Here is a 115,343-nt window from a genome sequence, read left to right on the forward strand (position 1 = left end):
GGACACTGGCGAATCTTTGGTTTTAGACGGTAATGGCGAAGCATTGTCGCCAATGCAAGCGGTGCTAATGTCGGTGGGTGCTTGTTCGTCAATAGATGTAGTAGATATCCTGAGAAAATCTCGCTTAGACATTGAACAATGTTACTGTGACTTAAGCGCAGAGCGCGCGGAAAATCCCCCTCGTGTGTTCACCAAGATTCATGCGCACTATGTAGTGAAAGGTACGGATATTAAAGAAAAACAATTAGCAAGAGCCGTGCAGTTATCTGCAGAGAAATACTGTTCGGTAATGCTAATGTTAACAGGCAAAGTTGACGTAACTACCAGTTATGAGCTCATTTAACGGTAATAAAGTTGTTCTACTCACACTAGCTTTACTCATATCGGTCACTTTTTTTGTGTTGGGGTATTTGTACGCTGCAAATACCCTTTCGCAGCAACAAAACATTATTGTCCAGACTGAAGATATGAGACAAACACAAGACGCCGTCATTAATTCAAAAACACAAGCGCAAATAAATCATCAAAAAACGGATGATATTAATGAAAATGCTCAAGGGGCATTAGCGCCAGATTCTCAGGTTACAAATGATTCTGACTTACTCGTGATGATTGAGCGACTAAGTCAAACGAGTGACTCGGAAAATTATGAGCAATATAACCAAGAGTTAAAACTGATCATTCAATTTTTAACCGAATTTCCAGAACAAATAGACATCGCAATAGAGTACCTTGATTCAATTCCCTACTATTCAAAAGAATTTTACTTAATTACCAATTTACTAAATCGCTTACCTAATCAAATGGGCGCAATTGCAATGACTGAATTAGCAAAAGATTATGTTGCCCGTGGTGATTCTCGTTCTCAGATAAAATTTCTAAATTTGATTCAAAAAACGCGTGGTGCAAATGACAATCCAGTATTAAAACAAGCTTTACTCAATTTGGCCTTGTATTCAGCTAGGACGCGAAACATTAGATTGGATGCCATTAGCTACATCCAACCTTATGAAATTGAAGAAACCGAAAAGTCTATTCTGGCGACTGAATTGGCGAACATGGCTGAAAATTCTGCTACCAGTGATTTAGATAAGTTGTTACCCCATTTAATTCGGTTTTCCGCGCCGCAAAATCGCTCTGATATAGTAATTAAATACATTCAACAAGATAATCCATCAAATATTCGATTTACTATGTTGAGGAGCATTCAAACTGGTGATATTACTTTAAGTAACCGTTTGCGGGAGACCTTATTTAATATAGCCTTCAACCAAGATGATCACTTGAGCGACAACGCTAAACACTTATTGATGTCAAAATTCGACATTACCCATGAAGAATACCAATTGTTGATGCAAAATTAATTCGAAGTCATTAATTCTTCATTAAAAAACCCCGCCAGTAGCGGGTTTTCTGTAAATGCTATAAAAAGCTTTAATCAAAAGAGAAATATAAAATACCCTGATAACCTTTCGCATAGTTTTCCACTAAATTTTTAGTGCCTTGAGGTCCATGACCTTCAGCGGTTTGGAACTTGGTCCCAATAGGTGTTATCCCATGCAAGAAAGATATGATATCCCCAATAAATAACGTTCAAATGTTTGGTTTTAAAATAGAGACAAAATAATTCAATTTATTTTCTTATACAAAAACTTTACTTCTTTTACTACATCGTTATCTTCTATAGCCACGTACATTGTAAGCTCATTTTCACTGATTTTTTCTAGGGTTAAACCATTGAAGAATACTTTATTAGGCGTCACGCGCACTAAGTTAAATTCAACCGATTTATCTTTTTCTTCCCAACCGCTCAAATCACCATTGAAGTGTTTAAGTCGAAAATTAAGACTGTCATTTTCTTCCACTATGGTTTCAAGCTCATAGAAGATAACCTCGTCATTAACAACCAACTTGAAAGCTCCCATCATGCTACCGCCCAAAGGAGGCGACCAAACTTCTTCTACTATGCCGCCAAAGGCTTCACCGCGCCAGTGGCCAACCAGCCATTCAACAGCGCTTAGATTTGCTTTAGGAGATGTTTGACCTTCTTGCAGAAATTCAATGTTAGGAAAGTCATTAGATGAAAATGCAAATGGGCATATTAATGCTAGAAAGAATAGCGTAATGATCTTTTGTTTCATTGGATGTCCCTATTCAATTGAAATCAATTGTCAGTTAATTAATATCAGTCTAGCTTATTTTTCAGAAGAGTCATCTGAAACAGCATCATTATCGACTTCCACATCAGTATTTGCATCATCATCTTGGTCTTCATCTAAGTTGTCGTCACTTTCATCATCTTCGACTAAGTATTTGCTATCAATTGATTTGGTCGTGCTAACACCTAATTTCTTAAACGACTCCGCTTGGCTAATCAAATTACCGCGTCCGCTGGAGAGCTTTATCATTGCAGCTTCATAGGATTTCGTAGTGGTTTCTAACTGCTTCCCAATTTTTTCCATGTCCATTACAAAATTAGCTAACTTGTCATACATTTTACGGGCTTTTTCAGCGATTTTGGCGGCATTTTGATTCTGGTACTCATATTGCCAAATGTTATGAATAGTTCTAAGTGCAACCAATAAATTGGTTGGGCTCACTAACATTATTTGGTTATCCATAGCCAGCTTGACTAAACTCGGATCGCTTTCAATAGCTGCGATAAACGCCGATTCCACCGGAATGAACATGAGTACATAATCTAAAGTACGGAGTTCTTGTAAATCCTGATAGTCTTTTTTACTTAAGCCTTTAATGTGCCCTTTTAAGGAAGCAACGTGCTCTTTCAAGGCGCGCTCTTTAACGTCTTTATCGGTTGAATTAATGGCTCGTTCATAGGCGATTAAAGACACCTTGGAATCAATGACAATGTCTTTTTCATTGGGCAAATGCACTACTACATCTGGCTGATAGCGTTTTCCTTCTTCATTAGTAGTGGATTTTTGCATTTCATATTCATGCCCATTACGCAAACCTGATTCTTCGAGAATTCTCTCTAATACAATTTCTCCCCAATTTCCTTGTTGTTTGTTGTCACCTTTTAGGGCATTGGTTAAGGCTGCAGCTTCTTCAGTGATTTTCTGATTGAGTTCTTTTAATCCTAGGATTTCAGTTTTCAAAGAGGCTCGTTCTTTCCCCTCAGAAATATATTGTTCGTTAATTTGTCGTTTAAATTCATCAATTTGGTTTTTCAGTGGAGACAATAAGGTGTTTAAACCCGTTTCACTGGTTTTCACGAATTTTTCGGATTTTTGCTCAAAGATTTTATTCGCGATATTCTCAAATTCTGTGCCCAAGCGTTTTTCGGCTTCATTTAAAAGCTGAAGCTTTTCCGCCATATGCTCTCTCTCTTTTTCTACGGCACTTTGCAAAGCTGCCTGCTGCTCAGTAAGTTTGGTATTCGCTGTTATTTGCTCTTGCAGTTTACCCTGAAGATGTTGCTTTTCAGATTGCAACATAGAGATGCTGGCCACCTTTTCGGATAACTCACCTATGCGTCTTTGATTTTGTGTATTTTCATCAATCAGGGTTTGGTTTTTATCCGCAAGTGATGCCAATTTTTGCTCGAACTGGCTGTTTTGTTGCTTGAGGTGTTCTTGTTGCTCAGCAATACGATTGCTAGCTTGTTCAAGTTGATATTCAAGCATCTGCGTTTTCTTCTCTAATTCGTTGAACGCAAATAAGTGTTGCTGCAGTTTATTTCGTTGCACAAATACAAACACCAAGAGTGCCAGTGAAAGCACCGCTAAAGAGGCGACTACTGCCTGAATAACCGGGGGTAAGTTAAGAAAAAGATCCATCTGGATTTTACCTTTTTTGTTTTTAATTTTGGTAAAAAAAAGCCCGTCAAGTTTAGACTAGACGAGCTTATTAGATTAACACAATTTATTTAGAGAGTGCTTGGTCAATCTCTTCGATTTTTGCTTTCCAGATTGCAGGGCCAGTTTCATGGGCATTCGCGCCTGAACTATCCACTGCAACTGTAACCGGCATATCTTCTACTTCAAATTCGTAGATAGCTTCCATACCCAAATCTTCAAACGCCACAACTTTAGCTTTTTTAATTGCTTTGGATACTAGATAAGCTGCTCCGCCCACAGCCATGAGATAAACCGATTTGTGCTTAGCAATACTTTGCACAGTGGCAGGTCCTCTTTCCGCTTTGCCTATGGTGCCAATAATACCGGTTTTTTCTAACATCATATCGGTAAACTTATCCATACGAGTTGCCGTTGTAGGCCCAGCTGGACCAACAGCTTCATCTCCAATGGCATCAACAGGTCCCACGTAATAAATAAATTTATTGGTTAAATCGACCCCTTCAGGTAAACCTTCACCATTTTCAAACATTGTTTGAATACGTTTATGTGCAGCGTCACGTCCGGTTAGCATTTTTCCGCTAAGCAACACAGTTTCACCGACTTTCCAGTCAAGAATATCTTCTTTAGTCAATTCGTCCATATTGACACGGCGAGTGTCTTTACTTAGTTCCCAAGTGACTTGTGGCCAATCTTCCAATTTAGGCGCTTTTAATTCTGCTGGACCACTACCATCTAAGTAAAAATGGGCATGACGAGTAGCTGCACAATTGGGGATCATTGCAATTGGTTTAGAAGCTGCGTGAGTTGGTAATGATTTGATTTTAATATCTACAACAGTGGTCAAGCCCCCTAAACCTTGAGCGCCTATACCTAGAGCATTTACCTTATTGAAGATATCGACTCTTAGTTTTTCTTCCGTTGTTTCAGGACCACGTTCAATAAGCTCATGGATATCTACCGGATCCATCAAGGATTCTTTTGCAAGTACCGCAGCTTTTTCCGCCGTTCCGCCGATACCAATTCCTAACATGCCTGGTGGACACCAACCAGCGCCCATAGTAGGCAAGGTTTTTACAACCCAATCAGCAATATCATCACTTGGATTTAGCATCACCATTTTAGATTTATTTTCTGAACCGCCACCTTTGGCAGCTATCATGACCTCAATCTTGTCACCCGCTACCATATCAATGTGCACGACTGCTGGTGTATTGTCTTTGGTGTTTTTACGTGTTCCCGCAGGATCAGCGACAATGGATGCACGTAACGGATTATCGGCGTTTAAGTATGCTCGACGCGTACCTTCGTCTACCATTTCTTGCACTGTCATATCGGTCTTGTCCCACTGCACTTGCATACCGATTTTTACAAAACAAGTTACTATGCCAGTATCCTGACAAATAGGACGTTTGCCTTCTGCTGACATGCGCGAATTGATTAAAATCTGCGCCATTGCATCTTTGGCTGCTTGGCTCTGTTCTTTATCATAAGCTTTTTCTACCGCTTTAACGTAATCCAAAGGGTGATAATAAGAGATAAACTGGAGCGCATCTTCAATGCTATCGATAAAATCCTGTTGGCGGATAATGGTCATATTGTCCCCATAAACTTGTTGCTATTGATAATTCGCACGTATACTACCGCTAAATGTAATTGTAGCCAACCAATCAAACCACGACTTTGGTGGGTAAATGAATATAAAAACAATAAAAATTACCTCTATTTCCATTTTGCAACCTAATGCTCGAACGCTTTTTAGCCATATTCAGCACCTGCCATGGGCAATGTTACTTGATACTTGTAATAGCCTATTGATCAGTGAGCGTTACGACATACTAGTCTACCAACCAATTGCCACTTATGAATTTAAAAATGGCAAAGGTCAATTTAAGGGGCGTGATGATAGCTTTGATTTTTCGGAATTGGATTTGGCGCCAGACCCGTTTGAGGCTTTGGCTAACTTGCAACAGTATTTTGCTGATCATACTCAACTAGAGATCCCAAGTGACTTACCTTTTATATTAGGCACTATGGGTGCTTTCGGTTATGACATAAACACCCTCACCGATGGCATAGAAGATCCTAATCCAAATGAATATTTGATGCCCGATATCGCAGTTGGTTTGTATGCAAATTCACTTATTGTGGACAAGCAAAAAGGCATTGTTTACCACTGCTCCGTCGAGAATATACAGCCAGATTGGCTTGAACCCTTTTTACATAAACAAAAAGTCCCCAATCAAGGCTTTCATCTAACCAGTGATTGGCATTCCAATATGTCAAAATCGGACTATGTAGCAAAATTTAATAAAATTCAGGATTATTTAAAGGCTGGGGATTGTTACCAAGTCAATTTAGCTCAGAGATTCAGTGCTGAATATGCCGGCAGTGAATGGCAAGCTTATCAGCAGTTAAGTGAAGCCAACCAAGCACCATTTTCTGCGTTTTGTCGATTTGAAAACACTTGCGTATTAAGCCTATCTCCAGAGAGGTTTTTACAACTTAAAAATGGACAGGTAGTAACCAAGCCCATCAAAGGTACACGCAAACGAGATTCCGATCCTAAAAAAGATGCAGCCTTGGCTGAAGAATTATTCAATGCTGAGAAAGATAGAGCTGAAAACTTAATGATTGTTGATTTGTTGCGCAATGACTTAAGCAAACACTGCCAGCCTTTTAGCGTGAAAGTTCCCAAGTTGTTTCACATAGAAAGCTATCCAGCAGTTCATCACCTAGTGAGTACAGTAGAGGGTAAAATTCGAGAAAACACCCATACTTACACCCTGTTAAAAGGTGCATTTCCAGGAGGCTCCATTACTGGCGCACCAAAAGTAAGAGCAATGCAAATTATCCGAGAATTGGAACCGAATAAGCGTAGCATTTATTGTGGTAGCATTGGCTATGTAGGCATTCAAAATGATATGGACACTAGCATTTGTATCCGTACCCTCTTGGCTGAAAATCAGCGTTTGTATTGTTGGGCAGGCGGCGGCATTGTGCTAGACTCAGAAGGTGAAGATGAATTTCAAGAAACCCTGCACAAAGTTGCAAAAATATTGCCTGTACTAAAAGAAAATACCAGTGACGGAATCTGAGTTTATATATGCTTTTAATCAACCTTGGCGCATCAAACGTGATGCTGGAGAACCTTTTCCTCATGCCAAGCGACCCGCCGCAGTATTAATTTGCTTAAACCCAGTTGAAGAAGTCAGTGTAATCCTCACTGTAAGAGCTCGTCACTTAAAACACCATGCAGGACAAATTAGTTTTCCTGGTGGAAAAGTAGAAACCTTTGATAAAAACCTAGTGGATACTGCTTGTAGAGAAGCTCGAGAAGAAATAGGATTATCTACTGAGCAGTTACGTATTATTGGCGCTATGCCCTCTTATCCCACTATAAGTGGATTTGCTGTTACCCCCATTATCGCAAGTTTGCAAAAACCAATCGACATTTCCGAAACCCTAACTATCGATACCAATGAAGTTGAAGAAGTTTTCGAAGTGCCCTTGCGAATATTGATGGATCCTCAAAATTATTTTGTACATGAAATTGAAAGGGATAATCAAAAATATCCGGTGTATTACATACCCCACGAGGGTAAGACTATTTGGGGAGCAACGGCTGGCATACTGGCGCATTTGCGCGACCACGTGAATTTATATAAAGAAATGTTTCAACGCTAGCTAAGAAATTATTATTAGTTTGGTCTAAGAATTATTTACTAAAATTAACAATTAGCAAAACTAGAGCAATAAATCCAAGGCTCGCACTTAAGCTTGTAATATAACCTAAAGTTTTTGAGGCAACCCAACCGCTAGCGCCTAAACTCGCGAAGAACAATCCACTTCCTAGGATCATAGCGATAGAAGGATATTTATTTAGGTCTTTTAGGGTTTCTCCACCGCCAATATCTGCTGTGCTACGAAAAATATCTGCCGCCATAAAAGACCACATTAAGGCTGCACATACTAGTATTACTGAACTACAAATGGCTAAAGCAATGGTGATTTTTGCGGCATTGTCTAAGACGTTTTCATCTTTACTACCTGCACCCAACGCAAGTAAAGCTGACGCTGCAGTAAAAGCTAGACCGCCAATCAAGGCACTCACTGTTGCTAGTTGTTGATAAGCGTGAGCATAAAGTTCCAATGTTAGCCTCTAATCATCCTGTTGATTGACTCAGTATAAGCAGTGCGATTAGAAAAGGTAAAGTGGAAAACTTTTCGAATTTGCAGTTTTTAGAATCCAACTCCCTACTTGTATAGAAATATTTACAATTGCACCTATTCATTACAGTATCTAATATCTAGCATAATATTATTTTGATTGTGACAATTTGCCATCATGTAGCACTATAGACGATGTAAACAAGACTAACTAAGGACTGTGAATGATAAGCGTTTTTGATATGTTTAAGGTGGGAATAGGCCCTTCAAGCTCTCATACTGTTGGACCAATGCGGGCAGCCGAGGCATTTTGCCATCTACTAACATCAAACGGCTTATTTGAACAAACCACCCATATCACTACTGAATTATTTGGTTCCTTAGGACAAACAGGTAAAGGTCATGGCACTGGCAAAGCTGTAATTTTAGGATTATTAGGTTTTACGCCAGAAAATGTCCCTGTATCTGAAGTGGATACCATGCTTGCTGTTATACAGAAATCTGAACGACTAAACTTATTACAATTAAAAGAAATCGCGTTTCCAAACGAAGGGGCCATTGTATTTCATCGACGAAAAACCTTGCCCAAACATGCCAACGGCATGACATTTTACGCTTATAACTCAGACAAATTGTTGCTGGAAACAACTTATTATTCGATTGGTGGTGGGTTCATTGTTGAAGATAGTGATTTCGAACAGCAGAAAAAAGAAAATATTGCGCAACAGCAACTAGACGCCCCCTATCCTTTTTCCACTGCAGCAGAGTTAATTGCACAGTGCAATGATAACAATTTTAGAATCAGTACACTGATGCTAAAAAATGAGACAGCTTTTCAACAAGAAAAAATCATCCGCGACAACTTGTTACATATTTGGCAAGTCATGCAGGACTGCATTGAAAATGGCATTAACACTGAAGGCGTTCTTCCTGGTGGTTTAAAAGTGCATAGAAGAGCCCCAGCTTTATTCCAACGACTGCAGAACGAGCGCAACACAGATCCCATGCAAGTGATGGATTGGGTAAATCTTTATGCATTGGCAGTAAATGAAGAAAACGCAGCTGGCGGCCGCGTGGTAACAGCGCCGACAAATGGCGCTGCCGGCATCATTCCAGCGGTTATGATGTATTTTCATAAATTTGTTCGTCCATTGGACAATGACAGTGCTTGTCGTTTCTTACTCACCGCCGCCGCAATTGCTATTTTATACAAAAAAAATGCCTCTATCAGTGGCGCAGAAGTGGGTTGTCAGGGCGAAGTTGGAGTCGCTTGTTCAATGGCAGCAGGTGCTCTAACAGAAATTCTAGGGGGGAATATTTCAGCAGTGGAAAACGCTGCTGAAATTGGTATGGAACATAATTTAGGCCTTACCTGTGATCCCGTAGGTGGACTGGTACAAGTGCCATGCATTGAGCGCAACGCCATGGGTGCAATTAAGGCAATAAATGCCTCTAGACTTGCGCTTCGAGGTGATGGCAAACACAAAGTGTCTTTAGACAAGGTGATTAAAACCATGCGAGACACTGGTAATGATATGAAAAGTAAATATAAAGAGACCGCACGAGGCGGCCTTGCTGTCAATATTATTGAATGTTAAAAATGTTTATTTTACAGGTAAGGTTAGCCCTTTAAACATTCTCTCAACTTCATCATTATTCTTTTGCATCATGGCTTTCTCGACCACATCCTTGGTCAAGTGTGGTGCAAAACGTTCAATGAAATCATACATATAGTTGCGTAAGAATGATCCCTTTCTAAACCCTATTTTTGTAGTGCTGTAATCAAATAAGTGGCTGGCATCAATTTTTACTAAGTCAGAATCCAATCGTTCGTCCACTGCCATTGAAGCAATAACCCCGACTCCTACACCTAATCTGACATAGGTTTTAATCACATCTGCGTCGGTGGCCGTAAAAACGATTTTTGGCTCTAGACCTGATTGTGAAAATGCACGATCTAATTCAGAGCGTCCAGTGAAACCGAATACATAAGTAACCAGAGAATATTTCGCTAAGTCTTGAATAGAAATAGAGGCTTTTTTGGCCAGCGGATGCGCCTTGTTTACTATAACCGAACGATTCCAATGGTAACAAGGTAGCATCACCAGGTCGTTATACAGATGCAAAGACTCTGTGGCGATCGCAAAATCTGCTTCGCCTTTTGCTGCCAAGTCACTAATTTGTGAAGGTGTGCCCTGATGCATATGTAAAGATACGCGCGGGAATTTTGTCATGAACCCTTGAATTACATCCGGTAATGCATATCGCGCTTGAGTATGCGTAGTGGCAATATTCAACTTTCCCTGATCAGGTAAAGTATGTTCTCTGGCCACTGATTTGATACTTTCGACTTTCGCCAAAATCTCTCGAGAAATGTGAATAACTTCTTTGCCAGCTTCTGTAACATGTGTCAGATGTTTACCACTGCGACCAAAAATTTGAATACCCAATTCATCTTCCAACATACGCACTTGTTTGCTGATGCCGGGTTGTGATGTAAAAAGGTTTTCTGCTGTTGCCGAAACATTCAAATTATTGTTAAGTACTTCAACGATATAGCGTAATTGTTGTAGCTTCATGCAACCCCTTGATTGTTAAATTCCTTGCTGGCGAAGTTTGGAACGATTTAAACTAATCGTTCGAGTATTTCAGCCGATAATTTAATATAGGCGTATATTCCAAATAATATCTAATTTAGACATAAAATACATAAAAAATTGTCTTATTATTTGATTATTATTAAATTTCAATAAGTTAACTAAAACTGGCAACCTAATATGTTAGATGTAGACATGAGTCAAAACGCAAAAAGCGAGGAAAAAGTAGAGTTTTCTTCGGTGATGGCAGTTGCTATTCACGACATGAAAAATAGCCTTAGTTTGCTCATGCAGTCTATAGAACAATTAGCTGACCACCTTCCAAGCGAATCTAATTATGCCCGTGAACGACTGAACTCTGTTCACTATGAAGCCAACAGAATGAACACAACCTTAGTACAAGTATTAAGTTTGTATAGAGCTTCCATAGATGCCCTGCCTATCAATGTTGATGAAGTTTATGTGTCCGATTTAATTGAAGAAGTTGTCGATTCAAATGCGGTATACATTAAAGACCGAGCAATTACCGTGGAGTCAGAGGTAGATGAGGACCTATCTTGGTTTTTTGACCGCGACCTGATTTATTTGTTGATTTATGACGTCCTAATCAATGCTATTCGCTATGGCGGAACAGCCGTCCAGATCAAAGCTTGGGTTGAGGATGAACAGTTACAATTTCAAGTGTCAGACAATGGTCCAGGATATCCGAGTTCAATGCTAGAAATTTCTGAAAGCGAGTTGAGTCAACACAGCATCAGCGAAGGACGCACGGGTTTAGGTCTGTTCTTTGCGCGCTTAATCGCCCAAACCCATAAAAACAAAGGAAAGCAAGGTAAAATCCTGTTATCTAATGGTGCCAATGGTGGAAGCAACTTTAAACTGGTTTTACCTTAGGTTGTAGTAAAGGGAAAAAAATGAGTTATACAATCATCATTATATTAATTGCGGCAATTATAGTAGCGGGTATCGCTGCTACTGCTGTGCAACAACATAATGAAAGAAAAGAAAGAATCAAACGAGAAGAAATAACTCGACATAAGAACATTTTAGATGAAACTGAATCTGCGATAGCCGTTGCACAACAAATTCCAGTTTCTCAACGACTAGTATTAATCTTAAGAACACGCTCCATAAAAGCGTTAAAAGCTATATATGAACAATCACCTTCCCCTGAAATAAAACAAAAAATCGCTCAAATTGCAGCAGCAATAAAAGGCACAGAAGTGTCTAATGAAGGACCGGATTTAAATGCGTTTAACCTTCCTAGTGCCGATAAATCGATTATTAAATATATCCAAGCTGTTAAAAAATTACGTGGTATTTTGAAAGTTGAAGTGACGCGAGGAAACATAAGTCAGAATATTTATCAGGTAGAAGACAAGTTTTTAGAAAAGTTGCAATTAAGAGTCAATGTTGAAACTCTAAATAAACGAGCCAATGAGGCTGTAGCAAGCTCTATGCAAGGTTCTGCTCGTCAATATTTAGACAAAGCGCTACGCGCCCTCACCTCTCATCAACCTCAAGATGAGTATTCTCAGCAACGTGCAAAAGAATTAAAGGAAACCCTCGACGGATTGGAATCCAGCGTTAAAGATCGTAACTTGCAACAAGTGATGGAAAAGAAAAAGCAAGAAAGTCAGGATCTGGACCAATTATTTGCGCCAAAGAAAAAATGGTAACCTTGGAAGTTTCATACAATAGGTTAACCTTACCCCATCATATACTTGAGCATGTTCGTGGCTGCCGCTGAAATAGGTTTCCTAGAAGCACTAATAACGCCAACCGCTTTGGATAGACTGGCTTCATTTAACTTTATCCCCACCAGCGATTTTCGTTGCATTTGAGACAGACAAAGTTGCGGCACTATAGCAAATGCATGTTCACTGTCTTGAGTTGCAAAATTAAGCAGTTGTCCTAAAGTCCCCAATTGATAAGCTTCAACCAAAATTTTTGGTTCAAATCCCAAGGATTCAAACACTTTATCAATCCAGTATCTCACACTAGACCCTTTGTTCATCGACACCATGGGATAGTCAATTAGCTGCTCCATCGTCAGACTTTTTAGATTCGCTAATGGATGGCTAGGCTTCATTACTACAATAAACGAATCTTGCATGATGGGCTGAAAATCAAGGTTTGTTAAATTCTCTGGTTCAAACACGAACCCAAGTTCAGCTCGGCCTTCTAAGACGCTTTTGATCACTTCTTCCATGACAACATCTAAAACTCGAATACGAACGCCTGGATGATATTGATGATAACGATTTAATAACTTCGGCAAGATACTCTCAGCAAATGATGGCATGGCAGCGACTACCAGATGACCATGTTGCAAAGAAAATTGTGCTTTTACATCTGCTATAGCATTCTCCCAATCGCCAATTAACCTTTTTGCAATAGGTAAAAAAGCCTGCCCTTCAGGAGTTAGCTCGACTTTCCTTGTGCTTCTTGAGAGCAGTTGTCCGCCAAGTACAGATTCCATATTCTTTATTGAAGTCGACAAGGCTGGCTGCGATAAATACAACCGTTCTGCCGCTTCTGCAAAGGTGGAATATTGCGCAACGGTTACAAAGGCAAGCAAATTTTTATAGGAGACCGACATAGCTTTATTAATAAATTATTTTTATTAATATCAATATTAAATTAATTTTACAAAACTAATCAAGTAATGAATACTTTGCATATGTTAATAAAACGTTAGGAGCTTTCTATGTCGGGTTTCGACAAAGTCGTAAATACATATGCCGAAGCGATGCAAGGCCTTGAAAATAATATGACAGTAATTGCCGGTGGTTTTGGATTGTGTGGGATTCCAGAAGGTCTAATTGCTGAAATCAAACGCATGGGAACCAAAGGGTTGACAGTTGTTTCAAATAACTGTGGTGTTGATGGTTTCGGGTTAGGATTATTATTGGAAGACAAGCAAATTAAGAAGATGATATCTTCTTATGTAGGCGAAAATGCGTTGTTTGAAAAACAGCTGTTAAATGGCGAGCTTGAAGTTGAACTAACGCCACAGGGTACGTTAGCAGAAAAAATGCGCGCTGGCGGTGCTGGTATTCCTGCTTTTTATACTGCAACTGGTTACGGTACGCCTGTAGGTGAAGGAAAAGAAGTCAAAGAATTCGCGGGGCGTCCCTATATTTTAGAAGAAAGCATCGTTGGCGATTTTGCCATCGTAAAAGCGTGGAAAGCAGACCGTTACGGTAATTGTATGTTCAGACACACAGCGATGAACTTCAACCCTATGGCGGCAACAGCTGGAAAAATCACTGTTGTAGAAGTTGAAGAAATTGTTGAGCCTGGCACATTAGAGCCAAGTCAAATTCATACCCCAGGCATTTATGTTGATAGAATTATCAAAGGTAGCTTTGAAAAACGTATCGAACGTAAAGTATTGGCAAAGGAGGCAAAATAATGGCGTTGACTAGAGATCAAATCGCAATGCGTGTTGCTCAAGAATTTAAAGACGGCAACTATGTGAATCTAGGTATAGGCATTCCTACCCTCGCAGCGAACTATGTCCCTAACGACATTAGCGTTATGCTTCAATCTGAAAATGGCTTGCTTGGAATGGGGCCGTATCCTACTGAAGATCAAGTGGATGCTGACATGATCAACGCAGGGAAAGAAACCGTTACTGCAATTACTGGCGCGTCTATTTTTAGCTCAGCTGAAAGCTTTGCTATGATCCGCGGTGGTCATGTTGATATTACAGTATTAGGCGCATTTGAAGTTGACTGTAATGGCAATATCGCCTCTTGGATGATTCCAGGTAAATTAGTCAAAGGCATGGGCGGAGCTATGGACTTAGTAGCCGGCGCTAAAAATATTATAGTAACCATGACCCACGCTGATAAGCATGGCAATTCAAAATTGTTGTCAGAATGCACTCTCCCCCTTACAGGTGTTAACTGTATCACGTCTATTATTACTGACTTAGCTGTATTAGAAGTAGCGGATGGTGCTTTCCATTTGAAAGAAAGAGCTCCGGGCGTGTCAGTAGAAGAAATTGTACAGAAAACTGCTGGTAAATTAGTCGTCGACGGTGAAATTCCTGAAATGAACGTATAGTTTACCTTTAGCTAATCTTTAGCACAGGTTATAATGGCGCTTAAAAGTATTACTTAGAGCGCCATTTTTGTTATTTACCGATCTTAATCTAGACTATAAGCTGCTTAAATCTTTGGATTTACAAGGGTTTTCAACATTAACCCCAGTCCAAGAAACCGCAATTACAAAAGCCATTCAAGGCCATGATCTCATGGTGGCTTCTAAAACAGGATCAGGTAAAACACTGGCGTTTTTAGTGCCGGTAATTAATCGACTATTAACCCAAAAAGCGCTAAGTAAACAAGACCCTCGCGCTTTGATTTTGGCGCCTACCAGAGAATTGGCTAAACAAGTTTTTGGTGTGGCCAAAAAGCTCATTCAATCAACAAAGCTAAATGCCAGCTTGGTAGTCGGCGGTGAAAACTTTAACACTCAAGCCAAACAACTCAGACGAAATCCTCATATTATTGTGGCAACCGCGGGCAGAATGGCAGACCATTTAGAGGCTAAACATCTATTTCTTAACGGCCTAGAATTATTAGTGTTGGACGAAGCAGATAGAATGCTGGAATTGGGTTTTCATCAGCAATTAAAGTTAATCAACGAACAGGCTAATCATAGAAAACGTCAAACGATGATGTTTTCAGCAACTATGGACTCAGCCGATATTAGTCAATTGACCTTTATTTTATTAAAAGATCCCCAGCGTATTGAAGTTGACCAAGCAAGTACGCCTCATGTGGATATTAGCCTGTCTTTTTATTTTGCTGATCATGTAGAACATAAAGATAAGTTGCTTTTGGCGCTTAGCCAATTAGAAGGTAGAGCCCAAGCATTAGTCTTTACCGCTACCAGAGAAGATACCCTTCGTTTAAGTGAACTGCTCAACGAACATGGCCATGAAAGTGCTTATCTGCACGGAGAAATGCTACAAAATCAACGTAATGCAGTGCTAGCAGACTTTATCAATAACAAGAAAAATATTCTTGTTACTACCGATTTAGCCTCTAGAGGCTTAGACATTAGAAACGTAAGTTTAGTGATTAACTACGACCTTCCAAAACTGGTTGATGAATACATTCACCGCATAGGTAGAACCGGTCGTGCCGGTGACACTGGCTCGGCCATTTCATTAGTCGGTAAAAAAGATTGGTGGAGTTTATGCGCTATTGAAGAACGTTTAGGCCAATCTTTTACATTTTCCACAGTAGAAGGTTTAAAAGCTAAATTTAAAGGGTTTACCACCAAACCTAACAGCAAATCTAAGAATAAACCCCAGAAAGCTATAATAAAAAAAACCATTTCCCTAGCTCAAAACAAACCAAAAAAGAAGAATGCGAAACGGGAAACCCCGATGCAAGATGTCGGACATATACCCATTAAAAAGCGCTAAAAGAGTTTAGTGGCGACTTGATCAGATTAGAGGTCTTTAGCCATTATATCTTTATAATTAAATGAGGGAGCATATGAAAAACAACAAACTTAAACTAATAGTGAGAATTTTGTTATTAACAGGGACAGTTATCTCGCTTTTTTATGTGCCTTGGATATTGGTAAAAGCCTGGATTTCACCTCTACCCGAAACTGTACAAGCTCAAGTTGAAGACGCTATTGACTATGGTTTTGACGGGATCATTCTTTATGTTGATCAAGCAGGAAAGCCTCCCGCATTTTACACCGCTGGTTTTGACGACCGAAACAAAAAAACACCCGTAAATCCCCACTCGTTATTTAAGATTGCCAGTATAAGTAAACTCTACGTAGCCGTTTCTATTGCCAAACTGGCCCATGGGAAACAGCTTTCCTTGGATGATACTGTGGCTGATCATTTTCCAGAATATGTGGGCAAAATTAAATTTGCGGACCAAATAAGCGTAAGAATGTTGGTACAACATCGCAGCGGTATTCCTAATTTTACCAACAACCCTGCTTACTGGGAAAATGAACAAGAGAATGGCAATAATGCGCTAGAATTTGCTGTAGCATTGCCTGTAAGCTTTGAACCTGATCAAGGATACGAGTATTCCAATACCAACTATTTATTGCTACGCCAAATTATTGAAAAGGTAACGGGTGATAGCCATCATCAATATATAAAAGATAATATATTGAGTCCGCTGCATTTAAAAAACACCTATTTCACTATAAACGAAGTGAATCTCGATGACGTAATGAGTGGCTATTATGTAGGCATAGAAGAAGATTTCAAAGCCAACGAAAACGGCATGCTAGCAACAGCACAAGATGTCGGTATTTTTTTACGCGCGCTAAACGATGGTTCAGTATTTGAACCGGGTGAGCAAGAAATCTATTCTTCTATTTACGTTTATGAACATGGTGGTTTAGTCCCTGGCTACCAAAGTCTAGCTGAATACCATAAAGACATTGATACCGTCGTTGTTCAGTTCACCAACACCACTAACTTTGATGGTTATAATTGGAATTTATCTGAAATTAACATCAATCGCATTGTAAAAATTCTTAAACAAAAAAAGGCACAATAAGGCCTAGAAAAACCTCATAAAAAAACCTCACAACCTATATAGGTGCGAGGCTTTTATAAATCTAAGAATAAGAAAGGTATTTTATTACCTTAGTATTCCCACCAACACTCTTGCCACCAATGTAAGAACTCTTCGAAATCGATGTAACCGTCGCCGTTTTCATCAATTAAGTTAAAGCCCTCTTCAACGTGACTTGCTTTGGTTTTAGGTGACAAAATAGTCAATAAATCTATAAATTCACTTAGTTCGATTTGACCGTTTTGGTCACGATCAAAAAAGTCAAAATCCTTTCTGATTGACGCAATTTCTTCTTCGGTCATTTTGTTGGCTGTAGACTCGCTCATCAACTCAACTCCAGTTGGTTACCAATGGTCGTAGTGTAAACTGATAAGCGAGGCAGTGTCCATTAAAAACTAAGGAAACTTTAGTCCTGTTGGTTTTTCTCAAGGGCTCTTTGGCGTTGCGCTTGTGCTTTCTGAAGACGTTTTTGCTCCATAATTTCACGCGCTTCAGTGCCCACATGCTCTTGTTGACGTGCTTTGGCTAACCGCACTTGTTTTTCTCTTTCTCTAAAGCGTGCTAATTGCTCGTCAGTATGGGTGCCATAGCATTTTGGACAAGTAACGCCAGCTTCATAAAACTCACTTTGCTTATCTTCATCTGTGATTGGCAATCGACAGCCATAACACTGATCATAATCGCTCTTTTCAAGATCATGGTTGACCGCTACGCGATTATCAAACACAAAGCAGTCGCCTTCCCACAAAGAGTCTTGTTTAGGTACATCTTCTAAATATTGAAGTATGCCGCCTTCTAAATGGTAAACCTCTTCAAACCCTTGAGATTTCATATAAGCGGTAGATTTTTCGCATCGAATACCGCCAGTACAAAACATCGCCACTTTCTTATGCTTAGCCGGATCCATGTTTTGCGCAACATATTCAGGAAATTCACGAAAAGAGTCAGTATGTGGATTTACTGCGTGCTTGAAAGTACCGATTTCAATTTCGTAGTCATTGCGTGTATCCACAACAAAAACCTCAGGATCAGATATAAGCGCATTCCAGTCCTTAGGTTTCACATAAGTACCAACCACTTGTAAAGGATCAATTCCTTCAACACCCATAGTGACGATTTCTTTTTTCAATTTCACCTTAGTGCGGTAAAAAGGCTGTTCATCATGCCAAGAAAATTTGTGAGAAATAGGCGAAATTCTGTCATCTTCGTTCAAATAAGCTAACAAAGCATTGATGTCTTCTTGCGAGCCTGACACAGTGCCGTTAATGCCCTCTTTGGCCAATAACAGTGTGCCTTTGATATTATGGGATTCCATAAATTCACGCAGCGGAGCGCGTATTTGCTTATAATCTTCGAGCGCGACAAATTTGTACATCGCGCATACTAAATATTTATTCATGTTTTTCCTTTGCTTGTTGGAACGTAAAACCAATGCAAAATTGCGGCGCGTAATCTACCACAAAAATTGTGGATATTCGAGGACTTGTCGATGTTACGAGTAAAAAAGTAGCTACTCGCACCATAACTCCAAAATAAATTTTAACCCCAGGGGTTACGTTGAATGCCTTTGTAATCAGCTATATGATGTACTTAATAAATAACTTGGTTTTAAAAATTTGACGATATTTACATTATATGTTGCTACTACACTAATCTTTAGTGCAAGTGCATTCGCTTTGGAAACTTACCTCGAAGAATACAAGGGTCAAGATTACTCCTCTTCCCAATCAAATGAATCGAGCAGTAATTTAACTGCTAGATGTCAGGTGGCCAGTGAATATTTTAGAAATCAAAGTTCCCAATCTAAAATAGAAAATATTGTAGAATCTTTAGTAATTGAAAGATTAAAGAATAAAAAAACGTTAACCGAAGAAAATAGCATACTTCTTAACGACTACGGCTTTCAATTAGAACAAAGCCGCGAACCATCAGGTGTCGGCTTTAACCTTATTAGTAACGATAAAGGACATCCAATTGTAGCCATTATTGGCAGAGGTGATACTAAGCTTGTTTTTGATCTTGAATTAAAGGAAAACATGCTTGATTCTGGCAATACTTACTTGGTTAATTTATTTCTCGACCGAAATGCCTCTAAAATACAAGGAATTAGAATTGATAATGCAATGCCTAACGGCATAGTAAATGACGTCAGCAATACGACACCAGAAGACAATTTATGCTTAAGGGAAATTCTAAAGAAGGTTGCTGATGAAGCTCCGTGGGGGCGCTATATTGGAGAAGGTCTAAGTGATTCTAATTTTCTAACAAATCAAGCAGATGATGGTTTTAACGATTACTGTATTCGATCGGTCAGTTCAAGAACTTGTTCCAATGCTAAGCAAGGTCAGACATGCACAAATACTCTGTATCATTTTCCGGAAAGATGCCTTTAGTCAGGCAGGCTTTCTAGAATATCGTAAAGCATTGTTGGTTGCTCTAGAGTGGTTGAATCATCAAATTCATCAGCGTCTTTATTTAACCTTCGCTGAGCGTAGTGAGAAAGGTTGTTAATTACCTTTTGTGGTAGATGATTCGGATCATCCTGTTGAGACAAGGGTGTAGACCAAATTGCGTTTAACAACCTTGCATCATCCAGACGCCCCTGATGTATAGCTTTATTAATTATATTAAATTGCGTGTAACTTTTTGAATCTGCAACTAAAGTATATTGAGTATGTTTTTCTATATTAAGGTGTGTAGACGCAATATCCACACCCTCATCGGTTGTAATATGATCAGTAGTGAGAGCGTCTGATAAGATGCACTTAAATAGGTTGAGTGTTGCAGTACCATGTTGAGAAGATTGTGCAAGATGTGCATTAACCTGCACTTGCACATTTCTATACTCTTCAATATTTAAGAATTCAGACATTTTGATCTTTGTTACCAATTGATGAATATATATCGGCAAGTGACAGTGAAGTTCAAGGGGTTTGAATATACTGTTGTCATTCAGTGATGCAGCTAATGATCTAAGGTAGCTATTCGTTTTCATGGAAAAACTAAATTATTCTGAAAAACGTTGTTTAGTGATAGAAGATAGGCGCCCTTTCTTAATGCTGTTAAGAGGGCTATTAACTAGTCTTGGCGCAAAAAAAATCACTACTGAATCATCGGCAGAAGCCGGCTTAAAAGCGTGCAAGGCAAACAAGTACGATATCATCGTCAGTGACTTACACCTAGGTAGCAACAAAAAGAACGGTTTCGAATTTTTAGAAGAATTGAGAAAACATCAGTTAATTAAACCTTCAACTGTGTTTATTATGATCAGTGCCGAAAGTGGTCGCTCAATGGTGCTTGGCTCAATAGAAAAACAACCCGATGACTATCTTATTAAGCCATTTTCCCAAGCCCAACTGAATGCTAGAATCGCCCGAGCCTCAGTACGTCGCGCTACCCTTTCCGCTTTATATAGTCAAATTGACCACCAAAAATACGAACTTGCCATTCAGACCTGCCGCCATTTTTTAGACACAGAACCCAGATACACGGCTCATCTGCTTAAATTATTGGTGTCACTGTATTGGAAGTTAGATCAGTTCGAGGCCGCTGAAAGTATTTTAACTAAAATCTTGAACGATAGACCTATGTTATGGGCGACCTGTGCTATGGCAAAAACCAAGTTATATTTAAAACAATACGATGAGGCTATAGAAATCGGCAAAAAAGTTATTCAACAATCAGTAAATACCGTAGAGGCCTATGACATAGTAGCAGATGCTTACTTAGCAAGTGACCGCAAACCAGAAGCACTTAAATACATAATAGACGCCCTGGCAATATCCCCGCTTTCCATAGATCGACACTTTAACGTCTGTCGAATAGCCAGAGAAAATCAAGATTTTGAATTAGCCATGTCCAGTGCAAAATCAATATTCGAATTATCCCAACGCTCAATACATAAAAATGTTAATCATATGTGCGGTTATGTTCGCAGTATTCTAGATGTAGCAGAGCATACAACTGATAAAAAAGTAAAGAATCGCTTCATGCAAGAAACGTCGTTAACTATGCAACGGATGCAACGCAATGAAGAGTTTGCTGGTGGTAAACAAGATGACTTTGATTTTGAAATTTTTGAATCTTTAATACAGGCGCGGATGCAACTGTTAGAAGGTAAACAAACAGAAGCCAAAAGAACCCTTGAAGAGACGCAAATTAACATCGAAAAAGAGTTTACCGAATACCCATTACCCATGGCTACCGATAGTTTAAAACTGATGATTGATATGGGAGATTACGAAGAAGCGAATAAACTGGTTAAACTTCTAGGGGACAACGCGGATAAAACAGATTTGGCTATACGTCACCTCATAGAATCAGAATTAGAAAACGCCAAAAGTAAACGTATTGCCTACGTGCGTTCAAATAAGAAAGGCATTGCCTTGTACAGTCAGGGAAATTTTTCAGAAGCTTATCAAGAATTCACTACTGCCAAGCAAATATGTCCATTGAACATCAGCGTGAATTTAAACTTACTACAATCCTTGATTCGTTTGGTTAAATCAACGGAAAAACCAGAAGGTAGGCACATTCAAGAAGTTCGAGAAATTTTTCGCTTTATTAGTTCTATGCCATTAAAAGAAATACATAAGCAAAAATTTCAAAATATGCACAAAGACGCCGAAGAAATTATCAACTAACCTTAGGCTTGGCCTTGCCAATACTCGCTAACATCGCACCTAAAATGATAAACAGAGCACCAATATACGCCCAGACATCCAACTGAGGATCGAAAAAGATATCTGGCGCTATCATTATCGCTATTTCATTGCTCAAATAGGTAAAAACTGGGGCAGTTGCTAAAATCGCACTGACTTTAGAGGCATCCCATATTTGCATTGCATGAGTGAAGGCACCATAGCCGATCAGAGTATTCAAACAGCAAAATATTAATGCAAAATATTGCCATCCCGTTAGTGCTAAGGTTTCGCTAAATTGAGTAAAAGGCAATAGGAAAATAGTACCAATAATATATATTAGTAAGGTTAATTGGCTACTGGTGAATGAAGCTAACAACTTCTTTTGTGACAACGCATACATGGCCCAAGCAGTCGCTGAAATCACCACCAATACCACACCTTCTATGGACTCTGTGGTCGAGGTTAATATGACAGGGATTCGTTGGTTAAAGAATAGCCCTAAGCCAGAAAATAGCATCAAGGCACCGATTAACTGTAATCGGCTAAAGCTCTCTTTATACAGCACCACACCACCAATTAATAAGATAAAGGGAGCCAGTTGGAGAATTAACTGAACCGTTGAGGGACTTATATAATTCAGGGCAATTACGTTTGAAACGTAGTTAATTAATAACATCAAGGTACTTAAACCTAGGATAATCCACACCCATTTATGATGTTGACGAATTCTCGGTAAAGCCTTGTTGGAAAAGAGAAGTACAGCAACAAAAACGCCTGCAAAAATAAAGCGAATCGCGGTTATTGTAAAAGCGTCCATGTCGACTAAAAGAACTTTTAAAAAAACCGGTAAAACGCCCCACATAAAAGCAGTGGTAAGTGCTAATAAAAAGCCCATCACGGATGGGCTTAGTTGCTTAATCATATAAACCTACTAACGAGACCTATTCAGCCAAATCTACTATATCTTCACGGTAATCGTTAATTTGTTCAATCAATTCTTTTCGTTGTTTTTCAGTTGAAAGGGTTAAAAGTGTTAATAAATACTCATGGGAACGCTTGGTATTTTGTTCACTCGCCATAATAAATGCATCACTTCGGTAAACTTCTGGATTAGTTAATAAATACTCCAGCTCTGTTTTAAATTCTGGATTATGATCACGTGATGCAAATGCTTTACGTAATGCTGACTGATAATCTGTTTTATAATCTATCCAAAATTGTCTAGTGGGTGAAAAATTCTGGTAACTATTTTTGATAAAACTTTCTTGCTCACTAGTTAAACTTCCAAACCAGTCTTCTAGACTATCTTCATTTCTCGATATCCATTCTTTTTTGCGTTTATCAGCACTTTTTTCAAGTCTCTTTTGATACTCTTCTGCTTCTTCTTGCAGGTCTTTTTCTAACGCAGCAAACAAATACACCACTTGCTCATCGCTGAGCATAAACGACATATCTACTAAGTCAGGCGCAACCCTAGCTCTTAATCTTTGCCAGTGTTCTCGCGCTTTTTCGGTGTGATGTTCCATACGCTCAATACTTAGCGCATTTTGTTCGATGTCTTTGATTAACTCATCGATATGCGCTAGATACAATGGAAATTCTGTTTGTCTGTGCCAAGTCAGCCACTCACTCAATTTCACATCAAACGCTTTCTCTTGCTCATCTGTAAACTCAATATAATCATCGATATACCAATAAATTAACCAATCGATATTGTTATAGGTAAATTTGGTTGAGCATCCCGCGAGGCTTAAGACCAGTAAAAATAAAAATATTATTTTTTTCATTAGGATATTTTCTCTGACTCCCTTTTTGCTATCCTATATACGACAATAAAAACGAAAAAGGTTTCACATGAGCATTAAGAAACTCGCAGTGTTAACTTCAGGCGGTGATGCACCAGGGATGAATGCTGCTATTCGCGCTATAGTTTTATCTGCTGAAAGTCATGGTATAAAAGTTATCGGATTTAAGCATGGTTATAACGGCCTATTAAAAAACGAATGGATTAAACTTAACAGAGCAGTGGTTTACAACCTTATCCAGCGCGGCGGAACCATATTGCACAGCGCCCGATGTGAGAAATTTAAACATGATGAGCACGTTCAGTCCGCAGTAAAAAACCTCGAAGCCCTCGACGTTGATGGATTAATCGTTATTGGTGGCGACGGTTCATTTAAAGGCGTACAAGCTCTGCAAAAATACTGGGATAAGTCAGTCATTGGCGTACCAGGTACCATAGACAACGACATTGTGGGAACGGATTACACTATCGGATATCACACCGCCATTCAAACAGCGGTTGAAAGTTTAGATAAGGTCCGTGATACAGCAGAAGCTTTTGAACGCATTTTTGTAGTAGACGTTATGGGACGTCATGCGGGCTTTATTGCGCTGAATTCTGCCTTAGCGGCGGGTGCAGACCACGTGCTCTTACCTGAAACATTTACTACAGCGGCAGAAGAATTGGTCAAAATATTAGATAAGCTGGAAAAACGTCGTAAAAACAATGCAAGTTCAAGCCACATTATCGTTATTACAGAGAATTTATGGCCTGGTGGCGTGAATATTTTGGTTGATTCACTACAAGGTGAATCTGGTGTAGATGTAAGGTTACTCACCTTAGGGCACGTCCAGCGTGGAGGATCGCCTGTATGGCAAGATAGAATTTTGGCCACCAAGTTAGGCACTTACGCAGTAGAATTAGCGTTAGAAGGTAAAAAAGCGGTTATGGCGGGTATTCAACATCGCTACCCTGCAGCTGTTTCTTTAGATGATGCAAGTATTCAGCGTAAAGCTTTGAACCATTATTCATTATCTATGCAGGATAAAATAACTTTATTAGCCTAGGGTTTATTTGAACAAATAAAAAACCCCAAAATATGCATTTTGGGGTTTCTAATCAAAGCGGTTTAGTATTGAATATTCATTCGTTTTAACCAATGCACCCACCACCAAGCAGGCCCAATCAGTAAGTACCTTAAGTCCTCAAAAAATGATGGTTTTTTACCTTCTATTTTATGTCCGACAAACTGCAGAATCCACATTACTACAAATAGTGCCAAGCAGAATTCCCAGACAGCATACCCGGTTCCAATAAGCGCATAGTTTAGCCAATATAAGAAGGCAAAAACTGCAATGGTAAGTATTGTCATGGCCGCGCCTATGGGCCCTGACAATTTGAAATAATACATCAGCGTGGGAATTGCCAACACGTGGGCCCAAGTAATGTTCATTTCTGCCATAAACTCAAATACTGGAATAGACCAGATAAGACCTATGGTCACTAAATAAATGCTAGGTACTGCAATAGCGTGAATGAAAATATTGGTTTTGTTCTTATGACTCTCGCCGTAGTGACTGATGAGCCTTTCGATTTCGCGCATCTGACTTCTCATGTTAATAATCCATCATTGTTTTAACACTTAGTTTACAGGACAAACCAGTAGCTGACAACTAGCAGTGAAACAGTACAACCAATATTCCACAATATCTTATTATTTTTTATTATGGCTCTGTCGTAAATTAGACCAGACTGATACCATGTGAGCATAGAAATTAAAGGAAAACACGGGTTTATGATTAAATATAAGTTGTCGGTTCAAGATCCCCACTCCCATTTATTTGATGTTGAAATTACCATTGACGCAGAAGAATTAACGCAACTTAAGCTGTCATTACCAGCGTGGATCCCCGGCAGCTACATGATCAGAGATTTTGCCCGAAATATATTGTCTGTGCACAGCAAAGATGCAGAAGTAGAAATCAATAATATAGACAAGCAGCAATGGTCTATCAGTCGAAAAAACCAACAAGCGCTAGGTGAAATTACATTAGGCTATCGAGTCTTCGCTTACGATTTATCCGTACGAAGTGCCTACATCACAGATCAATATGCATTTTGCAATGGCACCAGTGTATTTTTGTGTGTTGAAGAATTTAAAGATGCTCGCCATGAAGTTATTGTAGACAAGTCACAGCTCCCTAAGGCTTGGCAAACCATAACCTCAATGCCTGTTATATCAGCTTCTCAAGATGTAGACAATATTCGCGATTTTGCCTGTGATAATTATTTGGAGTTGATTGACCACCCTATTCTTATTGGTGACGTTACTCGTCAATCCTTTAATGTAGATGGAGTTACCTTTCATATGGTTTTCACTGGCAAACAGGATTACGACCTAGCAAGAATTTGCAAGGATTTAACGCCCATTTGTCGTCATCATATGTCACTTTTTAATGAAATGCCGGTACCTGAATATTGGTTTATCACCCTTATTTGTAAAAATGGTTTTGGTGGTTTAGAGCATAGTGCATCTACCATATTGCAATATGCAAGAGACGGAATTCCTAAAATTGGCGAAGCAGGCTCTATTGATGATGCCTACAGAGATTTTTTAAGTTTATGCTCTCACGAGCTTTTCCATCTTTGGCATGTTAAGCGCAACAAACCTGAAGAATTTATAACTCCTGATCTTAGTCAGGAAGTCTACACGCGACAGTTATGGATCTATGAAGGATTTACCTCTTTCTACGATGATGTTGCTCTAGCGCGCACAAAGGTTATCAGCCCACAGGAATACGCGAAGATTTTAGGCACTAACATCACTAGGTTATTGCGCAATCCGGGAAGACAGTTGCAATCAGTTACCGAATCCAGTTTTTATGCCTGGACCAAGTTCTATAAGCAAGATGCCAGTTCAGTCAATCATATTGTCAGTTATTACTTAAAAGGTGGCCTTATTGCGCTTGCTTTGGATATTCAAATTCGTCAATTGAGCGAAGGAAAATCATCCTTAGACAACATAATGCAACATTTATGGCTGGACTACGGCAAACAAAACATAGGCACACCCGACAACATAGTACATCAACTTTGTGAACAATATTTAGGGTTAAATCTCGATGATTTTCTTTCTGTGGCCATTGATTCAACCATGGATTTACCTTTACTCAATCTTCTTGAATCTATTGGACTTAAAATGCAACTTCGCTTCCGCAACGGGAATGAAGATAAAGGCGGCCTAAGCAGTGAGTTGCAATATCATCACGATTTTGGTGCTTTATTGGCAGATCAGGCTGTGGGCACTAAAGTGACCCAAGTACTCGCCCATCGACCAGCTAATTTAGCTGGATTGCAGTTAAATGATCTCATTATTGCAATTAATCATTGGGAAACGAATAGTAAGCATCTTTTGAAAGAGATAAGTCGACTAGAAGCCGGCAGTGATTGTCGATTGCAGGTGTTAAGAGACGGGAGATTGATTGAACTATCGTTACCCATTCAACCGGCAATTCCAGATACCTGTTTTATTGAAATTGCCGATAGCAATAGCTTCGAAAATTGGCTTTATAGCAAACCGCAATAAAGACAATATATCACTTGAGTAATAATTGGGGATCTAGTCGCTCAGAGAACCAATTTATTCGCCAATCGAGATGTGGGCCTGTGACTCTTCCGGTAGCACCAATTTCACCGATTAAGTCACCTTGCTTTACTGTTTGGCCATTTTCGACATGAATTTTACTCAGGTGAATAAAAGTTGAAGAAACACCAAAGCCATGATCAATAATCAAAGTACCGCCTGAGTAATACATGTCGTCTTCAGCCAGAGTGACCACACCTCCAACAGGAGCAATAACAGGCGTCCCTGTTTTGTTAGCGACATCTAATCCAAAATGTGGTCTCTTTGGTTCGCCATTGAACACCCGTTGACTCCCGTATACCCCTGAGATGCGTCCCTGAGCGGGTAATATAAAGTCATCTAAGAAATCAGTGCGTTGACTAAAAGTCTTTCTTGCATTGCCAATTGCACGATTATCGCCTCTTATTCTTTCTAATACTTCTTCTGGGGGGGAAACATACTTTTGCGCAACACCTTCGATACGATCGATTTTGTATTCTCGTTGAGAGATCTTAACCGGCATACTGTCTGCTTCGGTCATATCAGGCGATTGCCAAACCAATTTATGAGAGAGTTTGGCATCACGACCAAACCCAAACACAAAATCACCTGCTTGGCTAACTTCTATTTTCTTATCATTTAGCCAAACCTGAGTACCCGGTGATACTTTTCCTCTAATCATACTTCCTTGAGTTAACTCTCCCATTAACATGGGGTTTGCGGCCAGAAGTTGAAAACTCATACCAAGCAACAAAACAAAAATCTTAGTCTTCACTGACAATGGCTCCTTTTCCAACACCTTCATACGCCCAAACTTGAATTGGCCCATCGGTAGTTGCTTTTATTGATGTATAAAGGTGCTGAGCAAGGCACTCTACGGTTGAATCAAATGCAATTACATCAGTAATGCTTTTGGGAATTATTAGCGAGAACTGACCTTGAGACGCCTCATATTGAAAAGCATAATGACTAGTATCGCCAATGTCACTGCATGACAACTGACGAGTAATCTGATCCACATTAGTTAAATCTTCAGAGCTACCAATATAAATATCTTGCCATTTGTTGGCCCAATATTCCTCTAGCTCCGCATTACGAGAATTATCAGTAAAAATTTGGATCTTTGACCTGTGGCCGTGAGCAATTCGTTGACAATTTCCGTCGTGCTTTTTGAGGCCATGAGTGTAATGGTAAAACGCAGTGTCTATCTTTTCTGCGCGTAAATAAAGTTCAGCACCTTGCACATTTTCGGGTAAATGGGTCGCGATAATATCTTTTAAATATGCCACAACTGATGCCATATCAATGGCATCTGAGTATACAAAAGCATATGCCTCTGGCGGACAATTTAAATAGATCGGTGCTATGGCATTGTTTGCGGGGGTAAACAACACCTCTACTCTCTGATCTTGCTCATTATGATGTACTTGTGTACCTGAAAAATCTGCAGGCACCACCAACTTATGATCCACATGATCGTCCATTAAGCGTTTTAGTTGCTTTTTAACGATGCCGAAATCCTGAATCATGCTTTCGTCATTTAAACCACCATCTAGCACTACATCAACAATCCAACTTTCTCCTACCATGCCTCTTTCAGGACATAAATAAGAGAAATCCATGACGGTTAGATCATTTACAAACAGCTTCATTCATTGTCATCCTGAGTAATAGCTTTGAGTAATTGGTCTTTTAAATTGGGTGGAATACCTTGCAAGGTAATTTTATCGCTTTGTAAGTCTACCATGACTCTTTTGCCCAACAACTTGCGATCAAAACTGAAGCTTACACCACCGCCAGCACCGCTGAATTTTTTCATTGCGGTTAGCATACTACGGTCAGGTTGGAATTCTTGCTCTAACGGGATTTCTCTTTCTGCGACAAAGCGAGAAAAAGCGTGTTCGTTATCGCTTCCTTTGGGTAAAACATCATCAAGCTCTGCGATTTGAATATTCTCGCCCAAATCCACTTTTTGTTTATAGTAGTCTGCTAGCGCGTCTCTACGCTGGTGCTTTTCATCAGGGTCCAACTGCTCTACAGCGAGATATTCATCCACTTGCTGAACCAACTGTTTGTTTTGTTGCTTAATATCCACCAATTCTTCGCAACCAATAAACTGCATAAAGAAATCTGCAACCTTTCTCCCCATTCGCCCTTTGAGGAAACTAATATAGCGATTTTTTTCAGGTTGTATTTCAAAACTTGTGAGGTCAATGCGCACCGCGATTTGCATTTTACTCAGATCTAAATGCTGGCTCTGGTTAATTTCCAAATATTGATTAACCTCAACATGTTCTTTAGTATCCAGCATGGCTATTAACAAATATTTGGTAGCCAAATATTCATACTGACTGAAAATCACAAAACCTGTTTCCACCATACCTTCTTCAACAATTGTGTTCAGTAGCCGTTTTCCAGCCTGTAAACTAAACTCATGAAAATCCAATTGTTCAGAAATGAGGTTTTGAAATAAGTCTTTAAACTCTTGATTTTCTTCTGCAAATCCTCCCACACCTTTGCCTGGTTTTTGATTGTATGTGGAATGCAGTTGACTCGCCAAGTTGGCAATTTGATCGTTTACCTCAAACACACTACCTCTGGGTAGAAAATTTAGTTTGCCATCATTGGTAAGTAATATGCGGTGGACAACAAACTGTTCTACTTTAGTGCTCATGTAAAATTCTTTCACTCTCTTGTTATTGGTTGTTTTTTCATCATAACTGTCCCTAAACTTCTGTAATCTACAACAAATGTTGGTGATTAGCTTTTCAAGGCCTTATACTAAGTCAATGATGTTTCGACCTAATTCATTATTAGGATACGATTGTAACTATTTTTGCGGTAAAAATCAGGAATAATAATGCCAGTAAATTCGCGCTATTCAGATGAAAAATTCGAATCCTTAATGCAGGATATAATTATCACGTTAGAAAAGCACGAAGCCGACAGAGACTTATCTTTGATGGTCCTTGGCAATCTAGTAGCAAATATTTTTGTTAATCAAGTTAATGAGAATAATAGGGCTAACATGGTTGAACAGTTTTGTTCCGTGTTAAAAAAAACAACAAATTAAAAAGCCAATATGATTTACACTGAAACTCCGCGCAGGAAGCAAATTACCGAACAGGTTAGTTGGGGGCATTGGTATACCCTAGCCAATATTTTTATTGCCACGGCAATTTCCTCTATCTATTTATTTTCAACTCCTATCACCACTACTCCCATTAGTATTGTTTATTTGCTGACGACTTGGTTAGGCCATACAAGCTTTATTACATTTTTAGGCTTTATTATTTTAATTCTGCCGCTTTGCTATAAAGTCACCAATATGCGTATTTTGCGAGGCGTAGCCTCCACACTGGCAGCCATAGGCTTAGCCTTGCTGGCATTTGACGCATTAATTTATAACCAGACGGGTTTTCATATTAGTTTTAGCTCTGCTGAGTTGTTACGCTCAGAGACTCAGGTACAAGTCAGTGCCTTTGGCTGGTTGCAATGGTTTTATTTAGTGTTGCTATTTATCATTTGGTTAATGTTGCAGTTGGTCATTGCTAATGCGATTTACAAACGTTTAAAACGCATTCAGCGCATTAAGTTCACCCCTTATTTAATTACCGCTTTAGTGATTTGTTTTGTATCTAGTCATGGCATTCATGTCTGGGCAGATGCCAAACTTTATACTCCAATTTTAAAGCAAGACAACATGTTTCCTCTGTCTTACCCCGCTACCGCTAAAACATTAATGGCGAGATACGGGCTGCTTGATTTGGATGTCAGAGAACAACAAGAAGAATTACAATATCAGGTGGGAAGCGGCTTCATGTACCCACCAAAACCTGTTTACTGTAGCGTAAACGATGGCGTAAAGATGGTGGTGTTAGCTTCATTGGAGACAGCTGAATTTACCAATTTGAACGCACTAGACGCCAACAAATATCACTTGGTCACCCAACAAGAAAGCCAAGATTTTATGCGACAATTGCAATACGGCATGCCAAAGAATATGGCCGATCTAACCACAGTTGCACCTGTGATGATAGATCTATTGGATGCGTTTAAAGTGCCAAATGCAACTTATACAGCACAAAGTGATGACAGTATCGAAAATGAAAGCTTTGTAAGTTTTAAGGACGCAATTCAAAACAATGATTCAGGATTGTTTTTAGCCGTGCTTTCTAGTGAACAATTAGCTTCGATAACCTTTGACGATCTGTCAGAACAAAGCGCGATTATAGTGATCGCTCAACCTCAAAAGGCAAAGCATTTTCAATTGTTTTCAAACTTCATTCCAACGGATTCTATTTCGACCAATGAAGATATTGCCCCTACAGTACTAAGTCAGTTTGGGTGTTTAGCTGAGGTAAACCGTTATTCTACAGGACAAGCACTTCAATCACCCTCACGCAACTGGTTGGTATCAACCAAAGAAGATAACTTAATTATTGTAAAATATCCCTATTTGACCGAAGTGGCGATTGATGGCAGCCACCAAGTGATCGATATCCCCACTCAAGAACTTATATTGTTGGATATTGATACCAACATGCTGTCTCGCAGCATTAAGCATCTAGAGAATTTTACTCAGTAATTAGAAGTGAATTTGAGCAAGTGAGGTCACTTGCTCCGTCTGGAATTTGCTTTGTTGAGATTTATCCTCAGAAAACAAGATTCGTCTTCCTATTTGGGCGCTAAAAGCGGCCTGCATATCCCCAGCTTTGTCTCCCACCATGACGCAGTGTTCAGGATTGAGCGAATATTGCGCTACAGCTTGATTGATCATCCCTGGAGCAGGCTTTCTACAATCACATTGTTGTTTGTAGATTCCGAGCGCATCTTTAGGATGGTGGGGACAATAATAAATATCAGTTAACGAACATCCTTGCTTATCAAACTCACTCAGCATCCATTGAGTTAGTTGCTGAAAATCTTGTTCACTGTAATAACCTCGCCCTATACCAGATTGATTAGTCACCACAATTACCAGATAAGCTTGCTGTTTGGCCTGTTTTACTAGCTCGAAAATACCAGGTATCCATTCAAACATTTGCTGATTGAACACATAGCCGTGATTTACATTTATCACGCCATCGCGATCTAAAAATAATGCCTTTTCTGGTTGGTGCGTCATCTAATTTGTACCTGATTTCTTACAAAAAAGAAGATTACATGGCACATAATCAGATGACAACCATAAGCTTAAGATTTAGGCGTAAACATTTGAAAGATGCTAGAAAAATCCTTCTGTCCATTACCTTGTAAACCGTGAATTTGATACAAAGATTTGGCTAAAGCACCCATAGGAGTTGTAGAACGGGTATGTGCAGCTGTATCCATCGCTAACCCTAAGTCTTTATTCATCAAATTCACCATAAAACCACCTTGGTAACCATTTGAGGAGGGTACATTTGGCATTATATCTGGGCATGGGTTGTATTTTTCTAACGTCCAGTTACTTCCCGAACTCTTTTGCATAATTTGTGACATTACTTTGGGATCTAATCCATTATCAATGGCGAGTTGCAATGCCTCGGACGTTCCTGTCATTAAAATTGCCAATAGCATGTTATTGCAAATTTTGGCGATTTGTCCTGCCCCTATATCGCCAGCATGAAAGATATTTTGTCCCATGGCACCTAGTACAGCCTTTGCCTCAGCAACATCTTGCTCAGATCCGCCGAGTATAAAGGTTAATGTGCCCGCAGCGGCGCCTGCAACGCCTCCAGATACAGGCGCATCACAAAATCTATGACCTAGCTTAATTACGCCAGACGCTATTTTTTTTGCGGTTTGGGCTTCAATTGTACTGGAATCAATAAATAAGGTATTGGGTTTAGCAGAAAAAACGATACCATCATTGTTCTCACCAAAATAAAGCTGCATCACGTGCTTTCCTGCAGGCAACATGCTAATTACTACATCAGCGTCTTTGACTGTTTCAGCTGGTGTATTGGCACCTGTTGCGCCCAAGGCAACCATATGCGCTACATTTTCAGGCACTAAATCATACACACTGACCTGAAATCCTTTTTCCAGTAAGTTCTTTGCCATACCGGCACCCATGTTGCCGAGTCCGAAAAATGCTATCTTATTCATGATATTCTCCAAACTGTTGTTCTAATGCTGCTAGCGGATGCCCCAAACTACGCTGGTTAAAATAATTAAAATAATCTTCAATCTCAGAAGCAGGGACCTCTGCGATTGATTCGTAACGCCATTTAGGCGCATTATCTTTATCAATCAGCAAAGCTCTTACACCCTCTTGAAATTCACCTTTGTAGCCGCAGGTCATCGCAATATTGAGTTCCATGCGAAAACAATCAGCTAACGACAAATTTCTACCGCGTTTAAGTTGTTCGTACACAATTAATGTGGTGGTTGGACAGCCAGAAGCATAATTATTTACGGCCTTTTGAATAAATTTATCTTCACAGGTATTTTTCCATTCAACCAATGCTTGATGCGCTTGTTCAGCACTAACAACCTCACCTAAATGCTGACCTATACTGTCAATGTATTCACTGATGATTGCAGGACGAGAATTAAATGCACAATTAGCAGCGACTTCACTGGCAAGTAGGTGTAGATCAGATAAATCAGCGTTTTCCATATGTAACAGCAAATTGATAAATTCATCCTTAAATTCATTCGAAATTTTGTGTGTCGCCAGCCCCATGGCACAAGCATCATTAGCATTAATATGAGAGGCAGTTAAACCTAGGAATAAACCTACTCCTTTATCTAATTTATTTAGGAAATAACTAGCGCCTACATCGGGAAACAATCCGATGGAAATCTCTGGCATGGCGATTCGAGCGGATTCTGTGACAATCTTGATATCTGCGCCAGCAAAAACCCCCTGTCCGCCGCCCATAATTATGCCGTTACCCCAAGCAATAATTGGCTTAGGAAAAGAGTGAATACAGTAATCGAGTTGGTATTCTTGAGTAAAAAAAGCTTGAATAAAGTTTGGCGCTTTGTTCGGTTCAAGGGTTTCTTGTTGCATGGCTTTATACATGCTAACTACATCGCCACCGGCACAAAACGCCTTTTCGCCGCTACCTTGTATAAACACCATGCTTACACTGTCGTCATTTCGTGCAGCATCGAATAAGCGCTGCAGTTCCTGCACCATATCCAAATCCAGAGCATTTAGTGCTTGAGGCTTATTTAAACTGATAATGAGTAGTGAGCTACCATCTGTTCTTCTCTTTCGCTCACTCAGTACTTTATTTTGACCAGACACCTCAGCAAACCTCTCGTTCGTCACTTAACAATCGTCGACCGATGATTACTCGCATGATTTCGTTAGTACCTTCAAGAATTTGATGCACTCTAACGTCCCTAAAATGTCTTTCTAGGGGGTACTCTTTTATGTAGCCGTAACCACCGTGAATCTGTAATGCTTGATTACAGACTTCAAAGCCTACGTCAGTGGCAAAGCGCTTTGCCATTGCACAGTAAGTGGTTTTATCTGGATGATTATTGTCTATTTTAGTTGCGGCTAAACGCACCATTTGTCGAGCAGCGACCAGCTCAGTTGCCATATCGGCAAGTTTAAACTGCAATGCCTGAAAATTAGCCAAAGACTTTCCAAATTGTTGGCGCTCATGCATGTAATTTCGTGCTGTATTGAGTGCTTGTTGGGCAGTTCCAATGGAACAAGTAGCAATATTAACTCTGCCGCCATCTAGTCCTTGCATTGCAAATTTAAAGCCTTCACCTTCATTTCCCAATAGATTTTCTTGTGGGATACGCACATTATCAAAAGAAATCATTCTGGTAGGCTGCGCATTCCAACCCATTTTTTCTTCTGGTTTACCATATGAAATTCCATCACAGTCTGCGGGAACTACAAATGCAGAAACGCCAGAAGCACCTTTACCACCTGTGCGGGCCATAACGACTAATACTTGAGTCGCCCCTGCACCAGAAATAAACACCTTGCTACCATTCAAGATGTAGTCTCGACCATCCCGTTGGGCAGAAGTACGCAAAGACCCCGCATCAGAACCAGCGCCAGGTTCAGTTAAGCAATAACTGGCAATTGCTGTGCCTGCTACCAGGCTTTCCATCCATGTTGACTTGACTTGTGCACTAGCCCAATTTGCAATCATCCAAGTTGCCATATTGTGAATAGTGAGCATAGCAGTTGTGGTGGTGCAGCCCATAGCCAGTTGTTCAAATATAATCGAAGAATCTAAGCGGCTTAATCCCAAACCACCTTCCGTTTCTGGAGTATATAAAGCACAAAATCCTAGATCTCCCGCCGCTTTTATTACTTCTACCGGGAAATAATGATCCTTGTCCCATTGAGCGGCGTTTGGCATTAATTCTTGTTCAGAAAACTGCTTTGCCGTTTCAGCAAAGGCAATTTGATCTTCAGATAACTCAAAGTTCATAAGTACTCCTTATTCACTATCGAAGATTAATCGTCATGTTTGGACCGGTTTCTTGCCCCTCATCAAACCAGCGTGCCGTGATGGTTTTGGTTTCTGTATAAAAACGAATCGCCTGCTTTCCATAGGCGTGTAAATCGCCATAAAAAGAATTTTTCCAACCGGTAAATGAGAAAAACGGTAGGGGTACAGGAATAGGTACGTTTATACCTACCTGACCTACTTCCACATCGGATTGATACTTTCTAGCTGCGCCACCACTGGCGGTGAAGATACTAGTACCATTGCCATAAGGGTTTGCGTTTACCAGTTGAATAGCTTGTTCAAGCGTATCTACGCCTATACAACAAAGCACAGGGCCAAAAATTTCTTGTTGATATATTTGCATGTCTGTAGTGACATCTGTAAAAACAGTGGGACCAACCCAGTTGCCAGATTCATATCCTTCAACACTAAATTCAGAACCGTCAAGTAAACAGGTGGCACCTTCTTTTTTTCCCTCTTCAATCAGAGATAAAACTCGAGCTTTTGCTTGAGGGCTAATTAAAGGGCCGTAACCCGCATTAGGATCGTCCCAAAGACCCGGCGTCACTTTGGAAATTTTATCCGCTAGTTCCGAGATCCATTTTTGACTTTCACCCACAAATACAGCAACAGAAATCGCCATGCATCGTTGACCGGCTGCGCCTACAGATGCCCCAACTAAATTATTAAGCACCTGTTCTTTACTGGCATCTGGCATCACCACAGAATGGTTTTTAGCACCAGCAAAGCATTGCGCCCGTTTCATGTTCGCTGTTGCCGTGCGATAGATGTGCTGACCAACTGGGACTGAGCCGACAAAGGAAACGGCTTTAATGTCCTGATGATTCAACAAATAATTTACCTCATCAGCACCGCCGTGAACCACATTTAATACACCGTCTGGTGCCCCAGCTTGTTTAAATAGCTCAGCCAGTAACATAGGCGTATTGGGATCTTGTTCCGACGGCTTTAGAACAAAAGTATTGCCGCAAGCAATGGCTAACGGAAACATCCATAAGGGAATCATTGCTGGAAAATTAAAAGGCGTGATGCCTAAACAAACGCCCAAAGGCTGTATCAAAGAATAGGTATCTATGTTGGTCGCCACATTTTCTACTGTTTCGCCCATCATGAGACTGGCAACATTACAAGCTTGCTCGACAACCTCAATACCTCTCCACACATCACCTTTCGCATCTTCCAACGTTTTACCAGTTTCCTGGGCTAGTACTTTAGCAATTTCATCATGCTTTTCTTTTAAAATATGCTGATACCTTAGCATCAAGCGTGCTCGCTCAGAGACGGCGACTTTCTTCCAGCTTGGAAAAGCAGCTTTTGCTGCGGCAATGGCCGATTCCATATCCTGTTCTGTACTGACAGGTATCTCTGCTATTACTTGATTGTTAGCGGGGTTGGTAACCTGAATGTTTTGACTACCATTTCCCGGCAGAAACTGCCCGTTTATAAATTGATTTACTGTGTTTACTGTCATTTGCACAACCTAAAAACTACCCTTTACGTTAACGTCAACTATAAATGATAGTACCCCTATTTGTAAATATTTTGTTATTGCAATTAATTCAGATTTAGATTTAGCAAATTAAGACTAAAGTTAAAAAAAAATTGGGCGCTAATAAAACAAGGATCTACTAAAACTAAATACAAAATAAGTGAATCAACTAACGCCATTACGGCTAGCGGTTGTTGAAGATAACGCAACCGCTAGAATTAACTTACGAAGCCACCTTCTGAGCTTACAACAATTTGACGTTGCTAGTTATAGCAACGGCAAAGAGTTGCGTAATGGTTTGCGTTTAATAGATTTTGATATCATTTTTATCGATTACCATTTAGGTCAAGATAAAAGTGGCGCTGAATGGATAAGCACTTTGCGTGAAACCAAGCTTTTAAAGCCTTCTACTGGCTTGGTGTTTATTACTTCAGATTCTATGCCTAACACCATTGGACAGATCCTCGATTTATATCCCGACATTATCATCATAAAACCTTACACTATTCGAAACTTACTATCTTCGGTGAGCCACTATATTAAAGTGCGTCAGAAAATACTGCCGGCCCTTCAATATTTAAATAATCAACGCTACGCAAAGGCCCTAGATTATCTAGCTGATAAACTCGCAAGTGGTATTGATAAAAGATTCAAAACGGATTTTTTAAAGCTTCAAGGGAGAATTTTAGTAGAGGCTCAGGAATACGAGGTGGCGTCTGAGTTATACGCTAAGGTATTAGACAAATCGCAAAACGTAATTTGGGCACATTGGGGGTTGATAAAAAGTAATTTCTTCACTGGAAAATGGCAAAACTGTAAAGATATGCTCGATCGTCTGGTTGAAGAAAGCTTAACCAAAGATAAAGCCTATGAATGGTTAGCCAGTGTAGAAATGGGCAAGCAAAACTATGTTAAAGCCGAAGCTTACCTCGATAAAATTAAAGAAAGCGACCTAAGCATTCAAGCTACCCGATTAAAAACCCTGTGTTACGAATCACAAGGAAAATCTGAAGAAGCGGTTCGATTATTAGAACGCAAAGTGCAAAGTAATCTATCAATTAGAGAGAGAATGGTAGATTACACCATGGAATTGGCTCGATATCATTTACACTTAGCAGAAAGCTTTGCAGAAACCCATCAAAAAAATATTGAACTACTGCAGGCGAGAAAATTAATCGGACGCGCCAGTCGAAATATTTTTGACCGGCATTCTGAAATGCAACGTGATTATATGCTTGCATTAGCCCACTTGATGGAAAATGATATGTCGAAAGCTGAAAAGCTGATGGTGGCAAATGAGCAAGTGCATAGAGTTGAAGATGCTAGCATAGTAACTAAAATCGATGCTGTAAAAGTCTGGTTTGGTTTGGGGCAAAAAGATAAAGCCAGCGATATACTAGAAAGCTGTGATCGCGCGTTGATGCAGCAAGTCAACCATATTGATAGCATCATTAATAACGAGTTAATCATAGCGGCTGAACACAGTATGGGGATCGAGAAAGAAAGAGCGGTTGCCATTAACGAACAAGGCATGCAACACTTTCAACGAAATGAACAAGTTAAAGCCTTACAGTGTTTCTATCGCGCTTATAAAATTTTCCCTGGGGTTCCCGCGTTTTCTCTCAACCTTTTACAAAGTCTGTATGAATGCGATCAGGACGAATACAAAGGTATAGGAGCTGAACAACTCATAAGCTCATTAAGTACGCTGGCGTTGAACGATAGAAATCAAAACCGTTTACAGATGCTTAAAGACGCTTTTTCTGCCTAAATTCAATCAATAGATCCGAATCACTAAATTTATCGTTTTACAACCTCTCCCCATGCTATGCTGGAATTCAACAGGAGGTACAATGTCAGATATTTATCAATTTACATTCACAAAAAACAACGGTGAAACAACATCTTTAGAAACATACAAAGGTAAAGTTTTATTGATTGTAAACACTGCTTCAAAATGTGGATTCACCCCACAATATGAGGGGCTAGAATCCTTATACCAATCATTTAAAGACAAAGGCGTAGAAGTTTTAGGCTTTCCTTGCAACCAATTTGGTGGTCAAGAACCCGGAGATGATGCGCAAGTTGCACAATTTTGTGAGATGAATTTTGGTGTTAGCTTTCCATTATCAAAAAAGGTCGATGTTAACGGCGATAATGCCAGTCCTATATTCAACTATTTGAAAGATCAGGCACCAGGTATTCTTGGCACAAAGAGAATTAAATGGAACTTCACCAAATTCTTGGTTAATCAACAAGGTCAGGTAGTCAAACGTTATGCGCCGACTACAAAACCGGAAGAAATCCACAAAGACATTCAGGCCCTCATTTAATTTAACCATTGGCATCTTATTTGCTCCATTTAGTCATACACAATATCACCGACGTATATTTAGTCGGTGATACACTTTCTTTGTTTTAAATGGTTAAGAGTATGATTGTAACCCAAGCAAACTATGAATATTGGCAGCACACCTATCAACAGCGCAACCTATCTCAAACTCAAAAGCAGTCTCCCATAAATCAAACAAACGACCTTCAAGCAACAAGTATTGAGGGGCAACCTGTTACCGCCAATAGGCAAACATCAGCGACGATTGAAACAAATCAGCATTCCGAAGAAAAAGACTTTTTACAAATTGCGTTTGAAAGAACACTGAATAAAAGACTTGGGATTGACCAAAAGAAAATGGATGAGATAAAAGAGGAAATTAAAGACACTGAAACCGCTATTGAGGCGCTACAAGAACAAAAGCCACTATCTTCAACCCAAAAGAAAACCCTAGAATCTCTACAGGCTGAATTAGAAAAACTTAAGGAAGCGCTGGAAACTCTAATAAAACAAGCAATGGATCGTAAGCATGGTGATGATGTAAATCATCACGGAACTGTTAAACATCAGCTTGTTCAATATAAAACCATAGCAAATATCTAACCTGATACTTTTGGCTAGAAAAGACAAGGACAGAACGAGAGCCATTACATGAATCGGTTAGGGCTGAATTCGCTGCCATTTTCCGTCTTTATTTACATATCCATATGGTGATATTGGGTACCCAAATTCATTATACCCTTGAGCTGCCAAGTTAGAAGCTAACTGTATAGCTACAGAATCATTAGCTTTGACAATCAACGAAATATTTCTTGCTGGAACAAAAACGACAAAATCGCTCCCATGATCTTGCATAGATAGCTCCAAATAACCAAGCACAGTAAGAATGGATGCTTCATAGTTTTCATCAGCGGAAAAAAGCCAGAGCCTACCGTTTCCATTGGTATCCACCTCATTAATTTGCGCACCTATATTCTTATAGTATTTCTTCATATTCGTACTCGCAATACTAGAAATAGACCCGCCAATTCCATGTTTTTTCAAATCATCCGGTGAAACGAAACGCATACTGTCCTGAGAATCATATACAAACATCTTGTAAATATCCTCATTAAGCTTCTCATAATAAAAAGGTAACTCCTCCTTATCGTAACCTGCCTCTTTAAGTTGTTTTTTAGCTGTTTCAATGTAACCTCTCGACTTTAAGACTGGGAGAATCGATTTAACATCGTTGTTCGAAAACACTGCGTGTTGATTTTTAATGGCGGCCAATTGATCGTCATAAATTAATTCCAATTCTCTGGATTCTGACTTGTATACGTCATAGGCGTTGCCGAGGAAAATGTTAAGTTCATAACCGCCAATATCCTTAGTATGTATTCTTAAATCAGACACTATTTTAAATTCGGAATCAGGAATGCTAAGGTTTAACCGTTCAATAAAACCGAGCGTGAATTCATGCTCAGTCATTATTGGCTTCCCAGCGTAGACGCAGATAGGCATCAAAAGTACGAGCAATAAAAAAATAATTTTTCTCATCTTTATCTCATTCCCTCAATTCTAAATTCTAGCTTCTCAGAAAGCCATAATCTTCTACCGGCCTTACATTTAATTATGGAGAACAAACATGTATGTTAAACTAGGAAGCAGATTTTAGCTCGACGGTTGCGAACGCAAGTGGCTAGACTTCGACAAAAAATCTCTGAGAGTTGGCTTGTTAGCGGCTCACCAAGTCGTGTTCGGACGCATACTGCCTCAAAGCTTCATTAACAGATTCAGTATCTGGAAAGAGTTTGTGCAATTCAGGTTCAATAAAAACTACATTAGTCCCTTGATTGTATTTATGTGCAAATTTTCCTCGTTTACCTGATTTAATCAAGTCAGCCGAGTATTCATCTTTTAGGTTATCTTGATTATTGCTCATACGCTCTCCGTTCAGTCTTGGTCATATTTCGAGCTGAAATTATTCTAATAGTATCCTCTTTTTCGAGAAATGAAACTACTAAGTGGTTTGATACTTTAGAAACCCCAAAGATTATGTATCTACTTTCACCAACTGAATGGTCAGGATCTGAAACACAATACGATAATGCGTCGCCGAAAACCTCTGTCGCTTCCGAAAACGTGACGCCATGTTTTTTAACATTTCTTTCAGCTTTATTTTCGTCCCATTCAAAGTTAAGCATTCAGTATCCTTAAGAGCCCTTTCAATCATATATTCGTACAAATATGCCCAACTCGATAGATGATTGATATGCTATTGTGATTCAATTTCATGTCAAGTCAGAAAGAATGTCAATGTATGCCCGCTAAGCGGAGTTTGAATTGACTGTTAAAAGTGTTTCTCTAAATTGAAATGTTTTTAAGAAACTTAACTAACCTTTGTCATCGCACAGAACTGTTGCAAATAACCTTGATGATCAGATAACTGACGTGCGGTGCCTTGCATAATCACTTTCAAGTTGTCTAACAGCTCTTTTTGACTAGCTTGAGGTAAAGCGTCCGCCAAAGGATGATAATCTGTTGGTATAATTCCTTGACCTATCATCACCTGATACCAAGCTATTTCTGTAAACAACTCGTCTTGTTCACGAAACACCAATCCTGATTGTTTAAATAGGTTTATTTTTTGGCTTAATGAATCTGGTATCGACATTTCACGGCACCTCTGCCAAAACGCTTCTTCACGATTATTCAAAACATAATGCAATATAATGAAATCACGAATTCGTTCGAACTCAATTTTCGATTGTCGATTGAACTCATCAACGTCAGTTTGTTTAATACTATGTCGCGGAAATAATTTAACTAAACGAACGATACCTGATTGCACTAAATGTAAGCTTGTGGATTCTAAAGGCTCTAAGAACCCACTAGACAATCCCAAAGCTACGCAGTTTTTATACCATTGTTTTTCTCTACGACCCGTAACAAATTTTAAAACTTTAGGCTCAGCTAAGGGTTGGCTATCTATGCTTGCTAGTAACAAATCTTGCGCTTGTTGTTCGGTATAATAATCGCTGCAATAAACCAACCCATTACCAGTGCGATGTTGTAGCGGAATGCGCCATTGCCAGCCAGCAGAATGCGCGATACTTTTGGTATAAGGTAATATAGGTGAAGTTGCCTGTGAGGGTACCGCAATCGCTCTATCGCATGGCAACAAATGGCGCCAATCTTGATAGCCCGTTTTTAAAGTCTCACCTAGCAACAATGACTTAAATCCAGAGCAGTCAATAAAGAAGTCACCTGAAATGACTTGACCTGAAGATAATTGGACCCCGGTAATTTCGCCGGATTGTGGGCTTAACAGCACCTGTTCTATTTTACCCTCTCGACGATTTACTCCACATTGTTCACTTAACATTCTTAAATATTTAGCGTACAAACCCGCGTCAAAATGATAGGCATGTACTAGCCCTTGCATCTGCGTATTGGGAATTTTTGGTAAGGGTTGATATTTATTTGCTTTTGCTACTTGGTAGTTAAGTGAATAATCCCAATAGCTTCCCCCCTCCCCGTTGGCATGAGCTCTTAACCATGTGTGATGAAAGCCTGCGAGCCCCATGTCTTTGCCGATACGGCCAAAAGCGTGCATATAAGATTCACAGGAGTTGTACCAACCATCGAATTCTATTCCTAGCTTATAGGTGCCCCCTGTAGCTCGCATGAATTCGTGTTCATTTAGGCCCAAAACCCTATTAAAATGCGCAATTGGCGGAATAGTCGCTTCTCCAACGCCCACTGTGCCAATGTCATCAGATTCCACTAAAGTGATGTCTAACTGCTGCCCCATGAGACGAGACAACATGCTTGCCGCCATCCAACCTGATGAGCCGCCTCCGACAATAACGACTTTCATAATTAACTTACCTTATTATTTTTTTATCCTGTAACAAAACCAAACCCCAGTATTGTTAAAAATCGCAATAAGCTAACGAACCCTAATTTGGTTCATGTAATAGTATGTCGGTTAAATTCGCTATTGTCTTGTTTTTGTAATCGCGAATATAATTTACAACTGCGTTGGTTTCACTTTATTTTCTTTGATTTTTGCGACTTTAGCGTCTTCAATACGGGCGGCTCTCCGACGTCCTGTACTCCATTTATTGTCTGTAAGAATAAACTGATCAACCATACCATGGAGCTTCAAACTCATCTTACTCATATCAATACCAATTTGAATCGTCAAATCACTGGCTTTTTGCGAGTTAGCGAAACATTCATCTAGTCCATCAAAGTCGGTGGCAACGTGATTGAAATTTTGTTCTTGAGAATAAATGGCAATACCAATCGCATCTGTGGTTTGACTTATTTTATCCATAGCTTGATTTATTTGACTTAGCTTTTCTTTTGCTTGATCGACCTGTTTGTTACATGCGTCGACAGAGCTTTTACCAACAGACATGGTCTCTACAACGGTTCCTGTACGAGATTGAATAGCGTGGACCATAGAAGACACTTCAAGGGTGGATTCTCTAGTTCTTGATGCAAGAGCCCGAACCTCATCGGCAACTACGGCAAAACCTCTACCGGCTTCTCCAGCTCTTGCCGCTTCTATCGCGGCATTCAAGGCTAATAAATTGGTTTGCTCGGCGATGGTATTAATAACATCGATGACATTTTCAATGATGTCACTTTCTGATTTTAATGAGTCAATAGAAGAAGCTGCATTGCCGATTACCTCATCAAGTTTATTAATTTCTTGATAAGTAGCTTCAAAAACATTGAGCGCTTCCTTGACCGTGACTGTACCTTGCTCACTTAAACTTAAAATATTATTGGCTTCGCTACTGACTTGCTCCGTAGATGATTTTGCAATTGCAAGTTTGCTTTTAACATTTGCTATTTGTTGATTTTGTTCGCCAGAGGCTTTCGTTATCTCGACATTACCTTCCGATAGCTCCTCAGCCATAGGCACCAAGCGCATTGCGGATTTAATTAGGTCAGAAAATGTTTTATCCAGATGTTCTACAAATTTATTGATATTGACTGACAGCTCAGCAATTTCATCATTTCCCTTAATGGCGATTCGTTTTGTCAAATTTCCTTCGCCCGCCGCAAGGTCACTAACAGCAGTGAGAATATCTTTTACTGGAGAGAGGATGGTACGCGCAAGTAGCCATGAAAGAATCACGCCGACAATTGCAGCAAACATAATGACGAACAGGGTTAAATAATTAACGTTTTGCTGAAGCGTCGTTACCGATGCAAACGCTTCAGCTTCATCAATTTCGCTCATTATCGCCCAGTTCAAGCCGCCAATTGAAATTGGCTTAAACGCTGAAAGTACGCTTACTTGCCTGTAGTCATCAAAAATGGCAAAGCCTGTTTCACCATTCAAGGCACTCTCAGTACCCAGTGTTTTTACTTCTTGCAGTCCTATAGACGTTTCTTTTTTATCCATATCTTTAATGACATTCTCTGACACACCTAATTCACGCATCAAATCAAGATAAGCCTTTTTGTCTTCAAGTAAAAAGCGTCCATTGCTGCGCATAGAGTAATCAGGTCCAACCAAATAGGTTTCACCGGATTTGCCTAATCCAGTGTCTTCCCACAGTTGTTTATGCGTCATCACCGAATTAATTTTGTCCACTGGCATCTGTAGAATCAGAACCCCTACTCTGCGTTGCCCATCAAAAATAGGGGTCGCAATAAATGAGGCCGGTGCATTATAGGACGGTAAATAAGGTGCAAAGTCAGCGATAAAACTCTGTTTTGAATTGTTAGATTTTAGAGCACCAGCAAAAGCTTGGGCAATACCACTATCAGCAAAGGGGCCAGTCTTTAGAGATGTTGCATAATCCAGCTCTTTAAACACTGAATAAACAATGTCTCCTGTTTCATCGTCAACAAGGAAAAGATCATAATATCCGAAGCGCTCAATAAAATTTTTAAATACTTGGTGGTATTTTTGATGTTCTCTGTCGTAGCTAGATCCATCATCTGCAGAAACTAATAAATGCTTGTTGCCTAGCGGATGGGGGTTGCTATGAATAAAACGATGTTGCAAATTTAATGCTTTAGCATCAAGTTTAAACATTAATGACTCTGGATTTTCGTACCTTTGACCATTTTTAAGATAATATTCTTCAGCAAATTGTGAACTGTAGTAGCTCGCCAATTCTGCTTTTACATTGGTACTTTGATTGCTGTTAGTTTCGTTCGAATAATTTTTAAATGTTTGACTAAAGTCCTGCATTGCTTCGATAGTCATTAGATTTTCAGACATTGAAATCGATTGATTTTCAATGGTTTCAATGTAGGTGGTAATTTGGGCAGCCGTAATATCTCGAATTGCAATTAAAGACTTCTTTGCATCGTATTCTAATGAGCGCTGGCCACTATCAAGAGCACTTTGACTAATGGCGATCGCTGCTACTAATGCAGGAATAACCGCCAGCATAAAACCGCTGATTAACATTTTGGTTTTGATTTTCACTTTATTTACCTTGTCGACGCAAAAAGTCTTCACTGCTTGTATCGACCCTTCGTCTGATTCTTAAAGTATGTCTGTTAGCCAAAATAAATGCGTTCAGGCTAGATAGGCTATGCAATCAAGACATGTTAACTCAGCTAGATTTTTGTTTTTATAGAGGCGGAAATAGCAAAGCCACCCTATATGAAGTGCATCAATAATTTAACTATACAATTATTGTGAAACACTTCGATTCAGGTGGCTTTTAATTTCGATACTAAAGGTACCTAGCTTTATCTATTAAAATTGATAGTTCACACCAATTAAATAGTTGCGCCCGTAACGTTGCGTATCTCTTACATCAGGTGTAGAGGTTACACTATGTTCAGTCACGAACTCTTCATCAGTCAAGTTTTGTGCTTGTAAGGTTAAGGTTAATCCTTCTAAACTTTCAATTCCTGACTCACTGAAGTCGTAGCTAATTTGAGCATCAATCAATGAACTTCCTCTTACATTTACGGGAACTCGAGTTAAACTTAAACCTGACACTTCACCCAAGAAGTCAGAACGTTCACGGTAGCTAACACGAGCTTCGAAACCATTTCTTTCGTAATACACAGTAGCGTTAAACACTTTCTTAGAAAGGCCTGGCACCGTAATTTCGAAACTTTGGACTTCGGTACTACCATTCAAGTCGGTTGGTACTTCTACATCAAACTCAAGTGAGCTATCAAGTAAGGTAGCTGAGAAAATACCGCCAAAGCCTTCCAAAGCTTCATGGAACATTCCACCGGCTAAGGATAAGCTTAATTCCATACCACTCACTTCGCCTGAACCTACATTTTGCCATGAAGACAAAACACCTAATGGTGCCGGATCAAACCCTGTTGGAGGCGTTAAGTCCGATGTATCAACAAAACTTGGTAAGTTTAACTGCCAATCAGATAAATCTTTGTAGAAAAAGGCCAAAGCAACGTAACCCTCTTCATCAAAATAATTTTCATAGGTTAAATCGAATTGATCAGAGATAACTGGACGAAGTTCAGGATTCGCTATACTACCAGCCCAAACACCTGCTTGTTCATTAAAGTTCAAGACGCCAGAACTCGCATTCATGCGGTCCATTCGAGAACGTGACATGGTTCTAGCTGCACCAAATCGCACGATTTGATCATCAGCTACATCCACTATTAAATTTAAACTGGGCAATACTTCGGTATACTTATCACCACCAGAAGCGGTTTGTATATCCAGAATTCTATTGTTAGGGTCGCTTTGATTTTCTAGCGGTACAGGGGCAAAACCATCAGAACTTTGATCGATTTGTACAACTTGTACGCCTACATTTCCTCGTACAGGTATATCACTGACTTCAGTTTCTAAATTTGCTTTTACAAATCCTGTGGTCACTTGCTCTTGTACGGTCCAACTATTTTGCCAACGACCACCGTCTGTAATACCTGAATCATATTCAAGATAATTTCCGTCTTGCCAAAAGCGGAACGAATCGAAAGCAACCATATCGCCAAAGCCAATAAAATCAAGGGATACTGGGTCAAGCAAATATTCGCTTGGAATTGGTGTCATGGCTCCAGGAATGACGTTACTATCGGAATCTAAAGTGCCAGGTAGCGTTAAGAATAACCCCGTATCTAGTCTTGTTTTTTCACGGTCACTGTAATTAACCCCAAATTCAACACTGCTAACAATGCCATCAGCGAACACTTTAGAAGCGGCTAATTTTAGCGTTGTTAATTCATCATCAACGGTTGGCGTATTGATAAAACCATCTTGGTCATCGCTACTATCTGGATCTAAAAGGTTTCCCCATCCCCAAGATTGAGGGTTACCCAATTGAATTATACTTGTGTCTGAATAATCAAGACCCGGTGTAAAAGTAACGCCTGTATAGTCATCGTTAAATTGAAAGCCGACTTCCTCAGGTAAACGATCACCGAATCCACGTCCTGAACCAGCATAAGCTTCAAGCGCCCAGGTTTGACGATCTACTTTTGAGTAGGCAGCATCAAATTCTAACGTCCAATAATCATCCAAGGCGTATTCAACATTAGCGCCTACAGCTGTTAAGTCTGCAGCACGAATTATCACATCATTTCGAATAACCGCACCAACAGGGCTACCTGGTCCACCGATTACACCCGAATAAGATTGACCATCAACTGTTTCGTCCACAGTGATTCCAGCATCTCCCCAAGCCGCAGGAATCTCTGGGCCACGAAGTTGTTGGTTATCTTCAAAATCAATGTATAAAGCGTCAAGATTTACTTTTAACTGATTGTTGGGGGCATATTCTAGAACACCCATAAAAGTATCACGGGTTAATTCAGCAGAGCGAACGAAAGGTTTAAATCCGCCCACGACGCCATCTGGGAATCCCCATGTATTAAAACGTTCTTCGTTTACCGGAGAAGTCATATGCGCATAGGATAATGCAATACCAATTGTATCGTCATTAAATTGGTCAATGTAAGAAGCACTACCACGATAACCTGTGTCTTCACCATCAGGGTTTAACTTACCTATATCGTTTCTTTCCCCACGTAAGGTAAATGAAATAGCCTGTTCACCAAACGCCAAAGGTTTCACCGTACGCATATCTATGGTGCCACCGATACCTTGAGTCATTAGAGAAGCATCAGGAGTCTTATACACTACGACTTCATTCATAATCTCAGATGGGTAAACATCAAACTCAACGCCGCGGTTGTCCCCTAGTGTTACTTGCTCACGGCCATTAAAGGTTGCTGTACTAAAGTCTTCACCTAGACCTCGAATAGATACTGAGCTAGCACGACCGTCTAAGCGTTGTGCTGCCAAACCAGGTAAACGAGCGATAGATTCTGCAATACTAGAATCTGGTAATTTACCAATGTCTTCTGCGGTGATGACTTCAACGACAGAAGTTTCACTCATTTTGATTGCTTGAGATTTTTGTAGGCTTGCTCGAATACCTGAGACTTGAATGACTTCTACGTCATTGTCATCTTCAGATGTTATATCGGTTTCCTGCGCATAGGCAGGCGACAAACTAAAAGCTAAACCACTGGAAACCAGCGCAGCTTTTATAAGATTAAGTTTAAATTGTTTCATTTCTGTGTCCCTGTTGTGCTAATAAATATAAAAAACAACTATGGTTATTTTTTATGGCAAATGAATAGGGCTTTAACAACTGCATTACACTTTTATGACACCCATCATTAGTCGAGGGGCATATTAACGTTACAACTCTTGCACAGACAAGCATCTGCATACGTATTCAAATGTTTTTATGTACATTTAATTAACATTTTTCACACAAACGATAAGGGTCTTGCTGAGGTAGCAAAACGCCCTATTAATAACTCAATGCTTGTGTAAAAAGGATTTGTTTTTAATGTGAACTAGTTACTGCGTAAAAAATATTTTATATTCCCAAGGGCCTAGGCTCGTTGAATAGTCTTGTGTGATAGAAAGCGTTTTACCGGTTTCAAATTCAACATAGTCTCCTTGATGTAAGCTTCCTTCAAATGACACATCTTTTTTCTCAGACGAAAAATTGAAAATGGCAAAAACTTTATCTTTTTCGTTTTGGCGTACAAAACTTAGCACTTGATCTGGTTGAGTATTCCACACTCTTTGCATAGTTGCGCCGTGTTTTCCGCGCCATAGTGCGGTGTTTGTTTCAAGCAAGCTAAAATAGCGAGTATATAGATCAGTGAATTTATGAGGCTGCCATTGAATGGGATCTTTTTCAAAAAACGCCAGTCTTTTACTATTTCCAGCTTCTTGTCCGTTGTACATCATAGGCATACCTTCCCCAACAATTGAAAGTACAATTGCAGGTTCTAGTCCGTCACCATATCGCTCATACATTGTACCTTCCCAAGCATTCATGTCGTGATTGGTGACAAAGGTCATACGATATGCCTCCTTAGGATAAGCACTCTCGTTCCAAGAATAATAGACAAAAAGCTTGTATAGATCGCCTTCATGTTTAACCACATGGTGCATAGCTTCCTGCCATGACCAGGCATAGGTCATATCAAACGCCTTTGCATGCAGATCACGCATTTCCCATTCCGCTAGCATAAAAACGGGTTTTATTTCATCGAGTTCTTCGCGCACTTGATTCCAGAAATCTACAGGTACAAATCCCGCAACGTCACAACGATATCCGTCAACGTTAACCTCTTGAATCCAGAATTTCATAGCTTCAGTCATATATTTACGAAGACCAGGTTGCTGATAGTCTAAATCGATGATATCCGACCAATCCCACCATGGTGTAGGTCGATAATTTCCTTGATGGTCTCTTTCATACCAATCTATGTCTGTTTTAACCTAACGGTAGCAATATCATTAATGGCCCCTATCAATAGTTTTTTGCTTAAACAATCACATTTTATTTGGTTGCTATCTATCGTAAACATAAGTCTTGGTTTGTTTATTCCAGGATTTGACGTTCTTTCCAAAAGCATTAGCCATGTAGCGCAAGAAGCTTCCATTTTTGCCTTCATCCACCGTAGCGCAGATATCTTGATTGGTATGTCAATGTGTGGATTTTCCTGGTTAATATTCCGATTGGCTAACAACAAACTTTCACTCGCGGCATTATCAACATTTTTGCTTGGATTGAGCATGATAAGTGCGGGAATTTGGACATTAGAAACACCTCTTCATTTACTCTACAACTTGTCAATCTTTATGATTTTGGTGCCTATCTCATTTGCACTAGAGTTTAAAAACAAAATTGATTCTGCTGTGTTTGAATATCTGTGTGCAGGTCTTTCGCTACTTCATGTACTCATGTTTTGGTTAATCTATGCTGGTTTTATTCCTGCTGAGTTTAACGGATTGATTCAAAGACTATGGGCAATACCTACGATGGGCTGGTTTGGACTTGCAATAGTAGAATTAGCAAAAACTGATCTAATCGTTGATGAAATAGTAGTCACTGAAGAAACTTGCCAGGAATATTAGCGCGTGTTTATCTTTGTTCATTATTAAACAGATGTTATTGATCCGCTCTTGATATAACAACCAGTTTGACGTATTAATCTAGTTTTCAATTGTAAAGGCCATTGCAACTAGTGGATATTCGGTTTCTATCAACTTTTTTAGAAGTTGCTCAAACTCGCCATTTCGGTAAAGCAGCAGATAATTTATATCTAACACAATCAGCGGTCAGCGCTCGAATAAAGTTGTTAGAGGAATATTTTGATACTGCACTTTTTATCCGCAATAGAAACAGTATCCAACTAAGCGCTGCGGGCGAAAAATTACTGCCTTATGCTAAAGCTATGGCAAAGACCCTGAGTGAAGCTAGGACGGCACTTAGAGATATTGGGGTTGCTCAATGCCATCTAGGCGCTACTACAAATGCGTTTAGCGTGTTTTTAACCCAACATTTATCCAAACTTGAACATTCTGTTCCAGATCTCAGTGTTAAAACAGATCTGGCTAACATAGAGCAGTTATCAAGACAGCTTAGTGAAAGAACATTAGACATTGCCTTTTCTACCGAGCCAATGAAATCAGATGACATTCATTGTGAAAAAATTATGTCTGTACCAATTAAGCTATTTTCAAACGCCAAAAAAGCGCAATTAACAGATGCTCAATATGTACATATTGATTGGAACCCTAAAATATCAGAGGTTATTTTTGATCATTACCCAGAATACAGAAACGCACGATTAAAAACAGCTAACTACGAAGTCGCTAAAAGCCTTATTACAGGCACTAATGAAATATTGGCTTTGCCGATTAATCAACAAGCTAATCTTTGGCGCCCCCAACCCACGCCTTTTGAGCTTCAACTTGACTTATATGTCAGTACCAATCGTAGTGCCAACCTTGAAACCATTGAGCCAGTAATAGCCTTTATTAAAACTAGGCTTACGTCAGATAAATAAGGGTAAAATCGATAGATTTAGACGAAGCAAATCACCTATAAATTTAAGTAAAAACATCTTTAAAACTTAAGCCAATTTATTTGTTCGTGAAGACAAAATTAATTCATAGCAAAGCGACCTTATTTTTCTTGCTAAATTCCTAAATCAGCCTATATTTCGCTCACTTTTATTTACCCCATTAGCCCAAACCAAGACCCAAAATCTTGTTGGAAAACAAATCAAATGTTTAAAACCATTGTTGTCGTAGACAACCTAAATGAAATGCCGGTTATTAATGCAAGTGTCATTGATTTTGCACAGTATTTAGCTGATTTCCCTAAAATAGGTGAACCAAAAACACGCATTATTAATTTATGTGCAACTGACCTTTATTTGAGCAAGGGCTACTATTGTTCATTACTCGCTGAAGCAAGACAGCACAAAGTGTTGCCAAGTGTGAATACCATTAACGATATCAATCAACTGAATAATAATGATGGACAAGCTAGCCAGACTATTTTGCTGCCTAAAAATGTCGTAGCCGATTTAAAGGTAACAGAACCAACAGCAATTACTTTGTTTTTTGGTTGGGCAACTGAAGATCGATTTAAGAAAATTGCAAAATACCTGTTTGAACGTTTTGCGGCGCCAATTTTAGCGGTCGATATTATTCCTGACGGAACCCAGTTAAGTGCAACAGTGAACATACTAGGCTTGTCTGATTTAAGCTCGACAATGCTAAACACTATGGCTCAGCGTCTCGAACACTTTACTCAAACCACTTGGCGTTCTGGTAAACATAAAAAACGCTTCCGTTGGGATTTAGCCATTCTGGTGAATCCAGAAGAAAAAACGCCACCAAGTGATGAAAAGGCGATTAAAAACTTTGTGAAAGCTGCAGAACAGGTTGGTATACATGCCGAAGTCATAACGCCAAATCAAATTTCTCAAATCGGAGAATTTGATGCCTTGTTTATTCGTGAAACTACAGCAATTGACCATCACACATACCGTTTGGCGCGAAAGGCTGAACAAGAAGGTCTAGCGGTAATTGACGATGCTAACTCTATTTTGCGTTGTTGCAACAAAGTGTTCTTACAGGATGCCTTTAGCTACAACAAAGTGCCAGCGCCCAAAAGTCGCTTTGCGTTTGATGCTAGCGACAAAACCTGTGAAGAAATTGCGGCAGAGTTTGGCTTTCCCATGGTATTAAAATTACCTGAAAGCTCATTTTCTATGGGTGTTTTTAAAGTCGATGACTTGGCAGAATTAAAATCAAAGTTAGCTCAAATGTTGGCTCAATCTGCATTAGTGTTAGTGCAAGAATTTGTTTATACCGAATATGATTGGCGTATCGGGGTATTAAACGGTCGTGCAATTTACGCATGCCGGTATTTTATGGCACGTAATCATTGGCAAATTTACAACCATAGTTCTAAAAAGCATTTTTCTGGTGATTTTGAAACCTTACCTACGTTTGAAGTACCAAAACCTGTGCTTGATGCTGCTATCAAAGCTAGCAACATTGTGGGTAAAGGTTTATATGGTGTGGATATTAAGCAGGTAAACAATCAAGTTTATGTTATTGAAGTTAACGATAATCCCAGTATCGAATCTAAAGTAGAAGATCTGTATTTAGGTAAAGAGCTCTACATGATCATTATGCAAGAATTTGCGAATCGATTAGAAAATCGTGGACGTTAATAGCGCTATGCAAGTTACTCATTCTCAGCAAAAAAAGCTAACCTCAATCGAGGTAAGCTTTAAAAAGGCGTCCCTAGAGCACCTTGACCAGTTATTGGCCCTTGAAACACAAAGCTTTAAAACAGATCGTCTAAGTCGACGACGTTTTAAACACTGGATTGCATCTGACCACGGCATATTTGTTGTTGCCATGTGCGATGAAAGGCTTTTGGGCTATGGTTTAGTGATCATGCGAAAAGGCACGCGTTTGGCTCGATTGTATTCTATAGCTGTATCTTCTGATGCTCAGGGTTTAGGCATTGGTAAAAACTTACTTGCAAAACTAGAACAGAAATCGGTTGAGGCTGGCAAACTGTTTTTACGTTTGGAAGTGGCGAGCAACAATACGGTCGCAATAAGCTTATATGAGAAAAGTGGATATCGAAAGTTTGGTATCTACAAAGGCTATTACAATAATGAAATTGACGCCGTTCGTATGCAAAAACCGATTCGACAACTTTTAACCCAGCATCCAGCTAAGGCATATCCATGGTATGAGCAGACTACTGACTTTACCTGCGGTCCCAGCGCATTAATGATGGCGATGGCAAGTATCAATTCGTCGATAAAGATGAGTCAATTTGAAGAGCTAGATATTTGGCGTAAAGCGACCACAATTTTTATGACCTCGGGGCATGGTGGTTGCCATCCATTAGGACTAGCGCTTGCTGCAATTGAAAGAGGATTTCAAGCTGAAGTTTTTATTAATACTCAAGAGCCTTTGTTTATAGACGGTGTGAGAAGCGAACATAAAAAAACCATAATGAAGGCAGTAGATAAGCAATTTTTACAACAGGCAAAAAACGCAAACATTAACGTGAATTATTGTGAAGTAACTATAGCTCAACTGCGCGAGAGCCTTGCAAAAGGCGATGGCATTGTAAGCCTCATAAGCACCTATCAATTGGACGGTAAAAAAATACCCCATTGGGTAACCATAACAGGCATTGATGAACAATGTTTGTACTTACACGATTCAGACTTGGAAGAACCCCAACAGCCAATGGACAATCAACATATCCCCATTGCGATTGAGGATTTTTATGCTATGTCGGGTTTCGGTAAATCCAAGTTGAGAACCACAGTTATTGTTTCGCAAAATCACCATTTTAATAATACCAAAGCAATGTCTAACGGTTTGGAGTAATTGACTTGACCACCCTATTCGCTAATCAGCAAGTTTCGATTCTATGTTTCGCAGCTAAAGTTAATTTAGCAGAGATCCAACAACATTTTTCTCATCAATTTATCGGCGTACGCTATCGCGACGCTTTGCATTTTAGTTTGCCCAAAGGGCAAGCCTTTGTGTTTGATTATGGAATTTTGGTGTGCTGGGGCGTAAGCGAAAAAAAACGTGAACATCTGCAAACAGAACTTATAGCCATTGCTGGCAGTTCACAAATGATGCCTTGGGAACATTATAATTTCACCCTTCCTGAAGAAAATTGTATAAATGAACAAACCAGCGAAATGCATGATGATATGTTGACGCTTTACACTAGCAAAATACCTACTTTATTGGCCTTGAGCCATGGATTTGCACAGGCGATCAAATTAGAATGGTTTGAAGGCAGAGCGGAGAGATGTATTGCTGATAATGCCCATTTAACGCAAACACTGGCTAAAACCGGCAAAATTGGTGTTGGTCGAAGACAGCTAGCGAAATCTCGTGGCACACTTTTTCAGGTGAAAAGCGATATTATGTTGAACTTTAACTTGTTAGATACACCAGAATTCTTCTGGGATCATCCTACTTTGGAAGCTGATTATTTAGCCATTTGCGGCTATTTGGAATTAAAACCTCGTATTGAACTATTGAACCTTAAGTTGCAAACTATTCATGAACTTTTAGATATGTTGGCAGCAGAGCAAAATCATCAACATTCTTCGTTTTTAGAATGGATTATCATTATTTTAATTGCGGTAGAAATCGTCTTGTTTTTTGCCCATTAAAAATCCTGAAATAGGTTGTTGCATAGAGGCAGTGTTATTCCAATTAACCTACTGCCTCTTTCTGCAACAGACAATAAAAGTATTTACCTAGATATTGATAAGGCATACTTTCTCCATATTGTTTTTCTAACGCCAATATTTCTTCAAAATCAGTCTCTTTAGCGCCCTTGTCAAAAATATAATCATGAAAACAACGAATGCCTGCTGTTTTTACAATCTTTATATTTTTTAGACCTTTAATAAATTCCATAACGATTTCGGGTTTTAACGGTTGTTTTGGATTTAATCGGACCTGATTTTTAACTTTCATGCCCTTTTTAATGTAGTCGAAATTACGATACAAAATATTGTTAAATAGCATTGCATGATAGTTGAAAAAGCTTAGGGATAGAAAACCACCTGAAGGTAAAAGATTTACCATATGAGAAATGGCATCGTACGGATTGTCCAACCATTCAAGGACGGCGTGGCATAAGATAATGTCACTTGGTTGGTCGTATTCTTCTATTGGTTGTTGTTGAATATTTGTTGACGGAAAATCCGCTAATCGTTGTTTCGCAATATCTAATACATCCGCAGATACATCGACCAGAGTAACCTGATGACCTTTTTGGGCAAATTCATAACTCATCATCCCTGTGCCACCACCTAGATCTAGCACGGACTTGGAAGACCCATTTAAAATGCCATCTAAATAATGCAATAACAGTGCATGTCTTATTTTACCTTTACTGGTTCCATAGATATTTTTATCAAACTTATTGGCTATTCCATCAAAACTCGACATTTTTATTGCTCAGTCACTCTGTTTAAGCTGGATTATGAATGTCTACAAAAGTTACGTCTAGGGCATATTGAGACGCCAGATATTCACCGACGGCTTTTACTCCGTAACGCTCACTTGCGTGATGGCCTATGGCAAAATAATCGATGTTTTGTTCAATTGCTGAATGCGTTGTTTGTTCACTTATTTCACCACTAACAAAGGCATCAATAGTAACTTCAGTTTGATTGGCTACAGCATCAATAAATCCTTGACCACCTCCTGTACACCATGCGAGTTGCTTTATGTTTGATTTATTGCCAACAGAGATGGGATCTCTGCCTAGTTTGTCTTTAAACACACTAAGCAAACTATGGTGTTCCATCGCTTGAGACAACTTACCACTCATCACTATACCCTTGGGTTCAATACTGCTAACCGCCTGAATATCTTGTAAACCAAGCAAATCGCCAAGTTGTTTATTATTGCCATAAATTGGATGTACATCTATAGGAAGGTGGTAAGCGAGCAAACTAATGTCATGCTTTAAAAGAGCCGCTACACGTTGCTTTTTCATGCCTATTATTTCTGGAGATTCGCCCTTCCAAAAATAGCCATGATGTACCAAAATCGCGTCAGCATTTAATTCTATAGCTTTATTAATCAGCGCTAAGCTTGCTGTAACACCAGTGACGATTTTAGTAATTTTTGGTTTACCCTCAATTTGCAGTCCGTTATGACAATAATCTTTTACTAAATTAGGTTGTAAAAGCTCATCTAAGACGGAAATAAGCTGTTGTAACTGCAAAATTTTACCCTTTTGTTAAGAAATTAGACATTTGCCCCAGAATGTGTATAAATTACGCCATTCCCATAAGAAAACACAACAATCATTTATAATAATAAGGTTCAACACACTGATGAGCAAACTAGATAAAGATAGCGTAATTGAGAAGTTTACCCAAGCATACACCAAAGCAAATGGCAAAGCGCCTGAGATTGAGGCAAAAGGTGGTTGGTATAGCGTTGACGGTGGGAAAAATATTCGATTAGCGCAGCTGGATGAAATGGCAGATGAACTCGCAGGTTCTAGTGCACCTGAAGCAGCCGCTCCTGCTAAAGAAGAAAAACCGGCGAAAGCAGAAAAACCCGCCAAAGCAGCGGCTAAGCCAAAAGCTAAAAAAGCGGCAAAATCTACCAAAGCATTTAGCGTTAAAGATTTTTATGCGACCCAAATTCTTGCAAATAAACCAGGTTCTAAACAACCTCGTTAAGACTCTGCATATTGTACGAAGAGGAAGCCTCGAGCTTCCTTTTTTTCGTCTGCAAAGCATTTAATCTGAGATAAACTGGCTATCTCTAATTAAAAGTAACCCGATCGTCTTTTTATTAGTTTCCAAGCTTGTAATCATTTGAAAAATTTTTGTAAATAAGTATGATTCGCATTTATATTTTTATGGTTATTTCTGTTACCGTTATTTAAACAGCATTCAGCTATACATTTAATCGAGTAATATCTATGTTATTCAGGAGAAACTAAGCTTGAAACCTCATGTATTTAGCGCCCTACCCTTAGCATTGATTTGCGCCAACAGCTTCGCAAACACGCAAAATTCAATAGAAAAGATCACAGTTGAAGGTCAAAAATACCTGTCAATAAGTGAATCTAACTCAATAAAAACTCCAACGCCTATTATAGATGTGCCCCAGAGTTTGAGCATCATCTCTGCAGAAGAAATTACTGCTAGAGGCATTAATAGTATCGCGCAAATTATCGATTACCTACCCGGTGTAAATACATCTCAAGGCGAAGGGCATCGTGACTCTGTGGTATTTAGAGGCGTTCGTTCAACTGCTGATTTCTTTTTAGATGGCAATAGAGACGATGTGCAGTATTTCCGAGCACTCTATAACGTTGAACAAGTAGAAGTATTGAGAGGCCCCAACGCGCTATTGTTTGGTCGAGGAGGCACTGGTGGAGTATTAAATAGGGTTTCCAAAAAGGCCCTATTAGAGGATAGTTTTTTTGGCTACAAAGCTAAACTTGACTCTTTTGGAGGAGGCGGATTGTCACTGGATTCAAATGTATCTTTGAACGAGAATACAGCACTACGAATAAATGCAATGTATGAGCAATTAGAGAATCATCGTGACTTTTTTGATGGTGAGCGCATTGGCATTACTCCTACTCTTAGAGTTGAATTGTCTGACACTACCCTTATTGACTTGTCTTATGAATACATAAATCACGATCGTTTTATTGATAGAGGTATTCCTACAAATAGCTCAGGGCGCCCAGTAGAAGAGCTAAAAAATAATGTCTTTGCAGACCCTGAGAATAATTACCACAGCGTTGAAGCCGATGTATTCAGAGCAAATGTTCAACATCAATTTTCTGACGAAATAAAAGGCAATTTTAATGCGTTTTATGGTGATTACGACAAGGTGTATTCAAATTATTATGTAGCAAATTATGATGAAGCAAATAATCAAGTCGAATTAGACGGTTATATCGATGAAACCCAACGCACGAATCTAGTATTGTCAGCAAATCTTATTGGTGAATTTACCATTGCAGGTCTATCCCATACCTTGATTGCTGGCGCTGAATTGGTGCAAACTAACTCTGACCAATATCGGATAAACCCTGTATTTTCAAGCTCTGGTGATGATAGAGAGTGGTTTACTATTGCTCGGCCAATAAACTTTGTTAATGGCACAGGCGTAAATTCTGAAGGGGCAGCTTTCACTGTGACGTTTAGTGATCTAAATGATGATACTCGGGTCGATTTAGATGTATTTTCCGCCTATTTACAAGATGAAATAAAACTCACAGAAAATTTTCATCTTGTGTTGGGTGCTCGCTTTGATCAATTTGAGATCCAAGTATTCAATGCCGATCCAAACGTACTGGAAACAAGAACCCGTAAAGATGAAGAAATTTCTCCCCGTGCTGGCATTATCTATAAACCTCAAGAGAGTGTTTCGATCTATCTAAGTTACAGTGAGTCATTTCTGCCACGAAGCGGTGAACAATACGCAAATATTAACGGCAGCAATAATGCGTTAGATCCCGATACTTTTTCAAATCAGGAAGTTGGCATAAAATGGGACATGAGCAAGACATTGAGTTTAACCGCCGCTTATTTTGAAAATCAACAAAGCTCTCCTCAAGTTGCAGACGCCGATCCCCAAACCTTGGATGTCATTGATTCAGAAATCAAAGGCGTGGAGTTTCAACTGATAGCAAATCCAATTGAAGCTTTACAAATCACTGCGAATTACAGTTATTTGGAAGGAGAAATTGTTGAGCGTACAGGCCCAACTGGCAGAACACCAAGAGAACTACCGGAAAATAGCGTTTCAATTTGGTCAAGATATGAAGTCTCAGAAAAATTAGCATTTGCTTTAGGCGCTACTTATCAAGGGAAAAGTTTTATCACCTCCAGCAATTCAGCTTTCTTGCCAAGTTACACGCGTTTAGATGCTGCGGCATATTATGACTTTTCGGATGATCTGAGATTACAATTAAATATTGAAAATTTAACCGATACCTTGTATTTCCCCAATGCCCATTCAACCCATCAGGTTACTGTGGGTGCACCGGTGAACGCGAGTTTGTCTATCTTAGGTCGCTTTTAGCAAATATAAGTATAAGTCAGCCTTTGTTTGAAGCAAAAGGCTGACTTCCCTTAACTCATCTGCATTTAGCTTGCATATCCAGCTTATTTTTTCGTTATCTATAGAAATCTCTAATAAAAACTTTAGTCTAAAGAACTCTCAAAAATTTTCGCTCAAAATAAGCATTTTTACAAAAACGAAACATTTATCCTAATAATTCTCCCCAAATAAAGGTTAATTACTAATTTTAAGGCATTGAATAAAATAATTAATCTATATATGCTTGTAGTGTTGGTTAAAAAGCGTCCTTTTAGAAGTCGTATAATTTAAATAAAAGCCAATGTTTTACACAGGGGAAAGGATAAGCCTTTCATAAAAACGGTAGCGGGATGTAACCACAACATCTGCTCAAGTTTTGCAGAATGTTCTTCACTTTTTGAATCAGAATGTTGAAACAGTTGTGCGTTCATCTACAGAAACTATCTATAAAACAAGGTAATCAGGAGAAGAAATTGAATACACATTCCAATTCAAAAACTGCCAATAGACGATTAAATCGTATTACAACAGGTATACTTGCAGCTACTCTTCCAATTGCGGCTATGATGCCTTCAGCGTCAATGGCACAAGAGGCGAGCGAAGCTGAAAAAGTAGAAAAAGTCATAGTAACAGGTACTCGTATGGTTAACCGTTCTGCGGCTGACTCTCCAGTACCAGTAGATGTTATTTCGGGTGATGAGTTTCGTCAAAACTCATCTTCAGATGTCCAAGACATGTTAAGAACTGCGGTTCCTTCTTTTGACGTCAATACGCAACCTATCAGTGACGCTGCGACTATTATTCGTCCAGCTAACATGCGCGGTTTATCACCTGATAACGTATTAGTGTTGGTAAATGGTAAGCGACGTCATCGCGGTTCAGTAATTTCATTTTTAGGTGGCGGTATTTCGGATGGTGCACAAGGTGTCGATATTTCCGCTATCCCTGCACTTGCCATGAAACAGGTTGAAGTACTACGTGACGGTGCATCCTCACAGTACGGTTCAGACGCCATTGCAGGTGTAATAAACTTCTTACTTAGAGACGATGATGAAGGGTTCGAAGTTAGAGCTAAATATGGTTCCACCTATGAAGGTGACGGCGATGCTTACACTATTTCAGCGAATGCTGGCTTTTCATTAGGTAGCTCGGGCTTTTTAAATATCACAGGTGAAATCAAAGACGTTGAAGGGACTGTGCGTTCTGTCGTTCGTGACGATGTGCAAGCTATGGTAGATGCCGGCTATCTCTCAATGTCAGATTTCTCTGTAATAAACTCATATACAGATGAAGTTCCTCAGTATTGGGGACAACCTGACGTAGAAGACGATATTAAAGTATTTGTTAACTCTGCCTATGAATTTAGTGAAAATGCCGAATTATATGTATTTGGTAACTACGCACAGCGCACAGTGACAGGTGGTTTCTTCTATCGAAACCCGGTTACTGAAGGCGGTCAACGTGGCGGCGTTTACGCTGGTCCATTAGTAGATCCAGCCACTGGTATGGCAGATCCTAACGGTGTTCATTCGGTGTTGGTTGGTGATTTAGATGGCGTCGGTATCGGTGGCTCCTGTATTGATGGGATTCCAATTGGTGGTAACGGTAATGTTTTCCCAGATCCTACCTTTTTAGCCCAGGTCGCAGCTGATGATAACTGTTTCTCTTTCATCGAAACTATCCCAACAGGTTTTGTACCTAGATTCGGCGGTGACAATGAAGATATGTCATTCACTGTTGGGCTTAGAGGCGATATCAACATAGGCAATGGTCTTTACTATGATATCAGTGCTCAGCAAGGTTCAAATAAAACTGACTTCTTTATTAATAACACCATTAACGCTTCTTTAGGTCCAGATACTCCTAGAGACTTTATTCCTGGTGGCCAAGAACAAACCGAAACTCTTTTCAATGCTAACTTTGTTTACGGTATTGATGTTGGTTTAACTTCAGATTTAAACATTGCCTTTGGTGCTGAATACCGAGAAGAAGAATTTGATCTGTTCGCAGGTGATGCCGCCTCTTTTGCTTTGGGCCCATTGTCTGATCAAGGTTTCTCATCAAGTTCAAACGGTTTTGGTGGATTCCCGAATTCAACCTCATCTTCTCAAGACAGTACAGCATTCTACATTGACTTAGAAGCAGATGTAACAGAGTCTCTAACTATGCAAGCAGCTGTTCGTTACGAAGATTTCAGTGAATTCGGCGATACAACTGATTTTAAAATCGCTGGTATTTACCACGTAACTGACGATTTTAGATTGCGTGCAGCCTACTCTACTGGTTTCCACGCACCAACTGCAGGTCAAGCCAACATAACTAACGTTACCACCCAAAACGTGAACGGTGTGTTAGTTGACCAAGGTACGCTTCCATTGTCTTCTGCAGCGGGTCAGTTAGCGGCAGACTTTATTGAGAGTCAAGGCAACGGACGTCCATCATTAGGCCCTGAAGAAGCGAAAAACTTCTCTGTGGGTGTTTCTATTGATATTGGTGCTACAAGCTGGACCATAGATTATTACAGCATTGAATTAGATGATCGTGTAGCACTAGGTGCGAACGTTGACTTCTTAGATGCACTAAACTTTGCCGGCGGCGGTACTACTTACGGCTCAGTATCTGAAGCCTTAACAGGTCTTGATGCGTCTGGCGTAATAAATCGTCAAGAGTTCATTGGTTTAGATGATTTATCACAATTTAGATTCTTCTCTAACAGCTTTGACACCACTACCACAGGTATCGACATTGTTGGTAACTATAGCTTTGATTTCTTGGGCGGTAGTTCACGTTTAACCCTAGCTGCCAACTTTAATGAAACTGAAGTAGATGATGTAGGTACATTGAATCCAATTGGTGCGGGTCGTGTTGCTGCTATCGAAGATCTATTGCCAAACACTCGAGGAAACATTGCTTGGACTCACACCCAAGGTGATTTCAGAACTATGGTTAGAGCTAACTACTATGGTGAGTGGGATGACACAGGTAATGGTGTAGAAGGCATCAGTAGCGAAGTATTAGTTGACGTAGAAGTACTTTACTATCTGAATGAGAATACTGAGATTGTAGTAGGTGTAGATAACTTATTTGATACCTACCCTGACAAAAACCCAAGTGCAGGCAGTTTAGGTCAGCTATACCCAGAATCTAGTCCATTCGGATTTACCGGCGGTCAGTGGTACGTGCAAGCGCGCTTTAAATACTAAGAGCGTTTAAACCCAATAAAAATGCCGCTGTTTAAGCGGCATTTTTTTATTCTTTTAGATTAATCTTGTTGCCATTTAATAAACGAGTTAATCCGATAAACAACATTAATCGTTTTGGAAACTTCAATACTTTGCGGTATGAAAATATCAGATTCATTCCCACCTTTACCTCGATATTCCATAGGTGCTGACAAGGTGGCATGCCCAGGACTATTTTCCAATCCAAAGGTAGCAAAGAACGAATTAAAAGACCCGGTATCATTAAACGCAAATACTTCGCCTAACTCTACGCCAAGTCCACTGGCCATTTGTTGGGCTTTGTTTTTTGCATTTTCGGCCGCCTGTGCGATTAAGGTCACTTCAACTTCTGATCGATTAGTAGCATCAAACTCTGTATTCAAATTGTGTAGATTGTCGATTTTCCGAAGCGCGTTGACTATCTTTGGGTAATCATTTAGTGACTTAATAGTGACTGTAAAATTTCGAGAAAAGTCGTATCCTAAAATAGCTAAACTATTATAGTTCTTATCCCTTTCACGGCGAATATTCTTAGTGATTTCATAGGCAACTATATCATCACTGGCAATCTTGTAATGCTCAAATACTTCCAAAACAGAGGTAGTGACATCTTGTAAATGATTACTTGCCACTTCAGATTCTGCATCAAAAGTGGTCAGATTAAATGAAATCTTGGCCACATTAGGCTGCACTTTAGCACTGCTTGTCCCAGTAACAGTTACAAAAGGAAAGTCAGGTAATGGAGAGGCAAATATGGAACTAGATGCCAAACTCATTAGTAGTAATATCCAGTATTTCATTATCTCTCCTTGTACCCTATTTATTGAAATCGCGATAAGTTTATCATCGACATCAGTTTATCAAACACGCTTTCTATTGCAGTGGAAGCTGCAAAACCAAGCTTTTGCGCCATGTTCTTTTTGTTTTCATATTTAAGTTTAAACAGTTTATGGGTGTCATTGGCTTTTAACAAAAAGTCGTCTGACGTTTGTAGCTTATCTACTAAACCTAACTCTAAGGCTTTTTGACCTAACCAATACTCGCCTGTGGCGACTTTTTCCAAATCTAATTCCGACCTAAAATGCTTAATATGCCCTTTGAACAAATCATGCACTTCTTGTAGCTCTTGTTTAAACTTCTCACGGCCTTGTTCGGTGTTTTCTCCCAATACGGTTAGGGTTCGCTTGTACTCACCTGCTGTATGCATTTCAATATCTACATCATTTTTCTTAAGTACTTTGTGAATATTAGGAATCTGCGCCACAACACCAATAGAACCTACAATCGCAAATGGCGCTGAAATAATAGTATCAGCCACCGCAGCCATCATATAACCACCACTGGCAGCTATTTTATCTACGCTCACGGTTAATTTTAGATTTGCATCTTTAATCCGTTGAAGTTGAGAAGCAGCTAACCCATAGCCATGAACCACGCCACCTCCACTATCGACTTTTACTAGAACTTCGTCATTTTCTTTAGCTACACATAAAATAGCAGTGATTTCTCGACGCAGACTGTCAACTTCTTTGGCCATTGGCGAACCTTGGAAATCGATAACATAGAGATTGGGTTTAGTTTCCTCTTTATCTTTCTTTTGCTCTTTTTTGCGCTGTTTTTGTAACTTCTTTAACGCTTCTTTTGATAACAAAACTTGTTCTGATTGGCGCTTTATGTTGTCAAACTGTTCTGATATAGAATCAAAACTTAAATTGCCACCACCACCTTTTTGTTTACTTGCAAGACCTATGATTAATCCAACTACCGCAACTATTGCAATAACAACGGTAATGGCCTTAGCAACAAATAATCCGTATTCAAATAAAAATTCCAACGATAACTCCCGATAATTCAACTGAACTAGTGTCAGTATATGGTCATTCCAAAAAAGAAAAAGGGCTAAAAAGCCCTTTTTCATTGATTAATCTACTAAAACTTGTTTAGTTTTGCACAACGTCTTCGTTGGTCACTTGAATAACTGTGCCTTTAGTCGCCATATAAGTTGCTACTTCATTTTGCATTTCTGCAGTGACAGCAGCGCTGGCAGCTGGACTTAAACTACTCGCGTGAGCCCCTTCAATAAATTTAACAATACCGCTTATCGGCGTTTGAGAAGGTACAGTTGACACTATATCTTGTAATCCCATAAGGTTTGCTAGCGGCAATTGTCCTGATGTTGGCAATGTAGTTGACACTGGAATTACTTGGTCAGGTAAGTTGTCGCCACCGTCTCCGACCACTGTCATCATATGCACAGGCGTATTTTCGCCTAAGATTTCAAAGAAATTAATCGGGTCTGAAGAATCAATCACTGATTGTGCTGCAAATGCAAACTGTGCAAACAAAGCATTTGCCGCAGCCAGCTGCTCTGGTGTCAAAGCGGCAACGAATTGCGTGTAAGCACCGACAAGTTGAGCTTCGCTGATATTACCATCAGGATACAACTGACCTAAAAATGCTTGGAAATCTTCACTACCACCTTGAAGTAAGAACGCTTTGATTAAAGGTCCAAAGGTAGGTGATTCAAGAAGGAATTGTGTAATACCGCCTCCGGGTGATTCCAGAGATGCAACTTGTACACTGAACATTCCACTTAAAGGCTCTAACTGCCCGTCAAACGGCGTATTGGCGATAGCAGCAAAGTTACCACCTGTGATAGCTCCTAAAGAAACACCCATGACTGATACGTCTGTGCCATTAAGGGTAACCAAGTCATTGCCAGTGGCATTCACAAAAGCGTTTAAACCAAGTCTTACACCCAGAAGGTCAGACACAGCTTGACGCGAATTATCGCGGGCTGTAGGCAAACTCGCCAAGTTTAAGAAAGCAGTAGCAGAAACTGTAGTCGCGTTTATCTCATCACCTGGATTAGTAGGATCAACATCAAAACCTCTAGTACCATGTAACGGCTGATCAATAGCAACAGTAGCAAAACCCGCTAGTGATAACGCACCACTGATGGCCAACATGTCTTCTTTTTTAGAAGTGATGCCATGTACAAGCATTACAACCGGCCATCCACCTTCAGGCATTTGCACGTCAAATCCTAATGCTCCCGCAAACGTTGGGTTTGGAACAGTGACCTGTACATCTAAGGTTTCGCGGCCCTGATTGCCGCCGTTCATTTTTGGAAGAGGATTAAATCGGGTGACCTGTCTTTCTTTATCTAAGGGCTCACCATTTATCATTAAATCGCGTAACCCTGCCACCTGACAGGTTGCATCATTTGGTCCAGGCGTCGCCATTGCTAGCACTTCATCAGGAGCGCCGGCTAATACTACGCCAGAATCACACATTGCGCGCCAAAACTCATTGCCTGGTGCTGCTGGATTATCCGCTCGCGGAATGGCTAGGAAGTAAGGCAGTGAAACTGTACCTTCATATACGTTCGCGCTACAAAGCGGACCCGCACCTCGTGAGAAAGTTTCTTGGCTTACACCTTGAGCTAATGCATTTAAACCAGCATCAGCTTGAGCGCCAAAAGTTTGCCCTGTCGCTACTGTAAATTGTCCTCCGGCAGCGGCCAAAAGTCCGTTACACGTGGTTAAGGATGAAAAGTTCACATTAGGAATTAAAGGCGCTAAGGCTTGTAGTTCTGGGGTATTTTCAACAGCAACAGCTATCCCATCATCAATAGAAGATTGGCTAACCACGCCAAGCGTTTCCATAGCATTCATATCTGCAGATTGATTAGTAACAGCAATCGCAGGTAAAGCAGCTGGATTTTGGGTTTGAGCAAACGGCGTTACGTGTAATTGCTTAATTGCGGACATTACACTGGTCGTGGATAATGTTGTAAATGCTGCAGCGTAGCTGATTTCATCACGAGTCAATCCGGCAGTTTCTAAGGCATCAATATGCGTATTGATTAAACCCTGTAAGCTCAATTGAGAGGGTGTTGCCAATGGATTAACATCAATATCTTGTTTTACTAAGTCCCAAGTCGTAGAACCTCTCACTGGATTACCAGAAGAATCCTGCAAAGCTGAAGTGACGACCAAGGTATATCCTTGGGCTCCCTTTAGAGGACGCAGAGGGACAACATTTACCGTGTCATCATCGGCTAACATTAACGCAAAGTCGACTCCAACAACAAGCTCATCACCAATTTTACATCCAGCAGACGGTACTGTGATTTGACCACATTGAGGATCACGAACATCTAAACCTAAGGTGGATTCAAAAATTCTGATACCTTGCGCCATAGTTGAGGCGTCAATAGAAACACCTGCAGCTGTTGTAAAATTAATTTGAAACGGTGCAGTGGTTGACCATCCATCTAAGACATTTAGCGCATTTTGAGGGTCGCCAAAATCTGTTGGGTCTGCTACCGGAATGTTTAATGTGTAGTCAAAAAAGCCGTCATCCCCAGGAAGCATTAACAAGTCATTAGGAACATTTAAGTTACCAGCTGCAGGATCAAACACAACTCTGGTAATGGGTGTAACCACCTCGGTCTCGGCCCGGATATCGTCGATGGTTTCACCACCACATCCTGTAAGACCAAGTGCAGCCAAGACGCTTGTACACACTAACAGTTTTTTCATTCTAACTCCCCACCTCGTATGTAGTTACTTAATTCAATTTGTCATAAATGGTTACTTGAAATTTAGAGATTTTGATAACAAGTATGACCAGTTCAATTTGTGCCTATAGTATTGCCTTTAGCGCTACTTTGCAAAGTGTTTGTAAACGATTTGTAATAAAAACACCGAAATTTTCTGTAAGTATTGTCTGATACTTTAGCTATTTCAAATTCTGAGCTAATATTCGCGCTCCTTCTTTTAACCATCAATAAAGAAAAAAGAATGTCCATAGAGCATCCTCATTTAGCGTTTGAACAACATGAACAATCACTTAAAGACAAAGTTATTCTAGTAACAGGTGCAGGTGACGGTATCGGCAGGCAAGCAGCATTAACTTTTGCTGAGTGCGGTGCAGTTGTAATATTGTTAGGAAAAACAGTAAGTAAGCTTGAGTCAGTATATGACGAAATTGTTGCCAACGGCGGTCTACAGCCTTCTATTGTGCCCTTGGATTTAAAGGGAGCTACGCTGCAACATTATAACGGATTAGCCGATACTATCGCTTCTGAATATGGTCGATTAGACGGCATATTGTTCAATGCTAGTGTGCTTGGAAATTTATGTCCTTTTGGACAGATCAAAGAAGAAGAATTTGATGATGTAATGCAAGTAAACCTACGTAGCCAATTTCTTATGATTAAAGCATTGCTACCTGTGTTGTCATTGTCTGAATCAGCTTCAGTGGTATTTACTACTTCTTCGGTTGGACGTAAAGGACGTAGCTTTTGGGGAACCTATGCCGTATCAAAATTTGCAACTGAAGGCATGATGCAAACACTTGCGGACGAATACAGAAACAGCAAAAAACGTTTTAACTGTATTAATCCTGGTGCAACGCGCACTAATATGCGAGCAAAAGCATTTCCAGCTGAAGATAAAGATACGTTAAAAACACCCGCTCAAATTATGTCAACTTACGTGTATTTAATGGCAGATGTATCTAGAGGTGTTAACGGAGAGAGTCTAGATTGCCAGCCCAAGTAGGCTAGCCGATGCGTTAACTTTATATTCATGTAAGAATCAAAAAAAAGCCGCTTTAATTACAAAAGCGGCTTTTTTAGTTCATCTTGGATGGATCATTGACCTTCTATTTTAGCCCAAGTGTCCCGCAACCCAACGGTTCGATTAAACACCAATTTTTGTTCAGTGCTATCTGCATCTAAACAAAAATAGCCTTGGCGTTCAAACTGGAAAGCATCTTCAACCTTTGCGTCTAATAATGAAGGCTCAACCTTTCCTTGCATGGTGATTAAGGACTCAGGGTTAATAGTTGCCGCAAAGTCTTCTTGACCAGCAGGGTTTGGCACATTGAACAGTCTATCGTATAAACGAATCTCTGCATCTATGGCGTGTGCAGCACTTACCCAGTGAATAACCCCTTTCACTTTGCGTCCATCAGCAGGATCTTTACCTAAGGTCTCAGGGTCATATTGGCAATAAATACAACTAACTTCACCGTTTTCATCGGTCTCAATCCGTTCAGCTTTGATCACATAAGCATTTCTTAAACGCACTTCTTTCCCTAGAACTAAACGCTTAAACTTTTTATTGGCTGACTCTCTAAAATCTTCTTTTTCAATGTAAACAACCCCAGAAAACGGTAATTTGCGATCTCCCATGTCTGCATCATTTGGGTGATTAGGCGCATCCAGCCATTCTTCGCCGTTTTCAGGATAGTTTTCAATGACAACTTTCACAGGATCAATTACCGCTTGGCGACGCGGTGCCTCTACATTAAGTTCGTCTCGAATGCAGGCTTCTAACATGCTCATTTCGACCATGTTGTCCATTTTTGTCACACCAATACGCTTACAAAATTCGCGGATTGAACTTGGTGTATAACCACGTCTTCGAATGCCAGCAATGGTCGGCATTCTAGGATCATCCCATCCGTTTACATGGCCTTCTCCCACCAACGCAATCAGCTTGCGCTTACTCAACACTGTATATTCGAGATTAAGACGGCTAAACTCATATTGGCGCGGTGTAGCATCAATGGTGATATTTTCAATTACCCAATCGTAAAGTCGACGATTATCTTGAAATTCAAGAGTACACAAGGAATGTGTAATACCTTCAATAGCATCAGAGATACAGTGGGTAAAGTCGTACATTGGATAAATGCACCATTTGTCGCCTGTTTGGTGATGATGTGCAAACTTTATACGATAAATAATTGGATCTCGCATACACATAAAAGGTGAGCTCATATCGATTTTCGCTCTTAAGCTACATTCACCTTCTTGGTACTCTCCAAGGCGCATTTTTTCAAAATGTGCTAGATTCTCGTCAACCGTGGTATTGCGGTATGGACTGTCTGTACCTGGCGAGGTGAGGGTTCCTCGCATTTCGCGCACTTTGTCTTGTGGACTAAAATCCACGTAGGCTAATCCCTTTTGGATCAACTCTACAGCAAATCCATGCAACTTATCAAAGTAATCAGAAGAATATCTTTCTTTACCATTCCATTGAAAACCCAACCAATGAACATCGTTTTTGATCGAGTTAACAAAATCGATGTTTTCCTTTTCAGGGTTTGTATCATCAAAACGTAAATTACAAGTACCGTCAAAATCGACTGCTAAACCGAAGTTTAAACAAATGGATTTTGCGTGCCCAATATGCAAGTACCCATTAGGCTCTGGCGGGAAACGAGTGGCAATCTGTTGATGGACACCGTTTGACAAATCTTTTTCGATAATCTGGCGAATAAAGTTGGTCGGACTTGGCGTGGTCTCGGCCATAGATATAAATTCCTCAAAACTTAGATAACTACTTATTTATAAAAGTATATCATCAGTAAACCGTATAAATAACGCTTATTTTTACGAAATATCTGTAGAAAACAGTTTTTTGTATTATATTGCCTCTACAACGTAATCAGATAACAATAAAACACGCTTTGTTTCGGTCTGAATAAACTTAACTGAAATGAGTTATTGCCTAAGTTAGTTGGAGCACTGGCCATTTGAAAGCTTCGAAATCATGGATGATTTCGTAGAGCGCCCATGGATGAGTTCACAGCGTCTTTCAAATGGCCAGTGCTCCAACTAACTTAGGCATGAAAAGCCAAGAGATTGAAACCAATCAATAAATTCTGAACAGAGAACATAGAAGTCATGAAAAAAGCAACTTCATTTGATATAGCGCATATGGCGGGAGTGTCACAGTCTACCGTTTCTCGTGCGTTAAGTGATAGTCCTTTGGTGAATCAAGAAACCCGCGACCGAATTAAACAGATTGCCAAAGATCTGAATTATAAAGTCGATAAAAATGCCAGTAACTTACGTAAACAACAGAGCAAAACATTAGCGCTACTGCTATTTGAAGATCCTACCAATGATGATTCTCTGATCAATCCATTTTTTATTAGTATGCTTGCAAGTATTACAAAAGCGACTGCAGAAGCCGGTTATGACTTGTTGGTTTCGTTCCAGAATTTAAACGACGATTGGCATGCTGTTTATGAAGATTCGAATAAGGCTGATGGCATTATATTATTAGGCTATGGCTCATTTACCGAGTACGAACATAAGTTGTTTCAGCTTGAAGAACAAGATACGCACTTTATTCGCTGGGGCGCCCCAGATAAAAATCATCCAGGCGTCACCATAGGTTCAGATAATTATTTGGGCGGATATTTGATGGCGGAACACCTGATTAAACTAGGGTGTGATAAATTCGCTTTTATAGGAGAAGCTGATCAAGGAGCACCCGAACTTATGGGGCGTTATTTAGGTTGCTCAGCCGCCATGAAAGATAATGGATTAGATCCGGCAACTTTGGCTCAAGAAGATGCTATTTCTACCGAGTTAGCTGGCTATGAGGCGACCATGAAATTGCTTGAAAAGTGTACTCCCAATGCTATTTTTTGTGCTACGGATCTTATTGCCATGGGCAGTATCAGAGCATTGCGGACCAAAGGATTGAAAGTACCAGAAGACGTATCTGTCGCAGGATATGACAACATTCAAATTAGTGAGTTTGCGTCACCACCATTAACCACGGTTCACCAAAATACCCTGTTAGCAGGAGAATTATTGGTGCAAAACTTATTAAAAATGATCAACAAGGAAAGTGTTGACGATATTTTAATGGCCCCTGAGCTTATTGTCCGCGAATCTTGTGGGGCAAGGCTAAAGAAGGCATAAAAAATCCCGAGATTAACAACAACGAAAAATCTCGGGATCCCTTGCTTACTGTTACAAACTTATTCTTCAGTTACCGGCAAGATATCTTCAGCATGCTCTTCACTTTCTCTAACCAAAAGCACGCAAAACGCTGCACAGACCATGAGCACACCCGCCAGTACAATCATATAAATTGCGGTACCACCGAATAGATATTTTAAAATCAATCCCGCGGTGAGTGCACTTATGATTTGTGGTGATGCTATTGTGAAATTAAAGATCCCCATGTAGACACCTGTTTTGTCTGCTGGTAATGCTCCAGCCAACATTGCATAAGGCATCGCAAGAATTGCAGCCCAAGCGATACCAATTCCTATCATGGGTAATAACAAATAAACAGCACCCAAAGGCACAGTGACCTGGGTGACATATAAATTTACATCTGTTGGTGTTAGGTCTTGGAAGAATAAAAAACTCACAAAGCTAATTCCACCTAAGGCTAACGACCCCGCATAAACCTGCTTTCTTCCGACTTTGTCCGCTAATTTAGCCAGAAATAAGGCAAATATGGCCGCAAATAAAGAATAAGCAGCGAATAAAATTCCAACCCAATCGCCTGCAGCTCCCTTAGCACTGGCGATATCATCAGGCAAACCGCCCATAGATTTAATATAGTCGCTGTTAAACCACTGCTTATCGATTCCCCAAATATGCTCAGCAATGGCGTTATTGGTGTAAACCCACATCAAAAATAGTGCGAACCATGAAAAGAATTGTACTAAGGCTAGTCGTTTCATAACGGTTGGCATATCGATTACAAGTTTTACAAAATTTTGTAGACGAACCGACAGCGGCTTTTTGTGCGCTTGTTCTTGCTGTACTTTTTCTAAGTCTAGCCCTTTGTACGCATAGTATTCTTCTGGCGGATATTCTTTGGTTCTAATCACGGTCCAAAGCACCGAACCTAAAAGAACTGTAGCACCTATATAAAATGCCCAAATAACTGTTTCAGCAACTTCACCAGATTGGGCTACATTATCCAGCCCCACTACATTGGTAAGAATAAACGGAAGTAGTGAGCCAACAACAGCGCCAATGTTGATCAATAAGGTTTGAACCGAGTAACCAACATTACGTTGCTTTGCGGGAACCATGTCTGAAACCAGCGCTCTGAACGGCTGAAAACAGACATTAAATGAGGCATCCATGACAGCTAACATTAAGACCCCAAATAAAATGGGAATCATAAAGGCTACAAATAGACTTGCATTTGGCATTAATGCCATACCAGCAGCTGCAGCAATAGCCCCCCCAAGAATAAATGGGCGTCGACGCCCCACACTATTCCAAGTTCTATCGGATGCTGCGCCGACTATAGGTTGTACTATTAAGCCCATTAATGGCGCTACCACCCAAAATATCGAAAGGGAATGAGGGTCGGCCCCCAAGTCAGATAAAATACGGCTTGCATTAGCATTCTGCAAAGCAAAACCAAATTGAACGCCTAAAAATCCAAAACTGACGTTCCAAATTTGCCAAAAACTTAATTGTGGTTGTTGTTTTACCATAATTGGCCTACATCTACTGGCAACTTAAATTGTTAACCATTTGTTACATGAAAGCTTGGATTGTACCTTTTACCCCTGTAAATGACTATGTATTTGCATACGTATTCACGCAATGTAAAAGAGGTTTAAAAGGATAAGGTAGCGATTAAAAGTTAATCGCTACCTCAAGGTCCGAGGCTAATTGGCTATTAATGTGTAATACCCCGTTTTGTTCATTCCAAGTGGCCGTTGTAGATTGCAGCAAAACAGATTCGCCGTTGATTGATATGGCGGTCGGTTTTTTGTCTAACCCAAAAATAGAAAATTGTAATGTTCGAGTCTTAGGTGCTAAAGCATAGTGTCCCTGAACATTCACTGTTAGTACTAAATTATCTGAATATTCCGAATTAAACAGGATTTCCTGATAGTTTTTTGTATTAAGGCTATCAGGAGATTTACCATCATCTTCATACATTACATACTGGCTTTTACTGGTTGATTTATCAGCATAAAAATCCACCATTAAAGAAGATGTAGAATAATTTTGAGTGTTCTGCTGGGGTTTAACCTGCGGAATAAAACTCCCTGCTTTTACAAACACAGGCAATTTATTAATTGGCGATTCAACAGTGACGGATTTTCCGCCTTGAAGTTTTTGACCATCAAAGTAATCAAACCAAACACCCTGAGGTAATTCCACGGATTTTTGGTTAACTCCAGGACTCACAATAGGTGCTACTAAGAAATTTTCTCCCCATAGATAGGCATCGGTTCTTTCAATATTTTGCGCGGGGTAATGCATTGCCAATGGACGCATCATGGGTAAGCCGGTCAGGCTGTTCTCGATGGACAACGAATAATTATAGGGCATTAAGGCGTATCTAAGTTTAATGTACTCCCTTACAATATCTTGAGTATTTTTATCATGAAAAACTGGTTCTGGCGGGATATGATCTTGTGCATGAGGGCGATATACAGGCTGAAAAACGCCGTATTGTAGCCAACGAATATAAAGCTCCGAATCAAACTCTTCTCCGCCGGCAAAACCGCCTAAATCAGAATGAGTATAAGCAAGGCCAAACAATCCCATTTGCAATGCTAATTCGACTTGCGGTTTCAAGCCTCCCCATTCCCGCGATACGTCGCCAGTCCAAGGGATCATCCCATAACGTTGAGTACCCAAAAATCCAGCGCGCATCATCACAAAAGGTCTTTGCTGTGGATTAAAGGCTAGTTGACGCTCATAAACCATTTGCGCCCATCTATGCCCGTACACATTGTGGATTTCATCTGCAGTAACCTGAATGCCATCCAAGTTGTGAAGGCTATCTGCTGGATGCAACTCAGGCTCACCTAAATCGCCCCACCAACCGGCCACACCTTGTCGATTGAGATTGTCATAATACTGCCAAAACCAATCTCTGGCATTTTGATCAAACACATCGACTAGACCACTATTACCAAAATAAAAATCAAATCGACGTGGTTCACCAGCGAAATTTTTGGCTAAAGCGCGATTTTTTACTGCCGATTCCCACTGACTTGATGTAGACAAGATAAAAGGTTCGGTGATCATAATTAAATTTACACCTTTATCTTGCAGTTGGTTAATCATGGCTTCGGGATCTGGAAAATGCGCGTTGTCCCAATTTAAATTTCCCATATGCCCTTTAATGTCTGGCCCGAACCAGTACAAATCTAATACCACAGCATCTACTGGAAAATCTTGTTGCACAAACTTATCGATGACATCTAAGGTTTGTTGCTGACTCTTGTAGCCGAACCTTGAGGCATAATTCCCTAACGCCCAACGTGGTGGTAATGGTTGTTTACCTGTTGCAGATACAAAATAACTAACAGTTTCAGCCATATCATCGCCCGCACTAAAGATATAAGCAGTACGACCAGCGACAGCTTCAAATTGCAATACATCTTTTTCTGTGTGACCTATATCCAAGAAGCCATTAGCACTGTTATCAAAACCGATAATATAATTTTTATCAGACATTATGGCTGGTAAACTATAATACATTTGATGTGATTCAGTGGTGTAGCCATAATGCGCTCTATTGTAAAGCGGAAGACGATTACCACGTCTATCCATACCCAACACACGTTGGCCACCACCCATGATTTTCTCGTGCTCATCTAAAGAAAATCGAAAGCCCCTTAATGTTTCTTGATAAAAAAGCCCGATTTCTTCTTGAGCAATGATTTCACCATTTTTTTCGTACTGCAGTTGAAAGGGAGAAAGTTGTATTAGCACCGTAAATTCAGGCAAACTTATCCTAAATCCGTCTTTTGTTTCATCAACCGAAAATGTTACTGACTGAATACTCGCTTTATCAATAGCAAAGGAAGGTAATTGCTTTACGCCTTCAGGCTGGTAATAGACTTCAAGGGCACCATCATTTAAAGGGGTCAGCGTTAATTTACCCGCATCAATTGCTAGTTCTACATGTGTATCACTAACAAGGATTGGTGAGTCTTTTCGCTGCTCAACTGCATATCCCGTAAATACATAGGAGCAAAGGATTATAAGGAGGAATTTCCGCAACATATTAGTCACCTATTACCGATTTAGAAAAAGTGAGCTCTAGTATTTTTGACGCGTTTGCGGGTAGATTAAGTTGAATACTAGATTTCAAACCTTGCTCGCTTATATTCAGGTTCACTTTCTCGTCACTCAGTAAATCAATTAATGTATAACTGCCATTTTCCAGCTTCCATTGCACAACAAGATCGATTGGCAGTTGCAAATCGACATTCACGGCTTCTTCAGCAAAGTTTGAAATGACAACCAATGCCTGATCTTCGTTAAACCGGCTGAATGCAAATTGCAGCTTTGAATACCCATTGTCCAGATCATTATTTAACCCATGTAACCCAACGTATTCTCCCGTCATCACAGGATGATAAGCAGATATATTCATTACATCTACATAGAATTGCCGTAGAGCTACTTCTTGTTCGCTAAGTTGCCCGCTGTCGAACTCGCCATTGTTCATCCATCGTTGATGAGCAGGTACACCTATATAATCAAAAATACTGGTACGCGTTGGATCACCAAAACCTGGTTCTTCACTTCCGTCTTCCCCGACATCTTGTCCGAAATACAACATGGTCGGAGATCGGCTTATTAAGGCTGAGGTCACTAGTGCAGGCTTACCCTTTTCAGCACTGCCTGCAAAGTCCGGGCTAGCAATACGTTGTTCATCGTGATTTTCTAAAAAATGCAGCATATGCTGTTCTATATCGGATAATTGACTTTGATTTATTTCCAATTTAGCTGTATCACCATGACCTTGCATCACAGCTTTTAAATCATCGTAAAAGCCGACTTTGTCATACAGATAATCCATTAAGCCCAGTTGAATGTAATCTCTATACAAATCGGGGTTATAGACTTCGGCTAATAAGAGAGAATCTTGCTTTTTTCTCTTTATGGAAGAATTTAAGAACGACCAAAACTCCACTGGCACCATTTCTGCCATATCAAAGCGAAAACCGTCTACCCCTTTATCCAGCCAATAATGTACTATCTGTTCAAATTTGTACCATGAATCAGGCAGATCTTTATCCTGCCAAAAGGTAAAATGAGCATTATAGTCCTGTTCTCTATATTCGCCGGGAAGCTTAGGAAAATCATAGCTACCATCAGGTTTAACACCATAATTTACTTTAACGGTTTCATACCAATCATGCATATCAGGCTGTGCTTTTCTGGCACCATTACCCGTCCATTTAGCAGGAACTTCAACAAACTCACCATCTAACAACGGGTGTGAATCTCCACCTAGAGCTTGGTAATCTTGGCTTTGAGGAACACTAAATTCTTCTCCTACGATATAATAAAAATTATTATCTCTATCGTAACTTACACTAGTATCGTCGTGGGCACCAAAGTCAACAACACCTTTGGGTGCTGAGGTTGATTGATAGTTTCTAGCCACATGATTAGGCACAATATCAATTATCACCTTCATACCGTGTTTGTGGGTTCTTTGAATCAAAGCTTCAAATTCTTGCAAGCGTTTAGCTGGATCATCTGCTAAATCAGGATTAACGTTATAATAATCTTTCACCGCATATGGAGAACCCGCTCTTCCCTTAACCACATCTGGATCATCTAGACTAATCCCATACTCGCGGTAATCACGAATAACCGCATGATGAGGAACACCCGTGTACCAAATATAAGAAGTTCCTAATTCGGCTATGCCTTCTAATGCGCGATCGTCAAAATCAGAAAACTTACCAACACCATTTTCTTCAATTGTCCCCCAAGGTTTATTGGTTGTATTTTTATTGCCAAAAAGGCGTGTAAACACCTGATATATAACAGGCTTACCGGGTCCTTGAGAATGATGTTGCATATTTCTATTTTGGGGTTTTACTTGCTCGTCGATTTTATTCTCTATGGATTGATTTTCCGAACACGACCACAAAGCAGTTGCCAATAAAACCGTTAAAACTCTTTTGAAAGATGGATAGCTAGATGTCTTCATTTTTTTGAATATATGACTCTTATAATTAAAATAAAAAGCCCTAACGGATCTCTCCAAATTAGGGCTTAGATCGGAAATCAACGGATAGTTTAGTCTATTTTAGTAACCATCAGTGTCGGCTTGCTGCCATCTGGCCCGGTTATTCTAAATTCATAGGTACCAGTTTCAGCAACATCCATAGTTAAGTTAGGAGGATTAATACCGCCTAATAGCGTAAACGGACTGCCAACTGTAACACTGGCATCACCTGTGGTCTCGTCACCACCAAGGTTTATTGTGCTCCAATCTTCACTAGCCACTTTATATTCGGTGGCGCCAGCGTCTATATCTATAGTGACAGAGTAAGCGCCATCTGCCCAAACTAATGGACTAGCTGTTCCCCAGCCATTTAGGGAGCCACGAACATACACAGTTGTATTACCGAAGAACTGTTCAGGGAACACTCTAAGTTTAGGAGCAGCCAAATCTTGGACATCAAAGACGAACACATAATTACCTGCTTCTGTAATGTTCAATACCATGTTTGCACCATTGTCAAACAGGTCTTTTTCTGCACCCACAGTGACTTCTGCTTCTGCATCGGAGGAGGCTCCAAGGTTTGGCCCTGACCAATCACTGTTTGCCACTTTGAACTGATAGCTTTGAGCGTCTAACATAATAGTCTTGGTATAGATTCTATTTCCTTGATATTCAAGTTCATCTACGTTACCCCAACCATTCATATCACCTTTTACATAGATGGCGTTGCCCACATAAGGTTCTTCATTGACCACATTAAGCACAGGTGCTTCTGAATCCCTAGCATCTAAGGTAAACAGGAATGTTGCATCGGCTGTTGCTGTGAATGATAGATTACCCTGACCTCGTCCCAGAACTTTATCAATTCCTTCTGCAACTAAGGGATCTGAATTTCCGAAATCAACTGTGGACCAATCGGCAGATGCAATCTTAAATCCATATGTTTGTCCAGAGACAAGATCAATTTTAGCTTGGTAAATACCATCACCAAGATACGTCATAGGATCGTTTTCGCTCCAACCGTTCATCTCACCACGTACATAAACCGTTGTATCACCGTAAGGCACTACATCTGGCGCACCAATGGTAGCGAAAGCTGACATCCCGTAACCACGTTCAGTACCCTGATATTTTACGAATACAGCAACTGTTAAGGCTGGAACTGTAAAGGTACCTTGAATGTTTTCGCCATCAGTAGCGTCACTGAACGAAGCGCCGCGAACATTAGTATCAACAGAATTTGCTAATGTAGTATGCAGTTCGAAACCAGCAGCTGTCGCTACAGTAATCGATTTTTCATCGTAACCTGTATTCACGACAACCATAATTGCATCATATTGCGGGTCTAAGTCATCTAACTGGGTCTCTGCACCTTCAGTAATGCCATCGTCTAAGCTCATTGCAATTAAGCCTTGCTGCTGACGGTCACCCAAATTATGGAAACCAACACGCGCTTTGATTGCATCACCTGTTGTTAACCTGAACAAAGGACTATCTTTACGAATTGTTAGGTATTCTTGGAACACTTCTGCTGCAAACTCAATGTCAGTCATAGAAGCATCTCGAGAAGGCGAACTCATGAACTGAGAAATTTCTTCCCAACGAGCTTCATTATCTTGCGCTAACGGTAAGCCAACATTCCAGTTATTGGTTTCCATCGTGAAATCAACATAGTTAAACCAATCGCCAGCATCATAGGTGTTTCTGTCCATAGATTTTGATCGTAAGAAGTCGCCACCCATTTGAAGGAATGGAATACCTTGTGACATCAATACGGTTGCTTGAGCTAGGTTTTGAGCTCGAACACGTTGGGCTAAGGTAATATCACTTGGTAAAGTGTAATTAAACTGATCCCAAAGGGTTTCATTATCATGCTTACTGATGTAGTTGATGCTATCAGCTGGGTCTAGGGTGTAGCCACCTAAGATACTGGTTTGAGTATCTGTACCGTTAGAGGTTTGCAACACATAGTCTGTCAAAGATGCTGCCATACCCATTTTTAAGCGGTCTTGGTCATTCAGCGCAGCATCACTTTCTTCCATAGCAAAAATATTACCGTTACGAATCGCATCACGAATGCGGTCGTTGTAAGTACCAATTTCTGTACCTGCCATGTTTTGCTGATTAGCAATTTCAAAGTCGCCATATGCAGATGTATCTTTACCCCATCCTTCTCCATAGAAGTATGTATCTGGGTCAACCGCTTTCACTTTTTCAAACAAGTCTATCATAGTGTCTTTTGACGCCTGAGACATAATGTCGAATCTGAAACTATCGTATTTGTATTGGCTAGCCCACATAAGGAGTGAGTCTTCCATGAATTTTTCCATCATACGATTACGAGGTTCAGTATCGTCACAGCAGGTCTGTCTGACAATATCACCCGTATCTAAAGTGTATCTGTGATAGTAACCAGGAACCACCTTATCAAACACTGAGTTTCCATTTAACGCAGATGCATTAGTATGATTATATACAACATCTAGGGCTACACGTAGGCCAATTTCATGCAGGCTTTGAATCATTGCCCGCATTTCCAATATTCGAGCAGCACTGTCAGCGTCAGACGAATAACTTCCTTCTGGCGTATTAAAATGCTTAGGATCATAGCCCCAGTTAAACTGATCAAAGCCTCTAATTTGCTGAGTAATTTCTTGAGCTCGTCCAGGGTTGGTTAATACATTAATACTGCTAAATAACTCATCAAACGTTTGGCTAGGGTCTGTACCATCGCTACAAATCCCTGAAGTTGGCGATAATGCACAGAACTCTTGTACAGTGCTAGTCCATTCTATAGTTCTAGCTGGATCTTCGTTAACCGTCGCAATATCATTAGCTGGTAACACATGGAAGTGTGTCACACCTTTTTCCGCTAACGTTCGCAAATGCTGCATAGGTACAGAGTCTTGTTCGGTGAAGGCTAAATATTTGCCTCGATTCGCCTCAGAAGTACTTTGGTCTCTAATGCTGAAATCACGTATATGCCCTTCGTAGATCACCATATCCTCGAAGTTCTCAATGGTCGGAATTACATGAGAGTCCCATCCGTCAGGTTTTAAATCTTCATCATTTAAGTTAACAAACTGCGAGAAACGGCCATTTACAGACAGACTAACACTGTAAGGGTCGGTGACATCTAGCACTTCAATTTGCTCACTTGCGGGATGGAAGACAGTGACTTGGTAGCGATAAAGTTGTCTGTCTAAACTTGCACTGCCTTCGTATGTCCAAACACCAGTAGTGCTGTCTTTAGTCATATCAAAAGTGTCGCTAAGGCGTTTGTCGGCTCCATAGACTTTCAGTTTCACATCTTGCGCAGTTGGCGCCCAAACGTTTGCCGTTATGCCGTTGTCAGTATAGATAATGCCTAATTGCGCTTCATCTGCGTCGTTGTCGCCGGTTGTGTACAATTGATCGATAGCATTAGCTGCTTGAATCTTGGTCGCCGCTACTAGCTTACCTTCACTGTCGTAAGCGCCCAAAATCGCTTGGGTCGTTAATACAGTCTTGGCATCGTCGTCACTCCAATCACCAGCAAATGCAGGAAGATTTGATAAGTGTGGCGCAATGGCTTGTTGTTCATCGGTTAAGTCAACTTCGGTCAAATCAACACTGGTACTATTGGTAACACCATCTTCTAAGGTAATTTCAATCGCAGCATCAGCGCTATAGTGAAGTTTAACTTGGTTTACAATGGCAAAATCAACGTCCCATAGAAGGGTTTGAGCATCTAACCAATGGGCTTGTGCGCCTTCAATTTTGACAGGTTGTTCGCCTAGTGAATCAATAGGGAATTCAAACACACGAGGTTCACCGGAAATAGTGAAATTCATGCGTACAAAACGTTCGTCGTCTTGTACTAGACTCCCCATGAAATCACCGCCACCCATTTCTTTTCCTGAATCTTCAGTACCAAAATGGATGATGAAGTTGTGACAATCTCCGTAGTCTGCTTTTAAATCCAACACCCAATACGCGCCATAAGTTGGATCTATGCCGGTATGTTCACGCCCTTCAGACCATGAAGTATCGGCGTCAAGATAGGCATCACAAGTTTCATTATTCCATGTGTGCAATCGCCAACCGTTATAAGCAGGATCGTTTTGTGAATTGTCCGCATCCACATCTGCCCTGTTATAATACAGAACCGCTTGGTTTTCAGCTGGGACAAACACAGGGTCTGGTAAATTTTCATTGAAACCAACTACACAAGCGTCGTTAGTTTCATTGGGTACAGTTGGCGCTGGACAAACGATTGGCGGTGGAGCCACACAGGCAGTTCCCGCTTCATTTGGAATATTTGGAACGTTACAAGTGAGTAAGGTCTCTCCCTGTTCTATAGAGGAGCCACCGCAGGCGGCCAAACCTAGAGTGCCAAGAATAATAATCGCAGCACCAATTACTTTTTTAAAATTTTGCATAATTAATAACTCCGACGTTGATGAATTACACTGGCTAATTTTGTCGATAAAAAACATGATTAATTTGCTCATAATGTGTATGTAAACCCTAAGAAGTACTGAGTACCGAAGTATTGAATGGTCCCAGTTCTAGACTGGTCGCCAAAGTACGACTTGGTGGGCTCGTCAGTTATGTTATTGGCTTGGAATAAAACACCAAAATTATCATTGATTTGATAAGACGCTTGGAAATCAACCACGATTTCAGAATCAAAGTTAACGACCTGATCGTTTACCGCGACTTGCTGAGAAGCAAAATTATCTCGATAACGAGCATTAATTCGAGTCTCAAAATCTTCGTATTCCCAAAACACAGTTCCTGAGAATGTATTAGGTGAAAATCCAGGTAAATCAGCTGTATATACACCTCGGTCAGAATTAGCTATACGCGTGATCTCGGTTTGTGTATGGGCGTAGGTCGCAAAAACCCCTATCCCGTCAAAAGGTGCAGGCAAGAAATCAAAGATTTGCTGATAGGAAATCTCTAGACCACGAATATATCCACCTTCAGTGTTGTTTTGTGCAGTTGAATAAGAACCGTCTAATAAAGGTACTTCTATGGTTAAAGGTTCGCCATTCTCATCCAACACAACAACGAGCTGATTCGGATCATCTTGGCTTTGTTCCTCAACCACTATTTCAATAGTGTCAGGGACTTCAAAGCCATTGGCACGGAAATCATAGGGATCGGTAATATCATTATCAACGAAGGATTCTATATCTTTATAGAAAAGTGCTACAACCAATGCGCTCTTGTCGTTGAAGTACCATTCATAAGAAATATCATATTGGGTCGCATAAAACGGTCGCAGATAAGGGTTATTATTGTTTTGACCGGTAAAGTAGGCATCGCCATCGACAACAATTTCGCCTGTATCTAAATCACGGATAGCATTCGGCTCTATTATTCGCGTTCCAGTATTGGCAAATAGACGGTTAATCGGTGGACGCCCCATGACCTTAGCGGCGGCAAATCTCACGTATTGATCATCTGTGATCTGGAAATTTAAGTTTAACGACGGCAAATAATCCGTGTAGTTCTCTTCTAACAATACATAGCGGAACTGGTCTGTAATATAACCAATCTCATCAGCAATGTATTGCGCACCCTCTTCAATATTTCCATTTACGTTCTGATAAAAAGTTGATGCTTGCTTGGTATCAACCATACGCACGCCTAAGTTACCAGTAACAGGAATGCTCCCTAGTTCCATATTGAAATTTGCCATGACGTAGGCTGAGGTCACTTCTTCAAAAACCTTACCGCTTTCAAGTACAGACCATGAAGTGTCGTTTAATGATAATTCTTCTGGCCTATTGATAACACCATCGTATCCCCCCCAACTTTGCACTGGTTGTGGAATACCATTTGGAAACCAATTATTAAGAGCCTTATCTAAATCTATCGATAGGTAGCTAGGGAAGTAGGAAAAATCGCCTTCCCAATTTACTACTTCAGCCATGTCTGGAGTAATCTGTAACGGCGGTTGAGCTGTTAAGAAGCTACCATCACTTCCATATTCGTAAACACTTCTATCGTTACTGTACTCACGATCTGAATATCTTGCGCCAAACTCAATCGACGAAACAAAATCATTTTCGAGCAGATATTTAAAGTCCATGCGATACGAATCTAAAGTATCTTCATTTTGATAAGGATAGATGCCATATTTAGAAACAAGCACCTTGTCCATATCAGCAAAATAATCCGCTTGATTGAATCCAAGATCTGGAAGATCCAAGCCGTTTAATTGATAACTAATTGAAACATTGGTATCCAATGCCGGTTGATCTGCGTAGGCATCTTCCGATACTAGTGACCACAATAAGCCATTTCTAAAGTCATTTTCTGCAGCAGAGCGCGCTATATCAAAATTGACTGATAAGTTGTCACTGATTTGCCAATCTGCGTTTAGACCTAAATTGAGGATCTCATCGAAATCTTGGTTATCATCATTTACTAACTCAACACGGGTAAACCCACCGTTCACTCGGTTAACGGTAGCTCCAATAACATGGTTATCGACAATAACTGGATTAGAAATTTGTGCGTTAGACGATTCTAATTTTACCCTAAAACCTCTCGCAAAATCTTTGGATTCAAATTTCGAATAGAAGACATCACCTTTTAATGTAAAATTATCCACTGGTGCCCATTCAAAGGCTGCTACATAGCCGTCACGAGTTTCTTCCCCACCCGCATGTTGCATTTCGAAACCTTCGGACATCATTACGCCTTCACAACCGGTACAATCTTGCTCAGATAATTCACGGTTGTATGCTAGCCCGATAAACTGCGTGGATACACTGGGTTGGAATAATCTTGCGTAACCTAAAGCGATACCTAAGGTTTCATCTAAAAACTTGCCTTGATATGAAAAGCTGATCCTGTGGCCAAATTCATTTGCATCAGATACTTCATTTGCTCTATCGTTGTACATGCCTCGAATATTAGCAACAAACTTGTGATCTTCTGCATTTGACAAGGGACTAGCTGTATTTAATTCAACAGTACCTGCTACACCACCTTCTATTAATGAAGCTTTGGGGGATTTATACACAGCCGCACTATTGATTAATTCAGAAGGATATTGAGAAAAGTCAATGGCTCTTGTGCCTGTTGTTGAAACTTGCTCTCTGCCATTTAAGGTCGAAAAAACAAAATCCCCTGCCAAGCCACGGATATTGATTTCAGCTGCTTGACCGCCGGTTCTTACCGCTGAAATACCAGGAAGTCGTGTTAGCGCATCGGCGATAGAAACGTCTGGCAAACCACCCAAATCATCGGCTGAAATCTGCTCGGTTACCGTGTCACTGAAGCGTTTTGCATTCAATGATTTAATTAGACTAGTAGCAAAACCTTTTACCTCAATAACTTCGACGTCTTCATTGTTATCGATATCGACATCATTTTCTTGTGCATGCAAAGGTAAGCTGCCCACTATAAGACCACAAGCGACGAGCGCGCTGGTCACTAAATTGGGGTTGAATCTTTTCATATAGGTGTCCCATTTTGTTTTACGCCACCTGTTAACATTTTGTTACTTTGTTGGCGCAAAAACATACTATCCAGCGGCTTATGTTACATTTCTGCTACATTTTAATCATCAATCTGCATACGTATTCATTGAAAATCTCACAATAATAGAAATAGAAAAACGATGGTTCTTTGTATATTTATCTTTATATTTTTCAATCTATTAAAAAGTGAATGTTAGTCATTTAGTTAAAACCAAGGGTAGATTTCTGAGTCTTTAGGCCTTTAGCTGCAAGATGAAAGTTTCTGTATTTTAATAGAACTGTCGACAAATTTTACAATTTCATTAAATCTGTAAAATTAATAATTTCAAATCTCATTGTTATCAATATGTTAAAAGTAAGGCATGATTTCTGCTTATTTTTTGAGCTATTGTAAAAGTGAAGTACAATTTTCTACACAAGGAATTGACAACTATGAAATTTAAAAAACATATAAAACAAGCCGCTGTCGTTATAGGGGCCGTTTTACTATCTATACCTTCACAGGCTGCTGTAATTGATGTGTTATGGGTGGGAGGCTCGACTTCGTATAACGCAAACATAACCGAACTGGCCAATGAAGCAGCCACTTTTGATCCTAATTCAGATGGCAATAATACGTGGAATCTGACGCTGTGGGATAATAGCGTAATGCCAACTCCTGATTTTAGTGCATATGATGTTTTGGTCATTGGCAGTTATTTAACTGGTAGCTTCAATATGGGCCAAACACCTGATGGCGTGCTTGCTAATCGTGCTCAGATAGAAAACGCACGAGGATCAAGAACATTAATAACTGGTCAGGATGCAGATTGGCATGATTTAAATAACCGACCTGACCAAGATGATGGTCCAAAGGGGTTTTTAATAAATGCTGTAAATTGGGCTGCATCGGGTACAGGGTTAGGAGTAGTAGCTATGCCTGACCAAATAAATTCAGCAGGTTGGTGGATGGATCCCGAGTCATTTCTTAGAAACGAGCTTATGGGGAATGTCAATTATTTTAACACTAATGGTGTCTTCCTAGGTGCTGGGCAAGAAACATTTCCAATAAATGAAGGACTATCCAGCGCAGGATTAAGTAATTGGAATACATCTTCACATGTGATTTTTGATGATATCGATGGTTATGTAGGTATTAACTTTGAAGGTCCGAATAGTACTGGAAGAGCAATTACAATTGTAACGGAAGGCCAAGAAGATGGCGGTACTACAGTTAACGCAAGTAACCCTAGTGCAACACTTTTAATTGGCTTAGGGATAACCGGACTCTTTATGCGAAGAAAAAGAAACTAATAATCTTAATTAAACATACATAATAAAAAACCGGTGCAAGCACCGGTTTTTTTAAGCATCTTTAGGTTAAAAATTACCAGCCGGTAATTTCTCGTAAACCTTTTCCGATTTCAGCAAGAGAACGTACAGTTTTAACGCCTGCATCTTCAAGTGCTTTAAACTTCTCATCAGCAGTACCTTTACCACCAGAGATTATCGCACCTGCGTGGCCCATACGCTTACCAGGAGGAGCTGTAACACCCGCAATGTATGACACTACTGGCTTAGTTACGTTTTCCTTGATAAAGGCCGCCGCTTCTTCTTCTGCAGTACCGCCGATCTCACCGATCATAACGATAGCTTCAGTTTCTGGATCTTTTTCAAACATAGTAAGAATATCGATGAAGTTAGATCCAGGGATAGGATCACCACCAATACCTACACAAGTTGATTGACCAAAACCTTCGTCAGTGGTTTGCTTAACTGCTTCATAAGTTAATGTACCTGAACGAGATACAATACCAACTTTACCTTTCTTATGAATGTGACCAGGCATGATCCCAATCTTACACTCATCTGGTGTAATTACACCTGGACAGTTAGGACCAATCATACGTACACCTTTTTGATTTACGTATTCTTTAACGTAAAGCATGTCTAAGGTAGGAATACCTTCAGTAATACATACGATAAGCTCAATGCCAGCATCTGCAGCTTCAATAATTGAATCTTTACAGAAAGGAGCCGGTACATAGATAACAGTTGCTGTTGCGCCAGTAGCTTCTACCGCATCTTTAACTGTATCAAAAACTGGTAAACCTAAATGTTCAGTGCCACCTTTACCTGGTGTAACACCGCCAACCATTTTAGTACCGTAAGCAAGCGCTTGTTCTGAATGGAAAGTTCCCTGACCACCAGTGAAACCTTGGCAGATAACTTTGGTGTCTTTATTAATTAAAACTGACATTATTTGCCCTCCGCTGCTGCAACAACTTTTTCTGCTGCATCAGTTAACGATTCAGCAGCAATGATATCCAAACCTGAATTCGCCAATACTTCACGACCTAATTCTGCGTTGGTACCTTCTAAACGCACAACAACAGGTACAGATACGCCAACTTCTTTGACTGCACCAATGATACCTTCAGCGATCATGTCACAACGTACAATACCACCGAAGATATTAACTAATACTGCTTTTACATTGTCATCTGAAAGGATGATTTTGAATGCTTCAGCGACACGCTCTTTAGTTGCACCGCCACCAACATCCAGGAAGTTAGCAGGTTTTCCACCATGTAAATTAACGATGTCCATGGTACCCATTGCAAGGCCAGCACCATTAACCATACAACCTACGTTACCGTCTAGAGCAACATAGTTAAGCTCCCACTGAGCTGCATGCGCTTCGCGCGGATCTTCTTGAGAAGGATCGTGCATATCACGCACTTTACCTTGACGATAAAGAGCATTGCTATCAACACCTACTTTTGCGTCTAGACAATGTAAGTTGCCGTCAGATTTAATTACTAATGGGTTAATCTCGATTAATGCAATATCAAGATCTTCAAACAATTTCGCAAGTCCCATAAAGATTTGGGCAAATTGTTTGATTTGAACGCCTTTAAGACCAAGTTTGAACGCGATTTCGCGTGCTTGGTATGGCTGAGCACCTACTAAAGGATCAATTTCAGCTTTAAGAATTTTCTCTGGCGTTTCTTCCGCTACTTTCTCAATTTCAACACCACCTTCAGTTGATGCCATGAAAACAATTTTGCGTGAAGTTCTGTCTACTACTGCACCAAGATAAAGTTCTTGATCGATATCTGTACAGGATTCAACAAGGATTCGACTAACTGGCTGACCATTTTCGTCTGTTTGATAAGTAACTAAGTTCTTACCTAACCAGTTTTGTGCAAACTCGCGAATTTCTTCTTTCGACTTTACAAGTTTAACACCGCCAGCTTTTCCGCGGCCGCCCGCGTGTACCTGACACTTTACGACCCATTCTGAACCGCCAATGCGGTCTGCAGCTTCTACCGCTGCTTGAGGTGTATCAGCAGCATATCCTTCAGACACAGGAAGCCCGTATTCTTTGAACAGCTGTTTACCCTGATATTCATGCAAATTCATGTTGATATATCCGATCTTGTTGAGTGATAGACTAGTCGCCTAGTCCGGTTTAAAGACGCCGAATTCTAACATGAATCCGGCGTAATTCCAGATGATACCTGAAGTTGACCAATATTCAGCCAACTCAGACAAAAGTATCAAACATCCAACAATAGTCTTGTTGGATCTTCTAACATTTCTTTAACAGTTACCAAGAAGCCTACTGATTCTTTACCATCAATAATTCTATGGTCATAAGACAAGGCTAAGTACATCATAGGTAAAATTTCAATTTTGCCATCAACTACCATTGGGCGGTCTTGAATTTTATGCATACCTAAAATTGCACTTTGAGGCGGGTTAATAATAGGTGTAGACATTAATGAACCAAACACACCACCATTAGTGATAGTGAAGTTTCCGCCCATTAGATCGTCCATCGATAATTTACCATCTCTACCTTTAATTGCTAAGTCTTTGATACCCTTTTCAATTCCTGCCATGCCCAAAGCATCACAATCTTTTAAAATAGGAGTAACCAAGCCGCGAGGGGTAGAAACAGCAATCGAAATGTCAAAATAGTTGTGGTAGCAAATGTCATCACCATCAATAGATGCATTTACTTCAGGGAAACGTTTTAACGCTTCCGTTACCGCTTTTACATAAAACGACATAAAGCCTAAACGAATACCATGACGCTTTTCAAAGCTGTCTTGATATTGCTTACGTAAATCCATAATTGGCTTCATATTGACTTCATTAAAGGTAGTCAACATAGCAGTTGAATTTTTGGCTTCTAATAAACGATTAGCAATTGTCTTACGTAGACGCGTCATTGGAACACGTTTTTCAGTGCGATTCGCTAATACAGGTGTAGCATCATCTTTAGATTCTGCAGCCGCTGGTGCCTTGCTGGAAGAGCCAGATTTTAAGTATTTTTCTACATCTTCTTTTGTAATACGACCACCTTTGCCAGTGCCTTTTACATTACTTGGGTCAATGTCTTTTTCAGCAAGTAAACGACGTACCGATGGAGACAATGCATCTGAATCACTATCATCGCTACTTTCAGCTGGTGTAGATGCACTTGCTGAAGCACCTGCACTAGCACCTGCCACAAATTTTGCAATGACTTCTTCAGCCGTTACCGTTGCGCCTTCTTCTGCGAGGATTTCACTAACGCTACCATCCGCTGGAGCAACAACCTCAAGTACTACTTTATCGGTTTCTATGTCGACAAGATTTTGGTCTCTAGAAACTTGCTCGCCCACTTGAACATGCCATGTAGACACTGTTGCATCTGCAACAGATTCAGGTAACACTGGTACTTTAACTTCGGTTTCTTCACCACCGGAAGATGCGCCTTCGCTAGAAGATTTAGTTTCGTCAGAAGCTTCTTTTGCATCACTTGCGCTATCTTTGCTTGCAGCGCCAGATTCTTCAACTTTACCGATAACTTGTTCTCCAAGGACGGTTTCGCCTTCTTGGAATAAAATTTCGCCTACAACACCATCGGCAGGTGATACTACTTCTAGTACTACCTTATCGGTTTCAATATCTACTAAGTTTTGGTCGCGAGTCACCTTATCACCGGCTTTAACATGCCAAGTGGCAATAGTCGCATCCGCGACGGATTCAGGTAATACTGGAACTTTTATCTCATGTGCCATTGTTTTTCCTATTTAATCGTGAGTGCGTCTTCGACCAACGCTTTTTGTTGTTGACTGTGAACTGCCGCATAACCTACTGCTGGAGAAGCAGAAGCCTTACGTCCGGCATAAGTTAAACTTGCACCTTCTGGAATCGCATCCTTAAAGTGGTGCTGACTGCAATACCAAGCGCCTTGGTTTTGTGGCTCTTCTTGACACCAAACCCAGTCTTTAACGTGACTGTAAGGCGCTATTATTTCTTTAATTTCTTCTTGTGGGAACGGATACAATTGTTCGATTCTGATAATCGCAACATTGCTTTGTTCTCTCTTACGTCTTTCTTCTAGTAAGTCATAATAGACTTTACCTGAACACATCACCACACGTTCAACTGATTTACTTTCCAGTTCATCAATTTCAGCAATAACGTTGTGGAATTTACCTTCAGCTAATTCTTCAAGACTGCTAACCGCTAAAGGATGACGCAATAACGACTTAGGCGACATAACGATCAAAGGCTTACGCATTGGTCTTACCATTTGTCGTCTAATCATATTGTATACCTGAGCTGGCGTTGAAGGTACGCAAACCTGCCAGTTATGATCAGCACAAAGCTGTAAGAAACGTTCTAAGCGAGCCGAGCTATGCTCAGGGCCTTGACCTTCGTAACCGTGAGGAAGCAATACTGTTAGACCGCATAACCGTCCCCACTTTGCTTCACCAGAAGACAAGAATTGGTCAAATACTACTTGTGCACCATTGGCAAAGTCCCCAAATTGCGCTTCCCAGATAGTAAGTGCCGTTGGTTCAGCGGTAGCAAAACCATATTCAAATGCCATTACCGCTTCTTCTGACAATACTGAATCGTAAATTTCAATAGTGCCTTGGTCATCAGCGATATTTTGAAGTGGGATGAAAGTTGATGCATCATCTTGACTATGTAGCACTGCATGACGATGGAAGAAAGTTCCTCGACCTGAATCCTGCCCAGTGATACGGATATCATTTTTTTCCGCAAGCAGAGTTGCATAGGCTAGGTTTTCAGCCATCCCCCAATCAAGCAAACGCTCGCCAGATAACATGGCTTTGCGATCGTTATAGAGTTTGTTTACTCGTGATTGAAGTCTAAAGCCGTCTGGTACATTAGTTATAGCTTCGCCCAGTTCTTTAAGACGCTCAACTGACAAACTCGCATCGTATTCTGTATCCCAGTCATGACCAATGAAAGGACTCCAATCAACTGAATGCTCAGTCATTGGGCGCCATTCTTCAACAACGCAAGCGCCGTGATCTAAGGCTGCTCTATATTCCTCAAGCATCTTATCAATTTCATGCTTGTCTATGGTTCCTTCAGCGACTAACTGATCAGCATAGATTTCGCGTGGTACTGGATGTTTTTTAATTTTTTGGTACATCAACGGCTGAGTAGCATTTGGCTCATCAGCTTCGTTGTGTCCATGACGGCGATAACAAACTAAATCTATTACCACGTCTTTCTTGAATTTGTTTCGGTAATCTAAGGCGAGTTTAGTCACAAACATAACAGCCTCAGGATCGTCAGAATTCACGTGGAAAATTGGCGCCTGAACCATTTTGGCAATATCAGTACAGTATTGAGTAGAACGAGTGTCTTCAACCTTTGATGTGGTAAAACCGACTTGGTTGTTAATCACTATACGAACTGTACCGCCTACAGAGAATCCTCGGGTTTGTGACATGTTGAAAGTTTCTTGCACAACACCTTGACCAGCAATTGCTGAATCCCCATGAATAGTAATAGGTAACACCACACTACCATCCATTGATTCTCTACGTGTAAGTCTTGCTCTCACCGACCCCATTACCACAGGATTTACAATTTCCAAGTGTGAAGGGTTGAATGCTAGTGCCAAGTGAACATTACCACCTGGTGTAGCAAAGTCAGAAGAATAACCTGCATGATACTTAACGTCACCAGCGCCTAATGAATCATCGTGCTTACCAGCAAACTCATCAAACAAAACGGAAGGGTTTTTACCCATTACGTTTACAAGTACGTTTAGACGCCCGCGGTGAGCCATACCTACAACAACTTCTTTAGCCCCTTGAGTACCCGCTTCTCGAATCAAGGTCTTCAACATTGGGATTAGCGCATCACCACCTTCTAGTGAAAAACGCTTAGCACCTGTAAACTTAGAACCTAGGTATTTTTCCATACCATCAGCGGCAATAAGCCCTTTAAGGATGCGAACTTTTTCATCTCGGTCAACCAATGGCTTTGATTCAACCGACTCAATCCGTTGTTGTAACCAACGTTTTTGCTCTGTGTCAGTAATGTGCATGTATTCTGCACCGATTGAACCACAGTAAGTTCTGTTTAAAGATTTAAAAAGTTCACCTAGTGGAAGCTTTTCTGCATCTACTGCGTATGAGCCTAAGTTGAACACAGTATCGAAATCTGCTTCGCTAAGGTTGTGATGAGAAAGTTCAAGATCTCTAACACGCTCTTGTTGCCACAATCCTAGTGGGTCCAAGTTGGCATGCTGATGGCCTCTAAATCTATAGGCATTTATTAACTGAAGGACTTTGACTTGTCTATCGTCAGAAGGACTTTCGCTCGATGATGCTGCACTGCTACCCGCACGGGATAAGGGGCCTAGTGCAGCCATCTTTCGGAAGTCTTCGCGAATGTCCGAATGTTTAGTTTCAACTGAAACGCCATCTACCTTAGGTAATCCTTCAAACACTGTACGCCAGTTCTCAGGTACATTTTGAGGATTATCAAGATAGGCTTCATACAATTCTTCTACGTAGGCGGCGTTGCCTCCAGCCATATGAGAAGATTCCCACCACGCTTTCATCACGCTATTTTGCATCGTTTAGCCTTGAATCAATTTGATTACTATATTGTATTCTAAGTAGTTTTTAATTTAAATCGCTTACCACTATAGTGTTAGCGAAAATTAAACATTTTCCAGTCAACTGACAAAAAAATAGCCATCCATATGGATGGCCATGTAATTATAGTACATTTTCACTATCAAAATCAGTTACTAATGTAGTCAATTATACTGCTCTCTGTAATAACATAGATTTTATTTGTCCAATAGCCTTGGTTGGGTTTAACCCTTTAGGACAAACATTTACGCAGTTCATAATGCCATGACATCTAAATACACTAAATGCATCGTCAAGATCACTTAGTCTTTCATCTGTCGCAGTATCACGGCTGTCAATCAAGAACCGATAAGCATGCAACAAACCCGCTGGCCCAATAAACTTATCAGGATTCCACCAGAATGAAGGGCATGAAGTTGAACAACATGCACATAGAATACATTCGTACAAGCCATCTAATTTAGCTCGTTCTTCCGGAGATTGCAGGTTCTCGCGTGCTGGCGGTACTTTGCTATCATTAATTAAATAGGGTTTTATTTTCTCGTACTGAGTGTAGAACTGAGTCAAATCAACCACTAAATCTCTCACTACCGGCAAACCAGGTAAAGGACGAATCTTAATTTCGCCGCTACCTAGTGCTGACAGAGGAGTGATACAAGCAAGACCATTTTTACCGTTCATATTCATACCATCGGAACCACAAACACCTTCGCGGCAAGAACGGCGGAACGATAAAGTTGGATCTTGTTCTTTCAATGCCAACAGTGCATCAAGCACCATCATATCTTGGCCTTCTTCTACTTCCAAGGTGTAATCTTGCATGTGTGGTGCATTATCAACGTCTGGATTGTAGCGATAAATAGAAAACTTTAATTGCATAATAATCTACCCCTATTAATAAGAACGCACTTTAGGTGGGAAGGCTTCACGCAACTTAGGTGCCATGTTGACATCACGTTTACGCATAGATTCAGTTTCAGGTACATAAATGCTATGACACAACCAGTTTTCGTCATCACGATCTGGGAAGTCAAATCGACTATGTGCACCACGAGACTCAGTTCTAAAGTTTGCAGCTACTGCAGTACAGTAAGCAGTTTCCATAAGGTTATCTAACTCTAGACACTCAATTCTTTGGGTATTGAAATCTGAACTCTTATCATCAAGACGCGCATATTTTAATCTCTCACGAATTTCAGATAGCTCTTTTAAGCCTTCAGCCATAGCGTCACCTTCTCTAAATACAGAGAAGTTTAATTGCATGCACTGCTGCATATCTTTCTTAATTTGAACAGGGTCTTCACCTTTACCTTTTTCAGAAGACTCCCAACGATTGGTTCTAGCCATTGCTGCATCAATGTCAGATTCACTCGCGTCAGATTTAATATCAATTTCGTCCAAACTCTTGCCAAGATGCAAACCAGTTGCTCGACCGAAGACAACCAAGTCTAATAATGAATTTCCGCCTAAACGGTTAGCACCATGCACAGATACACAAGCAATTTCGCCGCAAGCAAATAACCCATCAATAGGTGTTTCATTTCCATCTTTATCTACATTAATAACTTGACCATCAACGTTAGTTGGAATTCCGCCCATCATATAGTGACAAGTTGGGATAACAGGAATCGGTTCTTTTACTGGGTCAACGTGAGCAAAGGTTCTTGATAGCTCAAGAATACCTGGTAAACGAGATTCAAGAACGTCTTTACCTAAGTGATCTAACTTAAGTTTAATGTGAGTTCCCCAAGGACCTTCACAACCACGACCTTCTCTGATTTCTGTCATCATTGAACGAGCAACAACGTCTCGACCAGCCAAGTCTTTAGCATTTGGTGCATAACGTTCCATGAAACGTTCGCCATCTTTATTTAGAAGGTAACCACCCTCACCACGACAACCTTCTGTCACCAAAGTACCAGCACCCGCTATACCTGTTGGGTGGAATTGCCACATTTCCATGTCTTGCGCTGGTGCACCCGCTCTTAATGCCATGCCTACGCCATCACCTGTGTTGATGTGAGCATTAGTAGTAGACGCATAAATTCGACCGGCGCCACCAGTTGCAAGTACTACCGCACGAGACTTAAAGTAAACAACTTCGCCTGTTTCAATATCAATAGCAGTACAACCAACAACTTGGCCATGCTGATTTTTCACTAAATCAAGGGCGTACCATTCGCTGAATACTGTTGTTTTATTTTTTACATTTTGTTGATACAACAAGTGTAATAAGGCATGTCCTGTACGGTCAGCTGCGGCTGCTGTTCTTGCCGCTTGCTCACCACCAAAGGCTTTAGATTGACCGCCAAATGGACGCTGATAGATGCGACCATTTTCAAATCTTGAAAAAGGTAATCCCATATTTTCCATTTCGATAATGGCTTCAGGGCCCGTTTTACACATATATTCAATGGCTTCTTGGTCGCCAATATAATCAGACCCTTTTACAGTGTCGTACATGTGCCATTCCCAATTGTCTTCATGACTATTGCCTAGCGCAACTGTAATGCCACCTTGCGCTGAAACAGTATGAGATCGGGTTGGGAAAACTTTTGATAATAACGCACAGGTTTTACCTGATTGTGAAATCTGGAGTGCAGCTCGCATGCCTGCACCGCCAGCGCCTATAACTACCGCATCAAACTCATGAACTGGTAATGTCATTCTACACACCCCACAAAACGAATAGACCGATTGCAACATAAGCAAATGCAATCAAATTCAAAATATACTGAAGCACCATTCTTAATTTATGTGCTTTTACGTAGTCAGTTAATACCTGCCAAAGTCCAACACGTACGTGCAACATAACAGATACTAAGGCAGCTAAAGTAAATGCCTTAACCGACACAGAAGAAAATACACCTTTCCATACTAAATAGGTCATTTCTTCAGTGGAAACAAATACGTACACCATGTAGAGAGTAAACGCCAGAATGATGGCGGCAGTAGCACGCAAGGTAACAAAATCTTGAATACCGTTGCGCTTGATAGAAGCTTGATTAGTTACCATACGAGAACTCCAATGACAATTGTAAGTACAATCCAAAGCCCAATAGCGATGTTAGCACTTAAAGTGCCTGAATCGAGCTCTTCCCAATGTCCCATATCCATGATTACGTGACGAATACCACCAATAATATGATAGGTTAATGCAGATAGAGTACCTATAGTGATTATTTTTCCAATCACTCCAGACATCACACTGACCACCATATCGAAATTTTCAGCAGAAGTCAGAGAAGTTGCCCACGCCCATATGACAAACAGTAGCGCAAAGAACATTGCTACACCTGTTACCCTATGCAGAATAGAAGCATGACTGGTAGCAGGAAATTTAATTGTGGTTAAATCTAAATTTACTGGTCTTTGTTTTTTCACAATAAATGCCCGTGTTGTTTCCAATTAATTAACAAATCAAAATCTAATTAATTCGTCTTGTGTAATCACTTACTTTTCAGCAAGTTATTGTTAAGTTTTTGTAAACAAAATATATCAATCCATTTACAAAATAACCCTTATTTTTCAGCGGGTTTGAATATAGCAACCCCTATGATATATATCAATCAATTGTTGTGGCTTAGGACATTAGTATTAATCATTTCATGTAAACTCGTCTATCCAGCTTCAAAATGTCGAATATATATTAAACAGATATGCATTTAAATTGACTTATGCGCTCAATACCATAAGAATAAGCGAACTTTTCCCCTCGATTTGAGCAATTTTCAGCAAGTTGTGAACAAATTAAGCATTTCTTCCGTTTAACGGAAAATAAAAATTTAGGAGAACAATGCATGTCAAATGAAACCGCCAAACTAACTGTCGGCGATAAAGAGATTGAACTGCCTATAATGAAAGGTACTGAAGGTCACCCTGTGATTGATGTAAGGTCTCTTGGTGCAAATGGTTACTTTACATTCGATCCAGGTTTTATGGCTACAGGTTCTTGTGAGTCAGAAATTACGTTTATCGATGGTTCTGAAGGCGTTCTTTTGCACAGAGGCTTCTCAATTGAAGACCTAGCGAGAGACTCTGATTATTTGGAAGTCTGTTATATGTTGTTGCATGGTGATGCACCATCTTGCGACCAATACAAAGAATTTAAAGATACTATCACTCGTCACACCATGGTGCATGAACAAATTAATATGTTCTTCCATGGATTCAGAAACGATTCTCACCCGATGGCAATGTTGTGCGGTACTGTGGGTGCATTATCATCTTTCTATCACAGTGACTTAGATGTTTCTAATCCAGAGCAACGTGTTCGTTCTGCACACAGATTAATCGCCAAGATGCCTACATTGGTTGCCATGAGTTATAAATATAACATTGGTCAGCCATTTGTTTATCCTCGCAATGACTTAAGCTATGCAGGTAACTTCTTGAACATGATGTTCTCAGTACCAGCCGAAGACTACAAAATCAGTCCAGCAGTTGAACGTGCTATGGACCGTATATTTATATTACATGCGGACCATGAGCAAAATGCGAGTACCTCAACTGTTCGTTTAGCTGGCTCTTCAGGGGCGAACCCTTATGCCTGTATCGCAGCGGGTGTAGCATCTCTATGGGGACCTGCTCACGGTGGTGCTAATGAAGCTTGTTTACGCATGTTGGAGCAAATTGGCTCTGTGGATCGTATTCCAGAGTTCATCAAGCGTGCTAAAGATAAAGATGATCCATTTAGATTAATGGGCTTCGGTCATAGGGTTTATAAAAACTATGATCCAAGAGCAACTGTAATGCGCGAATCATGTCATGAAGTGTTGGAAGAGTTAGGTGTACAAAACCCATTACTTGAAGTTGCAATGGAACTCGAAAGAATTGCCCTTAGTGACCCCTACTTTGCAGAGAAAAAATTATTCCCGAATGTTGATTTCTATTCAGGAATCGTATTGAGTGCTATTGGCATACCAACCAATATGTTCACTTGTATCTTCGCGTTAGCGAGAACTGTCGGATGGATTTCTCATTGGCATGAAATGATGAGCCAACCAGGTCAGAAAATAGGTCGTCCTCGCCAGTTATATACTGGACATAGCAAACGTCCTTATACACCTATTAGCAAGTAAGCTAAATTTTACTGTAAAATTGGCGCGAATATTCGCGCCATTTTTTTGGAGTTGACTGAATGCCAACTGAAGCAAAAATTCTCGGATTTTTAGGCTTAATCCCTTTTGTAGCTCTGCCTCTATTTGTATTAACTGGCATACTCGCTTACTTTGAGAGCTATCTATACTTCGTACAATATTCAGCCATAATTTTATCGTTTTTTGGTGGTATTCACTGGTTTGCAGCATTAGCCAACAATGGCCCTAAGCATCAACTCTATATGGCAATGCTTCCCAGTATAGTGGCTTGGCTTTCATTGATTATGTTAGATGGGGAAATGCTACTTAGTACTCTATCGATCGCCTACATTGGTGTCTTAATCTACGATAAATACACCATAGTGATGGAAAAACACAAAATCATCGAATACATAAGCCTGCGAATGGTTTTAACCAGTATAGTAGTACTTTGTCACCTGACAATGGCATTTATTTAGAGCCTGTTTAACTTTGCTGAGCCTTAATCTTATAAAAGACAAGGCTCAATAGTCTAAAATGCAGGTTATCAGGACTGAGAGATTAAAGCAGACAACTCTTCGGTTTTCTTTTGCATCAAAGGGATATCTTGTTTGGCCTCAACGTTAAGTCTAATCACAGGTTCTGTGTTCGATTTACGAAGATTAAAACGCCAGTTCTCAAATTCAAACCCAACGCCATCAGTAGTATCAATTTTTACGGCATCTGCGGCGTAAATATCTCGGATTTTCTTTATCGTATTACCAGCATCTTGTACGGTGAAGTTTATTTCCCCAGAACTTGGGTATTTTTCAATACGTTCTTGCACCAAGGAAGAAAGAGGCTTGCCTGTGCTCGAAATTAACTCAGCCACTAACAGCCAAGGGATCATACCAGAATCACAATAAGCAAAATCTCTGAAATAGTGATGAGCGCTCATTTCTCCGCCATAAATAGCATCTTCTTTACGCATTCTTTCTTTGATAAATGCATGACCAGTTTTGCATCGCACTGGCTTACCGCCAGCTTCATTGATGATATCTTCGGTATTCCAAAATACACGAGGATCGTAGATGATTCTTGCGCCTTTTTCTTTCTGCAAAAAGGCTTGGGCGAGAAGTCCTACTATGTAATAACCCTCAATAAACTCGCCATTCTCATCAAATAAGAAACAACGGTCAAAATCGCCATCCCATGCAATTCCCATGTCTGCATTTTCTGACTTTACTACGCTAGATGTTGCGCCACGATTTTTAGGTAATAAAGGATTGGGAATACCGTTTGGAAAATCCCCATCTGGTTTATGATGGACTTTTACAAAGGTCACGGGCACTTTTTGATGCTCAAAAAATAACTCTAATGCGTCTATGATATGCCCAGCAACGCCATTTCCAGCATTTACCACTAGTTTTAATGGCTTAATCGAGCGTAAGTCTACATATTCGGCTAAATGCAATATGTAGTCATTGATGCAGCTTTTCTTTTCGTATTTGCCAGTGCTAAGTAACATGGTTGTTAGCACACTCGCCTGCCCAGATAAAAATTCTTGCTCGTTGACAAGACGATTATCAGCATAATAAGACAAACGTTTTTCTACTTCTTCATCTGAAAAAGCTTCAGCAGCACTTTTTATTGCGTTAAGTCCACTGTCACCACTGATTGGCACTGAGCCGGCCTTGACCAGCTTCATACCGTTATAATCAATAGGATTATGACTTGCAGTTACTTCAATGCCGCCATCGACACCTAAATGTTTAGTAGCAAAATAAATTTCTTCAGTGCCTGAAACACCTAAATCAATAACCTCACTGCCGCCATCTATTAGCCCAGCGGCTAGTGCTAGCTTAAGCGGATTTGAAGTGTGTCTTGCATCAGCGCCCACTACCACTTTTTTCGATTGTAAGTGAGTTGCGAACGCCCGCCCTACTCTATAAGCAACATTCTCAGTAAGTTGAGAAATTAATTGACCTCGAATGTCGTAGGCCTTAAAACATGTGATTGTCGTCATTATTTAATAAAAAGTAACTTATTCAAACGGTTATCATAAGATACTTAGTATAAGTCTTCAATCACACTTTTATGACACAGATAAATTTTTACAGATGATGCCTATTGTGCGGTACCTTAAGGTCCATAATTGGTCCCATAGGCACCACTTGCGTTGGGTTAATCATATGATGGCTATAATAATAATGGCGTTTTATATGCTCGAAATTAACAGTGTCTGACACCCCTTCTATTTGATAAAGCTCGCGCAAATAGCCGCTAAGGGAAGAATAATCTTCGATTCTTCTTAAGTTACATTTGAAATGGCCTACGTATACAGGATCAAACCTAACCAGGGTCGTAAACAAGCGCCAGTCGGCCTCCGTGAGACTATCACCTACTAAGTATCTTTGTGTCGACAGTCTTTTATCCAAATAATCTAAAGCATCAAATAGTGCTTTTACGGCTTCTTCGTATGCTTCTTGGGTTGTTGCAAATCCAGCTTTATAAACGCCGTTATTAACATTGTCATACACATACTGATTAATTTCATCTATCTCGGTTGCTTGTTCAGCAGGATAATAATCAAGTTGATTTCCAGTGATTTCATTGAATGCTGAATTGAACATTCGAATAATGTCCGCAGATTCATTACTCACGATTGATTCAGTTTTTTTGTCCCAAAGAACTGGCACAGTAACTCTTGACGTAATATCAGATTTAACTTTGGTATACAGTTGATGCAAATAATCAAAATTAAACAAATGATCTTTAGTAGCATCAGGAAAACCACCAAACTCCCAACCATTCTCTAACATATCAGGGCTCACTACAGATACCCCAATGTGATCTTCCAATCCCTTTAATTTGCGAAAAATTAACGTTCGATGAGCCCAAGGGCAAGCTAGAGAAACATACAGGTGATAACGGCCAGACTCCGGTGAAAATTTTGCATCTGCCTCGGATGAAACATGATCTCTAAACATAGATGCTTGACGTTTAAACTTGCCATCGCTTTCTTTGGTGTCATACCATTTATCTTGCCACTTACCTTCTACTAGTAGTCCCATATTTGCCTCTTTTGTCTCTAAAAATAATGATATAATTAGACCATCAACTAATTTAGAAAATTACTGTGTATTTTTCATTTAACCATTCGATTTTATAGAAATGTCTTATAACGAACGTTTTGCAGGTATAAAACGCCTTTACGGTGAAATTGGATTAGTCGCATTGCAAAATGCCCATGTAACCGTAGTAGGATTAGGCGGCGTCGGCTCATGGAGTGTAGAGTGCTTAGCAAGAACAGGCATCGGTCAAATAACGCTTATCGATTTAGATGACATCGCCACTTCAAACGTCAACCGACAATCCCATGCCTTGACCGACACTCTCGGACTATCCAAAGTGGAAGTGCTGTCTCAACGTGTTTTACAAATTAATCCTGATTGTAAACTAACGCCTATTGAAGATTTCGTCACCCAAGACAATTTACACGCGCTGATCCCTCAAGACACTCAGGTAATTATTGATGCTATAGACGCAGTAGCAGCTAAAGCAGCACTTATAGCCTTTGCTAAACGCAAGAAAATTAAAATAATTACTGTCGGTGGCGCAGGCGGACAAAGAGACCCTATGGCAGTAACCAAAGGCGACTTGGCGAAAACCATTCAAGATCCGCTGTCTGCAAAGGTCAGAAGCGAGTTGCGACGAAGTTATGGCTTTTCCAAAAATACGAAACGACGATTCGGTGTAGAATGTATTTACAGTACTGAACAGTTATTGTTTCCCACCCCTGACGGCAACGTCAGTCAACAGAAACAACAGGCACAAGGTAGCGGAAAAATGGATTGTGCTACTGGGTTTGGTGCATTCGTAGGCGTAACATCCCAATTTGGCATGTTAGCGGCCAGTAGAGCCATAGACTATATTGTTCGCCAAGAGACGGTTTAATTTGCCAGACTGTTCGACCGTTCTCGTTTCACATCGAGTAATATCGCAATTACTAACCAAATAGATACAGCTGAAAATAAGAAAATAGAATTCTCAGCCAACCCCATAATTTGCTCGCTTAAAACAGCGGTACCGGCAATAAGCAACAAGTAATAGGGTAAGTTAAGAAGTCCGGCTAACCAGACTACTTTCATGCTTTTTTGGGAGGCGCCTTGGGCAAACATAAAAAAAGCTAAGGAATTAATATGAATCATCGCAACTAACAAATGTCGAAACTTGGTCTCAGAGCGTTTAAATTTTTTAGACTCGGAATATTTGCCTAATAAAAAGTTGATGACCGAACCTAAAGTCGCAGCGACAACCATCGCAATAGTGAGATAAACTATGTCTTTGGCATCGGGATTAGCGCTGACCACTAGAATAACAGCAAAAAATTGCCCCGGAAAATAGAAGCCAATATAAATAATTGATTCTAGTAAAATAATAAGAAATATAAGTAAATAAAATCCTTCATCAAACGATGCTTGCAAAGATTCTAATATGCGTAAACCAGGCGGTATAACATTCATATATACCAATGTATTTATCGCTGATAGTGCAATCAGGGCAGTTAACGGAAGAATGAAGTTATATTTCATTAAAATTCAACAAATTTAAAATGATGCGATAAAATACACTATGATGTAAGGGCGTATTTAGTTTTATTATTACTAAATTTTAACCCAATCTTTAGTTGTAGGTAAAAATTCATTCGGTGACCTCAGGAGTTAACTATTGTTTAGACCGAAAACCACATTAGAACAATGGCGAATTTTGCAAGCAGTCGTTGACAACGGTGGCTATGCACAAGCTGCCGCAGCCTTGAATAAAAGCCAATCTTCTCTCAACCACGCAGTATCAAAATTGCAAACAATGCTCGACGTGCAATTGCTAGAAATAAAAGGTCGACGTGCGGTTTTAACAGAGGCTGGAGAAGTACTTCTTAGACGTTCTAGAGATCTGACCCAAACAGTTGAATCATTGGAACAACTGGCGGTTAACATAAATCAAGATTGGGAGCCTGAAATTGTTTTTGCTGTGGATTTGGCTTATCCAAGAGAGTTTGTATATCCAATATTGCGCGACTTTTTACCTGAAAGTCGAGGTAGCCGACTTAAAATGTTAGATTGTGTGCTTACTGGTACTAATGAACATATCATCAAAAAAACCGCAGATTTAGTCATTCATACTGAGGTTCCTAAAGGCTTTTTGGGGGAACCCATTGCCCATATGAATTTCGTTTTAGTGAGTCATCCAGAGCACGAATTAGCCTCGTTACCAACCGCTATTCCCCCGGAAACTCTAGCCCAACACTTACAATTAGTGATTGCAGATTCATCTAGTAATCCAATTGAAAAACAAGGATGGCTAAAATCAGAAACCCGCTGGACGGTTAGTCAATTTGATACCGCCATCGATCTGCTTTTACAGAACATCGGTTTTTGTTGGCTACCAGAACATAAAGTGGTTAACCATATCAACCAGGGTAAACTTAAACGACTGACCGTTGAAGGTAGCCAATATCGCAGAATAACTGCCTTTTTAATCTGCCCACAACCAGATAAAAAAGGACCTGGTGTTACTTTGTTGGAAAAACTTATTTTACAACACCGTCAGATTCAATTACCTTGATTTCAGGTTAGAGCAAACATAAATATTATGAAACAAGAAGAACTAGAAGAGTTAATGCAACAAAGTGCAGCAGACGCAGTATCTACCGCACAAGAAGAACTAGCAATTACCTTAGATTACTCAATAGAATCCATTTCCTTAGTAGATGACGTAATACTGCAACTACGAGAGAAATATCCCGAGCAAATCTTAGAAGACAAAGCCGTTTTTACCATATGTAATATTTTCGGTGCTTATATTGGAGAAGTCTTTTTAGCAACTGCGGGCGGAAAATGGTTGTATGACGTAAGTGATCCAGCATCTCCGAGTATTTTCATGCAACACGGTGAGCATACATTTGCATTCGCAGGTGTTTGTTTTGAAAAACTAGTAAGAGATCTTTCTGTGAGTATTACCCATTATTTTGAACAAGCTTTAGAAAACGTCAGCTGAGATTAAACAATCTAACTTGGGCTCAATTTATTCATGAGCCCAATCTTGTCTGATTTCCTTCATATGTTTACTCTTGAATAAATAGACAGCAAATAACCCCCCAAACACTAAGGCGACAGCTCGCGCTAAAGAAAAAGTAAACTGTGTTTTTTGCAAAATATAGACTTGCAAGCAAATATCAATTGCACAAGCAACTATTGTCAATGGGAATAAGGCTTTAAACCAGATTGCTTTTTGACGCTTCCATATTGATTCTCTTCTAGCCAATAATAGAAAAACCAAAGCTGCTGGACAAAATGCCAATAATGATAAATAGAAGTCATATTTTTCAGGATAGAAGATACGCATCATGTCCTCTGCCCTTTCTCTCGTGGAGAGCGCGATTATGAATAATAAAGCGCCCCTGCATAAGAAGCCCAATCCAACATATAAAAATAAAGGCGGTTTTACTCGACCAGCTTGATCATAGTGATGTAAGGGAAATTTTAATTGCATAACAAAATGATGGAAAAGCCATTGCTTCTATATGTGGCTTAAGTGACAAGTTTAAACAACTAACATACAAAAACTTGTGTAAAATGTAGGTTGTTTTAATTTTGAGTGTAAATTGACTAATTACTCATCAATAGTTTTCCTATATAATCAATAACATTGATAACACTAGCATCATAAAAATGAAAAAGTTTAATAGTGCTTTGAGACAATGGATTGTGCTTTTTAGTATAGGCATTTATTTTGTTTTTTCAGCTCAAGCATCGGCAAATCAATATTCCCAACCCTTAGTTAGAGTAGGTTTTGCGCCTTCGGAACAATTGTATCGTACTGAAGGTGTTTTAGATGGTCCGTTAAAAGGCGTTCACGAATGTCTATTTGAAGATATCAACAATATAATTTTCACCGACATAGATACACCTGATAGGCTAGTAAAGCTATTATCATTAGGTGAAGTCGATATCGGCGTATTACTTGGGCAAAGTGAAGAGCGTGATCTCAGCGCAACTTTTATTGGAAATTATATTTCTACAAAGGTTATCAAGGTAAGTAAATTAAACAATACAGAACAATATCCGACACTAGGTGTAAGACTTGGTACCAAAATGACAGAGGTTGCAGAAAATAGCAAATCAAAAGAGGTGGTCTATACCAAGAGCTTTACGCAAATTGAGCAGATGTTTTTGCGCGATAGAATTCAAAGTTTCATAGAGCTTGCGCCACTGGCCAATCCTTTTATCGACAAAAATCCCCAAGTTAAAGTTGAAGTTATTGACGAGATTACTATTGGGGCATACATTAATAACGACTTTTTCAAAGAACATCCGGCAATTAAACAAAACGTAGTTGAGCGTTTTAATCTCTGCGCTCAACGTCTACCAAAATCACTAAAACCTAAAACTCTGCTATAGCAGTCATAATGCATGGGCTTATATTCCAAGCTCGCTGATCTTACTGTATACTGCGCCGCTTTATCAGCTTAATCATCGGCATCCAATATGAGTGTAGAAAAATTCACGCCCAGTCAATCGACAACTTTAGAAACACCAGTGAAGGTTTTGAGCGCTTCGGCTGACAAACTAAACACATCCAAAAGCAATGGTAAAATTGGTTTTATTAGCTTAGGTTGCCCAAAGAACTTAGTAGATTCAGAGCGTATTTTAACGCAGTTACGTACTGAGGGTTACGATGTTGTTCCAAGTTATGACAATGCAGATCTTGTTATTGTAAACACTTGCGGATTTATAGATTCAGCAGTTCAAGAATCATTGGATACCATCGGAGAAGCACTCGCTGAAAATGGAAAAGTGATTGTTACTGGTTGTCTAGGTATTAAAGAAGATGAGATTCGCGAAGTCCATCCTAATGTACTTGCAATTACGGGCCCTCACGCTTATGAAGCTGTTGTAGAATTGGTACATGAGCATGTTGCCAAGCCAGCACATGATCCCTTTGTGCACTTAGTACCGGATCATGGTATCAAACTGACGCCTAAACATTATGCATATCTAAAAATATCTGAAGGCTGTAATCACAGGTGCACCTTCTGCATCATCCCTTCAATGCGTGGTGATTTAGTCAGCCGTCCTATAGGACAGGTCTTAGAGGAAGCTAAACGCCTTAAAGCCGCTGGCGTTAAAGAGCTTTTGGTTATATCTCAAGATACTAGTGCCTACGGTGTCGACAGCAAGTTCAAAACTGATTTTTGGAATGGCATGCCTGTGAAAACACATATGCAAGCATTATGTGAACAGCTCGGTAGCATGGATATTTGGGTGCGTTTACATTATGTATATCCCTATCCTTATGTGGATGACCTTATTCCATTAATGGCAGAAGGAAAATTACTACCTTATTTGGATATTCCGTTTCAGCATGCTAACAAACGTATACTTCGATTAATGAAGCGCCCTGGAAGCGCTGAACGTACAATCGAACGAATTCAAAAATGGCGTGAAATTTGTCCAGACCTCGTTATTCGTTCGACTTTTATTGTAGGTTTTCCTGGTGAAACAGAGGAAGAATTTGAAGAGTTGTTGGAGTTTTTACGCCAAGCAAAATTAGATCGCGTAGGCTGTTTCAAATATTCGCCAGTAGAAGGTGCGAAAGCCAATGAGTTGCCAGATCCGGTATCTGAAGAGGTAAAAGAATCAAGATTGCAACGTTTTATGCAGGTGCAGTCGCAAATCAGTTATGAAAAACTACAAGCCAAAATAGGAACCGAATACAGAGTAGTTATAGATGAAGTAACTAGTGAAGGCGCCATTGCTAGAAGCTTTGGTGAAGCACCGGAAATTGACGGTATTATTCATCTAAACGATTATTTTGATGCTAGTCCTGGCGATCAGTTGTGGGTAGAAATAATACACACAGACGAACACGATATGTGGGCGGTGCCAAGCGAAGATCAGGATTAGTACTAGTAAAAGAAATTAACGCCTCTTTACATAAATGAGGCGTTTAATTTTTGTAGGTCTTCAGGAGTATCGACTCCGTGCGGTGGTGCTTTTTTACTAACTTGCACCATAATATCATAGCCGTTTTCTAGCACTTTTAACTGTTCAAGAGATTCAATTTTTTCCAAATTGGCCGAGGGCATTTTCATATAGGTGTCTATAAAACCTGCACGATATCCATAGATTCCAATATGCCGATAATAGGTATGGGGAATGTCTCCAAGAGGACAGGTCAATTGATTTCCCTGCATATATTCTCTGGGATACGGTATAACCGAACGTGAAAAATAAATGGCTAAATTTTCTTTGGTCGTAACAACTTTTACCACATTCGGATTTAACAAATCGCTACTTTCTGTGATGGGATAACAAAGCGTCGACATTGGAATTTGCGGATGTTGCAATAAGGCATCAGCTACTTGCTGAATGTTTTCTGGCGGAATAAAAGGCTCATCTCCTTGCACATTTACAATGATTTGTTCGGCATCGATTTTACACTTTTCAATAACCTCACTAATTCTCGATGTACCGCTTTGATGGTCCTCAGAAGTCATACATACTTCAGCACCAAATTTTTGCGCTTCCTCACTAATTCTGTGGTCATCAGTAGCCACAATTATTCTGTTTGCCCCTGACTCCTTTGCCCGCTCGAACACATGTGCCAACATGGTCTTACCATTAATCACAGCGAGAGGTTTACCTGGAAATCGAGTACTCGCAAAGCGGGCAGGAATGACGACTACAAAAGACATTAGGCTTTAACCTTTTCTAACTCTTCGATACTCAGTTTTCTTGCTTCTTCTTCTAGCAAAACAGGAATATTGTCCTTGATTGGGTAAGCAAGTTTATCAAAACGACACACTAGTTCTGATGTTTCCTGTTCCTCATTTAGAATAAGTTTACCCTTACAAATAGGACAAGCAATGATATCCATCAGTTTCTTATTAAAGGCCATATATTTAATCTCTTTTTAAATTTAATAATTTTGCATCTATGTATTGGTAAAAAGCATCAGAAAGTTGTGCATTTATTATGAGATACCATGCGTTTACCAAATTAAACTCGGTACATTTAACCGCATCTTTTTCAGTCATTAAAAGTATACCATCGAATGCCAGATCGGCTTCTTGGTAATTATAGTGATCAGGAAAAGATTGTTCTTCATCCGGTGTTACGGACAACTCATACAAGGTTGAAAAAAAGCGTTGCGGATTACCAATACCTGCAATAGCTTTTATGGGTAAATCGGACATAAATAATGTTCGAACATGATGCACATTCTGGCTTCTGCCATCTTGTAGATTTATCCATTTATCCGGTACTAAGGACATTTGAACTATGTCTGGCGCGATCTGGTGTAAAAAGGTCATTTCATTTAATCGTTTTCCATTAAACACAATCAAATCAACAGAATTCAGCCTTTCCATAGGCTCGCGTAAAGGTCCCATCGGCAACAGATAACCATTGCCTAAACCTCTGTCGTCCATAACACAGATCTCAATATCTCTTGCTAGTGCATAATGCTGCATGCCATCGTCACAAATTATAATGTCTGCATTTGTAAAATCTTCGATATACTTCGCGCCTCTGGCCCTTTCTGGGTCGATGACAACAGGAATACCAAAGCGTTTATAAATCAGCCAGGGTTCATCTCCCACTAATTTTGCATCGACTTTATGATTCACCTGATAGGGATGTTTGTCTAACTGCCCGCCATATCCTCGGCTCAACACTGCAGGTTGATATCCTTTTTTACTTAAATATTCAACTAAGGCTATCACAACCGGTGTTTTACCATTGCCACCTACTGAAATATTGCCTACTACAATTACCGGTAATCGGCTTTTGTAGATTGATAAAATGCCAAGGTTATATAGGCTTCTTCTTATCCATTGCAAAATCCAAAAAATGATACTTAGCGGTGCAAGAAACCAAAGAATGCCAGGTTTGGTGTAAAGCGCTTTTTGCAAATCCATGCAACAACCTTAAGTAGAGAACTGCATAGCATGTAATTGAGCATACATACCTTGCTGTTGCATTAATTCACTGTGGCTTCCTTGCTCAATGACTTCCCCATTTTCAATTACCAAAATAATATCGGCATTTTCAATGGTCGATAATCTATGTGCGACAACTATACTCGTGCGAGTTTTTTGTAACTCTTCCAATGCATGTTGTATGAATTTTTCTGATTCTGTGTCCAGTGCCGAAGTAGCCTCATCGAGGATAAGAATAGGCGCATCGGCTAATATAGCTCGGGCGATTGCAATACGCTGGCGCTGTCCACCTGACAGCATGAGTCCGTTTTCGCCAATGAGGGTATCAAAACCCTCTTCTTGTGCAGCCACAAATTCTGTCACATGGGCCACATCAGCCGCTTTGAGTATATCGTCCCGACTAACCACATCATGTTTCCCATAGGCAATATTATTGGCTATGGTATCGTTAAATAACGTCACCTGTTGAGACACCAAGGCAAACTGTTTGCGTAGGGATTTCAATTTCACATCCTGAATATCTACGCCATCAATTTTAATTTGCCCTTGTTGTTGACTGTAAAATCGAGTTAATAAACTGGATAAGGTAGATTTCCCACTACCAGACCGTCCGACCAAGGCTATTGTTTGGCCTGGTTTAGCTTCAAAACTCACATTTTTTATGGCGGGCTTCTGTTTTGTGGGGTACGTAAAGGTTACCTCTTTAAATTCTATGTGCCCTTTTACTTTTTCGAGTTCTTGATTGCCTGTATCTTGTTCATTTTCCTGATCTAAAATTTCAAAAACACTTGCACATGCTGTCATGCCTTTTTGGAATTCTGTGTTGACCGTGGTTAACTGTTTTAAGGGTTTGAGTAGCATAACCATGCACAACACTACTTGTAAAAATACGCCTGGCGTTAAGTTATCAATCATCCCTGGTGTACTGCTTACAAAGAGGACAAAAGCTAATGCAACAGAGGCTATAATTTGAATCACAGAAACACTTAAAATTTGTGAGTTAACCAATTTCATTGATTGCTGGCGATTATGATTATTTTTCTCTTGGAAGCGTTTCGATTCTAATGTTTGCCCCCCAAACATTAACACCACTTTATGTCCTTTCACCGCTTGCTCAATACTGGAAGTCAAAGACCCCATGGCTTTTTGAATTGCTTTGGACACTTTGCGGAATCTTTTACTTACGACAGACACTATTACAGCGACAACTGGGCCAATTAAAATGAATATCAAAGACAATTGCCATGAGTAATAGAACATAACTGCAATTAATCCGATCACAAACATACCTTCGCGGACTAGCACTAACAGCGCTTTACCCGCTGCGTATCTCACTTGTTCTGTGTCATATAGAATTTTCGACATCAAGGAACCGGTGGAATTGTGATCATGAAATTCAATCGGCAAATGTATGTACTTATCAAACAATTGTTGACGCATACGCATAACGACTTTAGTCCCTACATACTCTAAGGTGTAGGTCCCCATAAAGTTAAACACGCCACGCAAAATAAACAATGGAACTATGGCATAAGCTGCCATGCGAAGATAATCGTAATTATTTTGCTGCAATGAATCATCAATTAAGGGTTTTAACTGGGAAAAAAATAAGGTGTCGACGCCAGCATAACCTATCATGCCAATAACCGAGATAAGGGTTAGCATTTTGTGGGGAGAAACATAACTGAGAAATCGCTTTACTGTCGCACGATCTATTTTATTTTCTGACATAGGGTATCAATTTAACTCGTTGCCACTTACTCAATTTGGTTATACCAACGATTATACAGGTGTTGACGATAAGTGGTTAATTTTATTTGACTATCTTGAATGTCAAAGATAGCAGCGCCGGTTTTTCCTAAGTGTATTATATGGGCATTATTCTGACTTAAAACCTCTATTACTTCTTTATGCGGGTGTCCCCAGTGATTTGGATAATTGGTGGATATCACAGCATAAGTAGGCTTAACCCTGCGAATAAAGGCCTCACTAGATGAGGATCGACTGCCATGATGCCCTACTACAAGAATATCTGACCTGATGTCATGATTCTCTGTTAACAGCATATTTTCTTGGGCTTTGGGTAAATCCCCCATCAACAGAATATTTATATTGGGCAAGGATAATTTTAGCACACAGCTTTGTTCATTATTTGCGCCAGAGTTGGGATTTTTAGGCCATAGCGCCTCAATTCTTATGTCCTCTTTAAAAATAAAATGGTTATTTTCTACGCAAGTCGATTGCGGACTAATGACTTGATCAACGGGCATGATAGTCAGTAATCGTTGTAATCCACCCGCGTGGTCGCTATCAAAATGCGATACAAATACCGCATCTATATTGGTTATCCTATTTTCCTTCAGATAAGGCAACACTTGATATTCAAAGATGCTAGCATTGTCGTCACCTCTTCCTGTATCAAATAATAGTGCTGAAGATTCTGTTTGTAACAACGCAAGATTGCCATGGCCTACATCAAAGGTAATAAATCTTTTCATTTCTGATTCATTTGTACCTAGATAAAACACAGCTGAAATTAACAAAAAGAAAATGAAATAAATGGCTTTAAACTTACGCCGGAACAACCACAAGAAAACGCCTGAAAAAACGATAAAAATAACAGGAAACGCAAACGCATCGTTATGTTGTTCACCAAGTTTGAGCAGCAATAGGCAAAACTCAAATCCAAAATCCAATGCAACTGTCAGAGTTTGAATTTGAATATCCAAACTCAACAAACTTACAAATAAAATAGACATTGGAAGTAACACTAAGCTGACAATGGGGATCAAAATCAAATTTATGACCACACCTACATAAGAAACCTGGGAAAAAAATAACCAGATTAATGGTGCTGAGACTAGGGAAAGAAAAATTTGGGTAGACACCAAATATCGGCATTTATCAAACATAGTCGCAGAAGATGAGTATGGATGAATCCAAGTAAAAAACAATATGCCAGCGACCGCAGATACACTTAACCAAAAACTTCTGCCATAAATACTCATTGGGAAAATCAACAGAATACAAAAAATAACAAAAAGTAGAATGCGCCATCGCGTCCAATGTTGCACTCTGTTGTGGACATACAATATGCATAGCACTGCAATAAACGCTCTTATCACAGGCAACTCTGCGCCGGATAATGTGGCATAGCCAAAAAGAATCCATCCAAGCAATATACTGACGGATAACCGGTACAGTTGATGAGATAAATGTCTCTGCGCTCGGCTCAGTTGGCCAAGCCCTTTTATTAAAAATAAAACATAACCTGCAATAAAAGTTAAATGCATGCCTGATATTGTAAAAAGATGAGCGGTTGCTGTAGTTTGCATTAGCGTCCAGTCATCTGGTGTGAATTGGTCTCTAAACCCTAATGCTAAAGCTAAAATCCACTTGGTATGAATACTATCAGTGGTAAGCGTCCTCTCAACTAAAGATTGTCGAAAACTCGAATTATCATCAAGCACTTTATTGCTCGGACTTTGTTTTACGTTGGCTAGGGCTACTACATTCTGGCTTAGATAGTAGGTTTCCGCTTGAAAAGAATACGGATTTGCGTATCCTCTTGGCGGTTTTAATTGAACAAATAACTGTAAATGCTGGCCCTGTTTAGGAATAAAGGTTGGAAAGTGCCAGCTAACGGCAACTTTCGGCGGTATAAAAAAGTGATCTTTTCCCAATCGATGGAGTTTGATCATAAAGGTTACAAACTTTTTATCTAGCTGTTCATCTAAGTTAATGGAAAGGACTTCAGCGTTAATTAAATAACCTTTCTGTAGCGATGACGGTTGAATTTTACCGGTTAAGTAACAATGTGCATTAAAGTTAAACCAAATAAAACCAGCAATCATGCCGATAATGAAACTGGAACGAAAAAAATAAATCACCATGAAGATAATTAACGTTATAATGACCAACAACCAAATTTCTGGCAACCTTCCCCACAATAAAGTCGAGCAAAATATACTAATGAAGCCAAGCATGAATTTTTCAAACGATGTCATCATGAGTATGTGTTACCGGTAGTCTTATGCCTAGAAAATTTTTCCGACGGGTTTTGCCAAACCATGAGCAAGTAAAATCGCAAAAAATGCTGAAGATTTTCGGTGCTTTATTGCATGATCCTAATCTTTGGCATTTAAATAGACGCTCGGCGAGAGGCGCATTTGGGATTGGTCTATTTTTCGCGTTTTGGCCAGTGCCATTTCAGATGTTTTTATCTGCTGGACTCGCAATTCCTTGTAGAGTCAATCTTCCATTATCAGTCGCTACTGTTTGGATTACGAATCCACTTACAATGCCGCCTATATTCTACACAGCATATTTAGTGGGTAGTACTGTACTTGGGACCGAAATGACCTCATTTCATTTTCAATTAAGTTGGTCTTGGGTAATTGAGTCAATAAACACCATAGGCCCAGCATTTCTGCTGGGGTGTTTTATTTGTTCTATTGTTGCTGCGGCCATTGGCTACTTTGGCCTTGATTGGGTATGGCGATTGTCGGTTAGAAAAGCATGGCGTAAAAGAAAACAAACGCCTAATGATTAGCCAAAAAGTCCACTAAACCTTGTTCATCCCAAATTTCGATACCAAGATCGGTCGCTTTGGTTAGTTTAGAACCCGCTTTTTCACCCGCAATCAATAAATCTGTATTTGCTGATACGCTGCCAGAAACCTTAGCACCAAGATCTTGCAACCTAGCCTTGGCCTCACTTCGGCCCATTTGCGACAGAGTGCCTGTTAACACTATGGTTTTCCCTGCAAAGGGTTGTGCAGATTCATCTGGCTCTTCTATTTCAGGCCAATGAATTCCTTGCTCTCGCAATTTATCGATAATGCCGATGTTGGCTTGCTCTTGCATAAAGTGGCTTATGTGCAAGGCCACGACTTCACCAACATCATTGACTTCGGTCAGTGCTTCAATACTTGCTGTTTGAATAGCCTCAACGGTTTTAAAGTGAATCGCCAAGTTTCTCGCTGTGGCTTCGCCAACTTCTCGAATGCCCAAAGAATAAAGAAACTTAGGCAAGGTAGTTTCCTTTGAAGCTTCAATGGCGCGCAATAAATTAACTGCAGATTTATCTCCCATGCGCTCTAAACTCAATAATTGAGGTAACGACAGCTCAAAGATATCCGCTGGATTTTTTATCAGGTCATTGTCAACTAGTTGTTCGACAATTTTGTCACCCAGCCCTTCAATATCAAAGGCTTTTCGTGACGCAAAATGTTTAATCGCTTCTTTGCGCTGTGCTTGGCATACCAAACCACCAGTGCACCTTGCTACAGCTTCCTGATTTAGTTTCTCCACATCAGAGCCACATACTGGACAATGTGTAGGAAATAGTATTTTTTTAGCATCCTCAGGTCTTCTTTCCAGCACAACGGAGACAACTTGAGGGATAACGTCTCCTGCTCTTCTGATAGTGACAATATCGCCAATCATTACACCTAAACGTTCTATTTCGTCTTGGTTGTGTAAGGTAGCATTTGATACAGTGACACCGCCAACAAATACAGGCTCCAAACGTGCAACCGGCGTAATGGCGCCAGTCCTTCCTACTTGAAACTCAACATCGTTTAAACGTGTGATTTCTTCTTGAGCGGGAAATTTTTGAGCTATTGCCCAACGTGGTGCCCGTGAAACGAATCCAAGTCTTTCTTGCAGATTTAAATCATTGACTTTAAATACCACACCATCAATTTCATAACTTAACTGATTGCGCTTATCACCAATATCGTTGAAGTAGGCTAGCGCTTGTTTAGCACCAACGACTTTATCTCGTTCAGCACATAGCGGTAGGCCAAGTTCTCCAAGAAGATCTAAACGTTCAGTATGAGTGCTTGCGAAAGACACTTTACCGCCTTCGATAATGCCAACCGAATAGGCATAAAAACGCAGAGGTCTGGATGCTGTAATCTTTGAGTCTAATTGGCGAAGTGCGCCCGCTGCTGCATTCCGAGGGTTTGCAAAG

The 115,343-nt window shown here is 40.0% G+C and carries 95 protein-coding genes (2 of these 95 running past the window's edge); 39 read left to right on the top strand and 56 right to left on the bottom strand.

Features of this window, described 5'->3' with window-relative positions; genetic code table 11:
- Both ACNKW3_RS01090 and ACNKW3_RS01095 read left to right on the top strand, forming a co-directional pair.
- Positions 1-343, top strand: partial view of an OsmC family protein gene (locus ACNKW3_RS01090; RefSeq protein WP_427397436.1) — the 3' portion only. It extends 59 nt beyond the left edge of the window; only the last 343 of its 402 coding nucleotides appear in the window; the start codon falls outside the window, past its left edge; it ends in the stop codon at positions 341-343.
- Positions 330-1,364, top strand: coding sequence for a hypothetical protein (locus ACNKW3_RS01095; RefSeq protein ID WP_427397437.1), 1,035 nt, complete (start codon positions 330-332; stop codon positions 1,362-1,364). The genes ACNKW3_RS01090 and ACNKW3_RS01095 overlap by 14 nt, the downstream gene beginning before the upstream one ends.
- Positions 1,365-1,628: 264 nt before the next feature.
- On the opposite strand, the gene ACNKW3_RS01100 is transcribed toward ACNKW3_RS01095, so the two are convergent.
- From ACNKW3_RS01100 to ACNKW3_RS01110, 3 genes are all read right to left on the bottom strand, one after another.
- Positions 1,629-2,141: a DUF6265 family protein gene (locus tag ACNKW3_RS01100; RefSeq protein WP_427397438.1), complete on the bottom strand. Its 513-nt coding sequence runs from the start codon at positions 2,139-2,141 to the stop codon at positions 1,629-1,631.
- 54 nt (positions 2,142-2,195) lie between these two features.
- Entirely contained in the window at positions 2,196-3,800 is a 1,605-nt protein-coding gene (gene rmuC, locus ACNKW3_RS01105) for a DNA recombination protein RmuC (protein WP_427397439.1), read from the bottom strand.
- 85 nt (positions 3,801-3,885) lie between these two features.
- Positions 3,886-5,415, bottom strand: coding sequence for a fumarate hydratase (locus ACNKW3_RS01110; RefSeq protein WP_427397440.1), 1,530 nt, complete (start codon positions 5,413-5,415; stop codon positions 3,886-3,888).
- Between the two features lie 97 nt (positions 5,416-5,512).
- Between ACNKW3_RS01110 and pabB the strand changes: the two genes are divergently transcribed.
- Complete coding sequence (gene pabB / locus ACNKW3_RS01115; protein ID WP_427397441.1) at positions 5,513-6,916, top strand: aminodeoxychorismate synthase component I; 1,404 nt, start codon at positions 5,513-5,515, stop codon at positions 6,914-6,916.
- Positions 6,903-7,505, top strand: coding sequence for a CoA pyrophosphatase (locus tag ACNKW3_RS01120; protein WP_427397442.1), 603 nt, complete (start codon positions 6,903-6,905; stop codon positions 7,503-7,505). The genes pabB and ACNKW3_RS01120 overlap by 14 nt, the downstream gene beginning before the upstream one ends.
- Before the next feature lie 31 nt (positions 7,506-7,536).
- Here the strand turns inward: ACNKW3_RS01120 and ACNKW3_RS01125 are convergent, their stop codons facing one another.
- Entirely contained in the window at positions 7,537-7,971 is a 435-nt protein-coding gene (locus tag ACNKW3_RS01125; RefSeq protein ID WP_427397443.1) for a hypothetical protein, read from the bottom strand.
- A 241-nt stretch (positions 7,972-8,212) separates the two neighbouring features.
- On the opposite strand from ACNKW3_RS01125, the gene ACNKW3_RS01130 reads away from it, so the two are divergent.
- Complete coding sequence (locus ACNKW3_RS01130) at positions 8,213-9,586, top strand: L-serine ammonia-lyase (RefSeq protein WP_427397444.1); 1,374 nt, start codon at positions 8,213-8,215, stop codon at positions 9,584-9,586.
- A 6-nt stretch (positions 9,587-9,592) separates the two neighbouring features.
- Here ACNKW3_RS01130 and cysB read toward each other — a convergent pair whose 3' ends face one another.
- The gene (gene cysB / locus ACNKW3_RS01135) at positions 9,593-10,567 is read right to left on the bottom strand and encodes an HTH-type transcriptional regulator CysB (RefSeq protein ID WP_427397445.1); all 975 of its coding nucleotides are present in this window, start codon (positions 10,565-10,567) and stop codon (positions 9,593-9,595) included.
- A gap of 198 nt (positions 10,568-10,765) precedes the next feature.
- Between cysB and ACNKW3_RS01140 the strand changes: the two genes are divergently transcribed.
- Both ACNKW3_RS01140 and ACNKW3_RS01145 read left to right on the top strand, forming a co-directional pair.
- On the top strand, positions 10,766-11,479 hold the full coding sequence (locus ACNKW3_RS01140; protein ID WP_427397446.1) for a sensor histidine kinase: 714 nt from the start codon (positions 10,766-10,768) through the stop codon (positions 11,477-11,479).
- 20 nt (positions 11,480-11,499) lie between these two features.
- A complete protein-coding gene (locus tag ACNKW3_RS01145; protein ID WP_427397447.1) occupies positions 11,500-12,264 on the top strand; it encodes a hypothetical protein in 765 nt (254 codons plus the stop codon).
- Between the two features lie 29 nt (positions 12,265-12,293).
- Here the strand turns inward: ACNKW3_RS01145 and ACNKW3_RS01150 are convergent, their stop codons facing one another.
- Entirely contained in the window at positions 12,294-13,166 is an 873-nt protein-coding gene (locus ACNKW3_RS01150; RefSeq protein WP_427397448.1) for a LysR substrate-binding domain-containing protein, read from the bottom strand.
- Between the two features lie 129 nt (positions 13,167-13,295).
- Between ACNKW3_RS01150 and ACNKW3_RS01155 the strand changes: the two genes are divergently transcribed.
- From ACNKW3_RS01155 to ACNKW3_RS01170, 4 genes are all read left to right on the top strand, one after another.
- Positions 13,296-14,003: a CoA transferase subunit A gene (locus ACNKW3_RS01155; RefSeq protein ID WP_427397449.1), complete on the top strand. Its 708-nt coding sequence runs from the start codon at positions 13,296-13,298 to the stop codon at positions 14,001-14,003.
- Positions 14,003-14,659, top strand: a complete 657-nt coding sequence (locus ACNKW3_RS01160; RefSeq protein ID WP_427397450.1) for a CoA transferase subunit B — start codon at positions 14,003-14,005, stop codon at positions 14,657-14,659. The genes ACNKW3_RS01155 and ACNKW3_RS01160 overlap by 1 nt, the downstream gene beginning before the upstream one ends.
- Before the next feature lie 67 nt (positions 14,660-14,726).
- On the top strand, positions 14,727-16,031 hold the full coding sequence (locus ACNKW3_RS01165) for a DEAD/DEAH box helicase (protein ID WP_427397451.1): 1,305 nt from the start codon (positions 14,727-14,729) through the stop codon (positions 16,029-16,031).
- A gap of 73 nt (positions 16,032-16,104) precedes the next feature.
- A complete protein-coding gene (locus tag ACNKW3_RS01170; RefSeq protein ID WP_427397452.1) occupies positions 16,105-17,142 on the top strand; it encodes a serine hydrolase domain-containing protein in 1,038 nt (345 codons plus the stop codon).
- Positions 17,143-17,231: 89 nt separating this feature from the next.
- Here ACNKW3_RS01170 and ACNKW3_RS01175 read toward each other — a convergent pair whose 3' ends face one another.
- Positions 17,232-17,486: an EF-hand domain-containing protein gene (locus ACNKW3_RS01175; RefSeq protein ID WP_427397453.1), complete on the bottom strand. Its 255-nt coding sequence runs from the start codon at positions 17,484-17,486 to the stop codon at positions 17,232-17,234.
- A gap of 80 nt (positions 17,487-17,566) precedes the next feature.
- Positions 17,567-18,559 carry a rhodanese-related sulfurtransferase gene (locus tag ACNKW3_RS01180; RefSeq protein WP_427397454.1) on the bottom strand — a complete coding sequence of 331 codons (993 nt, stop codon included), beginning with the start codon at positions 18,557-18,559 and terminating at the stop codon, positions 17,567-17,569.
- Between the two features lie 217 nt (positions 18,560-18,776).
- On the opposite strand from ACNKW3_RS01180, the gene ACNKW3_RS01185 reads away from it, so the two are divergent.
- A complete protein-coding gene (locus ACNKW3_RS01185) occupies positions 18,777-19,553 on the top strand; it encodes a hypothetical protein (RefSeq protein ID WP_427397455.1) in 777 nt (258 codons plus the stop codon).
- Here the strand turns inward: ACNKW3_RS01185 and ACNKW3_RS01190 are convergent.
- Positions 19,550-20,032: a VC2046/SO_2500 family protein gene (locus tag ACNKW3_RS01190; protein ID WP_427397456.1), complete on the bottom strand. Its 483-nt coding sequence runs from the start codon at positions 20,030-20,032 to the stop codon at positions 19,550-19,552. The genes ACNKW3_RS01185 and ACNKW3_RS01190 overlap by 4 nt on opposite strands.
- A 121-nt stretch (positions 20,033-20,153) precedes the next feature.
- Here ACNKW3_RS01190 and ACNKW3_RS01195 point away from each other — a divergent pair, with 121 nt between their 5' ends.
- Positions 20,154-21,803, top strand: coding sequence for a response regulator (locus ACNKW3_RS01195; RefSeq protein ID WP_427397457.1), 1,650 nt, complete (start codon positions 20,154-20,156; stop codon positions 21,801-21,803).
- Here the strand turns inward: ACNKW3_RS01195 and ACNKW3_RS01200 are convergent.
- On the bottom strand, positions 21,796-22,725 hold the full coding sequence (locus tag ACNKW3_RS01200; RefSeq protein ID WP_427397458.1) for a DMT family transporter: 930 nt from the start codon (positions 22,723-22,725) through the stop codon (positions 21,796-21,798). The genes ACNKW3_RS01195 and ACNKW3_RS01200 overlap by 8 nt on opposite strands.
- A gap of 19 nt (positions 22,726-22,744) precedes the next feature.
- Positions 22,745-23,590, bottom strand: a complete 846-nt coding sequence (locus ACNKW3_RS01205) for a DUF6279 family lipoprotein (protein WP_427397459.1) — start codon at positions 23,588-23,590, stop codon at positions 22,745-22,747.
- Between the two features lie 67 nt (positions 23,591-23,657).
- On the opposite strand from ACNKW3_RS01205, the gene ACNKW3_RS01210 reads away from it, so the two are divergent.
- A complete protein-coding gene (locus ACNKW3_RS01210) occupies positions 23,658-24,653 on the top strand; it encodes an ATP-dependent 6-phosphofructokinase (RefSeq protein ID WP_427397460.1) in 996 nt (331 codons plus the stop codon).
- A 62-nt stretch (positions 24,654-24,715) separates the two neighbouring features.
- On the opposite strand, the gene ACNKW3_RS01215 is transcribed toward ACNKW3_RS01210, so the two are convergent.
- On the bottom strand, positions 24,716-25,189 hold the full coding sequence (locus ACNKW3_RS01215) for a DUF962 domain-containing protein (protein WP_427397705.1): 474 nt from the start codon (positions 25,187-25,189) through the stop codon (positions 24,716-24,718).
- Positions 25,190-25,381: 192 nt separating this feature from the next.
- Here ACNKW3_RS01215 and ACNKW3_RS01220 point away from each other — a divergent pair, with 192 nt between their 5' ends.
- A complete protein-coding gene (locus ACNKW3_RS01220) occupies positions 25,382-27,172 on the top strand; it encodes a M61 family metallopeptidase (protein WP_427397461.1) in 1,791 nt (596 codons plus the stop codon).
- Between the two features lie 10 nt (positions 27,173-27,182).
- Here the strand turns inward: ACNKW3_RS01220 and ACNKW3_RS01225 are convergent, their stop codons facing one another.
- Genes ACNKW3_RS01225 through yejK form a run of 3 tightly spaced genes read right to left on the bottom strand, consistent with a single transcriptional unit; the run spans position 27,183 to position 29,882 of the window.
- Complete coding sequence (locus tag ACNKW3_RS01225) at positions 27,183-27,983, bottom strand: M23 family metallopeptidase (RefSeq protein WP_427397462.1); 801 nt, start codon at positions 27,981-27,983, stop codon at positions 27,183-27,185.
- Entirely contained in the window at positions 27,973-28,860 is an 888-nt protein-coding gene (locus ACNKW3_RS01230; RefSeq protein WP_427397463.1) for a hypothetical protein, read from the bottom strand. The genes ACNKW3_RS01225 and ACNKW3_RS01230 overlap by 11 nt, the downstream gene beginning before the upstream one ends.
- Positions 28,857-29,882: a nucleoid-associated protein YejK gene (yejK, locus tag ACNKW3_RS01235; RefSeq protein WP_427397464.1), complete on the bottom strand. Its 1,026-nt coding sequence runs from the start codon at positions 29,880-29,882 to the stop codon at positions 28,857-28,859. Before yejK ends, ACNKW3_RS01230 begins: the two co-directional genes overlap by 4 nt.
- Positions 29,883-30,068: 186 nt before the next feature.
- On the opposite strand from yejK, the gene ACNKW3_RS01240 reads away from it, so the two are divergent.
- Both ACNKW3_RS01240 and ACNKW3_RS01245 read left to right on the top strand, forming a co-directional pair.
- The gene (locus ACNKW3_RS01240) at positions 30,069-30,281 is read left to right on the top strand and encodes a DUF1414 domain-containing protein (protein WP_427397465.1); all 213 of its coding nucleotides are present in this window, start codon (positions 30,069-30,071) and stop codon (positions 30,279-30,281) included.
- A gap of 9 nt (positions 30,282-30,290) precedes the next feature.
- Entirely contained in the window at positions 30,291-31,796 is a 1,506-nt protein-coding gene (locus tag ACNKW3_RS01245) for a DUF3413 domain-containing protein (protein ID WP_427397466.1), read from the top strand.
- Here the strand turns inward: ACNKW3_RS01245 and gmhB are convergent, their stop codons facing one another.
- The 5 genes from gmhB to ACNKW3_RS01270 all read right to left on the bottom strand — a co-directional run bounded on the left by gmhB (position 31,797) and on the right by ACNKW3_RS01270 (position 37,120).
- Entirely contained in the window at positions 31,797-32,336 is a 540-nt protein-coding gene (gene gmhB, locus ACNKW3_RS01250; protein ID WP_427397467.1) for a D-glycero-beta-D-manno-heptose 1,7-bisphosphate 7-phosphatase, read from the bottom strand.
- A gap of 68 nt (positions 32,337-32,404) precedes the next feature.
- Entirely contained in the window at positions 32,405-33,301 is an 897-nt protein-coding gene (mmsB, locus tag ACNKW3_RS01255; protein WP_427397468.1) for a 3-hydroxyisobutyrate dehydrogenase, read from the bottom strand.
- Positions 33,294-34,451: an enoyl-CoA hydratase/isomerase family protein gene (locus ACNKW3_RS01260; protein ID WP_427397469.1), complete on the bottom strand. Its 1,158-nt coding sequence runs from the start codon at positions 34,449-34,451 to the stop codon at positions 33,294-33,296. The genes mmsB and ACNKW3_RS01260 overlap by 8 nt, the downstream gene beginning before the upstream one ends.
- Position 34,452: 1 nt before the next feature.
- The gene (locus ACNKW3_RS01265; RefSeq protein WP_427397470.1) at positions 34,453-35,607 is read right to left on the bottom strand and encodes an acyl-CoA dehydrogenase family protein; all 1,155 of its coding nucleotides are present in this window, start codon (positions 35,605-35,607) and stop codon (positions 34,453-34,455) included.
- Between the two features lie 16 nt (positions 35,608-35,623).
- Complete coding sequence (locus ACNKW3_RS01270) at positions 35,624-37,120, bottom strand: CoA-acylating methylmalonate-semialdehyde dehydrogenase (RefSeq protein WP_427397471.1); 1,497 nt, start codon at positions 37,118-37,120, stop codon at positions 35,624-35,626.
- A gap of 178 nt (positions 37,121-37,298) precedes the next feature.
- Here ACNKW3_RS01270 and ACNKW3_RS01275 point away from each other — a divergent pair, with 178 nt between their 5' ends.
- The 3 genes from ACNKW3_RS01275 (at position 37,299) to ACNKW3_RS01285 (ending at position 40,073) form a co-directional block, all read left to right on the top strand.
- Entirely contained in the window at positions 37,299-38,909 is a 1,611-nt protein-coding gene (locus tag ACNKW3_RS01275) for a response regulator (protein ID WP_427397472.1), read from the top strand.
- An 82-nt stretch (positions 38,910-38,991) separates the two neighbouring features.
- Positions 38,992-39,471, top strand: coding sequence for a glutathione peroxidase (locus tag ACNKW3_RS01280; protein WP_427397473.1), 480 nt, complete (start codon positions 38,992-38,994; stop codon positions 39,469-39,471).
- Positions 39,472-39,572: 101 nt separating this feature from the next.
- Entirely contained in the window at positions 39,573-40,073 is a 501-nt protein-coding gene (locus tag ACNKW3_RS01285) for a hypothetical protein (protein ID WP_427397474.1), read from the top strand.
- Between the two features lie 57 nt (positions 40,074-40,130).
- Here ACNKW3_RS01285 and ACNKW3_RS01290 read toward each other — a convergent pair whose 3' ends face one another.
- From ACNKW3_RS01290 to ACNKW3_RS01320, 7 genes are all read right to left on the bottom strand, one after another.
- Positions 40,131-40,940, bottom strand: coding sequence for a hypothetical protein (locus tag ACNKW3_RS01290; protein ID WP_427397475.1), 810 nt, complete (start codon positions 40,938-40,940; stop codon positions 40,131-40,133).
- A 247-nt stretch (positions 40,941-41,187) separates the two neighbouring features.
- On the bottom strand, positions 41,188-41,394 hold the full coding sequence (locus ACNKW3_RS01295; RefSeq protein ID WP_427397476.1) for a hypothetical protein: 207 nt from the start codon (positions 41,392-41,394) through the stop codon (positions 41,188-41,190).
- A complete protein-coding gene (locus ACNKW3_RS01300; protein WP_427397477.1) occupies positions 41,384-41,656 on the bottom strand; it encodes a BrnT family toxin in 273 nt (90 codons plus the stop codon). Before ACNKW3_RS01300 ends, ACNKW3_RS01295 begins: the two co-directional genes overlap by 11 nt.
- Before the next feature lie 185 nt (positions 41,657-41,841).
- Complete coding sequence (locus ACNKW3_RS01305) at positions 41,842-43,332, bottom strand: tryptophan halogenase family protein (RefSeq protein ID WP_427397478.1); 1,491 nt, start codon at positions 43,330-43,332, stop codon at positions 41,842-41,844.
- A gap of 153 nt (positions 43,333-43,485) precedes the next feature.
- Positions 43,486-45,915 carry a methyl-accepting chemotaxis protein gene (locus tag ACNKW3_RS01310; RefSeq protein ID WP_427397479.1) on the bottom strand — a complete coding sequence of 810 codons (2,430 nt, stop codon included), beginning with the start codon at positions 45,913-45,915 and terminating at the stop codon, positions 43,486-43,488.
- A gap of 276 nt (positions 45,916-46,191) precedes the next feature.
- Positions 46,192-49,002: a TonB-dependent receptor gene (locus tag ACNKW3_RS01315; protein ID WP_427397480.1), complete on the bottom strand. Its 2,811-nt coding sequence runs from the start codon at positions 49,000-49,002 to the stop codon at positions 46,192-46,194.
- A gap of 294 nt (positions 49,003-49,296) precedes the next feature.
- A complete protein-coding gene (locus tag ACNKW3_RS01320; protein WP_427397706.1) occupies positions 49,297-50,220 on the bottom strand; it encodes an alpha-amylase family glycosyl hydrolase in 924 nt (307 codons plus the stop codon).
- 33 nt (positions 50,221-50,253) lie between these two features.
- Here ACNKW3_RS01320 and ACNKW3_RS01325 point away from each other — a divergent pair, with 33 nt between their 5' ends.
- The 5 genes from ACNKW3_RS01325 (at position 50,254) to ACNKW3_RS01345 (ending at position 55,481) form a co-directional block, all read left to right on the top strand.
- Positions 50,254-50,871: a DUF998 domain-containing protein gene (locus ACNKW3_RS01325; RefSeq protein WP_427397481.1), complete on the top strand. Its 618-nt coding sequence runs from the start codon at positions 50,254-50,256 to the stop codon at positions 50,869-50,871.
- A gap of 110 nt (positions 50,872-50,981) precedes the next feature.
- Positions 50,982-51,806: a LysR family transcriptional regulator gene (locus ACNKW3_RS01330; protein ID WP_427397482.1), complete on the top strand. Its 825-nt coding sequence runs from the start codon at positions 50,982-50,984 to the stop codon at positions 51,804-51,806.
- A 222-nt stretch (positions 51,807-52,028) separates the two neighbouring features.
- On the top strand, positions 52,029-53,489 hold the full coding sequence (locus tag ACNKW3_RS01335) for a RimK family protein (protein WP_427397483.1): 1,461 nt from the start codon (positions 52,029-52,031) through the stop codon (positions 53,487-53,489).
- Positions 53,490-53,496: 7 nt separating this feature from the next.
- Entirely contained in the window at positions 53,497-54,675 is a 1,179-nt protein-coding gene (locus ACNKW3_RS01340; protein ID WP_427397484.1) for a GNAT family N-acetyltransferase/peptidase C39 family protein, read from the top strand.
- A 5-nt stretch (positions 54,676-54,680) separates the two neighbouring features.
- Positions 54,681-55,481: an RMD1 family protein gene (locus ACNKW3_RS01345; protein WP_427397485.1), complete on the top strand. Its 801-nt coding sequence runs from the start codon at positions 54,681-54,683 to the stop codon at positions 55,479-55,481.
- A 43-nt stretch (positions 55,482-55,524) separates the two neighbouring features.
- On the opposite strand, the gene ACNKW3_RS01350 is transcribed toward ACNKW3_RS01345, so the two are convergent.
- Together ACNKW3_RS01350 and ACNKW3_RS01355 are read right to left on the bottom strand one after the other, a co-directional pair.
- On the bottom strand, positions 55,525-56,268 hold the full coding sequence (locus ACNKW3_RS01350; RefSeq protein WP_427397486.1) for a methyltransferase domain-containing protein: 744 nt from the start codon (positions 56,266-56,268) through the stop codon (positions 55,525-55,527).
- Between the two features lie 22 nt (positions 56,269-56,290).
- The gene (locus ACNKW3_RS01355) at positions 56,291-57,052 is read right to left on the bottom strand and encodes a Nif3-like dinuclear metal center hexameric protein (RefSeq protein WP_427397487.1); all 762 of its coding nucleotides are present in this window, start codon (positions 57,050-57,052) and stop codon (positions 56,291-56,293) included.
- A gap of 112 nt (positions 57,053-57,164) precedes the next feature.
- Here ACNKW3_RS01355 and ACNKW3_RS01360 point away from each other — a divergent pair, with 112 nt between their 5' ends.
- The 3 genes from ACNKW3_RS01360 to ACNKW3_RS01370 all read left to right on the top strand — a co-directional run bounded on the left by ACNKW3_RS01360 (position 57,165) and on the right by ACNKW3_RS01370 (position 63,107).
- The gene (locus ACNKW3_RS01360; protein ID WP_427397488.1) at positions 57,165-57,518 is read left to right on the top strand and encodes a hypothetical protein; all 354 of its coding nucleotides are present in this window, start codon (positions 57,165-57,167) and stop codon (positions 57,516-57,518) included.
- Positions 57,519-57,786: 268 nt separating this feature from the next.
- A complete protein-coding gene (locus ACNKW3_RS01365) occupies positions 57,787-59,886 on the top strand; it encodes a TonB-dependent receptor (RefSeq protein WP_427397489.1) in 2,100 nt (699 codons plus the stop codon).
- Between the two features lie 491 nt (positions 59,887-60,377).
- A complete protein-coding gene (locus ACNKW3_RS01370; protein ID WP_427397490.1) occupies positions 60,378-63,107 on the top strand; it encodes a TonB-dependent receptor plug domain-containing protein in 2,730 nt (909 codons plus the stop codon).
- A 59-nt stretch (positions 63,108-63,166) separates the two neighbouring features.
- Here ACNKW3_RS01370 and ACNKW3_RS01375 read toward each other — a convergent pair whose 3' ends face one another.
- The 3 genes from ACNKW3_RS01375 to ACNKW3_RS01385 form a co-directional block, all read right to left on the bottom strand.
- On the bottom strand, positions 63,167-63,925 hold the full coding sequence (locus ACNKW3_RS01375; RefSeq protein WP_427397491.1) for an SIMPL domain-containing protein: 759 nt from the start codon (positions 63,923-63,925) through the stop codon (positions 63,167-63,169).
- Between the two features lie 20 nt (positions 63,926-63,945).
- Complete coding sequence (gene sohB, locus ACNKW3_RS01380; RefSeq protein WP_427397492.1) at positions 63,946-64,959, bottom strand: protease SohB; 1,014 nt, start codon at positions 64,957-64,959, stop codon at positions 63,946-63,948.
- A gap of 106 nt (positions 64,960-65,065) precedes the next feature.
- On the bottom strand, positions 65,066-67,672 hold the full coding sequence (locus tag ACNKW3_RS01385; RefSeq protein ID WP_427397493.1) for a VolA/Pla-1 family phospholipase: 2,607 nt from the start codon (positions 67,670-67,672) through the stop codon (positions 65,066-65,068).
- Between the two features lie 261 nt (positions 67,673-67,933).
- On the opposite strand from ACNKW3_RS01385, the gene ACNKW3_RS01390 reads away from it, so the two are divergent.
- On the top strand, positions 67,934-68,695 hold the full coding sequence (locus ACNKW3_RS01390; RefSeq protein WP_427397494.1) for a YciK family oxidoreductase: 762 nt from the start codon (positions 67,934-67,936) through the stop codon (positions 68,693-68,695).
- Between the two features lie 92 nt (positions 68,696-68,787).
- Here the strand turns inward: ACNKW3_RS01390 and glnS are convergent, their stop codons facing one another.
- Entirely contained in the window at positions 68,788-70,455 is a 1,668-nt protein-coding gene (gene glnS, locus ACNKW3_RS01395; protein WP_427397495.1) for a glutamine--tRNA ligase, read from the bottom strand.
- A gap of 375 nt (positions 70,456-70,830) precedes the next feature.
- Here glnS and ACNKW3_RS01400 point away from each other — a divergent pair, with 375 nt between their 5' ends.
- Positions 70,831-71,862, top strand: a complete 1,032-nt coding sequence (locus ACNKW3_RS01400; RefSeq protein ID WP_427397496.1) for a LacI family DNA-binding transcriptional regulator — start codon at positions 70,831-70,833, stop codon at positions 71,860-71,862.
- Positions 71,863-71,921: 59 nt separating this feature from the next.
- Here ACNKW3_RS01400 and ACNKW3_RS01405 read toward each other — a convergent pair whose 3' ends face one another.
- The 5 genes from ACNKW3_RS01405 to ACNKW3_RS01425 form a co-directional block, all read right to left on the bottom strand.
- Positions 71,922-73,409: an MFS transporter gene (locus tag ACNKW3_RS01405; protein ID WP_427397497.1), complete on the bottom strand. Its 1,488-nt coding sequence runs from the start codon at positions 73,407-73,409 to the stop codon at positions 71,922-71,924.
- 145 nt (positions 73,410-73,554) lie between these two features.
- Positions 73,555-75,948: a TIM-barrel domain-containing protein gene (locus tag ACNKW3_RS01410; RefSeq protein WP_427397498.1), complete on the bottom strand. Its 2,394-nt coding sequence runs from the start codon at positions 75,946-75,948 to the stop codon at positions 73,555-73,557.
- A gap of 1 nt (position 75,949) precedes the next feature.
- Entirely contained in the window at positions 75,950-77,896 is a 1,947-nt protein-coding gene (locus ACNKW3_RS01415; protein ID WP_427397499.1) for an alpha-amylase family glycosyl hydrolase, read from the bottom strand.
- 89 nt (positions 77,897-77,985) lie between these two features.
- Positions 77,986-82,335 (bottom strand): alpha-1,6-glucosidase domain-containing protein, encoded by a 4,350-nt coding sequence (locus tag ACNKW3_RS01420; RefSeq protein ID WP_427397500.1) that lies wholly within the window; start codon positions 82,333-82,335, stop codon positions 77,986-77,988.
- Positions 82,336-82,403: 68 nt separating this feature from the next.
- Positions 82,404-85,373 (bottom strand): TonB-dependent receptor, encoded by a 2,970-nt coding sequence (locus tag ACNKW3_RS01425; protein ID WP_427397501.1) that lies wholly within the window; start codon positions 85,371-85,373, stop codon positions 82,404-82,406.
- A gap of 454 nt (positions 85,374-85,827) precedes the next feature.
- Between ACNKW3_RS01425 and ACNKW3_RS01430 the strand changes: the two genes are divergently transcribed.
- Positions 85,828-86,688 carry a hypothetical protein gene (locus tag ACNKW3_RS01430; RefSeq protein ID WP_427397502.1) on the top strand — a complete coding sequence of 287 codons (861 nt, stop codon included), beginning with the start codon at positions 85,828-85,830 and terminating at the stop codon, positions 86,686-86,688.
- Between the two features lie 73 nt (positions 86,689-86,761).
- Here ACNKW3_RS01430 and sucD read toward each other — a convergent pair whose 3' ends face one another.
- The 8 genes from sucD to sdhC form a co-directional block, all read right to left on the bottom strand.
- Positions 86,762-87,634 carry a succinate--CoA ligase subunit alpha gene (gene sucD / locus ACNKW3_RS01435; protein ID WP_427397503.1) on the bottom strand — a complete coding sequence of 291 codons (873 nt, stop codon included), beginning with the start codon at positions 87,632-87,634 and terminating at the stop codon, positions 86,762-86,764.
- Positions 87,634-88,800, bottom strand: a complete 1,167-nt coding sequence (gene sucC / locus ACNKW3_RS01440; protein WP_427397504.1) for an ADP-forming succinate--CoA ligase subunit beta — start codon at positions 88,798-88,800, stop codon at positions 87,634-87,636. The genes sucD and sucC overlap by 1 nt, the downstream gene beginning before the upstream one ends.
- 137 nt (positions 88,801-88,937) lie before the next feature.
- Positions 88,938-90,449, bottom strand: coding sequence for a 2-oxoglutarate dehydrogenase complex dihydrolipoyllysine-residue succinyltransferase (odhB, locus tag ACNKW3_RS01445; protein WP_427397505.1), 1,512 nt, complete (start codon positions 90,447-90,449; stop codon positions 88,938-88,940).
- Between the two features lie 8 nt (positions 90,450-90,457).
- Positions 90,458-93,283 (bottom strand): 2-oxoglutarate dehydrogenase E1 component, encoded by a 2,826-nt coding sequence (locus tag ACNKW3_RS01450; RefSeq protein ID WP_427397506.1) that lies wholly within the window; start codon positions 93,281-93,283, stop codon positions 90,458-90,460.
- A gap of 190 nt (positions 93,284-93,473) precedes the next feature.
- Positions 93,474-94,184 carry a succinate dehydrogenase iron-sulfur subunit gene (locus ACNKW3_RS01455; RefSeq protein WP_427397507.1) on the bottom strand — a complete coding sequence of 237 codons (711 nt, stop codon included), beginning with the start codon at positions 94,182-94,184 and terminating at the stop codon, positions 93,474-93,476.
- A gap of 15 nt (positions 94,185-94,199) precedes the next feature.
- Entirely contained in the window at positions 94,200-95,972 is a 1,773-nt protein-coding gene (gene sdhA, locus ACNKW3_RS01460) for a succinate dehydrogenase flavoprotein subunit (RefSeq protein WP_427397508.1), read from the bottom strand.
- Position 95,973: 1 nt separating this feature from the next.
- Positions 95,974-96,321: a succinate dehydrogenase, hydrophobic membrane anchor protein gene (sdhD, locus tag ACNKW3_RS01465; RefSeq protein WP_427397509.1), complete on the bottom strand. Its 348-nt coding sequence runs from the start codon at positions 96,319-96,321 to the stop codon at positions 95,974-95,976.
- Positions 96,315-96,689, bottom strand: coding sequence for a succinate dehydrogenase, cytochrome b556 subunit (gene sdhC, locus ACNKW3_RS01470; protein WP_427397510.1), 375 nt, complete (start codon positions 96,687-96,689; stop codon positions 96,315-96,317). Before sdhC ends, sdhD begins: the two co-directional genes overlap by 7 nt.
- Positions 96,690-97,105: 416 nt before the next feature.
- On the opposite strand from sdhC, the gene gltA reads away from it, so the two are divergent.
- Positions 97,106-98,386 (top strand): citrate synthase, encoded by a 1,281-nt coding sequence (gene gltA, locus ACNKW3_RS01475; protein ID WP_427397511.1) that lies wholly within the window; start codon positions 97,106-97,108, stop codon positions 98,384-98,386.
- 59 nt (positions 98,387-98,445) lie between these two features.
- Complete coding sequence (locus ACNKW3_RS01480; RefSeq protein ID WP_427397512.1) at positions 98,446-98,862, top strand: DUF3429 domain-containing protein; 417 nt, start codon at positions 98,446-98,448, stop codon at positions 98,860-98,862.
- 68 nt (positions 98,863-98,930) lie between these two features.
- Here the strand turns inward: ACNKW3_RS01480 and ACNKW3_RS01485 are convergent, their stop codons facing one another.
- A complete protein-coding gene (locus tag ACNKW3_RS01485) occupies positions 98,931-100,388 on the bottom strand; it encodes a phosphomannomutase CpsG (RefSeq protein ID WP_427397513.1) in 1,458 nt (485 codons plus the stop codon).
- An 88-nt stretch (positions 100,389-100,476) separates the two neighbouring features.
- Positions 100,477-101,436 (bottom strand): glutathione S-transferase family protein, encoded by a 960-nt coding sequence (locus ACNKW3_RS01490; protein WP_427397514.1) that lies wholly within the window; start codon positions 101,434-101,436, stop codon positions 100,477-100,479.
- 100 nt (positions 101,437-101,536) lie between these two features.
- On the opposite strand from ACNKW3_RS01490, the gene tcdA reads away from it, so the two are divergent.
- Positions 101,537-102,319 (top strand): tRNA cyclic N6-threonylcarbamoyladenosine(37) synthase TcdA, encoded by a 783-nt coding sequence (gene tcdA, locus ACNKW3_RS01495; protein ID WP_427397515.1) that lies wholly within the window; start codon positions 101,537-101,539, stop codon positions 102,317-102,319.
- Here tcdA and ACNKW3_RS01500 read toward each other — a convergent pair.
- Positions 102,316-102,957 carry a hypothetical protein gene (locus tag ACNKW3_RS01500; protein ID WP_427397516.1) on the bottom strand — a complete coding sequence of 214 codons (642 nt, stop codon included), beginning with the start codon at positions 102,955-102,957 and terminating at the stop codon, positions 102,316-102,318. The two genes, tcdA and ACNKW3_RS01500, sit on opposite strands and share 4 nt — an antisense overlap.
- Before the next feature lie 136 nt (positions 102,958-103,093).
- On the opposite strand from ACNKW3_RS01500, the gene ACNKW3_RS01505 reads away from it, so the two are divergent.
- The gene (locus ACNKW3_RS01505; RefSeq protein WP_427397517.1) at positions 103,094-103,990 is read left to right on the top strand and encodes a LysR family transcriptional regulator; all 897 of its coding nucleotides are present in this window, start codon (positions 103,094-103,096) and stop codon (positions 103,988-103,990) included.
- A gap of 27 nt (positions 103,991-104,017) precedes the next feature.
- On the top strand, positions 104,018-104,422 hold the full coding sequence (locus tag ACNKW3_RS01510; RefSeq protein WP_427397518.1) for a hypothetical protein: 405 nt from the start codon (positions 104,018-104,020) through the stop codon (positions 104,420-104,422).
- 27 nt (positions 104,423-104,449) lie between these two features.
- Here ACNKW3_RS01510 and ACNKW3_RS01515 read toward each other — a convergent pair whose 3' ends face one another.
- Positions 104,450-104,917, bottom strand: a complete 468-nt coding sequence (locus ACNKW3_RS01515) for a DUF2919 domain-containing protein (RefSeq protein WP_427397519.1) — start codon at positions 104,915-104,917, stop codon at positions 104,450-104,452.
- 179 nt (positions 104,918-105,096) lie between these two features.
- On the opposite strand from ACNKW3_RS01515, the gene ACNKW3_RS01520 reads away from it, so the two are divergent.
- On the top strand, positions 105,097-105,825 hold the full coding sequence (locus ACNKW3_RS01520) for a hypothetical protein (protein ID WP_427397520.1): 729 nt from the start codon (positions 105,097-105,099) through the stop codon (positions 105,823-105,825).
- A gap of 87 nt (positions 105,826-105,912) precedes the next feature.
- Positions 105,913-107,331 (top strand): 30S ribosomal protein S12 methylthiotransferase RimO, encoded by a 1,419-nt coding sequence (gene rimO / locus ACNKW3_RS01525; RefSeq protein ID WP_427397521.1) that lies wholly within the window; start codon positions 105,913-105,915, stop codon positions 107,329-107,331.
- A 26-nt stretch (positions 107,332-107,357) separates the two neighbouring features.
- Here rimO and kdsB read toward each other — a convergent pair whose 3' ends face one another.
- From kdsB to ACNKW3_RS01550, 5 genes are read right to left on the bottom strand one after another with little or no spacing between them, the layout of a single operon-like run.
- The gene (gene kdsB, locus ACNKW3_RS01530) at positions 107,358-108,122 is read right to left on the bottom strand and encodes a 3-deoxy-manno-octulosonate cytidylyltransferase (protein WP_427397522.1); all 765 of its coding nucleotides are present in this window, start codon (positions 108,120-108,122) and stop codon (positions 107,358-107,360) included.
- Positions 108,122-108,325, bottom strand: a complete 204-nt coding sequence (locus ACNKW3_RS01535; RefSeq protein WP_427397523.1) for a Trm112 family protein — start codon at positions 108,323-108,325, stop codon at positions 108,122-108,124. Before ACNKW3_RS01535 ends, kdsB begins: the two co-directional genes overlap by 1 nt.
- Before the next feature lie 4 nt (positions 108,326-108,329).
- On the bottom strand, positions 108,330-109,346 hold the full coding sequence (lpxK, locus tag ACNKW3_RS01540) for a tetraacyldisaccharide 4'-kinase (RefSeq protein ID WP_427397524.1): 1,017 nt from the start codon (positions 109,344-109,346) through the stop codon (positions 108,330-108,332).
- A 9-nt stretch (positions 109,347-109,355) separates the two neighbouring features.
- Positions 109,356-111,098 (bottom strand): lipid A export permease/ATP-binding protein MsbA, encoded by a 1,743-nt coding sequence (gene msbA / locus ACNKW3_RS01545; protein WP_427397525.1) that lies wholly within the window; start codon positions 111,096-111,098, stop codon positions 109,356-109,358.
- 26 nt (positions 111,099-111,124) lie between these two features.
- Entirely contained in the window at positions 111,125-113,377 is a 2,253-nt protein-coding gene (locus ACNKW3_RS01550) for a DNA internalization-related competence protein ComEC/Rec2 (protein ID WP_427397526.1), read from the bottom strand.
- A 23-nt stretch (positions 113,378-113,400) separates the two neighbouring features.
- On the opposite strand from ACNKW3_RS01550, the gene ACNKW3_RS01555 reads away from it, so the two are divergent.
- A complete protein-coding gene (locus ACNKW3_RS01555; protein WP_427397527.1) occupies positions 113,401-113,919 on the top strand; it encodes a DUF2062 domain-containing protein in 519 nt (172 codons plus the stop codon).
- On the opposite strand, the gene ligA is transcribed toward ACNKW3_RS01555, so the two are convergent.
- On the bottom strand, positions 113,909-115,343 hold the 3' portion of the coding sequence (ligA, locus tag ACNKW3_RS01560; protein ID WP_427397528.1) for an NAD-dependent DNA ligase LigA. Its footprint extends 590 nt past the window's final position; 1,435 of the gene's 2,025 nt are visible here — the last part of the coding sequence; its start codon lies beyond the right edge, outside the window; its stop codon occupies positions 113,909-113,911. The two genes, ACNKW3_RS01555 and ligA, sit on opposite strands and share 11 nt — an antisense overlap.

Source organism: Glaciecola sp. 1036 (assembly GCF_050306235.1).
GTDB lineage: Bacteria > Pseudomonadota > Gammaproteobacteria > Enterobacterales > Alteromonadaceae > Glaciecola.

Excerpts from the sequence above, each read along its gene's own strand:
- sucD (WP_427397503.1), bottom strand. The coding sequence starts at position 87,634 with ATGTCAGTTTTAATTAATAAAGACACCAAAGTTATCTGCCAAGGTTTC.
- ACNKW3_RS01155 (WP_427397449.1), top strand. The coding sequence starts at position 13,296 with ATGTCGGGTTTCGACAAAGTCGTAAATACATATGCCGAAGCGATGCAA.
- ACNKW3_RS01430 (WP_427397502.1), top strand. The coding sequence starts at position 85,828 with ATGAAATTTAAAAAACATATAAAACAAGCCGCTGTCGTTATAGGGGCC.
- ACNKW3_RS01490 (WP_427397514.1), bottom strand. The coding sequence starts at position 101,436 with ATGGGACTACTAGTAGAAGGTAAGTGGCAAGATAAATGGTATGACACC.
- ACNKW3_RS01510 (WP_427397518.1), top strand. The coding sequence starts at position 104,018 with ATGAAACAAGAAGAACTAGAAGAGTTAATGCAACAAAGTGCAGCAGAC.
- ACNKW3_RS01175 (WP_427397453.1), bottom strand. The coding sequence starts at position 17,486 with ATGAGCGAGTCTACAGCCAACAAAATGACCGAAGAAGAAATTGCGTCA.
- sucC (WP_427397504.1), bottom strand. The coding sequence starts at position 88,800 with ATGAATTTGCATGAATATCAGGGTAAACAGCTGTTCAAAGAATACGGG.
- ACNKW3_RS01550 (WP_427397526.1), bottom strand. The coding sequence starts at position 113,377 with ATGATGACATCGTTTGAAAAATTCATGCTTGGCTTCATTAGTATATTT.
- ACNKW3_RS01340 (WP_427397484.1), top strand. The coding sequence starts at position 53,497 with ATGCAAGTTACTCATTCTCAGCAAAAAAAGCTAACCTCAATCGAGGTA.
- ACNKW3_RS01555 (WP_427397527.1), top strand. The coding sequence starts at position 113,401 with ATGCCTAGAAAATTTTTCCGACGGGTTTTGCCAAACCATGAGCAAGTA.
- ACNKW3_RS01325 (WP_427397481.1), top strand. The coding sequence starts at position 50,254 with ATGGCCCCTATCAATAGTTTTTTGCTTAAACAATCACATTTTATTTGG.
- ACNKW3_RS01485 (WP_427397513.1), bottom strand. The coding sequence starts at position 100,388 with ATGACGACAATCACATGTTTTAAGGCCTACGACATTCGAGGTCAATTA.
- sdhA (WP_427397508.1), bottom strand. The coding sequence starts at position 95,972 with ATGACATTACCAGTTCATGAGTTTGATGCGGTAGTTATAGGCGCTGGC.
- ACNKW3_RS01245 (WP_427397466.1), top strand. The coding sequence starts at position 30,291 with ATGATTTACACTGAAACTCCGCGCAGGAAGCAAATTACCGAACAGGTT.
- msbA (WP_427397525.1), bottom strand. The coding sequence starts at position 111,098 with ATGTCAGAAAATAAAATAGATCGTGCGACAGTAAAGCGATTTCTCAGT.
- ACNKW3_RS01335 (WP_427397483.1), top strand. The coding sequence starts at position 52,029 with ATGTTTAAAACCATTGTTGTCGTAGACAACCTAAATGAAATGCCGGTT.
- cysB (WP_427397445.1), bottom strand. The coding sequence starts at position 10,567 with ATGAAGCTACAACAATTACGCTATATCGTTGAAGTACTTAACAATAAT.
- ACNKW3_RS01285 (WP_427397474.1), top strand. The coding sequence starts at position 39,573 with ATGATTGTAACCCAAGCAAACTATGAATATTGGCAGCACACCTATCAA.
- ACNKW3_RS01375 (WP_427397491.1), bottom strand. The coding sequence starts at position 63,925 with ATGAAATACTGGATATTACTACTAATGAGTTTGGCATCTAGTTCCATA.
- rmuC (WP_427397439.1), bottom strand. The coding sequence starts at position 3,800 with ATGGATCTTTTTCTTAACTTACCCCCGGTTATTCAGGCAGTAGTCGCC.
- ACNKW3_RS01205 (WP_427397459.1), bottom strand. The coding sequence starts at position 23,590 with ATGAAAAAAATAATATTTTTATTTTTACTGGTCTTAAGCCTCGCGGGA.
- ACNKW3_RS01110 (WP_427397440.1), bottom strand. The coding sequence starts at position 5,415 with ATGACCATTATCCGCCAACAGGATTTTATCGATAGCATTGAAGATGCG.
- ACNKW3_RS01160 (WP_427397450.1), top strand. The coding sequence starts at position 14,003 with ATGGCGTTGACTAGAGATCAAATCGCAATGCGTGTTGCTCAAGAATTT.
- ACNKW3_RS01400 (WP_427397496.1), top strand. The coding sequence starts at position 70,831 with ATGAAAAAAGCAACTTCATTTGATATAGCGCATATGGCGGGAGTGTCA.
- ACNKW3_RS01500 (WP_427397516.1), bottom strand. The coding sequence starts at position 102,957 with ATGAAATATAACTTCATTCTTCCGTTAACTGCCCTGATTGCACTATCA.
- yejK (WP_427397464.1), bottom strand. The coding sequence starts at position 29,882 with ATGAGCACTAAAGTAGAACAGTTTGTTGTCCACCGCATATTACTTACC.
- ACNKW3_RS01215 (WP_427397705.1), bottom strand. The coding sequence starts at position 25,189 with ATGCGCGAAATCGAAAGGCTCATCAGTCACTACGGCGAGAGTCATAAG.
- mmsB (WP_427397468.1), bottom strand. The coding sequence starts at position 33,301 with ATGAATAAGATAGCATTTTTCGGACTCGGCAACATGGGTGCCGGTATG.
- ACNKW3_RS01140 (WP_427397446.1), top strand. The coding sequence starts at position 10,766 with ATGTTAGATGTAGACATGAGTCAAAACGCAAAAAGCGAGGAAAAAGTA.
- lpxK (WP_427397524.1), bottom strand. The coding sequence starts at position 109,346 with ATGGATTTGCAAAAAGCGCTTTACACCAAACCTGGCATTCTTTGGTTT.
- ACNKW3_RS01270 (WP_427397471.1), bottom strand. The coding sequence starts at position 37,120 with ATGACAGTAAACACAGTAAATCAATTTATAAACGGGCAGTTTCTGCCG.
- ACNKW3_RS01480 (WP_427397512.1), top strand. The coding sequence starts at position 98,446 with ATGCCAACTGAAGCAAAAATTCTCGGATTTTTAGGCTTAATCCCTTTT.
- ACNKW3_RS01520 (WP_427397520.1), top strand. The coding sequence starts at position 105,097 with ATGAAAAAGTTTAATAGTGCTTTGAGACAATGGATTGTGCTTTTTAGT.
- gmhB (WP_427397467.1), bottom strand. The coding sequence starts at position 32,336 with ATGACGCACCAACCAGAAAAGGCATTATTTTTAGATCGCGATGGCGTG.
- ACNKW3_RS01305 (WP_427397478.1), bottom strand. The coding sequence starts at position 43,332 with ATGAAAGTCGTTATTGTCGGAGGCGGCTCATCAGGTTGGATGGCGGCA.
- ACNKW3_RS01360 (WP_427397488.1), top strand. The coding sequence starts at position 57,165 with ATGAGCAAACTAGATAAAGATAGCGTAATTGAGAAGTTTACCCAAGCA.
- ACNKW3_RS01385 (WP_427397493.1), bottom strand. The coding sequence starts at position 67,672 with ATGAAAAAACTGTTAGTGTGTACAAGCGTCTTGGCTGCACTTGGTCTT.
- ACNKW3_RS01280 (WP_427397473.1), top strand. The coding sequence starts at position 38,992 with ATGTCAGATATTTATCAATTTACATTCACAAAAAACAACGGTGAAACA.
- ACNKW3_RS01535 (WP_427397523.1), bottom strand. The coding sequence starts at position 108,325 with ATGGCCTTTAATAAGAAACTGATGGATATCATTGCTTGTCCTATTTGT.
- ACNKW3_RS01390 (WP_427397494.1), top strand. The coding sequence starts at position 67,934 with ATGTCCATAGAGCATCCTCATTTAGCGTTTGAACAACATGAACAATCA.
- ACNKW3_RS01100 (WP_427397438.1), bottom strand. The coding sequence starts at position 2,141 with ATGAAACAAAAGATCATTACGCTATTCTTTCTAGCATTAATATGCCCA.
- pabB (WP_427397441.1), top strand. The coding sequence starts at position 5,513 with ATGAATATAAAAACAATAAAAATTACCTCTATTTCCATTTTGCAACCT.
- ACNKW3_RS01145 (WP_427397447.1), top strand. The coding sequence starts at position 11,500 with ATGAGTTATACAATCATCATTATATTAATTGCGGCAATTATAGTAGCG.
- ACNKW3_RS01180 (WP_427397454.1), bottom strand. The coding sequence starts at position 18,559 with ATGAATAAATATTTAGTATGCGCGATGTACAAATTTGTCGCGCTCGAA.
- ACNKW3_RS01265 (WP_427397470.1), bottom strand. The coding sequence starts at position 35,607 with ATGAACTTTGAGTTATCTGAAGATCAAATTGCCTTTGCTGAAACGGCA.
- ACNKW3_RS01230 (WP_427397463.1), bottom strand. The coding sequence starts at position 28,860 with ATGAAGCTGTTTGTAAATGATCTAACCGTCATGGATTTCTCTTATTTA.
- ACNKW3_RS01515 (WP_427397519.1), bottom strand. The coding sequence starts at position 104,917 with ATGCAATTAAAATTTCCCTTACATCACTATGATCAAGCTGGTCGAGTA.
- kdsB (WP_427397522.1), bottom strand. The coding sequence starts at position 108,122 with ATGTCTTTTGTAGTCGTCATTCCTGCCCGCTTTGCGAGTACTCGATTT.
- ACNKW3_RS01300 (WP_427397477.1), bottom strand. The coding sequence starts at position 41,656 with ATGCTTAACTTTGAATGGGACGAAAATAAAGCTGAAAGAAATGTTAAA.
- ACNKW3_RS01095 (WP_427397437.1), top strand. The coding sequence starts at position 330 with ATGAGCTCATTTAACGGTAATAAAGTTGTTCTACTCACACTAGCTTTA.
- ACNKW3_RS01450 (WP_427397506.1), bottom strand. The coding sequence starts at position 93,283 with ATGCAAAATAGCGTGATGAAAGCGTGGTGGGAATCTTCTCATATGGCT.
- ACNKW3_RS01200 (WP_427397458.1), bottom strand. The coding sequence starts at position 22,725 with ATGATTAAGCAACTAAGCCCATCCGTGATGGGCTTTTTATTAGCACTT.
- ACNKW3_RS01290 (WP_427397475.1), bottom strand. The coding sequence starts at position 40,940 with ATGACTGAGCATGAATTCACGCTCGGTTTTATTGAACGGTTAAACCTT.
- ACNKW3_RS01170 (WP_427397452.1), top strand. The coding sequence starts at position 16,105 with ATGAAAAACAACAAACTTAAACTAATAGTGAGAATTTTGTTATTAACA.
- rimO (WP_427397521.1), top strand. The coding sequence starts at position 105,913 with ATGAGTGTAGAAAAATTCACGCCCAGTCAATCGACAACTTTAGAAACA.
- ACNKW3_RS01415 (WP_427397499.1), bottom strand. The coding sequence starts at position 77,896 with ATGAAGACATCTAGCTATCCATCTTTCAAAAGAGTTTTAACGGTTTTA.
- ACNKW3_RS01130 (WP_427397444.1), top strand. The coding sequence starts at position 8,213 with ATGATAAGCGTTTTTGATATGTTTAAGGTGGGAATAGGCCCTTCAAGC.
- ACNKW3_RS01405 (WP_427397497.1), bottom strand. The coding sequence starts at position 73,409 with ATGGTAAAACAACAACCACAATTAAGTTTTTGGCAAATTTGGAACGTC.
- ACNKW3_RS01455 (WP_427397507.1), bottom strand. The coding sequence starts at position 94,184 with ATGCAATTAAAGTTTTCTATTTATCGCTACAATCCAGACGTTGATAAT.
- sdhD (WP_427397509.1), bottom strand. The coding sequence starts at position 96,321 with ATGGTAACTAATCAAGCTTCTATCAAGCGCAACGGTATTCAAGATTTT.
- tcdA (WP_427397515.1), top strand. The coding sequence starts at position 101,537 with ATGTCTTATAACGAACGTTTTGCAGGTATAAAACGCCTTTACGGTGAA.
- ACNKW3_RS01190 (WP_427397456.1), bottom strand. The coding sequence starts at position 20,032 with ATGTCTGAATTCTTAAATATTGAAGAGTATAGAAATGTGCAAGTGCAG.
- ACNKW3_RS01315 (WP_427397480.1), bottom strand. The coding sequence starts at position 49,002 with ATGAAACAATTTAAACTTAATCTTATAAAAGCTGCGCTGGTTTCCAGT.
- ACNKW3_RS01195 (WP_427397457.1), top strand. The coding sequence starts at position 20,154 with ATGGAAAAACTAAATTATTCTGAAAAACGTTGTTTAGTGATAGAAGAT.
- ACNKW3_RS01220 (WP_427397461.1), top strand. The coding sequence starts at position 25,382 with ATGATTAAATATAAGTTGTCGGTTCAAGATCCCCACTCCCATTTATTT.
- ACNKW3_RS01210 (WP_427397460.1), top strand. The coding sequence starts at position 23,658 with ATGAGCATTAAGAAACTCGCAGTGTTAACTTCAGGCGGTGATGCACCA.
- ACNKW3_RS01240 (WP_427397465.1), top strand. The coding sequence starts at position 30,069 with ATGCCAGTAAATTCGCGCTATTCAGATGAAAAATTCGAATCCTTAATG.
- ACNKW3_RS01410 (WP_427397498.1), bottom strand. The coding sequence starts at position 75,948 with ATGTTGCGGAAATTCCTCCTTATAATCCTTTGCTCCTATGTATTTACG.
- glnS (WP_427397495.1), bottom strand. The coding sequence starts at position 70,455 with ATGGCCGAGACCACGCCAAGTCCGACCAACTTTATTCGCCAGATTATC.
- ACNKW3_RS01420 (WP_427397500.1), bottom strand. The coding sequence starts at position 82,335 with ATGCAAAATTTTAAAAAAGTAATTGGTGCTGCGATTATTATTCTTGGC.
- ACNKW3_RS01425 (WP_427397501.1), bottom strand. The coding sequence starts at position 85,373 with ATGAAAAGATTCAACCCCAATTTAGTGACCAGCGCGCTCGTCGCTTGT.
- odhB (WP_427397505.1), bottom strand. The coding sequence starts at position 90,449 with ATGGCACATGAGATAAAAGTTCCAGTATTACCTGAATCCGTCGCGGAT.
- ACNKW3_RS01350 (WP_427397486.1), bottom strand. The coding sequence starts at position 56,268 with ATGTCGAGTTTTGATGGAATAGCCAATAAGTTTGATAAAAATATCTAT.
- gltA (WP_427397511.1), top strand. The coding sequence starts at position 97,106 with ATGTCAAATGAAACCGCCAAACTAACTGTCGGCGATAAAGAGATTGAA.
- ACNKW3_RS01295 (WP_427397476.1), bottom strand. The coding sequence starts at position 41,394 with ATGAGCAATAATCAAGATAACCTAAAAGATGAATACTCGGCTGACTTG.